The following is a 113,073-nucleotide window of genomic DNA, read 5'->3' as shown; positions in this document are numbered from 1 at the left end:
CGCGAGACGTATCTGGCCGAGATCGAAGCACAATGGGGCCCGGCGCCCGGCAAGCAGCAATCGGACGGCTCTTCGATCTTCGTCCTCGGCGCCCTCTTCGGCAACGTCTTCGTGGGCGTCCAGCCGGCCTTCGGTTACGAGGGCGACCCGATGCGCCTGCTCTTCGAAAAGGGCTTCACGCCGACCCACGCCTTTTCCGCCTATTATCGCTGGCTGCGCGAGGATTTCGCCGCGGATGTGGTGCTGCATTTCGGCACCCACGGTGCGCTCGAATTCATGCCCGGCAAACAGGTCGGGCTTGGAGGCGAATGCTGGCCGGACCGACTGATCCAGGATCTGCCGAACGTCTATCTCTACGCCGCGAACAATCCCTCGGAAGGCACGATCGCCAAACGCCGCGCGGCTGCGACGCTCGTGTCCTATCTCACGCCCCCGGTCGCCCATGCCGGGGTCTACAAGGGGCTTGCGGATCTGAAGGCCACGATCGAGCGCTGGCGGACCACGGCGCCGGAAGCGGTGAACGAGCGCACCAATCTGGAAAGCACGATCGCGGCCCAGGCGGCGGCGCTGGACCTTTGCGAAGAGCCGGGTGAGGGAACCGCACACGCGATCGACGTGCCGGCGCTTCACCGCGCGGTTCGGGAAGTCGAGGAGACCCTGATTCCGCATGGCCTCCATGTGGTCGGCGCGGCGGTTTCAGACGCCGAGCGGGCGGACCTTGTCGCCGCGGCGGCGGAGGTGTCGCTCGGCTGGCAGCCGAAGCGGGAGGCCGTGGAAGCGCTCTGCGCCGGCGACAAGGGCGCGCGGTTGAAGGCGGAAGCGGGCGAGGACGAGGAACTGGCCGATCGCCTGGCCGGCCTCGTTCGGCTGGAGGCGGACCTTCGCAAGGACCATGAGCTGCCGGCGCTGATGAAGGCACTCGATGGCCGGTTCATCCGGCCGGTGCCCGGTGGCGACCTCCTGCGCACGCCGCAGATCGTCCCGACCGGCCGCAATCTCCACGGCTTCGACCCGTTCCGCATTCCGAGCGCCTTTGCGGTCGCCGACGGGCGGCGTCAGGCGGAGCGGATGCTCGCCCGTCATGCCGCGAGCGGCAACGCGCTGCCGGAGAAGGTCGCGCTCGTTCTCTGGGGAACGGACAATCTGAAGAGCGAAGGCGGCCCGCTCGCCCAGGCGCTGGCCCTGATCGGCGCGGCCCCGCGCTTCGACAGTTTCGGACGGCTCTCCGGCGCCGACCTGTTGCCGCTCGAGAGCCTCGGCCGGCCGCGCATCGACGTGCTGGTGACGCTGTCGGGCATCTTCCGCGATCTCCTGCCGCTGCAATCGAAGCTCCTCGCCGAAGCCGCTTTCCTCGCGGCGACCACCGACGAGCCGCTGGAGCAGAATTTCGTGCGCAAGCATGCGCTCGCCTATGCCGAGGAAACCGGTTGCGACATGGACACGGCGGCGCTCCGCGTCTTCTCCAATGCCGACGGCGCCTATGGCTCGAACGTCAACATGCTGATCGATTCCGGCGCCTGGGACGCCGAAGGCGAACTCGCCGCCGCCTATACGCGGCGCAAGTGCTTCGCCGTCGACCGCAAGGGGCATACGGCGGAACAGGCCAAGCTATTGAAGGCGAGTTTCGCCAAGGTCGAGATGACCTACCAGAACCTCGAATCGGTCGAACTCGGCGTCACCACGATCGACCATTATTTCGATACGCTCGGCGGGATCAGCCGGGCCGCTTCGGAGGCCCGCGGCGAGAAGGTGCCGGTCTATATCGGCGATCAGACCCGCGGCGAGGGCAAGGTGCGCACGCTCGAAGAGCAGGTGGCACTCGAAACCCGAACCCGCATGCTCAATCCCAAATGGATCGAGGCGATGCTCTCCCATGGATACGAGGGCGTCCGGCAGATCGAGAGCCACGTGACCAACACGCTCGGCTGGTCGGCGACGACCGGTCAGGTAAGCCCCTGGGTCTACAAGCGTCTGGCCGAGACCTTCGTCCTCGACCCCGAAATGCGCGAGCGCCTGGCGGCGCTCAATCCGACGGCGTCCGCGCGCATGGCCGACAGGCTGATCGAGGCCGAGGCTCGCCAATACTGGAAACCCGACCAAGCCGATCTGGAGGCGCTGCGCGAAGCCGGCGCCGATCTGGAGGATCGGCTCGAGGGCATCACGACAACGGAGGTTGCGGCCGCATGACCGGGCTCAAGACCACACTCCCGCTGCCCAGAACCGTCTATCGCCGCGAGGATGGCGAAGGCTCGGTTCAGGTGAAGATGGACAACGGGCCGAAGATCGACGGCGCCAAAGTGTTCGCGGTTTACGGCAAGGGGGGCATCGGCAAGTCGACGACCTCGTCGAACCTGTCGGTCGCCTTCTCCAAGCTGGGCAAGCGCGTGCTGCAGATCGGCTGCGATCCGAAGCATGACTCGACCTTCACCCTGACCAAGCGGCTTCAGCCGACCGTCATCGACGTTCTGGAAACGGTGGACTTCCATTCGGAGGAGCTGCAGCCCGAGGACTTCGTCTTCGAAGGCTATAATGGCGTCATGTGCGTCGAGGCGGGCGGGCCGCCCGCCGGCACCGGCTGCGGCGGCTATGTCGTCGGCCAGACGGTGAAGCTCCTGAAGCAGCATCATCTTCTGGAAGACACCGACGTCGTCATCTTCGACGTATTGGGCGACGTCGTCTGTGGGGGCTTCGCAGCGCCGCTGCAGCATGCGGATCGGGCGCTGGTGGTGACCGCCAACGACTTCGATTCGATCTTCGCGATGAACCGGATCGTTGCCGCCATCCAGGCAAAGTCGAAGAACTACGACGTGCGCCTCGGCGGCGTGATCGCCAATCGCTCGGCCAAGACCGACGAGATCGACCGCTTCAACGCCGCGATCGGACTGGAGCGCGTCGCACATTTTCCCGATCTCGACGCGATCCGCCGCTCCCGGCTGAAGAAGTCGACGCTCTTCGAAATGGACGACTCCCCCGAGGTGGAAGCCGTCCGCGAGGAATATCTGCGACTTGCCGCCAATCTTTATGCCGGTGTCGCACCCATGGACGGCAAGTCCATGAAGGATCGCGACATTTTCGATTTTCTCGGTTTCGAGTGAGCGACGAAGGATGAGCGCGATCGGAACATATGAGGTCAGGCGCGGTGAGATCGAAACCTATTTCGATCGCACGGCCGCTGATACCTGGAAGAAGCTCACTTCGGACGCACCTTTGGGCCGCATCCGGGCGAGCGTCCGGGCCGGGCGCGATGCCATGCGGGCGAGCCTTCTCGCCATGCTGCCGGATGACCTCGCCGGCCGTCGCATCCTCGACGCTGGATGTGGAACGGGCGCGATGGCCATTGCGCTTGCCGAACGGGGCGCGGAAGTCGTCGCGATCGACCTGTCGCCGACGCTCGTCAGCCATGCGCGGGAACTCGCTGTCGTGGCCGGGCAGGGCGCTGCGATCCGCTTCGAGAGCGGCGACATGTTGTCCCCCGCGCTCGGACGTTTCGATCATGTCGTCCTGATGGACTCGCTGATCCATTACGAGCCGGGCGATGCGGCCGCGACCCTGGCCGGACTGGCCGAGCGCACCGGGCGCTCGATCGTCTTCACGCTGGCGCCGAAGACGCCGATGCTGGCGGCCATGCACAGGGTCGGGCGGCTCTTCCCGCGCTCGGATCGCGCGCCGTCCATCGTGCCGGTCGCGATCGACCGGTTTTCCCGCACGTTGACGACCTCGCAAGGCCTCACCGGGTGGCGGGTCGAACGGCAGAAGCGGGTGATGAGCGGCTTCTACAAGAGCCATGGCATGGAGCTCGTACGCGCATGATCGTCGGGCGAAGGGTAGCGGCGAAGACCGCCAGGATTTCGAACGGGCCAGAGAGCGCGGCATCGACCGTGCGCTTCCCGCTCGGCCGCTTCATGCGCGCGATCATGCCCTTTGCCGACGCTGCGACGAAGGAACTGCCGCTCGGCCGTCTCCTGCGGCTCTCCCTGTTTCAGGTCTCGGTCGGTATCACGCTGGTTCTCCTCGGCGGCACGCTCAACCGCGTTATGGCGGTGGAACTCGGAATTCCGGTTTCGATCATCGCCGTCGCGATGGCCCTGCCGCTGGTGGCTGCGCCCGCTCGGGCCTTGATCGGGCATCAATCGGACACCCATCGTTCCTATCTCGGCTGGCGCAGGGTGCCCTATATCTGGTTCGGCGCGCTGATTCAGTTCGGCGGCCTGGCCATCATGCCATTCTCGCTTCTCCTGATCTCGGAAGCGAAGGCCGGGACCATGTGGCAGGGCCAGGCGGGCATGACTCTGGCCTTTCTGATGACCGGCTTCGGGCTACACACGGTGCAAACGGCCGGGCTGGCGCTCGCGACCGATATTGCGCCGGAGGAAAAGCGCCCCCGCGTGGTCGCCATGCTCTACACCATGCTGCTCGTCGGCATGGTCGCGGGTGCGATCACCATCGGTCAGCTCCTTTCCAACTTCTCGACGCTGCGCCTGATCCAGGTCCTCCAGGGCTCGGCGTTGCTCACCATCGCTCTCACCTGCATTTCCATGTGGAAGCAGGAGGCTCGGCGCCGCGATATCGCGCCGTCCTCGGAGCCGCGCGAGCCTTTCCTATCGGCTTTGCGGGAAATGCGCCGTCAGCGCGGCCTCGACCGCCTGCTCGTAGCCCTGGCCATCGGCACGGCCGCGTTTGGCATGCAGGACGTGCTGCTCGAGCCCTATGGCGGCGCCGTTCTCGGCATGAGCGTCGGCGCCACGACATTGCTGACTGCGCTCTTCGCCGGCGGCAGCCTGCTTGGCTACGTTTATTCGGCCCGGCTGATGGGGCGCGGTGGCAATCCTTACGTGGTTGCAGCAGTCGGGCTGCTCATCGGTCTGCCGGGGCTCGCCGCGCTGATCATGGCGGCACCCTTCGGGTCGGTGACCATCTTCTGCTTCGGGACGGGTCTTCTCGGCCTCGGCAGCGGGCTCTTCGCCGTCTCGATGCTGATCGCCGCCATGGGCATGGTTCAGTCCGGGCGTGGCGGTCTGGCACTGGGCGCCTGGAGCGCCGTCCAGGCCATCGCGCTGGGTCTCGCGGTCGCGTTCGGCGGTTTCGTGCGCGACGGCGTGGCGACCCTCGCCGAAATCGGCTGGCTCGGCCCGGCCTTTGCCAGCCCCGCCGCCGGCTATTCGATTGTCTATCTCGTGGAAATGCTCCTGGTCTTTGCCGCGCTGGTCGCGGTCGGACCACTCGTTAAGCCGCAGCGTATCGAGCCGCGGGCCGCGCCCCCGGCGCGGTTTGGGCTCGCGGATCTGCCCAACTGACAAAGGGCCAACCAGCAAAGGGAATGAGTGCCATGCCTGGATATTCCTTCACCGAGCAGCTCGATATCCCGTTGCTGCTCGTCATCCTCTTCTTCCTGTTCTTCCTCGGCCTCGTCTACTACCTGCGCGGCGAGGACAAGCGGGAAGGCTACCCGCTTCAGAGCGACCGCACCGTCGGCACCGGTGGACGGATGGATGTGGTCGGTTTTCCGCCCATTCCCAAGCCGAAGCTGTTCAAGCTGATGCATGGCGGCGAAACGACGGCCCCACGGGCCGAGCGCCCGCGCGATCTCAATGCGTTTCCGGCCTACGAATTCCCCGGTGCACCGATCATGCCCTCGGGTGATCCGCTGGTGGACGGCATCGGCCCGGCCTCCTATGCGCTTCGTCGGGACACGCCCGATCTAACGGTCGACGGGTCGCTGAAGCTCGTGCCGATGCGCAACGACAATCAATATCGTCTTGAGGAAACCGATCCGCATCCCGTCGGCATGACGGTGATTGCGAGAGACGGACTACCGGTCGGCAAGGTCGTCGACGTTTGGATCAACGCGCACGAATATTTCCCGCGCTATCTCGAAATCGAGGCGAATGTGGAGGCCGGGGGCCGCCGCGTGTTGGCGCCGATCGCCTTTGCCAACATCAAGCGTGGCCTTGGCGAAATACGCTTTTCCGCGCTCACCCGCCCGCAATTCTCGCGCATCCCGTCGCTGGCGAACCCGGCGCAGATCACCATGCGCGAAGAGGACCGCATCAACGGCTATTTCGCCGGCGGCGCCTTTTATGACGGATCACCGACCGAGGACGCCCTGTCATGAGTGAACTCATCAAGGAAGAACTCGACGAGTTCGACGATATCAAACCCGTCCTCACGGCCGACGAACTCCCGCTGGGCGAGACCATCCTCTGGCAGGCCCGCCCCGACTGGTGGCGGTTGGCGCTCGGGGCGTTCCGGCTGCGTCTGGTCGGCATCTACTTTCTGATCTTCGCGCTCTGGCGGATCGGTGTCACCCAGCACGAGACCGGCTCCTGGGCCGAAGGCATCGCCCATGCGACCTCGCTGCTTCCGGCCTTCGGCTTCGGCGTGGTCATGATCATGCTGCTGGCCTTCCTGACGGCCCGGGCCACGACCTTTACCTTGACCAACCGGCGGCTCGTCATGCGCTATGGCGTCGCCCTGCCGGCGCAACTCAACGTGCCGCTCAAGGATGTGGATCATGCCGCGCTCAAGCTGCATGCCGATGGCTCGGGTGACATCCCCCTAACTCTGCCGCGGAGGGGGCGGCCCTCCTACTTCCAGCTTTGGCCCTATGCCAAGCCTTTGAAGATTTTCGAGGCCGAGCCGATGCTGCGGGCGGTGCCCGATGCGGCCAAGGCGGCGGATATGATCGCCAAGGCTCTCGTCGCCTCCCAGGGCGGCCGCCGGATGGCGGTGCCGGATCATAGCGAACGCCATTCGAGCCTCGGCGCCGGCCATCCGGCAGCCGTCTGAGGGACGAAAGGTCAGGTCATGAAATCGCTCGCAGCCGCCATTCGCAACGGATCCTTCAAGGTCTATCCGACGCCGGAACAGCCGATTCCCTGGCCCATTCTGGCCGCGGCCGGCACCCTGGCCGCCGCCGCGGTGCTGATGATCGCTGGCGGTCGGGCGACGGGTGTCGGCCTTGCCGACACGCCGGTCGTCGCGACGGTGGCGCATCGCGATCTACGGCTCGCCGAAGGGATGCCGGGCGGGGTCGTCGCCGTGATCGATGCCCAGAGCAAGCAGGAACTGTTGAGCCTGGCGCCGGGCGAGGGCGGCTTCGCGGTGGAGGCGCTGCGAAACCTGGAACGGGACCGCATTCGCAAGGGCACGTCGGGCGAAGCCCCCTTCGTCCTTGCCCTCAAGGCCGATGGTCGCCTCGTGGTCGAAGATCCCGAGACATCGCAACAGGTCGAGCTTCGGGCATTCGGCGAGAAGCAGGCGAGGGCCTTCGCCGCACTTATGCCGAAGCCGGTCTTGGAAGTGGGAGGAAACGCGAAATGATCAAGCGATTGTTGGCCAAGCGAGAGGAAGACGTCTGCTGCACCGTCGAGGTCTCGAACACCTTCGAGAGTCTGCACGCGCACCTCCGCTTCGACGGGGGTGTAACCGTCGAGCCGGGTGACGAGGTGCTCGTTCACGGGGAGCCGGTCAAGGTACCCTATGGCGAGACTGCTTACCTCCGGCGTCACGCAACCATCGTCAGGGCCGGTTGGTTCGAGCGCACCTGGACACGCGCGACTGGCGATTTCGAATTCATGGAACTGTGTGAATTCTCGTTTTCTGAAAGGGCAACGCTATGAACGCGCACGCCAAGATCTCCACCGCCGCGCCGATCCATGCCGAAGCGCCGAACGAGACCACCCGGACCGCCCAGCAGGATACGCTCCTGACGCCGCGCTTCTACACCACCGATTTCGACAAGCTCGACAAGGTCGACGTGTCCGGCGTTCGCCGCGAGTGGGATGCGCTGATTTCCGAAATGAAATCAGATCCCAATCGAGGACACTTCAAGCGTGATGAGAACTGGGACAAGATCGACCTCGACGATTTGCCGGAAGGGCTTCGCAAGGAACTCGTCGACTTTCTGGTTTCCTCGCTGACGGCCGAGTTCTCCGGCTGCGTTCTCTACAAGGAGATGAAGCGGCGCGGCTCGAACCCGGATATCTGCGAGCTCTTCTCCTATATGAGCCGCGACGAGGCCCGCCATGCCGGCTTCATCAACGACGCGCTGAAGGAGTTCGGCATCGGCGTCAATCTCGGCTTCCTGACCAAGGAGAAGAAGTACACCTTCTTCCAGCCGAAATTCATCTACTACGCCACCTATCTCTCCGAGAAGATCGGCTACGCCCGCTACATCACCATCTTCCGCCATCTGGAACAGCATCCCGAGCGGCGCTTCCACCCGATCTTCAAATGGTTCGAGAAGTGGTGCAACGACGAGTTCCGCCACGGCGAAGCGTTTTCCCTGCTGATGCGCGCCGAGCGGCACACGCTGGAGGGTCGCAACAAGCTCTGGATCCGGTTCTTCCTGCTTGCGGTCTACGCGACGATGTATGTCCGCGATCACGCCCGGCCGGAATTTCACAAGGCGCTCGGCATCGACCCGACGGACTACGGTTTCAAGGTCTACCGGATCACCAACGAGATCTCGAAGCAGGTCTTCCCGGTCATGCTCGACATCGACAATCCGCGCTTCAAGGCGGGCCTCGACCGGCTGCTGAAGATCAGCCGCGATATCGACGCAGCTTCGCAGCAGGGCGGCGTCGTCGGCAAGCTGAAGGTCTGGCGGGGCAAGGCAGCGGCAGCGCTGGCTTTCTCGCGCCTCTACACCCTTCCGGTGATCCGCAACGAGATCCCCGAAGAAAGCCGGCTCGTTCCCGCCTGGTAGGCGCCTGATCGCGCAAGGCTTGAGAGCCTTGCTCCTTCCCGGGCTTTGGTCCGGGAATCCAGTTGTCATCGGGCTTCGGCTAACTGGAAGCGACTGCCGGACCTTCGGCGCGGTGGCAGCAATTCGTGATCGTCTCGGCGTCGTGTCGGGGCAGCAAGCCTCCGCTCCCATCGACCACCTGCATGATGCCCATCAAGGAGAACGGCCATGACCGAGTATCTCTATCCCGCGCTCTTTGCGCTCTTCGTCTGGTGGGCGTCGACCGTTCTCATCATCTATCTCGACGGTCTGCCGCGCTGGACGTTCAAATACTCGATGATCGGCGCGACGGTGATCTTCGCGATCTCGCTCATCGGCCTCTACCATTCGGCGCAGGACGCGACGATCACGGGCGCCTATCTGGCGTTCACCTGGGGTTTGCTCGCCTGGGGCTGGCAGGAGATGAGCTTCTACATGGGCTACGTCACCGGCCCGCGAAAACAGCCGTGCCCGGAAGATTGCCGCGGCTTCAAGCACTTCGTCCATGCGGTCCAGACCAGCCTCTATCATGAGCTGGCGATCATCGCCGCCGCGGTCGCCGTGGTTTGGCTGACCTGGGGCGCGGTCAATCAGATCGGCATGTGGACCTTCATGGTCCTGTGGTGGATGCACCAGAGCGCCAAGCTCAACGTCTTCTTCGGCGTGCGCAACCTGAATGAGGAATTCCTGCCGGAGCACCTGGAGTTCCTGAAGGGCTTCCTCAACAAGCGGTCGATGAACCTGCTGTTTCCCTTCTCTGTCACGATTTCGACGGTCATCACCGCTCTTCTCGTCGTCGCGGCCATGGCCGAGGGCGCTACGGCGTTCGAACAGGCCGGCTACACCTTCCTTGCCGTTTTGATGGCGCTTGCGATCCTCGAACACTGGATGCTCGTCCTGCCGATGCCGTCCGGCGCGATCTGGTCGCCGGCCCTGAAGTCGCGCGGCGAACGCAAGCCCTTCGAGGCGGAGATCGTCGTCGGCTTCCTCGGCGCCGGCAAGACGACGACGCTCAAGCAGATGCTGGCCAATGCCGATCCCAATGTGAAGACAGTGGTCCTCGTCAACGATTTCGGCGACCTCGGCATCGACGGCTCGCTGCTGGACGGGCAGGGAGCCGACGTCGTCGAACTGTCGAATGGCTGCATCTGCTGTTCGCTGCGCAAGGACCTTTCGGCCCAGCTTCGCGAGGTCGTGGCGAAGATCAAGCCGGAACGGGTTCTGATCGAACCGTCGGGCGTTGCGGATGTCGCGTCCCTGCTGCGGGTTCTCCACGAGCCGGAGATCGCGAACCTCACCAAGGCACTCCGCCTCTACACGGTTATCGACTCAGGCGCATTCCTCAGAGATTTCGCGCGGATGCCGGACTATTTCCGCATCCAGGCCAAGCTCGCGCCGGTCTTCATCCTCAACAAGACCGACCTCGTCTCGGCCGGGGAGATCGAGACCATTCGTGAGACGCTGGTCGGGCTCAATCCGGCGGCGACCATCCTCACCGCCCGCTATGGCATCATGGAGGGTACGCTGGATCCGGCGCTTGCCGTCTCCCGCTGGCGCGACGACGAGGAAACGCACGTCCACGCCGAGCACGGCCACTCGCACACCACGCACGGTCATGGCGGGGGGCATGCCGACCACACCGCTCATCATCATAATGACGATCACCACGGGCATGCGCATGCCCACGATCATGGCGCGGTCGGGCTCGGACTGTCTTCCTGGAGCCGCCGCATTTCCGGTACGCTCGATGCCGATCGCCTGCGAGAACTCCTGGCAAGGGTGACGGCAGGCGAGGCCGGGACAGTCGATCGCATGAAGGGGATCGTCCGGACCCCAAATGGCTGGCTGCGTTTCGACATTGCCGGTGGCCGAGCCTCGCTGAGCGCGCATGTGCCCAAACCTGCCGAAACGCCGCGAGCGCTGGCGATCGGCGCAGATATCGACAGGCCCTGGCTCGATCGGGCGTTCGGAGAGCTGTCCGGGCAGCCGGTCATGCCCGAGCATGGCGAAGCGGCCGGTTCGCCGATCTCCCTCGACACCCCGGCGGCGAACATCCTGCCAGCCGAGTAGGAGCAGCGACCGGCTCCGAACGGAGGTCTCGACTTCAAATCAAGCTCTGGCGTGCCAGTCCGTTCGCGCCAGAGCGTAGCAACGGTGCCGCACGAGATCGGGGTGCGTGCCGGGATCGACTTTCGGATGGTCGAAATCCGCACAGCGCGTGAAGCCGAGGCGCCGCATGACCGCTTCGGAGCGATCATTGCCCGCGACGCAGAAACTCACGATCTCGGTCAGGGCGCCGGGATCGGCGAAGACGCGGTCGACACAGGCCGCCGCGGCTTCGTTCGCCAGCCCCTGACCCCAATATTCCGGGAGCAATCGCCAGCCGATTTCGATGCCGGGCGCAAAGGGCATGACCGGATCGAGCCTCGCGAGACCCATGATGCCGACGGCTGGAGCACCGTCATCGATTTCGAGCGCGAGGAACGAGCAGCCCTCGGCATCGAGCCGGCGGTTAAGGACATCCATGAGCGCATCGGACTCCGCCCGGCTGCGTCGCATCGGGAAGAATCGCATGATCTCTTCGTCGGCGTTCAGCCGGTGGAAATTGGGGCGGTCGCGATCCTCCCAGCGGCGAACGCGGGTGCGCCGTGACTGGATAGGCGTTCTCATGTCCATCTTTGACGTTCCCTCTTTCGGCTCGTCGGAGGTCTGAGGGCAAAGTTATCGGTTCCGCAACGTCATTGCGGTGATCCGGTGTCCATGACAGTCTGAATGCGTTTGCGCCACCCTCTGTCGGCGCTTGGGGGAAGTTGCGATGCCGCTCTCATCTGCCGCCGCGTCTTGCATCCGCCGGGCCATACTGGCCCTTGTGTTTGCGAGTTCGGCCTTCCACCTCCTACCTGCTTTCGCCAATGACGACCCGGCCTATTGGCGGGACGAGATTGCCAAGGCTCGGGCGGAATACCAGCGCCTTGTCGATATCGGCTTTTCCAAGGGCACGTTCGCGATCGGCACTGCTTTGAACGAGATCGATATCGACATTCACACCTGTCATGTCCTTTCGATCATGCTGGGCAAGGAACACCTGACCCAGCGTCTCGTCGCGCCGCAAGAGAAGGATCCTGAGGCCGAACCCGGCTTTGACGAACTGGTCGAAGCGCAATCGCTCGACAATTGGGCCAATATCGCCGAAGAACAGATCGAGCGGACGCCTTCAGAGCGGAGTCGTGCCTGGAACCTCGACTGCGTCGGGCAGTTCGCTATTCCTGCCGACGAGTACATTCGCGAGGATCAGCGCCGGGCAGTCGTCGTCGCGGAAGGCGAGACGATCCGGGTTCTGGGAGATGTCGAACAGGGCTTCTTCGACGAGCTGAAGGCCGCGATCGATACCAATCCTCAAGTGAAGCAAATCGCTCTCGGCAGCGCCGGAGGCAATGTCGGCGAGGCGGTGAGGGCCGGGCGGTACATCCGCGAAAAGGGGTTGGAGACGGTCCTCTACAATGCCTGCGAATCCGCCTGTTCGCTGGTTTTTCTGGGTGGCGTCGAGCGCCAGATCTGGCGGCCCTATCCTGAGATGGGCTTTCACAAGGTGGCGAGCGGAGGCGTCGCCATTCCGGACGATCATCAGGCCTACGATCTCATTCGCGCCTATGCAAAAGAAATGGGCGTCGACGGCAGGTTCGTCGTCGATGCGATGCGGAAAGCCGATGTCCGCGACATGTACCATCCCGAAATGCCGGCGCTGTGCAGCGCCAATGTGGCCACGCTCGTCCATCGCTGGTGCTTCGGCGAGCCCCCGCAAGCGAGCAGCCCTGCAAGAACGGATGACCAACCGGTCGCGGACGACCTCAGCGCGACGTCGGCCGCTGCCCCGACCGCTCAAGTCGACGCAGTCTGTGCCCAGATCGCGGCCAGGCACCGGCAACTGGCCGAGCGGGCATCCTCTGCGTCAGAGCAGACGGGGCTGGCGGGCGCCCAGACCGCGATGCTCAGGGCTTTCGAGCGGATGCTGCAGGAAAGGGGGTGCTGACAGTCGCCCCGCTCCGTTTCAGGCTGCGAAGTCGTCCCGGTGATAGCCCTGCATGAACAGAAGCGCTGTCAGATCGCCCCGATCGATCCGGTGCGGTGCGCTTTCCGCCACCTTCGGCTTGGCATGAAGCGCGACGCCGGTGCCCGCAAGCTGCAGCATGGGCAGATCATTGGCGCCGTCACCGACGGCGATCACGTCGTGGTCGGACAGTCCCTGACGCGTCGAAATCTCCCTTAAGGCCGCGACCTTCGCCTCCGCACCGAGAATCGGCTCGGCCACCTCGCCGGTCAGATACCCGTCCTTTGCGATCAGCTGGTTGGCGCGGTTTTCGTGAAAGCCCAGCGCGTTGCCGATGGGGCCGGTGAACACGGTAAAGCCGCCAGAGACGAGTGCGGTGTGGGCGCCATGGGCGCGCATGGTGGCAATCAGCGTCTTGCCGCCTTTGGCAAAGCTGATCCGCTCGGCAATCACCTTGTCAACGACCGTCTCGGGCAGGCCGGCAAGAAGGGCGACCCGCTCCCTCAAGGCCGGCTCGAAGGCGATTTCGCCGTTCATGGCCCGCGCCGTGATGGCTGCGATACGATCCTTGACCCCGATCTCGGCGGCGAGTTCGTCGATGCACTCCTGTTCGATCATGGTCGAATCCATGTCGGCGATCAGGAATCGCTTGCGGCGGGTCTCGATCCTCTGCACGACGAGATCGAGCTTGGCTTCGACCGCCATGTTTCGGGCGAGTGCAATTGTGTCCGGATCCGGCATTGCGTCGAGCGGCAGATCGGCGGCAAAACCCTCGTCGAGCCAGATCGCGGCGCGCGAGTCGGCGCCGAGGCTTTGCGCGACGTCATGGAGTTGCGCCTGCGAGAAGCCGGGGCCGCTCGGAGTGGCGATGAGGGTTGCGACGAACATGGGAAACGGGCCGATGAATGGGGAGGTCGAGGCGATCCTGATAGCCGGCCCTACCGCGAGCGGCAAGTCGCAGCTGGCAATGGAACTGGCGGAGCGACACCGGGGCGCGGTGGTCAACGCCGATTCCCTTCAGGTCTATGACGGACTCGAAATCCTCACGGCTCGGCCCTCGAAGAGCGAACTCGAGCGCGTTCCGCATCGCCTGTACGGCCATGTGGACCCGCATGTCGCCTATTCGGCCGGCACCTATCGCCGCGAGGTTGAGGCCGTGATCGCTGACTTGCGCCAGAAGGAACTGATGCCGATCGTCTGCGGCGGGACCGGTCTCTACTTCAAGGCTCTTCTCGGGCATCTGGACGAGATGCCCGATGTTCCGGCCGACGTAAGGACCAAGTGGCGCGAGCGGCTCGCCCGGGACGGTCCAGAGGCCCTCCACGGCCTTCTGGGCGAGCAGGACCCGCAGACGGCCGAACGTCTCGATCCGCGCGACGGCCAGCGGATCGTTCGCGCTCTGGAAATCGCGGAGGCCGGCGGGCAGCCCCTTTCGCGCCTTCAGAAAGGCGGCGGCGAGGCGATCGTCGATCCGGCGCGCACGCGGATGCTGGTTCTCACGCCGGACCGTGCGACGTTGCGACAACGGATCGCAAAGCGTTTCGACGTCATGCTCGAGCGGGGGGCGATCGATGAAGTCGCCCGGTTCCGCAAACGACACGGGACGGCGGCATCGACCGCAGGCAAAGCCATCGGCGTCGCCGAACTGTCCGAGGTTCTCCACGGCCTCTCCACACTGGAAACGGCGAGAGAGCGGGCAATCGCCCGAAGCCGCCAATACGCCAAGCGCCAGGAAACCTGGTTTCGCCACCAGTTCGACGCACGCTGGAGACGTGTGGACCCGGCAAACTTTTCCATCTTTGATGGATCGGCATTAAGAGCCCAGTAGACCATTGCGGGCATGATGTCCCTCGGCGTTGGAGGAGACGGTCCCCTTTGATGAAACGAATGAAGAGCGAGTTGCCGGTTGCCTTGCTGATCATCATGATGATCGCGGCCGCGAGCGCACTTTATATCGACAATGGGCTCATCAAGGGCGTCCTCGACGAGTCGGCGGACGCCAAGGTCTTGCGCCTCCACGGCTTCCTCACCTACTCGTCGATCGCCTGCCTGGCCGCTGGCCTGGTCCTGACGGTGTTCTGGATCTGGCCGCTGATGCAGCATCACACCAAGGAACAGGGCAAGCTGCAATCGCTCACCGGCCTCTTGAAGGAGCGCTCGCAAAAGCTCGAGACGGAGGCGCTCACCGACGCGCTGACGGGCATGCACAATCGGCGGTTTTTCGACGAAGCCCTGAGCCAGTATCTCGCGGAATTCGGCAGGATCGGGAAGCCGGTGGGACTGGTCCTGATCGATCTCGACCACTTCAAGTCGATCAACGACAATTATGGCCACGACGTGGGGGATGAGGTTCTGCGTTCGGTGGCCCTTTGCCTGTTCGAATTCAGTCGCTACCACGACGTGGTCGCCCGCCTGGGCGGTGAGGAATTCGCGATCATCGCTCCGAATATGGGCCATGACGAGTTGCGCCGCTTTGCCGACCGTCTGAGAGCCGAGATCGCCGGTCTTCAGATCGCCGTTGCCGGAAACGTCATCAATATCACCGCATCGTTCGGGATTCATGTGACGTTCGGCAAGGAGACTCCGCAGGCGATCATGAAGCGGGTCGACGTCAATCTGTACCGGGCCAAACAGACGGGCCGGAATCTGGTCTGCGCCTGACCACAGGGAATTTTCCGCTGCCCGCACGCACTGAGGGGTGGAACCCGCCACCGTCGAATGCGTCTATCCATCGAAAGGATTTTTCGATGCCACAGACACAGACGCTTGCGGGCAAGGGCGACAATCGCGACTGGCTGATCAAGGCCGCACGCACCGGATATGCGGCGCGAGGCGTGGTCTTTCTGATCGTCGGCTATTTCTCGTTCCGCGCCGCCTTCGCCAGCGGCGAAGCCATGGACACCGAGGACGCGATCGAGGTCATCGCCGGGTCGGGCTTCGGCACGGTGTTGCTCGCCGCCATGATCTTTGCCCTGGCTGCGTTCTCGGCTTGGCGCTTCGTCCAGGTCGTCATGGATGTCGACGGTCATGGCATGGACGCCAAGGGTATCGCCGTTCGGGGCGGGCTGCTGGTCAGCGCCTTTTCCTACGGTGCCCTGGCGGTATTCGCGGCAACGCTCCTTATGGGAAACGGTGGCGGCAGTGAAGGCGGTGGCGGCGGCGGGCCGATCTCCTACGCCTACGAAGCAGGCTTCGGCGTGTGGCTGACCTATGCGATCGCCGCAGCGATGGCCGGTGCGGCCGTTGCCCACTTCATCAAGGGTGTGAAGGCCGGTTTCGAAAAATACATGGCCATCCCCGAGGATCGTCGTTCGGTCTTGAAGCCGGTTTGCCAGTTCGGCCTCATTGCGCGGGGCGTGACGTTCCTCGTGCTGGCCTTTCTGCTCGCCACCGGGGCCGCCGGATACCAGTCGGGCGATACGCCGGGTCTTGATTCCGCCCTGAGGGCGATGGCCAGCTGGTCTTATGGCTGGCTGCTGCTCTCCGCCACGGGACTGGGGCTGATCGCCTTCGGAATCTACTCCCTGACCGAGGCGTGGTATCGGCGTATCAACATGCCGGATGTCGGCTGAATGCCACAGCCGCCTCAATCAGTTTGGCCCCTGTCAAAAAACACGTTGACGGGGGCATCCCTAATGCATAGCTTGCGCGCCATGATGAAGAAGATGAACATTCTCGTAGGATGGCGCACACGCGAGGCGGTCTAAGGACCGTCCGGCTGATGCCACGTGTGCGCGACGACAGGGCCCGAGGGGCCCTTTTTTATTGCCTGAACATCCCGAGACGACATGGCCCGTGAGGGCAAATGCGGCGCCGACGAGAGAAGTAGATCATGGATATGAACACACCCACCGAAAATCGCGAAATGACGGGCGCCCAGATGGTCGTCCAGGCTCTGATCGACAATGGTGTTGCCGATATCTTCGGCTATCCGGGCGGCGCGGTCCTTCCGATCTACGACGAAATCTTCCAGCAGACCGCCGTGCGCCACATTCTCGTCCGCCACGAGCAGGGGGCCGGTCATGCAGCCGAGGGCTACGCTCGGTCAACCGGCAAGACCGGCGTGATGCTGGTGACCTCCGGGCCGGGAGCGACCAATGCCGTCACGGCGCTTCAGGACGCGTTGATGGATTCGATCCCGCTCGTCTGCATCTCGGGACAGGTTCCGACGACGCTGATCGGCTCCGACGCCTTTCAGGAGTGCGATACGGTCGGCATCACCCGGCCCTGCACGAAGCACAACTGGCTGGTGAAGGACGTGGCCGATCTGCCGCGGATTCTCCATGAGGCGTTTCTGGTCGCCCGGACCGGACGGCCCGGTCCGGTCGTGGTCGACATTCCGAAGGATGTCCAGTTCGCGACCGGGACATACAGCCCGCCACCGCCGACCCGCACCCATGAGAGCTATCGCCCACGTCTTTCGCCGGAGCGCGAGCGGATTGCCGCGGCCGTCGCGATGCTGGCGGGGGCCAAGCGTCCGGTCATCTATTCGGGTGGCGGCGTCATCAATTCCGGTCCCGAGGCCACGCGGCTGTTGCGCGAAATCGTCGAGATGACCGGTTTTCCGATCACCTCGACACTGATGGGGCTCGGCGCCTATCCCGCTTCCGGCAAGAGCTGGATGGGCATGCTCGGCATGCACGGGACCTACGAGGCCAATCTTGCCATGCATGGCTGCGACGTCATGCTGTGTATCGGTGCCCGGTTCGACGACCGCATCACCGGCCGGCTCGATGCCTTCTCGCCCGGCTCGAAGAAGATCCATATCGATATCGATCCCTCTTCGATCAACAAGAACGTGCGGGTCGACCTGCCGATCATCGGCGACGTGGGTCACGCCCTGAAAGACCTGATCGACGAATGGAAAGCGGCGCAGCCCGAACCCGACCGGGAGGCTCTAGCGGCCTGGTGGCATGAAATCAACGTCTGGCGCGCCCGCAACTGCCTGGCCTACAAGCCGAATGACGACGTCATCATGCCGCAATACGCCGTGCAGCGGCTGTATGAGGCGACGAAGGGCCAGGAGACCTACGTCTCGACCGAAGTCGGCCAGCACCAGATGTGGGCCGCCCAGTTCTACGGGTTCGAGGCACCGAACCGCTGGCTGACCTCCGGTGGCCTCGGCACGATGGGCTATGGCCTGCCGGCGTCGATCGGCGCGGCGATCGCCCATCCCGATGCCATCTCGCTCTGCATTGCGGGCGATGCGTCGGTTCTGATGAACATGCAGGAGATGTCGACGGCGGTTCAGCACAATGCGAACGTCAAGATCTTCATTCTCAACAATCAGTACATGGGCATGGTGCGTCAGTGGCAGCAGCTCTTGCACGGCAACCGCCTGTCGCACTCCTACACCGAGGCGCTGCCCGATTTCGTCAAGCTGGCGGAAGCCTATGGGGCGGTGGGTATCCGGTGCGAAAAGCCGCGTGACCTGGATGATGCGATCGAGGAGATGCTGGCCGTCGACAGTCCCGTTCTCTTCGACTGCCGCGTTGCCAATCTGGCGAACTGCTTCCCGATGATCCCGTCCGGCAAGGCCCATAACGAGATCCTTCTTCCGGAGGAAGCGACCGACGAAGCTGTTGCGCGGGCGATCGATGAAAAGGATCGCGTTCTCGTCTGACAGGCCCGGGAGGCGAGAGGATCGCCTCCCGCTCACCATTGCCCTTTCCCGCAGCGTGGCTGACCACGCCCAACCACCCCTTGAGCAGAATTTTCATGAGCAAGCCCGTTCTTCCGCCCGCATCGGCCTATTTCATCACGCCCGAGCATGAAACGCCCGTCGCGCGCACCCTCGCGGTTCTCTGCGACAACGAACCGGGCGTTCTGGCTCGCGTCATCGGCATGTTTTCAGGCCGGGGCTACAATATCGAGAGCCTCACCGTTTCGGAGACCGAGCACGAAAAGCACCTGTCGCGCATCACCATCGTGACCCGCGGTGCGCCGCACGTCATCGAGCAGCTCATGAGCCAGCTCGACCGGATCGTGCCGGTTCACAGCGTGGTCGATCTGACGGCGACCGCAGGAGCCACGGGGGAGGCCCGTCCGATCGAGCGCGAACTTGCGATCGTCAAGGTCGCCGGCACGGGAGAGAAGCGCGTCGAGGCCCTGCGGCTTGCCGATGTATTTCGAGCCAAGGTGGTGGATTCCTCGATCGAGCACTTCGTCTTCGAAATCACCGGCCGCTCCTCCAAGCTCGACAAGTTCGTCGGACTCATGGCGCCACTTGGCCTGGTCGAAGTTTGCCGGACAGGTGTCGCAGCGTTAGCACGCGGCAAGGAAGGTATGTGACAGTTATTTTCAAGTGATTCGTCGGCCAAGAGGGGCTTGGCGAGGATTGTATACGATTGGGACCGCATCGCGTTTCGAGGAGTGAATTTTCTCCGGCCAACGTCAAGTTTTTCCATGATTAATTGGCCTCCCACCAAAATTAGGACCTGTAGCGGCGAATTGCCGCATCTTTAAGTCGATCCTGACCGAGCGGGCTTACTAGCGAGCTATTTCCTTTTCGCAGATGTTCAGTCTAACGTCCCGTATTGCAGGGAGGATTTCATGCGGCTGGACTTGGTGGGCCCCCAGACGCCTGCTCCTGACGACCGCTATCGCATGCTTGTCGAGGCGGTGACGGACTATGCCATCGTGCTGGTCGACCCGGACGGGACGATCTTCAGTTGGAACCGTGGTGCAGAGCGCTTGAAAGGATACATGGCCGACGAAGTCGTGGGCAAGAATTTCGCACGCGTCTTTTCGATCGGGCAGGGGGAACCCGGCGCTCTTGGCTCGATCATCGCGCGCGTCAGGCGGGAGGGGCGTTTCGAAACGGAGGGCTGGTGCGGTCGCAAGGACGGCACCCGCTTCTGGGCCCATGTCCTGATGCAGGCGATAACTTCCCCCGAGGGTGAGATCACGGGGTTCGCCGTGGTCTGCCGGGATCGGACGAAACGCTACAGGGCCGAGAACGCTCATCGTCGCAATGAGGAGCAGTTCCGTCTTCTCGTCGACGGCGTTCGCGATTACGCGATCTGCATGCTCGACATCGGCGGCCGGGTCAGCAGTTGGAACACCGGCCTCGAACGCATGCTCGGCTACGACTCCGACGACGTGATGGGCGTGCCTTTCGCCTGTTTCTTCCCGGAGGACGAACGCGCCAAAGGCGTTGCCGAAGCGGCCCTTGCCACGGCCGCGCGGGAGGGGCGCCTGAAGCATGAAGGCTGGCGTGTGCGCAAGCAGGGCGAGCGCTTCCTTGTCAACGAGGCGATAGACACGGTCTTCAACGAGCATGGTGACCATGTCGGATATGCCGTGATCATGCGCGACATCACGGAGCAGAAAACCGCCGAGAAGGCACTGGACGCCGCCCGGGAAGCACTGTTCCAGTCACAGAAAACCGAAGCGATCGGCCAACTCACCGGCGGTATCGCGCATGATTTCAATAACCTTCTGTCCGCCATTCTCGGCAATCTCGAACTGGGGCGTCGCCGTCTCCCGCCAGATGCCCCGGCGGTCCGCTTCCTCGACAACGCTCTTCTGGGCGCCCAGCGCGGCGCGACACTCGTGGCGCGGATGATGCGGTTTACCCGCCATGAACTCCCGGAGCCGCAGTCGGTCGCCGTACCGGATCTTGTGGAAGGCTTGCGGGAACTCCTGGCCCGAGCCGTCGGGCCGACGGTCGCGATCGACGTGAGCTTTCCACGGCACTTGTCCCCGATCCATGTCGATCCGAACCAGCTCGAACTGGTCCTTTTGAACCTGGTGGTGAATTCGCGTGACGCGATGCCGGAGACCGGCGGGACGATCCGTATCACCGCTCGCAACCGGCGATTCGTGTCGGACTCCGGTCCTTCGCACAGATATGTGCAACTCAGCGTCTCGGATGACGGCAAGGGCATGGACGCCGAGACGCTTGCCAACGCCTGCGAAGCGTTCTTCACCACAAAGGAGCGGGGCAAAGGGACAGGTTTGGGCCTGTCGATGGCGCAGAATTTCATGGCTTCCGTGGACGGGCATCTGCATCTGACGAGCAAGCCGGGCAAGGGGACGACGGTCGAACTCTGGCTTCCAGCGGCAGGCGGCGCTGCCGATGACCTGGCCCCCGAAAAACCGGTCGAGGAACAGTCTGCTTCCGATGCCGAGCGTTCGCTGCGGATCCTCGTCGTCGATGACGATGCGCTGGTGCTGATGAACACCGTCGCGATGGTTGAGGAGCTGGGACACGAGGCCCTGATGGCCAGTTCGGGCGCAGAGGCGCTCTCCACACTGCGGGCCGGTGACGAACAGGATATCGATCTCGTCGTGACAGACCACGCCATGCCCAAGATGACCGGTATCGAACTGGGCCGGACCGCGATGGAGGAATGGCCCGACATGCCGGTCGTCCTCGCGACCGGCTATGCCGATTTGCCGCAGGCGGAAGACGACATTCCGATTGCAGTCCTCCAGAAGCCTTTCGGCGTTCGCGCTTTGGGCGAGACGATCGAGACAGCGATTGCTGAGGCAACGGCACGCAAGGTCGCCGCCGGCAGATCGGGGTCCGGCGTTGACGCCGGAGCCAGGAGCCGGGCATAGATCGACCGTGATAGATGCACCCGTAGAAAAGGCGATGTCGAACAAGGATCAATGACTCAAGCCTTCGATCCGGTGCGAGAACGGCCGCTACCTTCGTCCGATCTCTGTCCTTCAGACATTGCGAATCGAACAAAAAGCGTCTCCTGTCCGTCCATCTGTGGCGGCGCATCGGGAAGCTGACGTGTGTCACGCATCCCGGTTCATGCCGGCTTGATGGGATTGAAGGACCCGCCGAGGGGCTTATCGCGGCCCGGGCGGTTCAAGCGAATGGAGCAGCGAGTTGCAGCTGACGCCGCAGCAGGATGATGCGCTGCAGGCCGTGGCCGAATGGCTGGAGCGTGGCGAAAAGCCGATCTTCCGGCTCTTCGGCTATGCGGGCACCGGCAAGACGACGCTCGCCCGCTATTTCGCCGAAGGAATCGACGGCGCGGTCCAGTTCGCCGCCTTCACGGGCAAGGCCGCCCAGGTCCTGCGATCGAAGGGGGCGAAGTCCGCGCGCACGCTGCATTCGCTGATCTACCGGCCGCGAGGCGAAGAAACCGTCGAGGACGAGATGAGCGGCGTCTCTCGCGTCTCGCCGACCTTCTCGCTCAACCGCCAGAGCCCCGTCGCCAAGGCCAAACTCGTCATCGTCGACGAATGCTCGATGGTGGACGAAGCGCTCGGCCGCGATCTCCTTTCCTTCGGCACACCCGTTCTGGTGCTCGGCGATCCCGGTCAGTTGCCCCCGGTCTCCGGCGGCGGCTTCTTCACCGAGGCCGAGCCGGATTTCCTTCTGTCGGAGATCCACCGGCAGGCGCGGGACAATCCGATCGTCGAACTGGCGTTGGCCGTCCGGGAGGGGCGTGAGCTGATGCATGGCGACTACGGAACGGCCCAGATCATCGGCCGCCGGGACGTGGAGACGGAGAAGGTTCTGGCCGCAGATCAGGTTCTGGTGGGCACCAATCGCACGCGGCGGCGCTACAATGCCAGGCTGCGGGAATTGAAAGGCTTCGAAGGCGCGTTGCCCCAGGCCGGCGACAAGCTCGTCTGCCTGCGCAACGATCCGGCCAAGGGGTTGCTGAACGGCTCGCTCTGGCAGGTGATGACGGCCTCGCGCGAGACGACGAAGCCGGGCGTCAACCTGATCGTCAAGCCGGATGACGACGACATCGATCAGGGCGCGGCGAAGATCCGCCTGTTGAAGGCAGCCTTCGAAGAGCCCGAGACCGAAGTTCCCTGGTCGACGAAGAAGCGCTTCGACGATTTCGATTTCGGTTATGCGCTGACCGTCCACAAGGCGCAGGGCTCCCAGTGGAACGACGTCATGCTGTTCGACGAGAGCTGGGCGTTCAAGGACACCCGCGCCCGCTGGCTCTACACGGCGATCACGCGGGCCGCGGAGCGGCTGACGATCGTCAAGTAGAGCGGCAGGCGGCGAGCTGTTGGAACTCGATCACTCGGCCGGCAGGACGCTCGCCTGCACCGAGCGCGAGGGAACCCTGACGAACAGCCAGAGGAACATGATCGCACCGAGGATGACGATCGGAGCGCCGACCATCAGAAGAAGGTTGGGCACGCCCGTCGCGTCGACCATCACCTTGCCGGCAAGGAGGATGATGACGCCGATCTCATAGACAGCAAACTGAGCAGTCGCGAGCCAGCGGTCTCTCAGTTCCGGCCAACTGCGATGCACGAGGCCAAAAAGAACCGAGGCGACGAAGCCCAAAAGGCCGATATGGGCGTGCGACTGGGAGAAGTTGAAATGCGCGCTCGCGCCGAGCCAGGTGCCGAAGCCGGCAGCGAGGATGAGCCATCCGAAACCGGTGGCGATATAAGCCTTGTCGATGTTGCGCATGGTCGAGGGTCTCACGAAAGCCGAGAATACGGCATCGTTCCGGGCGAAGGCGCCAGCGGAGCCGTTCGGCGCGCAGGCTCATAAGGCTCCAGTGGTTCGCAAGGATTGCTTTGTCTGTTGCTTTCGCGTTGCGTTTGTAGCCTCAATCAAGCCCTTGAAACGCCACTCCATCGAAAGAAAAGACCTCTGTCCCATGCTGATTGCGGCCCGAGGTGCTGAAACTCAGAACGCCCCAGCCGGCCCGTCTGGCCGAGGGGCGCTTGTCGGTCACGGTCTGCGAAAAGGATATCGTGTCGCCGGCATAGACCGGCTTTTGCCAGCGCATGTTCCGGAAGCCGGGCGAGGGGCCGACCTTTGGCATCGGATTGCCGGCTTCGATCCACTCCCTCAGCCGGGCATAACGGGTTTCGACATTCAGCCGCATGCAGACCGAAGCGGTGTGCCAGCCCGAGGCGCAAAGCCCCCCAAGAACCGATTTCGCCGCGGCATCCGGATCGAGATGAAAGATCTGCGGATCGTACTTTTCGGCGAATCGGATGATCTCTTCTGCGGTGAAGGTGTGCGAGCCGAGGGCGATCTCTTCGCCGATGACGAACGTGTCCCAGAAGCTCATGCGGCCACTCCTTCGCGCGTCAGAAGCAGAAGCGTGTATTCGCCGTCCAGGACAGTCACGCCCGCCTGGTTCTCAAGCGTCACACCCATCTTGGCGATGCCGAGGGTGGGGCGCTTGGCCGAGATCCGACGGCTCAGCACTCGGGCCGTCCCAGTCAGGACATCGCCGGCACAGACTGGAGCCCGCCAGTTGATGAAGTCGACGCCGGGTGAACCCTGCGAGGTGGAATCGAGAATGAAGGTGTCGGCCATCATCCGCATCAGCATGGAACAGGTGTGCCACCCCGACGCCGTCAGCCTGCCGACGAGTTCGTTGGCGCTCCCGGAGGCTTCGTTGAGATGGAAGGGCTGGGGATCGAACTCGGTGGCGAAGGCGATCATCTCGTCCCGTTCGACAGCATAAGGCCCGAGCGGAATCTCGAGATTCTCGGAAAAGTCCTCGAAGGCGCGCTTCGGTCGATTCATGGTCCTCTCCCCGTCGATCCGCGACGAGCCATAGGGAGGAGACAACCGCGGCGCAAGCTACTTGAGGAACCGGGCACCGACCAGGCGAACGGCAGATGTCTCGATCGGACCCTCGAGACCGGTCATCGACAGGGTGATCCTGGCTTCACCCTCATCGAAGCGCATGTCGGGCGGGACATTGACGATGAAGAACTGTTCCTCACCGACCTTGGGGTCGGTGGTGAAGGCGAGGGTCCCGGCCAGACGGCTTCCCGCGCCGTCATCTTCGTCGGACGCGATCGCGCGCGTCGGCTCGATATAGACGTCCATTAGGACCCGCTCGTCGGGATCCACCGTGACAGGCTCCACTCTGAGCCCGATCCGGGTGGGCTCCGACAGCGTCGTCGTGATCGTCCGGCTCACGTCGCGCTCGGGCGTTGCCACGTCTTCGGGTCGATCGTCCGCGGCGACCGAGGGTAACCGGTCGGCAGATTTTTCCTCCGCCTGCGCGAATGCATTCGAAGGGTGGCCCGTCAAGCCGATCGCAAACAGGACGACGACGGACGCAGCGCGGACCTTGCCTGAAAAACAGGGCACGGCAGGATTGGGCAGGGCAATTGTTCGACGCGGTAGCATGGCACTCCAATAAGCATTGGTGACATTAGCATCGCAAGAAATGGGAAAATCAATCTATAGAAAGGGTTACCCGGACGATTTAATTCGAATCCGCCTCATTGCGGAGCCGATGGTCCGCGTGATCGCGTGACAGTCCACAGGACTCTTCGTCGGCCGGGTCCCTCACGGTGCTGAGCAAAGAGCGATTTCAGTTTCGCGAGCCGGTGCTGCGAGCGCCGCTTCAGGCGCGGCTCACGAAAATCACGAGTGCGACCCATCGGGGCGGAAGGATGAAATGCTTTTTGATAGAATGACTTGCGTCAGAAAGGTGGAACTTCATGGCAGGCCGATCCCATCACTACCAAATTGCCGTCGAATGGCTCGGCAACCACGGCGAAGGAACCTCGAGCTACAAGACCTATGGCCTGGAGCACCGAATTACCGCCGAAGGGAAGCCGGACCTCCTCGCTTCCGCCGATCCGGCCTTTCGCGGCGAAAGGGACCGTTGGAACCCGGAAGAGCTGCTTGTCGCTTCGCTCTCGGCCTGTCACCAACTCTGGTATCTGCATCTTTGCGCGGTCTCGGGTGTCGTCGTGACCGCCTATCGTGACGAGGCCGAGGGTGAGATGGCCGAATCGGAAGATGGTAGTGGCGCGTTCGTTCGGGTGGTGCTCAGGCCGAAAGTCACGGTGACTTCGGCAAGCGATGCGGGACTGGCCGAGAAGCTGCATCACGAGGCGAACGCCAAATGCTTCATCGCCCGCTCGGTGAACTTTCCCGTCGAGCACGAGCCGCAGATCGCCATCGCGGAGTGATCAGCCGCGTGCCGCTCATTCGCCGAGATTGAGAATCGCCTGAGCGGTGGGTTCGTCGGTGACGACGTGGCTGACATAACCCGCCAGCATGACGCCGCGCATGGCGCGGACACGGTCATGCCCGGAGGCCACGAGAAAGCCGGCTGCGAGCCGCGAGAGCCGATCCGGCGTGATGCCGATCATGCGGTCGTCGATCGGCCCTTCGACGTGGCGGCCGCTGCCGTCGATGAAGCGGCCGCACAGAACCCCGACGGCGCCGCGCTCCGCATACCAGGCGACGTCTTCCGGCGTCGCGATGCCGCTCTTCACCACATGGCTTTCCGGCCCCATGGAGCCGACGGCAAAGATCGCCTTGCGCATGGTTTCGAGCAGGTCGAAGTGCTGGCGGATCAGCGGCTCCCGCCGCAAGACGTCCGCGGCCTCGGGGCTCGAGAGGGCGGCGGGCGCGTAGAGGTTCACGACCCGGCCGGACAGTTTCAGCGCGACATTGGTCGAGCAACTCTCCGAGGTGAAGATGTAGGGGCTCGGCATCGAACCGACCATCTGGACCACCGTCAGGTCCGGGATCGGGCGCGGGATCATGCGCTCCGCCATGGCGTAGATCGTCTCGCCCCAGGAGATACCGACGACGTCGCCGCGCTCGATCATGTCGGGGCAATAGCGCGCGGCCGCCAGAGCAACGGCGGACAGGGAGTACTCGCGACCCGGCACGACCAGAGCGCCGGCGAGGCCGAAGCGATCGCGTAGCGCCGAAGACAATCGCTGACGATTGAACACCGCCGGGTCGACGCGCAGCTCTACATAGCCGAGTTCTCGGGCCTGCTGGAGATAGTTGACCACCGTTGCGCGGGAGACGGCGAGTCTTTCGGCGATCTCGCTCTGGTTCCACTCATCGACATAGTAGAGCCAGGCGGCTTCGAGGAGGCTGTCCTCGACCGGCCGTCCGCGGAAGCGGCGGACCTGCTCGCCGGATTCGGGCATTGCGGCTTCCTGCTTCATTCCCTGATCCTCAGGAGGCTCGTGACCTCGTCCTGTCACAGGCCCCCTGCGATCTTGGCTGTCAAGCCGCCAGTTCCGTCAGTTTCGTTGGCGGTTTACACCGCGAGATACTGCATTCTCAGCTCTTTGTTGTCGATGATCTCCTGCGCCGAGCCGTCGAACACGACTTCACCCATGTCGAGAATGATCGCGCGATCGGCGAGATGCAGAGCCGCGATGGCGTTCTGCTCGACCAGGATGGTGGTGATCCCGATCTCCTTGATCTCCTCGAGGATCCTCTCGATCTCCTGCACGATGACCGGCGCCAGCCCCTCATAGGGTTCGTCGAGGAGAAGGAGCTTCACGTCGCGGGCGAGAGCCCGCGCGACGGCCAGCATCTGCTGCTCGCCGCCGGACATGGTCGTGCCTTCCTGGTTGCGTCGCTCGGCAAGCCGCGGAAAGTGGCCATAGATCTTGTCGAGATCCCACCCCACCGGCGGTTCGATGCGGGCAAGCTTCAGATTCTCTTCCACGGTCAGGCCCGGAATGATTCGCCGATCCTCGGGAACGAGCTGAACGCCGGCGCGCGAGGCTTCGAAGGACTGCATCTTGTGGAGTGCCGTATCTGCGAGCCAGATTTCGCCACGGGTCAGTTGCGGCGAACCGGCCCGCGCGATCGTCCGGAGAGTCGAGGTCTTGCCGGCGCCGTTGCGGCCGAGAAGGGCAAGTATTTCGCCCTCGCGGATATCGAAGGAGACGCCCTGCACGATGTAGCTCTCGCCATAATAGGCGTGCATGTCCCGCGCCGAAAAGAAGGCATCGCTGCCTGTCCGGGTCTGGCCCGTTTCGGCCGGACGGGTAAGGGTCTCGCTCATAGATGGGCTCCCCCGAGATAGGCTTCCTGGACTTTCGGGCTGGACTTGATCTCTTCCGGCGTGCCTTCGGCGATGACAGTTCCCTGCGCCATGACGCTGACGGTTTCGGCCAGCGAAAACACCACGTGCATGTCGTGCTCGATGATCACCTTGGTGATCCCGCGCTCCGAGATCTTCTTCAGAAGGTCGACGGTGTTGTTGGTGTCAGCGCGGGACATGCCCGCTGTCGGCTCGTCGAGAAGCAGGAGTTTCGGATGCTGGACGAGACACATGGCCAATTCCAGCCGCCGCTTGTCGCCGCGCGACATGGAATTGACGAGCTGGCTGCGCTGATCCCAGAGATTGAGGTCATCGAGGATGTGCTCGGCCTCCTCGCGCACGACCTTGCGCTCACGAGCGCGGCCCCAGGCATTGATGCGGAAGGCCCCGTCCTTGCGCGCGAAAGCGGGGATCATGACGTTTTCCAGAACCGTCAGTTCCCCGAAGGTCTCCGGAGTCTGAAAGACGCGGGCGATGCCGGCCTGGTTGATCTGGTGCGGCTTGTGGCCGAGCAGGGTCGAGCCGTCGAAGTCGACCGAACCCTCGTCGGGGATGATCCGGCCGACGAGGCAATTCAGCAGGGTCGACTTGCCGGCGCCGTTCGGACCGATGATCGCGTGGACGCTGCCCTGCTTCACGTTGAGGTTCACATCGTCCAGGGCACGCAAGCCGCCGAAGCGTTTGGAGACCCCGTTGATCGCGAGAATGTGGCTGGTCATGGAGATATTGTCCCCCTCAGTTCGCGTCGCCGGAGCCGGCGCGCCGACCCCGCGTGGCGCTGGCGATACGACGGAGTCCTTCCATGATCCCGCCCGGCAGGAAGATGACCACGATCATGAACATGAGACCGAGAGTCAGATGCCAGCCTTCGCCAACGAAGGGGCTCGTGATCCCCACCATCAAATCCTGCAGTTCCGGCGTCAGGAAGTCGAAGGCCCGGTGCAGAACGCCCTCGTTGAAGGAGGAGAAGATCTGCTCGAGATACTTCATCACCGCGGCGCCGATGACCGGCCCGAGCAGGGTTCCGACGCCGCCGAGAATGGTCATCAGCACGACTTCGCCCGAAGCGGTCCACTGCATGCGGTCGGCCCCGGCGAGCGGATCGGTCACGGCGAGAAGGCCGCCGGCGAGCCCTGCATACATCCCCGAGATTACGAAAGCGGCAAGAAGATAGGGCCGCGTCGAGAAGCCCGTATAGGCCATGCGGTTCTGGTTCGACTTGATGGCGAAGAGCATCATGCCGAAGGTCGAGTTCTTGATCCGCATCGTCAGGAAGAAGGCGAGGACGAGAAGCGTGGCGCAGAAATAGAAGCCAGGCCAGCCCTGGAGTTCGATCCCGAAGAAGTCCGGTACGGGAAGCGCGGCGCCGGGTTCGCGGAACATGTTGTCGAGGACCCGTGGGTCGGTGCGCGAGATCTGCAGGCCCGTCTCACCGTTGGTGATCGGCGTCAGGACCGAATAGGCGAGATTGTACGACATCTGCGCGAAGGCGAGTGTCAGGATCGAGAAGTAGATGCCCGACCGCCGCAGGCTGACGAAACCGATGGCGAGCGCGAAGATGCCGGCGATGACAATCGAGAAGGCGACCGCGAGCACGGCGTTCATCGACAGAAGCTTGAACATCCAGACGGCGGCGTAGGAGCCGGCGCCGAGAAACGCCGCATGGCCAAAGGAGAGGTAGCCCGAGAAGCCGAAGAGGATGTTGAAGCCGAGGGCGAATATCCCGAAGATCGCGAACTTCTGAAGGATGTCCGGATAGCCGGCGCCGATCGGCGCCAGCCAGAGGGGCATGGTGAAGATGGCGAGCGCGAAAAGGGCGGCCATCAGATAGTCGCTGTTGCTGGAACTCAGGAAGCCGGCCATTCCGGCGTTCTTCCGGTCTTTCTCAGCCGGGCTCTTGCCCATGGCCTTGTCTGAGGTAAGGACGGTCTCGCTCATCGGTCAGGCCTCCATGACACCTTTGCGGCCCATCAGGCCACGCGGCCGCACGAGCAATACGACGACGGCGACAAGATAGATGATGATCTGGTCGATCCCCGGCACGATGGCCTTCACCTCGGTCATCGAGGCGAAGGATTGCAGGATGCCGAGCAGGAAGCCGGCGACGACCGCCCCTCCCAGCGAGCCCATGCCGCCGACCACCACGACGACGAAGGACAGGACCAGGAAGTCCATGCCGAGATGGTAGTTGGGTGCGAGGATCGGCGTGTACATGACGCCCGCCAGTCCCGCGACGACGGCCGCGATGCCGAAGACGATCGTGAATTTCCGGCCGATATTGATGCCCAGAAGACCGACGGTCTCGCGATCGGCCATGCCGGCGCGTACCACCATGCCGAAGGTCGTGAGTTGCAGGAAGGCAAAGACCGCTGCGATCACCAGCAGCGAGAACAGGAAGTAGATGATCCGCCACATCGGGTAGCTGATGTTCGTCATGCCGAACCATTGACCGATGTCGGCGCTGCCGGCGAGGGCGGATGGAGCCGTGAGGGGGATCGGATTGGCGCCGAAGAAGTGCTTCACGATCTCCTGAAGCACGATGGCGAGACCGAACGTCACCAGGATCTGTTCGGCGTGGCTGCGCTTGTAGAAGAAGCGGATCAGCCCGCGCTCCATGGCAAAACCGATCAGCAGCATGACGGGAATCGCCATGATGATCGACAGTGGCACCGCCCATTCCACGATCGCCCGGCCGGTGTCCCCGTACCAGATTTCGAGGTACGGAACCTCCTTGTAGGCCTCGAAGAAGGTCACGCTCTCGTCGCGCACGCGTTCGGAAATGGTCAGGAGCTTGGCGAAGGTCACCGCGCAGAAGGCCCCGAGCATGAACAGTGCCCCGTGGGCGAAGTTCACCACGCCGAGCGTGCCGAAGATCAGGGTCAGGCCGAGGGCGATCAGCGCGTAGGCGCCACCCTTGTCGAGACCGTTCAGAATTTGAAGAATGATGGCGTCCATGAAGCCTTCTTGCCGCTTTGCAAGAGGTTCGCGCGGCCCAAGCCCCACAAACCCGAGTTCCGAGCTGATTGTCGAAAGAGCGTCACGTGCGCTGCCTGGCAGCAGAGTGATGCGTCAGGCAGCGATATCGGTTTGGCGGGCGGCGTTGCCGCCACCCGCCGTCACGTCGATTTCGAATCGCGTCAGGCTGCGCAGCCCTTGACCTCGTATGGGCCGAGCTCGCCACCGAAGATCGACGGATCGTAGGTGGCCTGGTCACGCGGAACGACCTTGACGATCTCCATCAGATCGAACTGGTTGGTCGGCTCCTGCTTGCCGCGAACGACGAGAACGTCCTTGAAGCACTGGTGGTCTTCGGCGCGGTAGAGCGTCGGACCGTTGCCCATGCCGTCGAACTCGAAGCCTTCGAGCGCCTTGATGACTTCCGGCGGATAGAAGGTGCCGGCGGTCTCGACCGCGTTGGCGTAGAGCAGCGTCTGGACGTAGCAGGTGTGGGCTGCCTGAGAAGGCGGCGAGCCGTATTCCTCGCCGAACGACTTGGCGAAGACCTTGGAGGCTTCGTTGTCGAGCTTCCAGTCCCAGTTGGCGGTGCCGAGAATGCCCTTCACCGCCTCGCCGGCGCCCTGGGCCATCAGTTCGGAGAACAGCGGCACGACAATCTGGAAGTCCTTGCCACCGACCTGCTTCGACCGCATGTCGAACTGGGTCACGGCCTGGCGCAGCGAGTTCACCATGTCGCCGCCGTAGTGGTTCAGGATCAGAACGTCGGCGCCCGAATTCAGGACCGGCGTCAGATACTGCGAGAAATCGCCCGCGCCGAGCGGAGTACGAACCGCCTCGACCGTCTCCCAACCGAGACCTTCCGTTGCGTTCTTGATCGATTCTTCCTGGGTCCAGCCCCAGGTGTAGTCGGCGGTCAGGTGATAGGCGCGGCGATCCTTGCCGTATTCTTCAGCCAGCACCGGTCCGAGCGCCTGGCCGGACATGTAGGCGTTGAAGAAGTGGCGGAAGCCGTAGCGACGCTTGTCCTTGCCGGTCGTGTCGTTGGAGTGGGTCAAGCCCGCCATGAACATGACGCCCATGTCCTGGCAAAGCGATTGCACGGCGATCGCGACGCCCGAGGACGAGCCGCCGGAAATCATGATCGCCTTGTCGGCCTCGATCATGCGCTTGGCCGAAGCGCGGGCGGCGTCCGACTTGGTCTGAGTGTCGCCGGTCACGTAGGCGACCTTCTTGCCCAGGATGCCGTTACCCTTGAGGCTGGACGGCTGCAGCGTGTTCATCATGCCGCCGTCGCCTTCGCCGTTGAGATGCTTGACGGCCAGCTGGAACGCCCGCAGCTCGTCGGCACCTTCGTCCGCATAGGGTCCGGACTGCGGAACGTTGAAGCCGAGGGTGACGGTGTCGCCGCTCGGGTTGTTGCAGAAGGCCTGGTCCTGCGCCCAGGCGCTGCGGATCAGGACATGGGGCATTGCGAGCCCGGCCCCGACGGCTGCGCTGGTCTTCAAGAGCCGGCGACGGCTCCAGGCTGACGGATCGATTGGCATACGACTCCTCCCGGATGGTTGGCCAAAGGGGTGTGGCTGGTCCGATTCTCCTCCCGGACAGGCCACACTTGGTGATCATTCTTATCGTCTATCAGGAATTACGCGAGGGCTATAATACTTTGGAATGACGAAAAGCCACTTCGGGTGGGCGTGCACGAACAAATGCACCGCAACAAATGCTTGTCGCGGTGCAATACAGTGCCGGGTGGTCTTGCAGAGTGTGCAGAGATTACGGTTGCCGCCGGCCTCAGCGACCTCCGGCGCAGGAGACGATACCCTCGGCGATGTTTTTGATCAGGGTCGGATAGAGGTCGGGGCCCGCCGGCAGATCTGCGCCCAGAGGATCGAGGACACCGGTCCTTGCGCTGGTCCCTTCGACGACGACATCGACGACGCGCGGCTCGAATTCCGGCTCTGAGAAGACACAGGCAGCCCCGAGCGTGGCGAGTTTTTCGCGAATCTCGGTCAGACGCGCGGCGCCTGGCGCACGTTCGGGGTTGATGGTGATCGAGCCGGCGGCCTCGATGCCGAATCGATGCTCGAAATACTGGTAGGCATCGTGAAACACGATGAAGTTCACGTCCTTGGCCGTGGCCATTCGTGCGCGAACGTCGTCTTCGAGTTGCGACAACCGATCGACATAGGCCTCGGCGTTTGCACGATAGGTGTCGGCATGCGCCGGATCGACTTTTGCCAGAGTCGCTGCGATCGCTTTTGTCATCGCCATGGCATTCTGCGGGTCAAGCCAGACGTGCTCATTGATCCCGCCGGCCTCGTGGTGATGTCCGTGCTCTCCGTCGTGATCGGCCTCGGCGTGCTCCTCGTCGTGGTCGCCATCGTGATCCTCGTCATGATGGCCCTCGGCGTCATGCGCCTCGAACATTCCGCCGGTTCGTCCCTTCAGCTTTTCGACACCGTCGGCATCCCAAAGCGCGACGACCTCCGCCCCGCTTCCGAGCGACGCAATGGGCTTTTCGAGGAAATTCTCGAGCTTGGGGCCGATCCAGAAGATCGCCTGCGCATCCGACAATGCCTGGGCGTCCGATGGCTTCAGGGCCGCCGTATGCGGCGAGGCGGCGCCCTCGACGATCAGATGCGGCTCGCCGACGCCGTCCATTACGGCCGAAACGAGCGAAGCGACGGGCTTGATCGAAGCGACGACCCCCGGCGCGTCGTCCGCTGCTGCCGCAGGTGCGCCGGCAAAAAGAAGCGCCAGGACGAGCCCCACGCCCAAGGCCTTGCGGCTCGGTATCTCGGAGGCGCGGCACTCTTGCGCAGCATGGTGCAAGCGGCTCTCGGATCGAATTATCGCCATCACTTCGACTCCAATGTTATATCGTTACATCATTTGCGTTATGCTATAACGTATGTCATAGCAAGAGGGTGATGTGAAATTCCCCACGGTTGACTTCATGCGACAACAATCGACGGCAGCGCTGATCGGCATCCGAAGTGCCGGCGTCCGGCGCAGCGGGCGCTGGCTGGTGCGCGGCATCGATCTCGACATCCACCCAGGCGAGATCCTCACGCTGATCGGGCCGAACGGCTCCGGCAAGACGACGACCGCGAAGATGGCGGTCGGCATCATCGAACCCGACGAGGGCAGGGTGGAGCGTTCGCGGAAACTGGTCGTGGGCTATGTGCCGCAGAAGCTCGCGGTCGATCGTTCCCTGCCGCTCAGCGTCGACCGGATGATGACGCTGACGACGCGCGCAGACCGCCGGTCGGTCGACGCCGCCCTGGACCGGGTCGGGATCCGCCACCTGTCGCGGGCGCCGGTCCACGATCTGTCGGGCGGCGAGTTCCAGCGCGCGCTTCTCGCCCGGGCGATCCTGCGCAAGCCGAATCTCCTGGTTCTGGACGAGCCGGTTCAGGGCGTCGACTTTTCGGGCGAGATCGCACTCTACGAGCTGATTTCGGAGCTTCGCGAGTCCGAAGGCTGCGCGATTCTCCTGATCTCCCATGATCTCCATGTGGTGATGGCGAAGACCGACCGCGTCCTGTGTCTCAACGGCCATGTTTGCTGCGAGGGCACCCCGAGTTCGGTTGCCGCATCGCCGGCCTACAAACAGTTGTTCGGGGAACGGGCGGCGGAGTCGCTCGCGGTCTACCGGCACCACCACGATCACACCCATCTGCCCGATGGCCGGATCGCCTATTCCGACGGCTCGACCGCCGAGCATGGTGCGTGTGGTCACGGCCATCACGGCCATGGCGATGATCACCATCACCCCGTCGGCACACAGGACAACGCGCATCGTCATGGGGATCAGGCCGGTCACCGCGAGAGGCAGGACGACCATGCTTGACGACTTCTTTTTTCGCGCCGTCCTCGCCGGTGTTGGTGTGGCCTTGGTCGCCGGGCCGCTCGGCTGTTTCGTCATCTGGCGGCGGATGGCCTATTTCGGCGACACGATGGCGCATTCGGCGCTTCTGGGCATCGCCCTCTCGCTGGCCCTGGAATGGCCGTTGCTTCTTTGCGTCTTCGCGATTGCCGCGGTCATTTCGCTGCTTCTGACCGGGTTGCAGCGCCGGGGCACTCTTTCGACGGATTCGCTGCTCGGCATCCTCTCGCATTCGACGCTCGCGATTGGCCTCGTCCTCCTGGCCTTCATGACCACCGTGCGCGTGGATCTTCTGGGCTATCTGTTCGGCGACATCCTCGCCGTCTCCCGGCTCGACCTGGCCATGATCTGGGTCGGAGGCGCGCTCGTGCTTGCCGGCCTGGCCATGCTGTGGCGACCCTTGCTCGCCGCGACCGTCAACGAGGAACTGGCGGCGGCCGAAGGCCTTTCGCCCGGCCGTGCCCGCCTCGTTTTCATGCTGCTGATGGCGCTGGTGATCGCGATTGCCATGAAGATCATCGGCATCCTGCTGATCACGGCTCTGCTGATCATCCCCGCGGCCACGGCCCGGCGTTTCGCCGCGACACCCGAAATGATGGCCTGTCTGGCCGCGGGCTTCGGTGCCCTGGCTGCCGTCGGGGGGCTATATCTCTCGCTCGGGTTCGACACGCCCTCCGGCCCGTCCATCGTCGTCGCCGCGCTCGGACTCTTCGTCCTCGCGCTGATTCCGTTGCCGAGCTTCCGCAGGAGTGAAGAGACCGCTACCGGCCTGGAGCATCGCTCGTGAGCGCGCCGCACCGACTGACCCGCAATCAGGCCCTCGTTCTCGAGACCCTGACTACGGCCGAGGAACCGCTCAGCGCCTATGTGATTCTCGATCGCCTCAAGGACGAGGGCTTTCGGGCGCCGCTTCAGGTCTATCGGGCGCTCGACAAGCTGCTGGAGGCCGGACTCATCCACCGCCTCGACAGTCTGAAGGCCTTCGTCGCCTGTTCCACGCCCCATGAGCATGATGCAGCGGACCGGGTGGCCTTCGCCATCTGCCAGAAATGCGCGCGGGTCTGGGAGTTCTCCGATCCGGCGATCGAAGGTCGATTTGCCGCCTGGGCCGCCGACACGGACTTCGAAATCGCCAGCGCCACCATCGAGATCTCGGGGCTCTGTGCTGCCTGTCGCAAGGCGGGCGAGGGGGCCGCATGACCCGCCGGACGCGGAGCGAGCTTGCTGCGAGGACCGGCTGGAAAGAAAGCGCGTTCTTTTCTTCAGAATCTCGCGCGACCCGGCTTGCGAGCGGCAGGCACGGTGGCTATAAGCGCGCCGCAGGTCACGGAGTGTAGCGCAGTCTGGTAGCGCACCTCGTTCGGGACGAGGGGGTCGCAGGTTCAAATCCTGCCACTCCGACCAGCACTTCCAATATCGCATCGACTACAGGCCAGACGAGCGCGGAAGCTTGTGCTGGGAGATCAGGGTGGAAGTCCTGCTCCCGCCATGTCATCTGGGCGGCTATCGGGCGGTCAGCCCGTATGCACGGATCTGGCTGAGATAGGCAGTTCTGCCATCGTGTGATTCACGCTCGCCGGGCAAGACGTCGCTGATCTGCTCCCGATTTTGCGAATGGCGCTATATGGTGGGCATCGGATGCGGCACATGCTGAGTCGTCTGCAAGCGCGACATCCGGAAATTGTCCGTGTCTTTCGATTACAGCCAACCGGTAATGCCCACCACCGCGAAATCTCCTGCCATGGCCGACATCTCGATCACCGCGATGGCTGCGCGCGTTGCCGACATCCTCCGGGAGCGCATCGTGCGCGGCCAACTGGCGCCTGGCGACCGGATCGTCGAGCGCCGTCTGTCCGCCGAACTCGAAGTCTCGCGCACGCCGGTGCGAGAGGCATTGAAACTGCTCGAAGCGGATGGGCTGATCGAGATCAACCGCAATCGCGGCGCCCAGGTCACGGGCTATTCCTCCGAAGAAGCACGCAACCTGTTCGATGTGATCGCCGTTCTGGAGGGCCTTGCCGCCCAGCGGCTAGCCGAGACCATCGCGCCGGCGCTGCTTGCACGTTTTGAAGGAATGCACGCGGAAATGAAGACCCATTTCCGGCACCGGGATATCGATCCCTACTTTGACACGAATTCCGCGATCCACGATCTGGTGATCGCGTCTTGCGGCAATCGTCGTCTGGCCGAAAATCACCGGCGGCTGATGCTGAAAGCGCGCCGCGGCCGATTCCTTGCCATCATGAGCGACCAGCGCTGGAAGCAGTCGGTCGAGGAGCACGAGGTGCTGATGGATGCCCTTCGCAACCGGGATGGTGCAGCGGCATTCGAGGCCTGGCGTACCCATCTCGCCCATACCGGCGAAACCGTCTCGCGCGTTCTGGAAGAGCGCTACGGCGCAGATATGCCGCGCGGTTGATCTCGTCTTCCGGCGCGCCTTGCATGCGACCGCAGGTTCTTCGCGACGATCAGTCAGGCGGCGGCGCGGGCCCAGAGCCTGTCAGCGACTGCCTGAGCCGTGGCGATGACTTCCGATGCATCGACGCGGGTCGGGCGCCCATCGCGCAGGAGGCATTCTCCGTCGCAGAAGACCGTGCGCACATTGGCGCCGCTACCGGAATGGACGACGATGCCGAAGCCGTCGATGACGGGGGCTAGGTTCGGTGCATCGGCGTCCAGAACGACCAGGTCCGCCGGGTCGCCCACCTTCAGGGTGCCGGTCGCGCCGTGGCCCTTAAGAGCTTTGGCCCCGGCGGACGTTGCCCAGCCAAAGACTTCCCGCGCATTCAAAGCCAATGACGCCCGTCCCGTCTTTCCAGCTTCACGAGAGCGTGCTGCCGAAAGCGCATAGCGCATCGCCTCGAACATGTCCGCCGACTTGGTGTCGGTGCACAGTGTGATGCGAGCACCGGCATCCCTCAACGCCACGATGGGCGCCGCCGCGCCAAAGGCGGCGTTGCCGATCGGTGCATGGGCGACGGCGATGCCCGCACCGCCGGCCCGCTGGATGTCTTCGTCGGGCAGATAGATGCAGTGGGCCGCGACGAGGTCTTCGTTGAGCAGCCCCGTGTCTTCGAGAAATTCGACGGGGCTCATTCCCTCTCTTTCCCGGATCTGCTCCACCTCCATGACGGACTGCGCCAAATGGGTGTGGACCTGCTTGCCCGTTTTGGCGGCGAGTTCGGCGAATCTCGTCAACATCTCGCGCGAGCAAGTGTCGGGCGCATGGGGCGCGAGGATCGTCGAAATGCGCCCGTTGCCGCGTCCGTCCCAGCTTTCGACCAGATCGAGGGCCGCGGCGAGTGTCGCTTCTCCGAGGGCGGGGTCGTGGACGAAACGGCCCTCGGCGAGGGCCGCCGTATCAGCGTCCATGACGCGCCCGCCGACCTGAGCGCGGACGCCGATCTCTTCGGCGGCGCGAGCCAGGGCCTGCGGCATGCGGTAATAGTCGACGACAGTCGTCGAGCCCGCACACAAGAGTTCAAGGACGCCGAGCCGCGCCAGCGCAAGCGTCTCGTCCTCGGAGAGCCAATGTCCCTGGGGCACGCCCGGCGTATAGGCCGGGGCGAAGCCGCGATCCTCGACCATGCCGCGCACGATGGTGAGCGGCGAGTGATTGTGCGTGTTGACGAAGCCTGGCTGGACAATCCCGCCCCGCGCATCGATCCGCTCCACATCCGGCTCGTCCTTTCGAAGGCTGCCGGCAGGCAGGATGTCCGCGATATGCCCATCGCGAATGACGATGTCGCAACCCGCCCGATATCCGGCTTCCGGACAGATCAGTCGGGCATTGACGATATGGTATGCCAAATACTTGGGCAATTTGCGCTCCCTTTAGGCAAAGCATGATGACCTATTAGTCATTAGACATATGGAATATCTGAGAAATTCGGATCATTTTCGAAACAGGGCTTGCCAGCTTCGAAAAGATTCGTCAAATGGAATGCCATCTGTTCAGTGAAGTTCAACCGGCGGCCAAGCGATCTGAAGGCCCCTTGATCATTCCACGCAATCCGACCTGGACAATGTCTCGATCAAGCTGAGAGGAGATCGACCATGAATCCCATTTCCCGCCGCTCACTACTGAAGGGTACCGGGGCGCTTGCCCTTGGAACTCTCGCGCTTCCGGGCATTGTTCGTGCGCAGTCGAAGGAACTCGTGATCGGTTGTGCGGGGAGCCACACCGCTTGGATGGAACAGATCGTCGCCCCGCATATGCGCGAGACGATCGGGGCCGAAATCCTGTTCGAGGGCACCAAATCCTCGGTCAATCTCGAGAAGATGGCATCCAATCGCAGCAACCCGTATCTCTCCGTCGTCCAGATGGATGATCCGGTGATGATCCAGGCGGTCGAGGAGGAGTTGCTTCGTCCGATGGACCAGTCCGCCGTGCCCAATCTTGCGAATTTGCGTGACGGCACCATCCACATGGACGGCATGTGGGCGAACTATGTTCAGCCCTGGGCGGGAATCGCCTACAACACCAATGCCCGCGAGGGCGTCGATTCCTGGTCGGCCCTGTGGTCGGAAGAGGCCAAGGGCAGGGTCATCATCCCCTCGCTCCAGAACACCGAAGGCATGTGGACGCTCTTCGCCGCAGCGATGCTGGCGACCGGCAAGCCGTTCGCCGAAGCCCAGTACGAGACCGATGCGGCCTTTGCCAAGCTCGAGGAACTGAAGCCGAACGTCCTCACGACCTATTCGATCATGAGCCAGGCCTTCAACCTGCTCGAACAGGGTGAGATCACGATGCTTTCGGGTAATTTCTCCTCCTACACGCTGCCGCGCAAGGCCGAAGGCGTGCCGGTCGATCTCGCTGCGCCTTCCGAGGGCATCTTCGCCATGCCGTCCGGCATTTGCCTGGTAAAGGGCGGCCCCAATCCCGAACTCGCCGAAGCCTATGTCAACGAGATGCTCGGCGCCGATCTGCAGGCGAAGATCGCTGAATTCGCTTCCTCCGTTCCCGCCAATACCAAGGTCGATGCCGGCGCGATCGTGCCATCGGGCGTGCCGATCCACTCGCCCGACTGGTCCTTCGTCACCTCCAATCGGCGCGAATGGATCGAACGTTTCGACAAGCTGATGGCGGGTTGATCCGATGCGCGCCATTGCCCCTTCGAGCGTCGAGAGCGCGGTTCCCTATATGAACGAAGAATCACGCGATGCGCGTTATCTCGAAGTGGTGATGGTGCGCAAATCCTTCCGTGGCACGACGGTCATGGATGAGATGAACTTTCGGATGGCCCGGGGCGAACTCGTCTCGCTCCTTGGGCCATCCGGCTGCGGAAAGACGACGCTTCTGCGCATCATCGCCGGCTTGATGCCGGCGGACGAAGGCGAGATCGTTCTGGGTCCGCGGAACATCACCAATCTGCCGGCCCACAAGCGCAACATCTCGGTGGTCTTCCAGAACTACGCTCTGTTTCCTCATCTGACCGTCGGCGAGAATGTCGGTTTCGGTCTGAAGGCGCGGGGTCACGCAAAGAGCGAAATCGAGAGTCCGGTCCGCGATGCACTGCGCCTGGTGCGGATGGAAAGCTATATGGACAAGCCGATCGCCGGCCTGTCCGGCGGGCAGCAGCAGCGGATCGCCGTGGCCCGGGCCCTTGTCGTCCGGCCGGACCTCCTGCTCCTCGATGAACCCTTTTCGGCTCTCGACCGCAAGCTGCGGGAGACCATGCAGGTCGAGCTCAAATCATTGCTCCGCGACAGCGGCATCACCGCCGTCTTCGTGACCCACGATCAGGAGGAAGCCCTCGGCGTTTCCGACCGCATCGCCGTCATGAATGCAGGGCGGATCGAGCAGTTCGCCGATCCCTCGACACTCTATGCGCGGCCCGCAACGCCCTTCGTCATGGATTTCGTCGGTCTCTCGCTGCGTCTTAACGGGACGGCGACGGAGAAGGCTGATGGCGCCTGCGATGTCGGCACATCGCATGGATCGGTCCGGACGCCCATCGCGCTGCGGAAGGGCGAGGGGGCCGTCATCGGTGTTCGCCCCGAACTCGTCAGGGCTTTTCCATCCGGCGAGGCGCCGGCGCTGGAAGCCGGGCGAAACCGCGTCGAGGTCGTTCTGGAGGACGTCATGGTCCTCGGCTCGAAGACCATGCTCCACGGGCGCTGCGACGAACCGGACAGGCTGGTCTGCGAACTGCCCGGCATCAAGGCTGGCTTCGCGCGAGGGCAGAAGGTGGTCTTCGACTGGGCGATCGAGGACACGCTCGCCTATGGAGCCGCCGCGTGACCGAGCTTCGCCACGCCATATCCGGCACACCGCCCCGGCCGATCCGATCCCCGATCGACAAGATCGCGCTGCTCGCCGCGCCGGGGCTTCTCTACCTTGCGGTGCTCTATGCGATCCCGCTCCTGCTTCTTCTTCTGCAGAGCTTTAGGAGCGAAGACGGGGGGATCACGCTCGATGCCTATACGAGCTTCTTCGCCGAAAGCTACAATCTCGAAGTTCTCCTGCGGACCCTCCGCGTCGCTTTCCTGACGACGCTTCTGTCGCTGGCCATCGCCTATCCGACGGCGATCGCGATGAACCGCGCCAAGGGGGTGTGGCTCACGGTGTTTCTGGTGGCGATGGTGCTGCCCATGTCGCTTGGCGTCGTGGTCAAGGCGTTCGCCTGGTCGATCCTCTTCCGCTCGAATGGGGCTCTCAACCAGACCATGGAATTCATCGGTCTCATCGATGCGCCGATCCGCATGCTCTTCACCGAGACTGCGCTCGTCGTCGGCGCGGCAAACGTCTTCCTGCCCTTCATGGTGCTGCCGATCTACGCGGTCCTGCGCCAGCAGGACGAAGCGCTTCAGCACGCCGCGGCGAGCCTCGGGGCGGGTCCGATATTCCGCTTCTTCAATGTGAGCCTGCCGCTGACACTGCCGGGCATCGTTGCAGGCGCGGCCTTCGTCTTTTCGATGTCGATCTCGATGTATGTGATCCCGAGTCTGATCGTCGGCGAGACGCAGCAGACCCTGCCGATGCTGATCGCGCGCTCCTTCCTTTATCTGCGCAACGAACAGCTCGGTTCGACCATCTCCGCGATCCTCCTCATCATCGCGATCGTCGTCGTTCTTTCTTCGAGTTTTCTGGCGGCGCGACTGGGAGCCAAGGAATGACCCGTACGGATCAGATCTTCTCGAGGCTCTCCTGGGCGATCGGCCTTGCCACCGCCGCCTTTCTGATGCTGCCGATCGTGATCACGGTCGTGGTCTCCTTCTCGGCCTCGCCCGTCTACACGCTGCCGCCGCCGGACTGGTCGCTGCGCTGGTACGAGGCGCTGCAGCGAAAATCCGGGCTCGTCGAGGCGGTCATCCTCTCGCTGAACCTCGCCGTACTCTCCACCGCGATCAGCCTGGCGCTCGGCACGGCAGCCGCGATCGCAGTGGCACGAGGGCAGTTTCCCGGTCGCGCGGGTGTCGGGACCTTCGTCGTCTCCCCGCTGATGATGCCGGGTCTCGTGCTCGGTGTTGCCATGCTGCAGTTCTTCCGCGATATCGGCCTGCGCGATGCCTATTGGAGCCTGCTCCTGGCCCACGTCGTCATCACGCTGCCCTTCGTCATGCGCACGCTTCTCGCCGCCATGGGCAGTTTCGACTTCTCGATGATCGACGCGGCCCGAACCCTCGGCATGAGCTACCCGAAGGCGATCGCCAAGGTGCTGATCCCCAACCTCGCGCCCGCCTACCTGACCGGCGGTCTCTTCGCCTTCCTCGCCTCGATGGACAATTATCCGATCTCGATCTTCCTGACCGACGCGTGGAACAAGACGCTTCCGATCAAGATGCTCCAATATCTCGAGGAACAGCCCGATCCGTCGATCGCGGCCATGTCCACAGGGCTCATTCTTCTGGCGATCGTCGTGCTTGCAATCGGGGCGCGTACGGTCGGGCTGAACCGGATGATCCAGGGATGAGCGAAATCCAGAGTGCGAGGGCGATTGCGGCCGACGTTCAATCGGGCCGCAGCAGTGCGGTCAATATCTCGAAAGTCGCAATCGAACGCGTTCGCGCCCTGCAGCCGAAGCTGAATGCGCTCACCCATTTCGATGCCGAAATGACGCTCGCCGAGGCGAAAGCGGTGGACGCCCAGATCGGCGCGGGCGAGACCCTGCCGCTCGCGGGCGTGCCGATCATCATCAAGGATACGGTCTGGGTCGAGGGACGTCCGATCACGCAGGGCTCTCGGCTCTTCGCCGATGCCGTTCCTGCAAGGGACGCGCGGGCTGTCTACCTCCTGAAATCCGCCGGCGCCGTCATCCTGGGGATCGGCGCTTCTTCGGAATTCGCCTGCAAGGGTGTCACCACCTCGCTGCTTCACGGGACCACTCACCACCCGATGGACCCGGACCTGACGCCCGGCGGCTCGTCGGGCGGCCCGGCCGTCGGCGTTGCCGCGAGCATGGCGCCGCTCGCCCTCGGCACGGACGCGGGCGGATCCAGCCGGCGCCCACCGGCCCATGTGGGTGTCGTCGGCTTCAAGCCCTCGCAGGACGTGATCCCCTACGGTCCAGGTTATCCGGAACCCTTCTGGAACATTGCGGTCCTCGCTCCGATCGCCCGCGACGTCGCCGACACGGCACTGATGTTCGAGCTTCTCTCCTCGGGGCCGACCGCTGCCGCGCTGTTGCCTGCGCCAGAGGATTTGAAGAGCCTGCGGATCGCATTCGCTCCGACGCTCGGCCTCGATGCGAAGATGGACACGTCTTCGATCTCGGCTCTCGCCATGGCTGCGGAGCGCTTCCGCGCCGCGGGTTTCGACATCGCCGACGCCGCGCCTGCCTGGCCGGATGGCGCCGGACCGGGCGACGCGATGCCGCTCCAATGGGCCGGGCTCGCCGCGCTTTATGGCACGAGATGGCAGGCAGCGCCGGACGACTTCGATCCCGACATCGGTACGCAGATCGAGGCAGGCTTGCGGCTTTCCGGCGCCGACGTCGCCAATGCGCTCGAAGCTTCGCGGAAGATGCGCGAGACAATGCGAGCGTTCATGGACGAATACGACCTCGTCCTCAGTGCGACGACGCCCTGCGCGGCGTGGCCTTCGGTGCAGCTTGGTCCCGAGACGATCGGCGGCGCTCCGGCGGCTCCCCGAGATCATGCCGCCTTCACTGCCCAGTTCAATCACGCCGGGCTGCCGGCCATTTCGATACCGTGCGGGGTTTCGGAAACCGGCCTTCCGCTGGGCCTTCAGATCGGCGGGGGCTTTGGCCGCGACCGGACGGTTCTCGGCGCGGCGGCGGCTTTCGAGCACCTTCTCCAGTGATCCCGCTGGGGCGTCCGGCGGTGCATTATTCATGACACAGGTACCATCATGCGACTTCTTCTCGTGAACCCGAACATGTCGACGGCGATGACCGACACGATGGCGGCCATCGCGCGGGAGGTTGCCGGTCCGGCGCACGAGATCGTCGCTCTGACGGCGGATCGCGGCTTTCCCTATATCGCCAGCCGCGCCGAGGCGCAGATCGCTGGCGGCATCGTCCTCGAGATGATCGCCGACAATCTATCCGGGGCGGACGCCGTTATCGTGGCCGCCTTCGGCGATCCCGGGTTGCACGGCGCGCGGGAACTCTTCGAGCTTCCGGTGGTCGGCATGGCCGAGGCGGCGCTGATGAGCGCGGCGATGCTGGGCGAGCGGTTTTCGGTCGTGACCTTTTCCCCCGCGATGCGCCGGTGGTATCTCGACTGCGTGCGCGACAGCGGCCTGAAGGACCGTTGCGCCAGCGTCCGCACGCCGCCCGATCATCCTCGCGACGTCGACGGCGTCCGGAGCGCGCTGCGAGCAAATCTCGTGGCGCTGGCACGCCATGCTGTCGAACGGGACGATGCAGACGTTGTCATTCTGGGGGGTGCGCCGCTGGCAGGGCTCGCAAAGGAGATTGCGGCGGAGGTGCCGGCCGTCGTCATTGACCCGATCACCGCCGCCGTCGCTCAGGCGATGGCGATGACGCTGATCGCACCGCGAGAGGGTTTCGGTCTGCGGCACAGCCAACCGCTTGCGAAATCGTCCGTCGGTCTGCCCCGGCCCCTCGCCGATGTGATCGGCCGGGAGGCGCGCGTCTGACATTGAGCCATGGCCGCGTCGGTACCTCAGCCGAGAGCTTCCGCGCTCTCGCACCGGAGGTGATCGAAGATCCCGCCGGCGGTGGCGAACCAGACGTCTTGGCTGTGCGCTTGGATATGCTCCAGGGCCCGGCTCAGGGCTCTCAGCCGGAAAGGGACGCCGGAGATGAAGGAATGGACGACGATCGACATCACCAGCGGCTGCTCGCTTGAGGCTGCAAACAACTCGTCGAACTCGTCGACGATCATCTGCGAGAACTCCGCAGCCGAGGCGCGGCGTTCGACCATGGTCGTCGAATCGTTCAGTTCGAGCGCATAGGGAATGCTGAGGAGGGGAGATGAGCTGGTCTCGAGCCAGACCGGTCGGTCGTCCATGCGCAGATCGAGCAGATAGCGGTAGCCGCATTCCGCGAGGAGATCGACGGTCGCCTCCGTTTCCGCCAGCCAAGGGCTCGACCAGCCTTTCGGCGGTTGCCCTTCTTCCTTGGCGATCCGGTCGGCGACGGCCTGCAGATAGGCGCGCTCCTGCGTCCGCTCCATGCCGGCCAGCGTGTCGGAATTGGCCAGCCCGTGACCGACGATCTCGGCGCCATGGTCGCGAGCGAAACGCATGAGGTCGGGCGCGGTGTCGTAGACGTCGGTGTTGAGGAGGACCGTCGGCCGGATGCCGAACGCGCCGAGCCGCTCGATCAGCCGAAACGCGCCGACGCGGTTGCCGTAGTCTCGCCAGGATGTGTTGACGTAGTCCGGCTTCGGGGCGCCCGGGAACAAATCCTCGCTCATGCCCTCGCCGAAGGCGTATTCCTCGATCCCGAGCGCGACATAGAGGGCGAGACGCTTGCCACCTGGCCAGGGGCGGGCGGCCGGCGCCGTGATCGGCGAATAGTCGTAACGGGGCCCGGTCATTGCGGGTGCCCGTTCGTCTCGTCAGCCGGGTCGGCGAGAAACCGATAGCGCGGCGACAGCGGCTTGTCCGGCGGCGCGGCGAAGCTCGAACGCTTCGACGTCGCGAGGCCGTTGCGCACCAGGGTCTCGGCCATGCCGACGGCCACCGCCACCCCGTCGATGACGGGCACGCCGAGCTCCTGCGAGAGCGGGGCGGCCAGATGGCCGATCCCGGCGCAGCCGAGCACGATCGCCTCCGCGCCCTCCTTCTCGATCGCTTCGCGACCTTGGGATGCGATCGCGCGGCGCACCGCTTCGTCCTCCTCTTCGCCGTAAAGGACGGGAACGTCGACGGCGCGGATCGGCAGGCATCGACCGGCGAGCCCGAGGCCGAGGGAGGCAACCACCCGGTGGGCGTGGATGCGGGTTCGTGCCGGCAAAGTCACGATCGAGAAGCTCTGGGCCACCATGGCCGCAGCCATCAGCGCCGCTTCGGTCATGCCGACGACCGGAACGCAGGCCACTTCGCGGGCGGCCGACAGGCCGGTGTCGCCGAAGCAGGCGATGACGAAAGCGTCCACGCCCTCCGCCTCGTGGCGCCGAACCTCCTCGACGACGCCGAGGGTTGCCACCGCTTCCTCGAAATGGCTCTCGATGGAGGGGACGCCCTCTTTCGGCTCGCTGGCCGTTACACGGGTCTGCGGAGCAGCGACCGCCGAGCCGGCCAGCCGGTCCGCCTCGGTGAAGGCGGCGGTGGTGTTCGGGTTGATGATGTGGATGTGCATGCCGTCTCGTCCTCGTTGGCTCAACGCCCGACCCAGCGCGTGAAGCCGACGTCGCGCGCGGCGGCCATTTCCACCATCCGGCGGTAATAGGGCAGGACCTCGGCGGCGGAACCGCGCAGGCTCTCGGCCTCCGCCCGCAATTGCGGTTCGAGGGCGCGAAGCTCCTCCAGCAGCGCGCCTTCGTCGATCGTCGTGAGCTGCATGTCGCGCATGACGATCTGGCCGCCGACGATCGTATGGACCACCGAGGAACCGGTCTCGCAGAGGACGAGCTGACGGCGAATGTCGTGCAGCGGGCGGAAGGCGGGGGCATCGAGGTCGAGGATCGCGAGATCGGCGGCAGCGCCCGGTTCGATGCGACCGAGCGGCTCCGCCCGGCGCATCAGCCGATCGCCGCCGTCCCAGACCGCAGACAGGATTTCCTCGGCTTTCGGCCAGGCGTCGAAGTCCGGATTGGCCAGAGCATGGATCATGCCCGCGGTCTTCATCGCGACCCAGAGATTGTGGCTGTCGTCGCTGATCGCTTCGTCGGTTCCAAGGCAGAGCGGGACACCGGCGTTCCGCAGCGCGCGGAACGGCATCACACCGCTGCCGAGCCGCATGTTGCAGACCGGGTTGTGGGCGACGATGGCGCCGGAGCGACCCAAAATGGCGATGTCGTCCTCATCGACCCAGATCGCATGGATGACCTGCATCTGCTCGTCGAGGATCCCGAGTTCGTCGACGTAACGGACCAGCGATTGGCCGTATTTCTCCTCGCCCAGCACACGTTGGAGCTTGGATTCCAGGATGTGGCAGAAGAAGGGGAGATCGTAGCTTCGGGCGAGGTCCGAGAGTGCTTTCAGATAGGCCGGAGTCGCCCGTTGCGGGGCGGAGCAGGAGACGGCTGCCGAGATGCGGCCGTCGCCGGCCTCGTGCCAGGTGTCGATCAGATGATCGTAATGGGCCAGCATGCCGTCGGCGGTTTCCCGCGGCGCGTCCTCCATGCGGCGCTTGATGTCGTCCGGCAGGAGATCGGTGAGGAACGGGTATTTCTCGTATTCCACCACGATCGGCTGATCGAGCCCGATCGTCGCCCGCATGCCGCTCTCGACATAAGCGCCGGCCACCGCATCGATGGCGGAACGGCTGGTCAGCGGAACGAAGAAGACGTCGTCGGCGACGCTGGTGATGCCGAGCTTCAGCATCTCCGCCGCCCCCAGAAGCGTGCGCAGCCGGACCCGCCGGGGATCTTCTTCACCCTCCGTCTGGTGCGGCACCTCGTAGAGCATGAAGACTTCGAGCGGCAGGCCGTCCAGCGTGCCGCGCATGAAGTTTCCGGGCGAGTGGAGATGCGCATTGACCAGACCGGGGATGACGAGTTGCCCGGTCGCGTCGAGGATTTCGCACCCCAAGGCATCAATGTCGGGGCCGACGGCGGCGATGCGGCCATCCCGGATCAGGATATCGCCGGTTTCGGCGGTCGGGGAGGCTGCAGAACGGAGCACGTCGCCGCCGCGGATGACGAGATCCGACATGATGTTTCCTCAAGAATTCAAGTCGCGATGGCGGGAAGAGGCACGGGGCCCGAAGGCCATGGCGATCGGCGATGAAGACTGTTCGGTGAACCTAGCGAGGGGAGAGAGCCAAGGCAATCAACGGTCCGGCTTCGTTGGCAAGGAACCTGACACATGCTATCCGGTCGAGGCCCACCTCTTTGAGCGCAGTCCCATCCAGCGACACCGCGTCGTCCTCGGTTTGCGCGATCCGCGTCCTTCTTCTTTGCTCGACACGACGGGACCAATTCATGCCGGAATCCTCTTTGCCGAAGATCATCGGTGCGCTGCAGCTGCCGCCTTTCGGATATGGCGCTGCGCGGCCGCTCAGCTGGTACGAGGACTTTCTTCTGTCGAACGCCGAGACCTTCGTGAAGAACGGCATTACGGCGATCAAGGTCCAGGACGAAACGCGTGAGCGCGGCAGCGCGAGCCCCCGCACGATCGCCCGCATGGCCTCGCTGGGGCGCAGCCTTCGCCGGGAATTTCCCGAGCTGTTCATGGGCATCATCGTGCAGGCCCACGATGCGATCTCGCCGCTGGCCATCGCCGACGCCGCAGGGGCCGATTTCGTGCGCCTGAAAGTCTTCACCGGAGCCTCGGTAAACAGCGAAGGGATCAAGGACGCTCTCGGCGTCGATGCCACGCGCTATCGGGAGGAGATCGACCGCTCGGACATCCGGATTCTCGCCGATGTGCATGACCGCACTTCCGTGCCGCTCAATCCGGTTCCGCACGACATGGCGGCGAATTGGGCCGAGGGCCTCGGCGCCGACGCGCTCGTCATCACCGGTTCGTCCTTCGAGGATTCGCTTGAGCGGATCGCGGCGGCGCGGCAGGCCGGCGTGAAGCGGCCGATCGTGCTCGGCGGTGGCGTGACGGCCGGGAACGTGCGCGAGGCGTTGTCGGCCGTGGATTCGGTGGTGGTCAGCACGGCCCTCGTTCGCCCCGGCGCTTCGGATGAGGACATGAACCGCTGGGATGCGCGGCGCATTGCCCAATTCGTGGAGGCGGCCGGCTAGTCACCTTCGAACCATCTCGCGCCCGAATACAGATCAGGAGTTTCATCGTCCATGCCATCGACCCGCTTTTCGACCCCGCTTCTGGCGGCTGGTTCCCCCCTCGATCAGCGCGCAAAGGATCTGATCTCCGAGCTCTACGATGCGGAAGAGCGGATGATGAAGGAGCTTCCGACGGACGCGCCGACCGACGAGAAGCGCAAGCGCCGCGTGGAATTCACGATCGAGGAAATCCACGGCCAGCCGGAAGCCATCGCGACGACACTCGAGAGCGAACGGCAGGCGATTGCGGACGCGGCCGCCAAGATCGCGAGCGGCGACTTCGACCGTATCGTCATGACCGGCTGCGGGGATTCACTCGCCGTGCACGTTGCCGTCCGTTCCCTGTTCGAGGAACTGCTCGGCATTCCCTGCGAGCCCATCCAGGCGCTGGATCTCGCCTATTACCAGTACCATGCCATTGGCCCGAAGACGCTCGTCGTCAGCCTCAGTTCGAGCGGTTCGACCACGCGGACGGTGGAAGCGATGCTGATGGCGCGCGCCATGGGCGCCGAAACACTCGCCCTCAGCAACACGGTCGGCTCGCCGATCATGGAGGAATCCACCTTCAAGCTCCGCATCCACGCCGAGCGAAAGGGCTGGCCGACCCAGGCGAGCACGGCGGCGATCGCGCTTCTCGCGCAATTGGCGATCCACATCGCTCGCGGCCGCGGCAAGTCCGAGCGGGCCGACGAACTCCAGGCCGCGCTCGACGCAGCTCCCGAACAGATGGCCGGGGTGACGCGCGAGCACAGCGAAGCAATCGCGGAGATCGCCGAGACCGAGGCCAAAAAGCGCATGTTCCTCTTCGCGGGCGGTGGGCCGACCTTCGCAGCCGCCATGTTCGGCGCCGCGAAGGTGAAGGAGTGCACGGCGGAACACGCGCTCGCCATCCCGATGGAGGAGTATCACCATTACAATTCGCAGAAGCCGGGCGACCCGCTTTTCCTCATCGCGCCAGCCGGCCCGTCCGTGGCGCGGGCGCGGGACACCGCGATGCAGGGCAAAAGCTGGAATGGGCGCGTCTTCAGCGTGGTGACCGGGGACGAGAGCGAACTCGACGCCCATTCCGACGCGGTCCTGCGTTTGCCGGCCGTGCCGGAGGTTCTGTCCGCGCTTTGCTACAGCGTCCCCGTGCAGCTCTTCGCCTACCATTTGGCGAGTGCGCAATTCCGTCTGGCGGAAGCGGCCCATGCCGGCTGAACGTCAGAGCCCGAGGCTCGTCTGCTACGGCAATCTGACAATCGACGACGTGGTGCTGCCGGACGGCTCGGAACGGCCGGGCTGCATCGGCGGCGACGCGCTCTACGCGACCTTGGCCGCGCGCGCTCTCCTGCCCAAAACGGAGATGATCGCACCGGTCGGAAACGACCTTCCGGAAGAGACCACCCGGCGCATGGAAGCAGGCGGGTTGTCGCCGCGGGATCTGCCGGCACGCGATCTGCCGACGCTGCACAATCGCGTCGAATACCGCGCCGACGGATCGCGGCAATGGACGCTGTTTGCCAGCGAGACGGATTTCGAGCGGCTTTCGCCGGTCCCTCGCGACGTTCCGGAGGCATATCTCGCGGCCGACGCCCACATGATCCTCGCCATGGCCCTCTCGGCGCAGGAAGAGCTGGTCGCGTATCTGAGGCGCGAGACCAGGGCCGTCGTGGCGCTGGATCCCCAGGAGGACTACATCGCCGGCAATGAGGATCGCCTGCGCCGGATGATCGCGAGCCTCGACATCTTCATGCCGAGCGAGGAAGAGATCGTTCGCCTGTTCCGCACACGCGACGTTCGCAAGGCCGCCCGCGACATCACGAGCCTCGGGCCCTGGCTCGCCGTGATCAAGCTGGGTGCCGAGGGGTGCTTCGTCTATGATCGCCGCAGCGAGACCGAGTTCGCCCTGCCGGCCTGGCCTGGCGCGAAGGTGATCGACACGACGGGGGCGGGCGACAGTTTCTGCGGCGGTTTCATGGCGTCTCTCGTGCGCGACCCCGATGCGGTCGAGGCTGCCGCCAGAACCGGCGCGGTCACGGCTTCCATCGCCGTCGAAGGCTATGGGGCCGACCGGCTTCTGGAGGCTTCGGCGGACGACTTCCGGACAAGGCTCGACGGCTGGCGCGACGAGCGGGGCAAGGGATGACGGCATGACGACCACCCTGATCGAGGCGGCTTATATCCTCGAAGGTTTTCGCGGCGACGAACCGATCCTCCACCGGGACGCCGCCTTGGTGGTGGTCGACGGCAAGGTCGCGGAAATCGGTGATAAGGCGTCGCTCGAAATCCGCTATCCCGACGCAAAGCGCATCGGCAATGGGCGGACGGCCGTCGTGCCGGGCTTCGTCAACGCCCATCATCATGTCGGTCTCACGCCGCTCCAGCTCGGCTCGCTCGATCACTCGCTGGAACTCTGGTTCGCGACGCGGCTGGGCCTGCGTTCGGTCGATCTCTATCTCGACACGCTCTACTCGGCCTTCGAGATGATCGCCTCCGGTGTGACCACCGTCCAGCATCTCCATTCGCGGGCGCCCGGCGGCTATGACGGGCTGATGGCGGCATCCCGTTCGGTGCTCGGAGCCTATCGCGACATCGGGATGCGCGCTTCCTTCTCGATGGCGTTCCGCGATCAGAACCGGCTGGTCTACGAGGACGACCAAGCGTTCCTGAAGCGTTTGCCGGAGGATGTCCGCCCCGCGCTGGCGGAATATTTCGCCGAATTCGGCAACACGCTCGACGAACAGGCCGCGGTCTTCGAGACGCTCTTCGAGGAGTGCCGCGACGAGAACCGGCTGGCCGTCCAGCTGGGACCATCGAACCTTCACTGGCTTTCCGACCGGGCGCTCGCGCGCGCTGCGGATCTTTCGGAGCGCTATCAGGCTCCGATGCATGTCCATGTCCTGGAGACCGCCTATCAGAAGGAATACGCCCACAAGCGGGCGGGCGCCTCCGCCGTACGGGTTCTGGCGGATCATGGCCTTCTGAACGAGCGCCTGACTGTCGGCCATGGTGTCTGGGTGACGAGCGCGGACATCGAGGCCTGCGCCGAGGCGGGTGTCTGCCTCTGCCACAATTGCAGTTCGAACTTCCGGCTCAAGAGCGGCATCGCGCCGGTCAATCGCTTCGTGGAGAAGGGCGTGCGGGTGGCGATCGGTATCGACGAGGCCGGCATCAACGACGATCGCGACATGCTGCAGGAAATGCGCATGGTGCTGCGCGCCCATCGCGAGCCGGGCATCGATGCGCCGTCACCGACCTCCGCCAACGTTCTGCGCATGGCGACGGAGCACGGCGCTGCGACGACGCCGTTCGGGGAGAGCATCGGGCGGCTGACGCCCGGCTCGAACGCGGATCTCGTCCTGTTCGACTGGGACGCGGTGACCTATCCCTATCAGAGCCTCGACATCGCCTTCGAGGAGGTTCTGGTGCAGCGGGCGAAGGCGACGAGTGTTCGCACGGTGATGATCGCCGGCGAGATCGTCTATGAGAACGGGGGCTTCACCAAGGTCGACCGAGACGCCGTTCTCGCCGAGATCGCGGCGCAACTCGCCCGACCCGACACGGGCAAGGATCAGGCGCGCAAGGCGTTGTCGGCGGCCGTCCTGCCCCATGTGAAGGCCTTCTATCGCGACAATTACCGGCTCCCGCCGCGCTCCCCGCACTACAAGATGAACGATCAAGGCTGATGACCACCGTCTTTCCCGGCGAAGGCCGCAATCTTCGCGGCTATGGTGACGATGTTCCCGAGGTTTCCTGGCCGAACGGTGCGGCGGTCGCCGTGTCCTTCGTCGTCAATGTGGAGGAGGGGGCCGAGCGCAACCTGCTTGACGGCGACGAACGCAACGAGAGCGTCTACGAGGCGCGCGAGGAGGTGGTCGGCGCGGTCGATCCCTGCATGACCAGCCATTACGACTATGGCCCCCGTGCCGGCTACCAGCGGATCCGCGACGCGCTCGGCCGTCATGGCGCCCCTGCGACGTTCTCCACCTGCGGCCGGGCGGCGGAGCGGCTCTCCTGGCTGCTGCGCGACGCCGTCATGAACGGTCACGAGATCGGCTGCCATGGCTGGCGCTGGGAAACCCATGCCGGCATGCCGGTCGACCAGGAGCGGGAGATCATCGCGCGCACCCATGCGGCGATCAACGAGGCCGCCGGCGTGGCGCCCGTCGGGTGGCACACGCGTTCGGCATCGACGGAGAACACCCGCCGCCTGCTGATCGAGCATGGCGGTTTTCTCTACGATTCCGACGCCTATGACGACGACATGCCCTATGCCGTCAACCTGGACGGGCACCGTCACATGGTGCTCCCCTATGCGTTCGACACGAACGACATGCGGTTTCAGCCGGGCGGCGGCTTTATCCAGGGCGAGGATTTCACGCGCTACTGCCTCGCGGCCTTCGATCGCCTGCGACGGGAGGGAAAGTCGGCGCCGCGCATGCTTTCCATCGGCCTGCATCTGCGCATCATCGGCCGGCCGGCCCGGATCGACGCCCTGGAGCAGGTGGTCGACACGATCGCGTCCTCGGGCGAGGCCTGGATTGCGACACGCGGCCAGATCGCGCGGCACTGGCGCCAGGCGATCGGGCTGCCGGAATGGCAACCCGCGTCGAACGGTGCCGGTTAGCGGCTCAAAGCCTTCTCGATCGCGGTCACGGCGGCGGGGATCGGCTCGATCAACGGCACCGGCGAGGTGGCGGCGAGGCTGCGGGCCGCCGCCGCCAGCGGACCACCGCCGATGATCACGGCTTCCGCCCCATCCTCCTCGACCGCTTGGGTCACCGCCTTGGCCAGCGCGGTGTGCAGTAGGCAGGGATCACGCATCACGGCCTCCAGTGGCCCCTCCGTCAGCCGGACAGACGCGAGCTGCGCGCCATGGCCGAGGATCGCCGCGCGCCGCTCGATGGCGCGCACGAGGTCGGGCGTGGTGGTCGCGACGGAGAAGCGCCGACCGTTCTCAGCGGCGAGACGCATGCTTGCTTCGGCGATCCCCAGGACCGGGACACCCAGCCGCTTGGCCAGCGCGTTTCGGCCGGGATCGCCGAACGCCGACACGATGACTCCATCATAGACCGGCGGAACTTCGATCTGGCAGACGGCCACCGCCGCGATCGCCAGTTCGGCTTCGTTTGTGATCAGTGGGGGAGCTTCAGAGGCCGTGACCCCCTGTATTGTGATGGTCGATGCGGCTTCACGGGCGATCCTGACCATCAGCCGGGTCGTCTCGTCCGAACTGTTCGGATTGATGAGAAGAACCGGCTTGATCATGACGCGTCGTCCGGGTGGTGCGCAGCGAAATGCCGGGCAATCGCATCGCGCCGTGTGATCCAGATTCTGTCCTTGTGCCGGTCGAGCGCATCCAGGATGCCTTCGACGGCACGAAAGCGCGCGGGGCGGCCGCAGATGCGCAGGTGAAAGCCGATATTGAGGATCGACGAGCGACCGCTTTCGCGCGCTTCCTCGACGAGCTGCTTGAGCGCGTCCTCGACATATTCGACCATTTCGCGCGCCCGCACGAAGCCGTTCGGATGGAAGAACTTCATGTCGTTGGTGTCGAGCGCATAGGGGACGATCAGAAGCCCCGGCCGCTCGGCCTCCCGATAGGGCAGATCGTCGTCGAAGGCGTTGGAGGTGTAGAGGAAACCGCGTTCCTGAAGGAGGTCGCGCGTCCAGACGCTCTCGCTGCCGCGGCAGAAGAAGCCGACCGGCCGCTCGCCGGTTGCGGCCGCGATCGCGCCGACGGCTCGGTCGAGATCGGTGCTCTCAGCCTCTCGGCTTGGATAGTCGGAATGCGGGCGCCACCGCCAGCCGTGGCAGGCGGCTTCGTGGCCTCGCCGGGTGATCTCGGCAGCCAACTCCGGCGTGCGCTCGACGGCTCGCCCGCAGCAGAAGAAGGTCGCCGCGATGCCGCGCCGGTCGAACGTGTCGAGGAAGCGCCACAGGCCGACGCGCATCCCGTAGGCGAAGATCTGTTCCTGGCCGAGGTCGCGGACACCCGGTTCGACGACGCTGATGACCTCGCCCATCGGCTCGGACCGTGTGTCACCGTCGCTGACCTGCTGTTCCGCGCCCTCTTCGTAATTGACCACCAGCGACACGGCGACCCGGGCACCATTGGGCCAGACAATCTGCGGCGGCCGGCCGCCATAGCCCGTCAGGTCACGCATGTTCGGCGCTCCGGTGGTCTTCGCTGCGCCCATGCGCCCGATACGCTGCGAGGCGATCCTCGAACTGCGCGCGCGAGAGATCATGCGCCTCCGCGACGCCGCGGCATTCGACCATCATGGCGCCGGCGACGATCGCCGCTTCGACGCAAGCCGTATGCGCCCAACCGAGCGCGCGAGCCGCGGCGAACGCGCCGCAGAAGCCGTCACCCGCGCCCGTCGGATCGGCAACGGCCGCTGTGGCCGGCGGAGCGTGACGACCGCGGTCTTGCCAGTACAGCGCGCCGGTGGCGCCGAGTTTGACCACGGCATGCTGCCCGAGCCGTTGGACGAGGCTCTTTGCGACGGAGGGGGCATCGGCTGGCGAGGCGGCAGAGCGGATCAGACCGCAGAGTTCCTGTTCTGACGGCAGGAATGTCAGTCCGTCCCGAACCATCCTTGCAAACATGTCCAAGTCCCATTCCCCGGCGTAGTGGGGAGAAGGGTCGAGCGTGATCAGCGCGCCGGGCGGGATCGCGTCGAGATGTGCCGCATGGCGTTTCCAGACCTGGGGAGCGAGGTGGAAGGCCGGTGCCGTGCGCCAGGTGTCCGGGACGTCTTCGGGGGCGGGGCTGATCGCTTCGAGCGCGGCCAGATAGGTCTCACGTTCGGTTTCGGGGTCTTGGATCGCGCGAAACCGGCCGCCCTTCGGGACCGTCCGTCGCCCGCCATCGGGGTCGTAGAGGAACCATTCGACGAGATGCGGCTCGGCTTTTCGGACGATGGCCGTGCGAAATCCGCGCTCCTGCAGATCGCCTTCGATCGCGTCGTCGATGCCGGAGCCGAGCCGGCTGACGATGCCGATCTCGCCTTCCGGCAGGACAAGCCGCGCCCCGGCCGCCGCATAGAGCGCATTGCCGCCAAGCTGGCGCTGCCACGGGCCGGGCTCGGCCGGGACGACGTCGTCCACCGTGATCTGTCCGATGATGACGAGCCGCGGCGGTGTCATGGGGTCGGCGCCGTCATGTTCGTAGCCGGTCGAGGCCGACCGCCTTCGCCAGCACGATCATCACCACGAAGGCGGCGAGGATCTCGAGGCTCGATAACGCCGCGACCATCGGGCTCGAGTCGAACTGGACGAGATTGTAGAGTTCGACCGACAGGGGCCGCGAGCGCGGCGAGGCGGTGAACAGCGCGACGGTCAGATTGTCGAAGGCCTCGATCGCGACGAAGGCGCCGCCGGCGATGATCGCTCCGACGAGCTGGCGCGCGGTGATCTCGAAGAAGGTGCGGGTCTTCGAGGCGCCCATGGAGAGCGAGGCTTCTTCCAGCGCCGGATCGAGCTGCGTCAGCCGCGCCATCACCATGCGGACGGCGAAGGGCAGACAGAAGACCGTGAGCGCCAGGATCACCATCAGGTTCGACTGCCGGAAGGCGATATAGGCGCCGAAGAACAGCGTCGCGACGCCGATCACCATGCCCGGCAGCATTTGCGGCGCGACGATGAGGGCGCTCGCGAAGCCCCGGCCGAAGAAGCGGCCGCGCACCAGGCCGTAGGCCGCCGGGATCGCCAGCGCCAGGGACAGGCAGGTGGTCGCGGCCGAGATCTGCAGGCTGGTGACCGCGGCGTCGATGATCTGGTCCCGGGCGAAAAGATCCGCGTACCATTGGAAGGTGAAGCCCTGCGGCGGAAAGCCGATATAGGCCGTCTCCGTGAAGGAGATCGCGATCACGATCAGGCTGGGCACCGACAGCAGGAGGACGGTGCAGACGGCGATGATCGCCAGGATCGTGGCGCCGATCCGGTCGATCACCTTCGAGGCGTTCCCGCGTTCGGCGACGTCGGCTGTGGCGGGCCTGGAGGTGGTCATGGTCTCGCTCATCAGGCCTTGGCCTCCGTCCAGCGCATCATGCGGTTGCCCGCCAGCGTGATCATCAGCACGAAGAGGAAGCAGCTGACGAGAAGCAGCAGCGCGAGGATCGCCCCCTTGTTCCAGTCTAGAATCACGACGATGAACTCGTAGACCTGCACTGCGACGGTGGTGTAACCGCCGCCGCCGAGGAGCTGGGGAATGATGAAATTCGTGTAAGACAGGGCGAAGACGATCGTCGTGCCGGCGATGATGCCGGGCATGCTCATGGGGAGCACGATCCTGAAGAAGGTGCGCACGCGGCTTGCGCCGAGGCCGAGGGAGGCGTGTTCGAGCTTGCGATCTCGCGAGGAGAGCACGGTGATCAGCGGCAGGATCATGAAGGGCAGATGGATCTGCACCATGCCGACGATGACCGCGAAGTCGGAATAGAGCATGCGCAAGGGGCGCGACACGAGGCCGAGATCCATCAGGACGGCGTTGACGACGCCGCGCCGGCCCCCGAGGATCACCAGCCAGGCATAGGTGCGCACAAGCGCACTCGTGAGCAGCGGCGCCACGGTGAGGATCAGGATCACCATTTGCAGGCGCCGGCCGACCAGCGTGTGGATGTAAGCCAGCGGATAGGCGAAGAGGAAGCAGAAGAAGGTGGAGAGGACGCCCACATAGAAGGAGCGCCACCACACGCGCCAAAACAGATCGTCGGTGAGGACGTCGAACAGATATTCCAGCGTGAAGTTGGCACTCTGGACGGTGCCGCGCTGGATCGGTACGAAGCCGAAAGCCAACAGCACCGCCATCGGCATGATGAAGAAGACGACGAGATAGAGGAAAGCCGGAGCCGCGGGCCAGAAGCCGCCGCCCTTCATGACCTTGTCGACGAGGCTCGCGGCCATTACGCGCTGCCCTCCACGCTTCCGGAAACGGCGACGCAGGCATCGGCCTTGTCTACGTCGAGGGCGACCGGCGTTCCGATGTCCAGCATGTCGTGATCGGCCCGGCTGACGAGCACCCGGAGCTTTCGCTCGGCAGCCTCGACCTCGTATTCGACGCTGGGCCCGGTGATGCGGGCGAAGGCGATGGTTCCCGCGAGGGGCTCGCTGCCCTTCGTCGGGCGCACCGTCAGGTTCTCCGGCCGGATGACGATCATCCGGTCTTCCCTCGAGCCTCTGGCGCCGAGCGAGGGGAGCTTGGCCGCTAGCTCGGCCGGCAGCACGTTCGCCGCGCCGATGAAGTCGGCGACATAGGCGGTGGTGGGGGTATCGTAGATCTCGGTCGGCGTTGCGAACTGATCGATCTGGCCCTTCGACATCACCGCGATCCGGTCGCTGATCGTCAGGGCCTCGGTCTGGTCGTGGGTCACGCAGATGGTGGTGATCCCGACCTGCTTGACGATCTTGCGCAGTTCGATCTGCATCGCCACGCGCAGCTTGGCGTCGAGGGCGTTGAAGGCTTCGTCGAGAAGTAGAACTTTGGGTCTGAGAACGAGCGCGCGGGCGATCGCGACGCGCTGCTGCTGCCCACCGGAGAGCGACTGGGGATAGCGGTCGGCGAACTCCGTCAGCGAGACCAGGGCCAGCGCCTCCTCGACCTTGGCCTTGCGCGTGGAGCGATCCGCGCGCCGGACCCTCAGCCCATAGGCGAGGTTTTCTGCGACCGTCATGTGCGGAAACAGCGCATAGTTCTGGAAGACGAAGCCCACGCCCCGCTGGTTCGGCGGCAGGCGGGTCACGTCTTCGCCGCCCAGCACCACCTTGCCGCTGCTGGGCGTCTCGAAGCCCGCGATGCAGCGCAGGAGAGTGGTCTTGCCGCAGCCGGACGCGCCCAGAAGCGTGATCGTCTCGCCGTCGCGGATCGACAGCGAGCAATCGCGAAGCACGTGCAGCTTGCCGAAATGCTTGTTGATGTCCGCTACTTCGATCGGCATCTGACCGCCTCCGTTTCGTTCCGGCGAAAGCCAGCGCCTGAAGCGCGCCTCGGGGAGAAATGCGTCGGGCTCGTTTGCACCCTCATTGGCCGGTTCCCAGAAGCGAGCGGCGGGTGAGCTGTCGGCTCGTGTTGAAGCGGACCTCGTCCTGTTTCAGGTGGAGGCGCCTGTTGGGATCGAAGCCCGTCTGCAGGCTGACATGATAGGCGAGTAGCTGCAGCGGCACGGCCGCGACGCTCTCGCGATGGCAGCCATTGTCCTTGTAGGTCAGCGACCAGGCGGCCTCGTGGGTTGGGAGATCGTCCGGCGCGACCCACAAGCTCTTCACGTCCATGGCCTTCAGAGCCTTTGCCGATTCCGAGGCGATCTCGGCGACCACCGGTGTCGTCGGCAGCATGGTCATCAGCTCGCCCCGCTGCATCGTCCAGTACTGGCGATGGGCGAATTCCTCGACATCGTCGGTCCAGCTCGGCGTCGCGCAGAGTTCGACGAGCTTGGCGGCGCCATAGTCGGCAATCGCCATCCCCCGCGTACCGCAGGACAGGAAACGGATCGCCGGCGCCGTAGCGCGATCGGCGGCGATCTCGGTCGCGAGCACTTCGGCTCGCGGCAGAATGGCTTGTATCGTGTCGGCGGTCGCTTCGATCACCCGGGCGATCCGGGCGGGCTCGTCGCCGCGAGCGAGTGCCGCGAAGGCGTCCAGAACCGTGCGGGTCGTGAGAAAGCTCGACGTGCCGCACAGGAACGGAGCGATATCGCTGAGATGGAGCGCAAAGCAGGGAAGGCCGAGCGCGCCGAGACGTCCGCCGCCACCATTGGTCAGCGCCGTCACGCGGGCGCCCCTAGCGAGAAGCCGTTCGGCCGCTTCGACGGTCCGATCGACATTGCCCGACATGGAAATGGCGATCCCACCGTCACCGGGACCCATCTCCGGTCCGGCATCGCCGGCGATTTCGAGTCCGCTGGCGGCAAGCAACGTCCCAGTCGTGGCGCTGCGCGCCGCGAACCAGCCGTCGCCGCTGCCGAAGGCGACTGTTCGGCCCGTACCGCCGGCAAGATGCTCGGCATGAAACTCCGCGATCTCGCCGACCCGGCCGGCGAGGTCCCGGAGGACGTGCGGCTGGCGCCGCACGTCCTGAAGCATCGGCTCCGGAATGACTTCCGTGTCCGTCATGAAGGCCTAGCTCGCGAAGGTCCGGTCGAAACGCTCGACCAGCTGGGGCCGGACCTTGACGATCTCCTTCCACTCGACAGTCTGGAGATTGGCGACTTCCTCCGGCGAGGCCGGGGTGTAGGGCTTGGCCTCCTCAGGGACTTCGACGCCTTCGACCGTGACGCCGAAATAATACGGCGCGGCGGCGGCCATCTGCTGGTATTCCTTGCTGATGACGCCGTTCATCCACTGGTTCACGAGCTCGGGATAGCGCGTTCCGGTGATCGCCGACATAAAGGACAGGATCGCCACAGGGCCGGGGTTCGGCTTCACGAACTTGATCGGCAAACCCTTTTGAGCGGCAACCGCCGCATCGTTGTTCCACAGGGGCGCGATGCCGACTTCGCCGCGCTCGAGCATCTGCGCCAGAGCGCTCGGGCTGCGACCCGCGATCGGGTTGAGCTCCTGGAGCTTCTCCCAGCCGGGTTCCAGATTGGTCTCCGACCCGCCGAAGATCTTTGCGGTCACCGCAAGCGTGCCGAGGCCGAGATTGGACGAGGTGCGGCAGATGCCGACCATGTCCTTGTATTCTTCGTTCCAGAGATCTTCCCAGCTCGTCGGCGGGGTCTCGATCATCTCCTCATTGTAGGCGATGCCGATCAGCGAGTAGGTCGCGGGCACGCCGTAGCCTTGGCTCTTCTCGATGAAGCCGGGAACGACGTTGTCGTAGTTCGGGATCTGCGAGGGATCGGCCTTCTGGATATAGCCTTCGTCGATCGCGATGAGATGCGGCGGCTCGCCGTTCGGCATCGCGTCGTAGGGGCTGTAGCCCTGTGCGGCCTTGATCTGCGCGACGATGTCCTGGGACTCGCTCGCAATCAGACGGATCGTCAGGCCGGATTCTTCCTGTTCCAGCTTGTCGGCCAGCCAGCGATGCGGCTCCTGCAACTGACCGCCATAGCTGATGATGACGAGTTCCTTGGACTGCGCGCGGGCGATCGAGGGCATTGCCAGACCTGCGCCGGCTGCGAGGATCGTCTTGCCGAAGGTGCGTCTGTTGATTGTCATCTGCATTCTCCTGGTTTGGACTTTCGAATGATCAGGCCTTCGCCGAAGCCGTTGCGTCAGCGAAGCTTTGCGGGATCGGTGATCATGTCCCCCTTTCTGATGAGCCAGTAATCGTCCCGGCGCGTGCGCGGTGTCTGCGCCACGCCCCGCCGATGGGCGAGATGCATGGCGATGATCTGCGCCGGCAGGTGGAAGGTGATGGGCGTGAGGTACTCGTCCTCGACGAGCGGCATGGTGATGCGAAGAGCGGCATCAGGGGCTGCCTCCTCGTCCCCGCTGTTGGTGACGAGAATGCCTCGGCCGCCGGCATTCCTAATGCCGGTCAGCATTTCGGCGGCCCGGTCGAAGCTGCGGCCTTGGGGTCCGAGGACAAGCACGGTCGCCGGCTTGTCGAGCTCCAGTGTCAGGAAATACTGCAGATGAGCCCATTCCTCGAGGTCCTGGGGAATGCCGTTGATCGGCACCTGCTCGTGGAACTTCGCGGCGCTGTATTCGGCCGTTCCGGCGTTCGGGCCGGCGCCGATGATCCAGATCGTGTCGAGATCACCGGCCTCGTCGAGCAGTCGGTCGCAGAGCGGTTCGGCGATCTCGCCGCCGTGACCGATTGCTTCCACCGCGCGGGTGATGGCTTCGCGCTTCGTCGCGGCATCCTCGGCGGAAAGACGACCGTTTCGCTCGCCGAGCGCCAGCCCCAGGCCGTACATGGCGATCAGCGCACCCACATATTCGATCATGTTGAGATAGAGCCGCGGCGCCCATTCGGGCTTGTCCTCGCCCAGTGCGACGGGACGGTGCAGAATGAGATCGGCCATTTCGGCGAGCGGGCCGTTCAGCGAGCCGACGATCCCGAGGGCTGGGATCCCGCACGCTTTCGCCAAATGGACGCTCTCGCGTGTGCGGGTCGAGCTTCCGGAATTCGAGACGGCGATCAGGACCGTGCGATCTGGCGCAAAGTCAAGTTCGTAGCGGGAAAACTCGATCGAAGTCAGAACCTCGAAATCCATCCCGCTCCACCGCTTGATTGCGGGGACCGTCGAGCGGGCGGCAAAGAGGCTGTCGCCGGAGCCCGCCATGATGTATCGGTCGCGGCCGGCAAATTCTGGGCGCGACAGAAGTTCGGACGCGACCTTGTCTGCAGCATCGAAAATCGCCGCGCAGTCGATCGAAGCGGCCGCCCGCCCGATGTGGCTTGCGAATGACCGGCCACCGTTGCCGGATGCAACGGACTCATTGTCTAGATCGTTCATGGAACCCGTAAAGTCTGACCACTGGATTCCGGCGGCCAGGAAGGCGCCGGACTGTCGAACAGTTCAGTGGGTCAGGCGAGGGACCTTCGACGGGCGGACAGCATCGCGACGAAGTAGCGGCAGGACCGCGACGTCGTCTTGAAGATCTTGCTGTTCGCCGTTCCGTTCATCGGCTCGAAAGGTCCTTTACGTTCCGAAGCAAGCTGCAGCGTAATACCAAGTCATAGGTTTGTGCAAGCGCTCCGGTTGCCGAGATAATAAGCACATCGCGATCAATTGGTGAGCGTCCAGAATTGGGCGGCAAAAACGCGACCGGTCCAACGGCTGGAAATTCGTGTTCTTTCCCGGATAGTTACGGCAAAGGCCGATTTCCCAAGCCGCAGTATCCATGTCGCGGCGTGGTACATCGGCCCTTCCTCACAAGAGATCGACTGCCTTGCCAGCCCTTGCCGGTTGATGGGCCTTCAGAAAAATGCAATCAGAGATTGCAAAACTTGGCGCCTCTTGAACGCCTCCATGCGTACGTGGCACGACAAGGCGGGCTGTCTGGTTGGCCGTCATGGCCACGCGCGTCATGTGCATCTCGATCGCGTTCGAGGGCTTGGCGAACGGCGGTCAAGGATCCGGTCGTAAACCAGGCTCATCTGCTTTGCCGGGAGGAGCAGAGCAAAAGGATGGGGCCGCGGATGACCCCATCCCTCGCAATTGCGGTGTGTCTCCGTCGTGTAGATCAGGCGCGACCGGCGAAGATGTCCTTCTTCACGATGGCATGGCAGCCCCAATTGCCGTCAACGACCTGGGTCACGCCGAAGTCCACGCCGATCGACATCAGCGAGATCGCCTCGTCCTCGGTAAGGCCCTTGGTGGTCATCAGGAAATGGCGTATCTTCCGGAAAACGTCGCGTAACGCCTTGTCGACCGAAGAGTTCGAGTAGATCGCGCTCTGCGCCTCGGGCCCGAGTTCGGCGAGGTAGTTGGCGTAGGAAAAGCCGTGTACGAGCCACTCGTCCTTGGTCTCCAGCATCGGATAGTCCAGCTCCTCGAGCGGCGTGCCGGCGAGATCGGCCTTCTTGTGGAGAATCAGCTGGAACGTGCCGGTCAGCGAGCACTCGATCGCGGTGCCGCAGAGCTCGCTGTCGCCCTGGCTGGCATGCGGATCGCCGACAGAAAGGAGCGCGCCCTCGACCGAGACGGGGTAGTACATCGTTGCGCCCTTGCCGATGCGCCAATTGTCGACGTTACCCCCCGTATAGCTCGGCGGAACGGTATCGACGAAATCTGCCTCGGCAGGAGCAAGGCCCAACGTGCCGAAATGCGGGCGGATCGGCAGGCGCACGCCCTTCAGGACGTCCGTGTTGCGGGTGGTCTTGGAATGGTCCACGGGCACACCCGGATAGTCGATCGTCTCGTGAACCACGCCATAGGGGTCGGTCTGCGGCACCCAGGGGAAGCTGTAGACGGCCTCGGCCCAGCTCTTCGCACCGGTCGCATCCACCTCGTAGATGGTGATGACTTCGCGCTTCTTGCCCTCCAGCATGTCGTTGTAATGAAAGCCCCAATTCGCCGCCGCATTGGAGCCGAAGCTCTTGCCCTGATAGGCGGGATTGGCCGACGGCCGCGGCTTGCAGTCGAGAATGCGGACTTCGAGGATGTCTCCGGGCTCGGCGCCGCGCACATAGACAGGGCCGGTGAGGATGTGGACGCCCATGCCTTCGCCTGAGCCCTTCTTGTAGACCGCCGGATCCGTCGGCCCGGCGCCGCGCCGCTCGACGCCCTTCTTGTCCTTGGTCCAGAGATAGACGCTCTCGGCGCCGTCATCGCCTTCGACCATGCGCTCCAGATCGTCGCCCGCATGATGGGTGAGGGTCTCGATGGTGACGATGTCACCGGAATCGAGCTCGACCTGCGGCTTCAGCGTCTTCGAGAAATAGCCCCAATGGACCGTATCGGAATTGGCCGGCAGGTAGTGATAGGTTGGCTGGGCCGGAGCCTTCGAGGCACTCGCCTGGGCAAGCGCCGGTGTAACCAGCGACAGGCCGCCGGCGGCCAAGGCGGCGGCACCACCGGTCGCCACGAAGCTCGACTTCAGGAAGTGGCGCCGCTCGATGTCGAGATCCTCCTTGAACATGCGGTGATGGAGATGGAATTCGGGACAGTGAACGTCATCGCCTCGGCACATGGCAAACCTCCTGGCTGGGCAGTTTTTGGCTTGAAACGCAGTCAGGCTAGTGTGCTGTCGAGCGCAGAGGCAATGGAAATACTTGCCTAAGAAATATGCAGACGAAGGGTGAGGCGACCGGGCCAACGGGGCGCACTTGCGGGCGAACTCGCAGAGAAACAGGCCTTGCCACGAGACGCTGTCGTGTTCCTGGAGCAAGGGCATGTCGCGCGGGGACAAAACTTCGTTCGCGCGGAGCCAAGCGATAGGGCGTGTCGTAGCCTCGCCCGCGTGCGATGATGTCTCCGCCTGGAGAGAAGCCATGCTCGAAGACGCTGCCCGCATAAGGATCGACGCCTTTCCCTCTGCCAACCGCGCGGCCGTGTGGACCGATGCGCTCGCGGGTCTGTCGCTCGCGGCGGAATTGTCAGCGGCAGGCTTCGCCGATGGCGAGATCACCATCCGCCGCTCTGGAACCGGCGCGCGGCTCGCCCTCCTGCGCTCCGGCCCGCAGCGGCTTTTGTCGGTCGGGCGAAGGGCTTCCGCCGGCTCCGCCCTCTGCCTCGTCCTGGCAGGCCGGGGCCGGATGCGCGGCGCTCAATCGGCCAGCGAGATTTCCGATGGCGATCTGATCGTCTTCGACATGGGCGACCGATGGTCGATAGACTGGCGGGGCGATTTCGAGCTGATCTTCCTGCTCCTGCCTGCCGGGCGGTTTTCCTCCCGCCTCGGCCGCTCCTCCGTGGCGCTTCCGGTCGTCTTGGGTTCGAGCCGCGCGGCGACGGCGGCCCGACCGGTCATGCGGATGCTGGGGCCAGATGTCACGGCGCCCGACCAGGCGGATCTGACGAGCCTGGAAAACGCTCTGGTCGAGCTTGCCGCGAGCGCGGTCATCGCCGAGACGAAGCCGGGAGCAGCGGCCGCGACCGCCTCGCAGGCCGCACAGTTGAGGCGCATCACAGCCGCGATCGAGGCGCGGCTCGGCGATCCGGGGCTCTGCGTCGCCGACATCGCCCATCAGGAGGGCACTTCGGTGCGTTCGATCCAGCGGCTGTTCGAAAGCGGCGGCGACAGCTTTTCCGGCTATCTGCGCCACCGCCGGCTGGCGCGATGCGAGGCGGATCTCGCCGATCCCCACCGCGACGAGGAGGCGATCGCCGACATCGCCCGGCGTTGGGGCTTTCGCGATCAGGCGCATTTCTCCCGCGCTTTCGCCGCCCGCAACGGGGTGTCGCCGAGCGCCTATCGCCGGCAGGCAAAGCCCCATCCCGAATGGCGCCTGACGCGGGGACGTCCGCTCGGCTCCGCCCCACCCGAGGCGCTGCGGCCCAAGGCCTGGACCGAGAACTCCGCCTGCCCGGTGAGACCGACGGCCGCGATGCGACGCGCCGCGATCCCGGCCTGGGCCGAGGCGGCGCCCGAACGACTGCACCATCTGCCGGCGTGGCCGGAGACGGTGCATTGGGGCTTTCTCAGCCGCGCGCTCTCGCCTGTCCTGCGGGTCCGGCCGGGCGAGGCGGTGACGATCGACACCTTGACCCAGCATGGCTGCGACGATTGGGAGCGCTTCGTCGCGGGCGATCCGGACGCCGAGGCGGTCTTTGCCTGGACGGCCGACGGCAAGGGCGTCGAGCGGCGCGGGGCAGGTCCGATGAACGCCTCGATCTTCGGCAGGGGCGCCGGCGAGGGCTTCGGCGTCCACATTCTCACTGGCCCGATCCATGTGGAAGGCGCGGTGCCGGGCGACGTTCTTGAGGTCGAATTCCTCTCGATCGCCCCGCGCCCGGCCCGCCACCCGAACCATGCCGGAAAGGCGTACGCGAGCAATGTCTCGGCCTGGTGGGGCTATCAGTACGACGATCCGCTGGAGACAGGCCGCAAACGCGAGACCGTCACCATCTACGAGATCGACCTTGCGCGACCCGAAGTCGCGCGGCCAGTCTATTCCTATGTGTGGCGGCCCCAGCGCGACCCCTACGGCATTCTTCATGAGACGATGGATTATCCTGGCATTCCGGTCGACCGCGCCTCGATTGAGGAGGTGCCGGGCATACTAGCCGGTGTGTCGGTGCCGGCGCGCATGCATTTCGGCTTCGTCGCTGTCGCGCCCCGCGAGTCCGACCTCGTGGACACGATCCCGCCCGCGTATTTCGGCGGTAATCTCGACAATCACCGGATGGGCGCCGGCTCACGTTTGTTCCTGCCTGTCGCCGTCGAGGGTGCGCTGCTTTCCCTTGGCGATGGCCACTTCTCGCAAGGAGACGGAGAGGTCAACGGCACCGGTCTCGAATGCTCGCTGACCGGAACGATCCGCATTCGCATCCACAAGAAGGGCGATCCGGCTGCCGGCGCGCTCGCCGGGCTCGCCGCTCCTCTCATCGAGACGCCCGACGCCTTCGTTGTTCAGAGTTTCAGCCATCCGAACTATCTGAAGGAATTCGGCCGCACCGCACAGTCGGACGTTTACGCCCGCTCGACCGTCGACCTGGCGCTTCGCTCCGCCTTTCGCCAGACGCGGCGCTTCCTGATGGACGCCTATGCGCTATCGGAAGACGAAGCGGTCAGCCTCATGTCGGTCGGCGTCGACTTTGCCGTGACGCAAGTCGCCGACGGCAATTTCGGCGTCCACGCCGTGGTCCGCAAGGCGCTCTTTGCGGATGGGAGGGAAGGGGTGACGAGACAGAATTCATCCTGACGCCATGGCAAGGTCGACAGGCCGCGCCCGCAATAGTTGGGGTGGCCCGGGTTGTCCCTCAGAGAATTCGCCGCGCGGTAGGGCAGGTCTGCCGAGTTCGTCGCCTCCCGCCATCCCGATTCTGGCGATCTCGGCGCGTTCGCCGAAGAATGTGGGTCCGGCACCCTGAGCGAGGCGTTCACGCCGTGAAGTGCGATCGGCAGATGCGCGACCTTTCAGACGTCCAAAATGGCGCCGTCGAACCCTGCCCTTACTCGTTGGGGAGTGCTCGGCCGCTTTCCGGGTCGAACCAGCGGATATTGCCCGGTGCAAAGTTCAGGCGAACCGTCTCGCCTGGCTCGGGCGCCTGATCCGGCTTGACGCTGGCGATGATCGTCTGTTCGCCGATATGGCCGATCACCAGGGTCTCTGCACCGGTGGCCTCCACAACCTCGACCTCCATGGTCACGGCCTTGGCCTCAGCCGGGGGAGTGGGGAAGAGTTGCTCCGGCCGGAAACCGGCGATCACGGTCCGGCCCGGCGTCAGACCGCCGATCGCATTTGCCGGTGTCGGAAAATCGCAGCCGCCACCTTCGGCTTGAAACCGCGTTCCATCGTCAGAAATGCGGCCTTCGACCAGATTCATCGGCGGCGAGCCCATGAAGCCCGCGACATAGATGCTGGCGGGGTTGTCGTAGATCTCGCGCGGTGTGCCGATCTGCTCGACCTGCCCTTCGCGCATGACGGCGATGCGGGTCGCGAGCGTCATCGCCTCGACCTGGTCGTGGGTCACGTAGACGATGGTCGCCTTCAGCTTCTGGTGAAGGCGCTTCAGCTCCGTGCGCATTTCGGTGCGCAGCTTGGCGTCGAGGTTGGACAGAGGCTCGTCGAACAGGAACACCTTCGGGTCGCGCACCAGCGCCCGGCCGATCGCGACGCGCTGGCGTTGGCCGCCGGAAAGCTCGGCAGGCTTGCGTTCGAGAAGCGGCTCGATCTGCAGGATCTCGGCCGCTTTTCGGATCGCAACCTCCCGCTCGGCCTTCGGCACCTTGCGCATCTCCAGACCGAAGCCGATGTTCCTGGCAACCGAGAGGTTCGGATAGAGGGCGTAGGACTGAAAGACCATCGCGATGTCGCGGTTCTTGGGATGGACCTTGCGCATGGAGCGACCGTCGATGCGGATGTCGCCGCCGCTCGGCTCCAGAAGCCCCGCGATGATGTTGAGCAAGGTCGACTTGCCGCACCCGGAAGGCCCTAAAAGCACCAGGAATTCGCCGCTCTCGAGGGTTATGTCGACCCCCTTCAGCGTCTCCAGCGCACCGAAGCGCTTGGTGACGGCATCGATTTCGAGCGTGCTCATTGCGGCTCTCCAAATTCGTAGCGGCGGGGAGCGGTGGAAACGGCTCGGGAAGCGAGCGCGATGCCGCCGTCGACCGCGCGAGCGAGATCCTGGCCGGTCGCAATGCCCAGCAGAAAGCCGGCGTTGAAGACGTCTCCGGCGCCGATCGTATCGATGACCGAGACCTTTGGGGCTGGACGCCGAATGGGCTCGCCCTCCGCCGCCTTCGCCATCGCGCCGTTCGCGCCAAGCTTGGCGACGGCCGTCCCGCCAAGCTTCAGTTGCGTCTGAAGGCGGTCGAGGCCTTCGCCCACGTTCTCGGTTTCGGCGAGAGACCGGGTCTCGACCTCGTTCAGAAGCAGATAGCGGCATCGCGGCAGCCAGGCGCGAACCATTTCGCGGACCTCGCGCGTCCAGCCTTCGAGCGGCCAGCCGGTATCGAGGGCGATCTCCACTTCGTGGCGGTCGGCCCAGTCGAAGAGCTTGCCATAGTCACCGGTCAGGCTGTTTGTGAGAAACGACCCGCAGACGAGTAACAGCCCGCCTGACAGCGCCTCGCCATCCATCATGCCTTCGAGCGAAGCCCATGAGAGGCGCGGCAGATGGCCGGTGGTCGTGAGGAAGGTCCGTTCGCCGTTCGGATGGGTGATCCCAACGGAGAGGGTGGTCGAAGCGTCCTCGGTGATCCAGCCGTTGGCGCGCTCGCCGAAGCCGTCTTTCAACCAGGCGCCGAATGCATCCCGCCCGACATTGGCGAAGATCTGGTGCGGCTGGCCGAGCGCCGCCCAGGCGAGCGCCGTGTTCCCGGCCGCGCCGCCGACGCGCAGGTCGTCGTGCTCGACCATCACCTCGGTGCCCGGCTCAGGCCAGGGCGCACAGGGGCCGAGGATGAGGTCGACATTGACGTTGCCTACGACGGCGAGAGGGCGGGAGGCACGCATCGCGGTCATACGATCCCGGTGATCTTGCTCGAACGCCGGGGCGTGCCGACATCCGGCACGCGCCTCGCCGCATGCATCACCATGAAACGCTGGGCAAGGGGTAGGAGCCGGAAAACCGCCGCCATGCCTTCGGCTGCGGATTCATCAAAGGTGACCGTGCCGGGCACCGCTTCGCCGCCGGAGGCATCGAAGACGACGGTCGGCGATCCGGCCTTGGCCGCGGCGCGCGACAGGCTGCGAACCAGATCAGCGGAGTTCTCGTCGGCGCAGAACTGGACGAGGCCGACCCGTGGGCCGAGCATTTCCATCGGCCCGTGGCGCAGCTGTCCGCCTTCGAGGGCATAGGCCGGCTCGCGGGTGAGTTCGGTAAAACCGAGGGCAATCGTCTCGGCGAGCCCTCGCAGGAGGCGGCCGGAGGTGACGATCGTATCGACGCTGGAAAAAGCTTCCAGAGCGGTCTCGACCGGCTGGTCCGCAGGCGTCTGAAGCGCAGCGAGCGCCGGTTCCGGATCGTATCCGAGCGCCGCGAGGATCGCCAGATGCTGGGTGAAGGTGATCGTCAGGCTGCGCGTCGCGGCGAAGGCGCGCTCGGTGCCCCCGGCGCCGACAAGGCATGTGACCGCGCCAGCGAGGCTAGAGCTGCCTTCGAGCGTGAGACCATAGACGTCTTCTCTTCGGGGAGTCGTCTCCAGCCAGCGAAGGACCTCGCCGCTTTCACCGGATTGCGAAGTGAGAAAGACCGTTTTGCCTTCGAGGGGCAGGGGAGACACCAGCTGTTCGGAGACGGGCAGGGCGACAGCCTCGATGCCGGCGGCCCGGTAAAACGGCTCGAGCGTCCGCCCGACGGCGTGGGAGCCGCCCATGCCGAGCATGACCAGTCGGTTGGTTCTGCGCAGCGAGTTCGCAATCGTCGCGGCCGTGTCGCGAGCGTCCTGAAAGGACTGAAGCGCGTCCGCCATCTGGCGCGCCATCTCGCGCTCGATCGCCACCAGCCCTTCCGGGCGGTTCGGATCGCTTAGAATTGTCATCCTTTTACTCCACCGGTGGTGAGGCCGGAGATTACGGCCCTTTGCATGATGAGCCCGATCAGAACGGGCGGAAGCGCTGCCAGAATGCCGCCGGTCGCGATCAGGCCGTAGTCGGAGACCCGCCCGCCGGCGAGATCGGCGATCGCGACGGTCACGGTCTTGGCCCGCTGGTCGGCGGTGAACAGCAGGGCATAGAAGAATTCGTCCCAGGCCAGGAGGAAAGCGAACAGCGCCGTCGTCGCAAGCACAGGCGCGGCGAGAGGCAGGGTCACGAGCCGCATGGTCTGGTCGAGCCGCGCGCCGTCGATCATCGCGGCGCTCTCGATCTCCTGCGGGATCGTGTCGAAGCCGGTCTTCAAGAGCCAGGTGGCAAAGGGCGCGAGGATCGTCAGGTAGACGAGCGCCAGGCCGGTAATCGTGTTGAGAAGGCCGAGATGGGCGAGACCCATGTAAAGCGGGACCGCGAGGGAAACCGGCGGCAGCATGTAGGTCGCGATGACGCCGTAGAGCGACCACTGCACCCGCGGCGTGCGCGAGACCGCCCAGGCGGAGGGAATGGCGACGAGAAGCGCGCCGCAGGTCGCAAGGCCCGAGACGAAGAGGCTGTTGCGCAGCGAGGCGAGAAACGCTTCGCCGGCGCTGTTGGAAACCAGCGAGACGAGTTCGCCGTAGCGCGAGAGATCGATCTCCTGCGGCCACCAGTGCAGCGGCCGGGCCGAAAGGTCGGCCGAGGAGGAGATGCTCATCAGGAAGAGCCAGACCACCGGCGCGAGGATCACCAGCGACATGACGAGTGCGGCGCCGTAGACGAAAATGCTGGCGGCGAGCGAACGACGTTCCATCTCAGGCCCTCGATCCGCTGCGCCGCATCATGGCGATGTAAAAGGCCGCGAAGACGGTGACGATCAGCGTGACGATCAGGGCGAGCGAGGCTCCGGATCCGGCCCGCTGGAAGGAAAAGGCTTCCTGATAGACCAGGATCGACAGGGTTCGGGTGGAATTGACCGGCCCGCCCCGGGTCATCACCCAGATGATGTCGAAGACCTTGAAAGCCTCGATCGTGCGAAGCACGAGGGCGATGGTCAGCGGCCCGGCGAGATAGGGCCAAAGCACGAAGCGGAACCGGGCGAAAGGGCCGGCGTCGTCGACGATCGCGGCGGCCTTGATGTCGCGCGGCACAGCCTGGAGCGCGGCGAGCGCGATCAGCGCCACCAGCGGAAAGTTCTTCCAGCAATCGGCCGCGACGATCGCCCAGAGCGCCGCGCCGGGCTCGCCCAGCCAGGAGCGATACTCCGAGAGGATGCCGAGTTGGGTCAATAGGCTGTTCAGCGCGCCATATTCGGGATTGTAGATGAGCCGCCAGAGCATGGCGTTGACCACCGTCGGCAGGGCCCAGGGCAGGATCATCAGGGCGCGCACGAAGGCCCGGCCGCGAAACTGCTGATCGAGGAGAAGCGCCGCCAGCACGCCGAGCGTCATTTCGGCGGCGACCGAAAAGACGGCAAAGAGGGCCGTGTTCTCCAGGGCGCCCAGAAACGCCCGGCTGGTCAGAAGCTTGGTGTAGTTGGCAAATCCGACGAACTCGCCGCCCGTGCCGACCAGCCGCGTATCGGTGAAGGACAGGCGAACCGTATCCACCATCGGCCAGCCTACCACCGCGACCATCACGATCAGCAGCGGGAGCATCAGCAACCAGGCGCGGGTGGTGATCCAGGCGCTCGACAAGGCGGCCCTCGACAGATGGTTGAGCTTCGGCGGAAATGGCGGCGGCAGGCGAACGAACGGGATCGCAATCTCACGCCAGATCGGTGAGATGATCCAGGTCGGCACACAACTTCGGGCATGCCGTTCAAGACAGGCGCCGCGAGAGATGCGCGGCGCCTGGACTTCTCATCGCTTTCGGGGAAGATCCGTGATCAAAGGCCGCTGTTGTCGGCGGCTTCGCTCAAGGCTTCCTCAGGGCTCGCCATATCGAGGATCGCCGACTGGATGGCGATTTGCAGGGCCTGCGATAGCTCCTGATAGCGCGGCGTCGTCGGACGCGGATACATCGCAGCCAGGGACTGCTTGGCGGCCTCGACGAGTTCTTCCTGGCCGTCCGTCACCTTCGGATCCTCGTAGGAGGACTTCCAGATCGGAAGGCTCAGTTTGGCATATTCGTTCTGGACGGGCTGGGAGGTCATGTAGGTGATGTAGTCCCAGGCCGCGTCCGGATGCTCGCTCGTGGTCGTCACGCCGAGGCCCATGGAGCCGTTGACCGCCGACACCTTGCTCGTGCCTTCATGGCCGGGGGCGGGCACGACGCCGACCTTGCCGGCGACCTTCGACTCCTCGGGATCGTTGGCGAGGTTGTACATGTAGGTCCAGTTCAGGGCGAAGGCTGCTTCGCCATTCTGGAAGACCCGGCGCACGTCCTCTTCCAGATACTCCTTCGAGTTCGGATTGGTGATGCCGTTCTCCATGGTCGAGGCCATGTATTGCAGAGCCTCGAGGCCGCCATCGGTCTGGAAGACGGGCTTGCCCGCGTCATTCAGGAAGGCACCGCCATAGGCCGAGAGGATCGTCGTGTAGTCGCAGACGGCGGCTTCGGCCTGCGCCCAGCTCCACACGATCGGCTCATCGAGCAGACCCTTCTCCTTGATGGTCCTGGCCTGGCTCGCCAGTTCCTCCCAGGTCTTCGGGGGTGCCTTGATGCCGGCCTGTTCGAGCATTTCCTTGTTGTAGAAAAGGTACTTGGTGTCGAGGATCCAGGGCATGCCGTAGGACTTGCCGTCATAGTTCACGGTGGTCCAGGCGCCCGGCAGGACCCCTTCCTTCATTTCGTCGGTGATCTTGTCGGTCTGGTCGACCAGGATGTTGTTGGCGGCATATTCGGCCGGCCAGATCACGTCGAACAGGACGACGTCGTATCCACCGCCGGAGCCCTGTGCGAGAACCGTCTTGTCGTGCAGGCCTTCATAGGGGACGAATTCGAGTTCGACCTTGATGTCCGGGTTCTCATTGGTGAACCCCTCGGTCATGGCGCGAACGTCGGCCTCGCTATAGGCGGCCTGGGCCATGAACAGGGCACGAAGCGTGGTTTCGGCATGAGCCGGCGCCGAGAACGACGCGGCGAGGGTGGCGGCTCCAAGGGCCGTGGAGGCGAGGCGAGACAGCATGACAGGCTCCCGTTGAGGTTGGTCGTGGAAGTGGCAAATGGGACGTTGAACCGGCGTTCGTGGCTGTGTACTGAATTAACTCAATCAATTTGGATTAATCGTTGCGCGAAAGAACAGCATTGTCAACTGGTGCAAAACCGATGACCACTCCGCCTGAAATCAGGGCCAAGCAGGGGGCAAATCTCGGCGGGGCGAGCGCCCACAACCGCCGTGTCGTCATCGACGCTCTGCGGGTGAACGGAGCGCTGTCGCGGGCCCAGCTCGCACGGGCGACGCATCTCACCGGCCAGACGGTGTCCAACATCATCGCCGATCTCGAACAGGAGCGTCTGGTGATCGCCGACGCGCCGGTGCGGATTGCCCGCGGCCAACCGGCGAGACCCTTCCGGCTGAACGGGGCGGGCGCCTTTGCCATCGGCGTGCAGATCGATCGCCACGTCACCCGGGCGGTGGCCGTCGATCTTCTGGGCAGCGAGCGCGTGCGTCTCGACGCGCGGCTTCCCAATGGCGGCCCCGAGACGGGAATGCCCGTCGTCATGCAACTCGTGAAGGACATCCGCGGTGCGCTCCAGGACCTTAATGCGCAAGCCGACGGTCGGATCGTCGGTCTAGGCCTGGCGATGCCCGGCCCGTTCGGGCAGGCGGCCCCCCAAGACGCCGATCACTGGATGATGTCGGCCTGGCAGAGCCACCCGATCTCGGACGATCTCGCAGCCGAAACCGGGCTGGAGGTCGCCGTCCAGAACGACGCCGCAGCCGCAGCCACTGCCGAGAAGCTTTCCGGCGCGGCGCGCGGGATCGACGATTTCGCCTATCTTCATTTCGGCTATGGTCTCGGCGCGGCCATCTTCGTGCGCGGCGAGATTCATGCGGGAAGTCACAGGAATGCCGGAGAGATCGGCATGGCCCGACCGGGCCTTTCTGGTCCGGGCCTCCAGGAGCCGATCGAGCACAGCGTATCCCTGGCAGCGCTCTGCCGCGAGCTTGGCATCGATCCTGCGAGGCCGGACCTGTTCGACGCCCTCGACGGGGCCGTTGCCGGCGGTGCGGCCGATGCATGGCTGCAGAGCGCGGGCGAGGGGCTCCGATGGGTCGTGCAGATCCTCGAAACCTTGCTCGATCCCGAAACGATCGTCTTCGGCGGTGCCGTTCCGCCCGCGCTGCTCGAAGCCCTGCGCGCGCGCATGGAGCCGCTGCTCCCATCCCATGCCGAAAGGCCGGACCGCACCATTCCACGCCTGACGGAGGGGCGCGCCGATCCCTGGATGGTCGCCATTGGCGCTGCCGCGGAGCCCATCGCCCGTTGCTTCGACCCACGCTTTTCGGCGATTCAAAACGTGAATCGTTTGGGAGGAAGCCCTTCGGCCTGACGGCGGCCATGATCGATCGACCGTGCACTCAGCCAGCCGTTGGTCCAGCTTTCCGCTCCTTGCTGGTCGACTTGCCCGGCTGTCACGACGTGATCCTGCGCGGTCGCACCTCCCTCGACCAAAGCCTCGACAACAATACCGGCCGGGGATGGTGCGAACGGCAGCGGAATGATTTCAGCTTGTCACATAACCGTATCCTTGCATTGATAGGGGGAGCCCTGAAGACATCCTCCGCTGTGCTTTGCACAGCTGTGCAGTACGGACATCCGCATGACTTCTGCCGCGTTCCTGGCCGTTTCCGACGTCATCGTCGGCTATGGCGGCAACACCGTTCTCGACCGGCTGTCGCTTTCGATCGAACGGGGGGAGTTCGTCGCGCTGCTCGGCTCGTCGGGATGCGGAAAGACCACGCTCCTGCGCACGATCGCCGGTTTCAACCGACCGCAATCCGGCTCGCTGACTCTGGCCGGCCGGGACATCACGCTTGCCGCGCCCGACAAGCGCAACATGGCGATGGTGTTTCAGTCCTACGCGCTTTGGCCGCACATGACGGTCGCCCAGAACATCGGCTACGGTCTCAAGCTCGCCAGGAAGCCGCGCCACGAGATCGATGCCCGGGTCGAAGAGATTGCAGGGATGCTCGGCCTTGCGGGGCTCGAAGACCGCAAGCCCGCCGCACTGTCCGGCGGCCAGCGGCAGCGCGTCGCGCTCGGGCGCGCCCTTGCTGTCGAGCCCGACGTTCTCCTCCTCGACGAGCCCTTGTCCAATCTCGATGCCCGCGTCCGCCTGAACGTGCGCCACGAAATCCGCGCGCTTCAAAAGCGCCTCGGAATCACCGCGATCCACGTCACCCATGATCGTGAGGAAGCGATGGTGATGGCCGACCGGATCGTCATTCTGGACAAGGGCATGATCGCTCAACAGGGCGCGCCGCACGAGGTCTTCAACCGCCCCATGTCGCCTTTCGTCGCCGCCTTCATGGGGGCGGAGAACATCGTCGATCTCGCCGGAGTGGTGGAAGGGAACCGTGTGGAGATTGTCGAGGGGCCGTCCAACCGGCGGGCGATGATCGGGCTCGATGGTCGCCGTCTTTCCTCGGGTCGCGTCGAGGCGCGCTTCAGGCCGGAAGCCGCCGAACTCGTCCCCGCATCAGCGACAGCTGCGTCGGACCGCAATGGCGCTGAAAGTCGCGATGAAGACGCGCTCACCCTTTTGGGAACCGTCGAGCAGACGAGCTATCCGGGCGGCTGCTGGCGCCACGTCGTCGCGGTCGGCGCGGCTAAGGTCGCCGTGGACGCGCCCACAGCCATCGAGCCCGGAACCCCCGTCACTCTGCGCGTGCCCGCGGCCGCGCTGTTTCTCTTCGATGCGCCCGGGAGAGGCGCCGAACCGGTTCCCCGCCTCGTCGCCGCCTGAGGCGGAACGGAGCGGGGATGAAAGCCCACAAAAGAAATCAAAACTCCAGAGGAAATGCCATGAAAACGTTTCTCAGTGCAGCGGTCGTCCTGGCGGTCGCCATACCGCCCGCATCCGCGACGGAACTCACCGTCGTCACTGCCGGCGACACCAACATGGTGGACTACATCAACGAGTATCTCGCTCCGATCTTTGAAAAGGAGAATCCGGGCGACACCGTGCGGGCCGTCGGCACGGGACCGGGCGATGCCGGTTCGCAGAAGATCCTCGAGCGTTTCGAGGCCCAGTCGGGCAACGAGACCTGGGACACCGATGTCGCCGTCGTCCACGAGAAATTCGCCGGACCCATGGTCGAACAGAATTTCCTGAAGCAGTATCGCGGCGACATCGCCACCGGTGAGCTCGTGACCAGCGACAAGGCGAAGATGGCTCTCGGCACGAATGTCGACGGTTACGTCATGCCGATGTTCTCCAGCCAGACGGCGATCGCCTACAATCCCGCTCTCGTGGAGAACCCGCCCAAGAGCTACTCCGAGATCGAGACCTGGGCGCATGAGCATCCCGGCCAGTTCGGCTACAACGGCATCAAGGGCGGGGCTTCCGGCGTTTCCTTCGTGATGGGCTGGATCTACGCTTTCGGCGATGGCGACGCCACGCAACTGATGAACGGGCCTTTCGAGGAAGGCGCGGCGAAAGAATGGGACGGCGCCCTCAAGCGTCTCAAGGATTTCAATGCCGACGTCACCATGACGCCCGGCAATGCCGGCACGCTCGACATGCTCGGCCGCGGCGAGATCGCCATGGGTCCGGTCTGGGTCGACATGTTCTATTCCTGGCAGGCCGACGGCAAGCTGCCGCCGGACATGAAGCTCCTCCTGCCCGAGCCTGGCATGCCGGGCCAGCCGATGCATTACGTCATCCCGGAGAACGCACCGCATCCCGAGCTTGCGGAGAAGTTCGTCGAACTTGCCACCTCGCCGAAGATCCAGGCGGAAGGCATCGTCAAGCGCTTCAACTGGTATCCGGGCATCGACGCAACGCATGTGAAGGCCGAACTCGACGAGGCTTCCTGGAACAAGCTGTTCAAGGACGTCACGCCGGAGGACCTCGCGAACTACGCCAAGCCCTTCCCGATCGCGCCGTACAACAACGCGATCCTCGAAGCCTATGAGCGTCACGTCGCCAACTGACGGTCCCGCTCGCGTCGACATCTCGCCCGGCTCTTGCAGCCGGGCGATCCTGCTTGGGATGATCTCACCATGCGTGAACGGACGATCGGCCTTCTTCTAGCAGTGCCGGCCATCGCGACCATCGCCCTGCTTTACATGATGCCGCTCCTGGCCTCGGTGACGGGCGCCTTCGAGACGGAAGCGGGCTTCGGGCTCGACAACTTCATCAAGGCTCGCGATCTCTACACCACCGACATTCTCTATACGCTGCTGATCGTCTCGGCCTCGACGCTGATCATCGCGGCCTTTTCTGTCGCGATCGCCGGCTATCTGACCCTCGGTGAAAATCCGAAGGCGGTCGCGATCCTGCGCTGGCTCTATCGCTGGCCGCTCTTCATTCCGTTCATCGTGGTCGGGCAGGTGCTGCGCACCTTTCTCGCCAAGAACGGCCTGATGAACAATCTGCTGGTTGCCGGCGGTATCCTGACGCCCATGCAGACCATGTCCTTTCTCGACTGGCGCGGCATCGTCATCGCCTTCGTCTGGAAGCAGACCCCCTTCGTCACGCTGCTCCTTGCCGGAGCCATGGCCTCGATCGACCGGGCCACGATCGAGGCGGCGCGCAATCTCGGCGCATCGCGGCTGCGCATCCTGTTCGAGATCGTCGTGCCGCAGGTCAGGACAACGCTCTTCGTCGGCATGGTGCTGTCCTTCGTCACGATGATGTCGGTCCTGTCGGTGCCGCTGATGATCAGCGCGCAGTCGCCGACCATGATCACCGCCGACATCGCCTTTCGCATCAATGCCTATGGCGACTATGGCGTTGCCAACGCGCTTGGCATGATCTCGCTCATCATGACCATGGCGGTAGCGATCTTCTATCTCAGCCATAACCTCAAGGAGAAGGCGCGATGAGCGCGCTCTCGATGCAGGATGGGCGCGCTGCCGGAAAGCGCTTGCGGCTGCCCTTCGATCTGAAGTGGCTGCCGCGCGCGATCGTTCTCGGCCTCGTCGCCTTCGCGATCTTCGGCCCGCTCGCCAACCTTCTCCTCTGGACGGTCGCCGAGCGCTGGTACTTCCCCCACACGCTGCCGCTCGAATACGGCTTCAGCTATTGGGCCAAGGTGTTCTCGCCGCGGGGCGTTGCCTGGGAATCGCTCTTCACCAGCGTCTTCATCGCGCTTCTGGCGGTGATCGGCTCGCTGGCTCTCGCCATTCCGGCAGGCTACGCGCTCGGTCGCTTGAAACTGCCGGCGCGGGGGCTGATCCTGCTCGTCTTCCTGATCCCGCAGGCGTTTCCCAATCTGCCCGTCTACGTCAACATCGCGCGTTTCTTTTACGATGTCGGGCTGAACGGGACGATCGCCGGCGTCGTCCTCGTGCACGTGACCCACGGCCTCGTCTTTGCCGTCTGGATCGCCACCGCTTCTTTCGCCGCGGTCGATGCCGAGCTCGAAGAAGCCGCGCGGTCGATGGGGGCAGGGCCGTTCCGGGCCTTCTTCGACGTGACGCTGCCGCTCGCCTTGCCGGGCCTGATGGCCAGCGGCATCTTTGTCTTCCTGGAATCGCTGGACGAGTTCACAGGGGCCTATTTTGTCGGTGCGCCGGACGTGCAGACACTACCGCTCTTGCTCTACACGGCCGGGGCCGGCGGCAACTACCAGATCGCCTCGATCACTGCGCTCCTGCTTTTGATCCCGTCGATCTTCTTCATGCTCGTCGTCGAGCGCTTCCTGCGCGCCGATGTCCTATCGCGCATAGGGCATTAGGGGGCGCGATGGCGGACAAGCCGAAACGGCCGATCCCCGGTCAGAACCATGTCAGCGCCCAGCAGGTGGCGGATCGCGCCGGCGTCTCCCGGTCGGCAGTTTCGCGCGCCTTCACGCCGGGGGCCAGCATCGGCCGCGAGACCCGCGAACTGGTGATGAAGGCCGCCGAGGAGCTGGGCTATCAGGTGAACGATCTGGCGAGAGGGTTGCTCGCCCGCCAGAGCCGGCTCGTGGGCATCATCGCGACGCGGCCGGAAGTCGGCTTTCGGGGCCATCTCGTTGCGGCGCTTTCGAAAAAACTCATTGCGAGAGGTAGCCTGCCGGTGCTCCTGAACACCGGCGACACGCCTGAGGAAATGCAGACCACCCAGAACATGCTTCTCGGCTACCGGCCGGAGGCGACCATCGTCCTGTCCGGTTCGCCACCGAAGACGATCCTGGAAGGAGCTCGTCGAACCGGAGCGCCGCTGGTGCTGATTGGGCGGTCCGAGCCGGGTACCGACAGCGTCCTCCCCGACAACATCTCCGCTGCCTCGCTGGCAGCCGAGCGCCTGGTATCGCGGGGCGCGAAACACATCGCCCTGGTCGGGGCGCGGATCGCCACCGAGACGATCGTCGAACGCGAGCGGGCCTTCCTCGCCGCGACCGAACGGCTCGGCTTCAAGGCCCGCGTCGCGCGGGGCGCTGACGCCAATTATGTCGGAGGCGAAGAGGCTGCGCAGGTTCTGTTCGGGGAGGCGACTCCACCGGATGGGGTGTTCTGCGTCAACGATCTTCTGGCAATGGGGATCGTCGATCACGCTCGCTTCGCCGCCGGTCGGCAGGTTCCCGACGACATGACGGTCATTGGTTTCGACGGCCTGCCGGAAGCGGCGCACGGCGCCTATCGGCTGACGACCTTCTTCCAGGACCCGGCGAAGGTCGCGGCTAAGGCCATCGAGCTTCTCGACCGGCGTCAGGCAAACCCGGCCGCCGATCCGGTTCTCGAACGCCTGCACCTCGGTTTCGTAGAAGGTGCGACCGGCTGAACCGGAGCGAACGGAAATGCGAAGGCTCCCATGAAGCTGATTCAGATCACCGACCTTCACCTCGTCACGCCCGGTGAGACCCTGTTCGGCCTCGATCCCCTGGCGCGGCTCGAAGCTTGCCTTGCCGATGTCGAACGGCACCACGCCGACGCTGACGCCATCGTCATCAGTGGCGATCTCACCCATGACGGCGAGCCGGCAGCCTATGAGGCTTTGGCCGAACGAATTGCCGAACTCACGTCGCCCGTTCACCTGATGCTGGGCAATCACGACCGGCGCGACACGTTCCGCGCGGTTTTCGGGGAGAGAATGTTTGAAGAGGGCTTCGTCCAGAAGAGCGTCGACCTGGCCGATGGGATGCTGGTGCTTCTCGACACGCTCAAGGAAGGGGCGGTCGAAGGTGAGCTTTGCGAAGCACGACTCGCCTGGCTGGAAACGCAACTCGAAGGGGCAGGCGAAAAGGGCGCCTATGTCTTCGCCCATCACCCGCCGTTCAGGCTCCACATGCCGGCTCTCGATGGCGTGCGCCTCGGCAATTCAGAGGCGTTCGCGCAGATTGCCCGCGAGGCCGGGAACGTGCGTCATATCTTCGCCGGCCACGTCCATCGGCCGGTGAGCGGCAACTGGCGCGGCCTCTCCTTCAGCGCGTTGCGCGGTACCAACCAGCAGACGGCCCTCGTGTTCGAAGACCGCTTCGTCACCAGTCACGAGCCGCCCGCCTATGCCGTCATCTTCGCCGACAGCGCCGGGGTGGTCGTGCATTTCCACGATTTCCTGGATCAGTCGGCCGAAGCGTTTGCGTCTTCCTGATTGCAGATCTCGCTGCACGTTCGGAGGCGGCGGCAATTTAAGGGAGAAGCCTCTGACCCATGGCGGTGCGGGTAGGGTCGTGAACCATCGCGTCGCCGGACGTCCTCCGATCTCAAGACGGCGATGAACGGCTCAGTGCGCCGAAAGGCCCGCCTCTCCGTGCCTGCGAGAGTCCCATGCAAAAGTCATGGCACTCCGATAAGTCCTGTCGATGACTTCAAATCCATCGAATCTCGACGGCGGCTAGGCTCTGTTCGTACGCACTCCAATTTCCGCTAACCAGTCGACTTCGCTTGCGTCAGAGAGATAATTGATGCCGGATCAGAACATTCATCCACTTGCCGAGGCCGCCTCGCAATTCGTTCGCCGCGTGGACTCGCGTGAGGCCGTGGTCGGGATCATCGGCCTCGGCTATGTCGGCCTGCCGCTGCTTCTGGCTTTTCATCAAAGCGGTTTTCGCACGATCGGCTTCGACATCGACCCGGCGAAGATCGAGGCGCTGGAAGCGGGGCGAACCTACATCCACCATATTCCCGATGGTCGCGTTGCGGCCCTTGCCGCCTCGATGCGGGCGCGGTTCACGACCGATTTCGATCAACTCGGCGAGGTCGACGCGATCATCATCTGCGTCCCCACACCACTCACCCAGTACCGCGATCCGGACATGAGCTTCGTGGAACGGACCGCCGAGGCCATCGCCCCGCATCTGCGCCGGGGGCAGCTGGTGACGCTGGAATCGACGACCTATCCGATGACCTCGGAAGACTTGCTCGCGTCGATCCTTGAGCGCGGCTCGGGCCTTGCGGCGGGACGTGATTTCGCCATTGCCTATTCTCCGGAGCGCGAGGATCCCGGCAATCCGGATTTCGACACCAACACGATCCCCAAGGTGGTGGGCGCCGATTGCGAGCCGGCGGGCGACATGGCGCAAGCGCTTTATGCCACGGTGACGAGCCGTGTGGTCCGTGTGCCGACGATGCGCACGGCCGAGGCCGTGAAGCTCACCGAGAACATCTTCCGCGCCGTGAACATCGCGCTGGTCAACGAGTTGAAGGTGATCTTCGACCGGATGGGAATCGACGCCTTCGAGGTGATCGATGCGGCGAAGACCAAGCCATTCGGATTTATGCCGTTCTATCCGGGGCCGGGAATCGGGGGCCACTGCATCCCGGTCGATCCGTTCTATCTGACCTGGAAGGCGCGCGAATTCGGCGTTCACACACGCTTTATCGAGCTGGCGGGTGAGATCAATTCGGGCATGCCGGAATGGGTCGTCGCCCGGCTGGTGGAGGCCATGTCCGACCGCCTCGGCAAGCCGATCCGCGGCGCCCGCATCCTTCTGGTCGGTCTCGCTTACAAGAAGAATGTCGACGACATGCGCGAGAGCCCGTCGCTGGTGCTGTGGGAATTGCTCGAATCCAAGGGGGCAACGGTCGAGTATTACGATACTTACGCGCCGGTCGTGCGGCAGACACGAAAGCATGGTCCGCTCGCCGGGCGCCGCTCCATCGAATGGAACAGTGAAACCCTCGAGACTTTCGATGCTGCATTGATCGCCACCGACCATGACGGTGTGGATTTGGAAGAACTGGTTCGCAAAGTTCCGCTGGTTGTCGACAGTCGTGGCGCGACGCGGTCGCTTTCACCTGAGCTCAGAGAGCGGGTCGTCCGCGCCTGATCGGTCTCAGAACCAGCGTTCGCGGACGTAGACCGTGTCCCCCGGCAGCAGCGGGTCGGAGGCCTGCACCCGGCCCGTGATGACCTGGTCTCCGATCTGCCGGGTGATGTCGACGCTCGACTGCTCGGCCCGCGCGGTATAGCCGCCGGCGATCGCGACGGCCTTCTGCACCGTCATTCCGGGCACATAGCTGTACTGGCCGCCGGTGGTGACTTCACCCATGATGAAGAAGGGGCGATACCGCTCCACCTGAACCGTGACGTCCGGGTCGTTCAGATAGCCGTCGCGGAACCGGTCGGCGAGTTCGACCTCGAGCTGATCGGCCGTGCGTCCGCGGGCGGGGACGTCACCGACGAGAGGAACCGCGACATAGCCGGCTTTGTCCACCGGATAACTGCCGGTGAGGCCGTCGTCTCCGAAGACGATCAGCTTGAGGACGTCGCCGCTGTCGAGGTGGTAGGGCTGGTTCAAGACGGCGTGAAATCCGTCCGGCGCCGGCTCGTAAGAAGCGCATCCGGGGAGCAGAAGAAGCATCGCGCAAGAAAGAGTTGCCAGCTTTGTCTTGATCATCCGTCTTCGCCCGATCCGGCGACCACCGCGGACCGTCCCGCCCCAAGATCGCTGACGGCATTATGATTTGGTTAGGGTTAACCATCGGTAAATATCGCTGATCTTTGCTGGAAACGCAGCCGTTTAACCGGACCGTTACCGATCGCGTCCATGGTTCGGGACAAGAAGATGCGCCAATCCGGCATCGGTCTCGAATTCGAACGGAATTACCTCCGCCATGAAGGCGAGGGGGTTCCAGGACCAGGCCGACCCAGTCATTGGCGCCTGCCGGGGATTTGCCATGATCAGCGAAAGAACCGCCGAAGCCGCCGCGCCCGTCGACATGCAGGACGATGGACCGGCTCCCGACCCGAAGCTTCAGCACCACACCGAATCGGCGAAAAACGACCGTTCCGCCGAGGCCGAGGCTGACGAGGATGGTGCGGCAAAGGAGCAAATCGCGACGTCGTTCGAACTCGCCCAGGCGGTGCAGAACAGTCCGATCGTGCGTCTCGTGGTTCTCTCGGCGCATCGCGCCGCGGGCAGCTTTGGCGGTGTCGAACTGGCGCGCCGGCTGGTCGGCGCGGGGCATGCCACGGTCGTCATCGACCTGACCCCGGACGACAGCGTGTCCCGTCGGTTGAGCCTGTCGCCCGACTGCCTCGGTTATGCCGACTTCCTGGCCGGCTCGGCCAATCTTGCCGAGATCATCCATCGCGATCACTACACCAACACGCATCTCGTGCCGTCGGCCGGCTTCGATCTGTCGACTGCCGACGAGGCGGCGCTTCAGCATCTCGATCAGATGTTGGAGGCCTTTTCCAAGGCCTATGACTACACGATCATCGAGTCGGATCCGTACGACGTCATCCGCCTGCCGGCGATCCTGGACGAGACGACGGCGGTCGTGATCGCGGGCTTGCCCCATCTCGACGACGCGATGATGGATGTCGCAGAAGACGTGCGCAGCCTCGGGATCGAGGACATCGTCTTCATGCCGACGATCCGCCGCGACAGTCCCGCCTGAGGGACGCCTATCGGCGCGGGACGGCTTCCATCCACTTGATCAGGAACATGGCCGGCACCACCCAGAGGACGCCGGTCGTCAGAAAATAGAGAAGGTGGATCCAGCCGCTCGACTCGGCGAGATAGAGCGAAGCGAAGGCCGTCGCGAAAACCGCGTAGACGATGACCAGGGCGAGCAGCACGAACGTCCCGATGAGTTTTTTCAGCCTGACCGGCATGGCGATGTTCCGTCTTCGATGCGGCAACCGGGCGGCCCCGAAGAAAGGGTCTCGGTGGCGGCATCAGTGTTTCATGCGAGGCGTGCCCGGGAACACTGTGCTTTCTGACTGCGCTCCGCCACCCCATGTGCGGCGATCGATCCGCTTGATCGCGCGCGGATTTGGGTGCAAAGCCGTGCCCCATGAGCACACTTGCCTATAGCCTCGAGCCCCGCTCCGCAACCGCGCGCGCGCGCGACCGATTGGCCATCCGCGGCTGGCTCTATGCCGTCGCGGTCGTGCTGTTCGCGCTTGTCCTCGTGGGCGGCGCGACGCGACTGACCGAGTCGGGTCTTTCGATCACCGAGTGGAAACCGATCCACGGCGTGATCCCGCCTCTCTCGGCGGGCGAGTGGCAGGAGGAATTCGACCTTTATCGCCAGATCCCGCAATATCAGCAGATCAATCGCGGCATGAGCCTCGACGAATTCAAGACGATCTACTGGTGGGAGTGGGCGCATCGGCTGCTCGCGCGCGGCGTGGGTTTCGTCTTCGCGCTGCCGCTGGCCTTCTTCTGGCTGACCGGACGGCTGGAGCCGTTCCTGAAGCCGCGGCTCGTCGGCATCCTCGCGCTCGGCGGGGTGCAGGGGGCAATCGGCTGGTGGATGGTCGCGTCGGGTCTCGTGGAGCGCACCGATGTCAGCCAGTACAGGCTCGCGACGCACCTGACGATCGCCTGCATCATCTTCGCCGCGACCCTGTGGGTGGCGAGTGGGCTCGCCCCGCGAAAGACCCAGGAGCGACCGGCACGAAGTACCATCCGATCCGGCCAGCTGATCATGGTTCTGGCGCTTGTCCAGATCTATCTGGGCGGCCTGGTCGCCGGGCTCAACGCTGGCCTGACCTTCAACACTTGGCCGCTCATGGACGGAACCCTCGTGCCGGGCGGCCTTCTCGTCATGGAACCGGCCTGGCGGAACTTCTTCGAAAACGTCATGACCGTGCAGTTCGTGCACCGTACGGGCGCTTACGTGCTGTTCGCCGCTGTCCTCCTGCACGCGGTGCTTTTGTGGCGAAAGGGCGTTTCGGAGCGTTTCCGGCAGGGGGCTTTGCTGCTATGCGCCGCCGTTACGGTGCAGGCGGCAATCGGCATCACCACGCTTCTCCTGGCCGTCCCGATCGGCTGGGCGCTGATGCATCAGGCGGGTGGGCTCGTGGTGCTGGCGCTGGCGGTGTTCCATGCCCGCGCCCTGAAGGGTGAGTATCCGATAATTTCGCAGGCTGCACGCGACTGAACACGACATGAACGATCGCTTCCGGCGTGGTTCACCCACGCACTGGCATCGTCTGATCATCGGCAATGAGGAACACGCCGAAGACCAGGCCACGCCATACGGAGAACGATCATGTTCAAGCAACTCGCCAAGACCCTCTGCGTCGTCGCTGCCCTCGGTGCGGCCGGCGTCGCCGCGCCGACCGCCGCATCCGCAGGCGGTCTCAACGCCTCCGTTTCGATCGGATCGGGCGGCGTCGACGTCCAACTCGTCGGCCATCGTCATCACCGCCGTCATGGTCACTGGGAGCGCCGCGGTTGCTCGCCGCGCCATGCCGTGCGCAAGGCTCGTCATCGTTTCGGCCTCCACCGCGCGCATGTTCGCCGCGTCAACCACCGTGCCGTCGTCGTCGCCGGACGCAAGCATGGGCACCGTGCCGTCGTGCGTTTTGCCCGTCAGCGGGGCTGCCCGGTGATTTCCTTTCGCTACTGACGCGAACTCGCCCCGCCATCGCGCTTGAACGCGACGGTAGGGCAGGGCGTCTGGCTCGCTGTCACGCCCGCATAAAGGCTTCAAGGAAGGCAGGGGCCGCCTCAGAAACGGCGGCCAGCGAATAGCCGCCTTCCTGGACGATGACGGTCGGAAGCTTCATCTGGCCGAAGAGCTTACCAAGCCTCGGATAGGCCACGCTCGTGACATCGAGCTTCGACAGCGGATCGTCCCGATGGGCGTCCCACCCCGCCGAGATCACCAGGGCCTCGGCGCCGAATCGGCCAGCTTCGTCGATCAGTCTCTCGACAGCGTCGATGAACTCTGTATCCCCGACGCTGGGGTCGAGCGGGAAATTGCGATTGCAACCTTCTCCAGAGTCGATGCCGGTCTCGTCCGCATAGCCGAGATAGTGCGGATAGTAGGCGGAAGGATCGGTGTGTGTGGAGCCGAAAAAGACGTCATCGCGCCCATAGAAGATCGTCTGGGTGCCGTCCCCGTGATGGGTGTCGAAGTCGAGAATCGCGACCTTGCCGTAGCGCTCCCGCAGGATTTCAGCCGCTATGGCGGCGTTGTTGAGAAAGCAGAAGCCGGATGCCCGGTCCGCATAGGCGTGATGCCCGGGTGGGCGACAGAGCGCATAGGCCGAAGGCGCGCCGTCGCGAACCGCTTGCGCCGCCGCGGTCGCACTCGCCGCTGAAGCGAAAACCGCTTCTGCGGTTCCCGCCGTCATCGCGCAGGACAGATCGCCGATATACCAGCCGGTCTGCCCGATGATCCCTTGCGTGCGTGGCGGTTCCCGGCGGCCACCTGGCAGATCGCCCATGCCGCGGCGAGGCGCGCCGGCGAAATAGGGATGGACGTTCGGAAGCGCCTCGGGACCGGCATTGGGAAGCGCCTGAAATCGCTCGAAGGCGGTCTCGAGAAAGTCCAGATAACGCACTGGATGAACGCGCTCGATGACGCGGCGCTCAAAGGGAGCGGGCTTTCGCACGACAAGGCCGCGCTCTGTCAGGCTTGCCATCAGGGTCTCGGCCCGGTCGGGATTTTCCAAGGGCCGCACGAGCCGGCCATGGACGCCATATTGGGTCGGCCGATGCGCCAGCTGCTCGCTAGAAAAGAAGATGTCCATGGCGTTGGTCCTCGAGATCGTCATGTCGCGTTGGCTGAGGAATACCAGCCAGCGCAACCGATCTCGACAGTACGCAGTGACCTGATCTCCGCAACGCGCGAAAAACCGGCTGCCGGCCATGGCCCGGGCCGCGTTCGACCGATTCTTCAAACCGAATGTCGCAGGTCACCTTTTAATCGCTCTAAAAAACCCTTAATTGGAGTCGACAAGCCGCGGCCCGAGCCACGCTCGAAGGGAGGGTCTTTTCCGATATGCGCCTCACGCGCCAGACGAACTATGCAATCCGAATCCTGATGTATCTCGCCGCCAATCCCGGCCGGCTGAGCCGGCTCGGCGACGTGGCACGCTCCTACGCCGCGCCGGAACCGTTCATGTTCAAGATCCTGCAGCCGCTCGTCGGCGCGGGCTTCGTGGAGACGGTGCGCGGCCGCAATGGCGGTATCCGGCTCGGACGGCCCGCGGAGGCGATTTCGCTCCGTGAGGTGGTCGAGCTGATGGAAGAGAATTTCGCCATGGCGGAGTGTTTCGACGGCGGCAACACGGATTGCCCCCTCGTCGTCAATTGCGAACTGAACTCGGCGCTGCGGCAGGCGCTCGAAGCCTTCCTGTCGACGCTCGGACGCTTCTCGATCGCCGATCTCGTCGAGAATCGTCCTTTCCTGTCCCGGACCCTCGGCATTCCCCTTGCCGCAGAGCAGGCTTCGCTGTCGTAAGCCGAGCATTTCACTTGGAGCGAACGGTTTGACCGAAGACGAAATCTGGGCGAGCGCTCCTTCGCCCTGCATCGACGTTTGCAAGTACAAGCGCAAGGGCCGCTGCATCGGCTGCTCGATGACTAAGGCGGAGAAGGAATCCTTCCCCCACAATGGCGGCCCTGACCAGAAGCGCGCCTTCATCGAAGGACTGATCGCGCGGCTCGAGGAGATCGGCCGCAATCCGGCGTTCTGGGCCTACACCTATCAGCGTAAATGCGAGCGCGAGGGCGTGCCTTGTCCGGTGACGATCGTCGAGGAAGAGACGGACGAGAAGAGCGCGGCGTCGTAGGCGTCTTTTCAGAAGTGTCGCGAATCAGGTTTGGGCGGAGCGTTCGCCGAACCTTGGATATGGGCTCCAGCGAACAAGTGCAGACTGAATTACGGCAGCACTAGCCGGTGCCTTGGAATGCGAGATTGCGCGAACCTCTGTTCGGCTACAGGATCGTGCGGTCCGGGTCTGTTTCGGTCGGTGTAGGAGGTGGGGGAGCGCCAGAAATCGAACCCGTAGAGCCAAAGCGCACCGTCGGCCACTAGATTGGAGAAGAGATCGATTCCCATGCAGCCGGTTGAGGGTCGCGATCCAATTTCTGCTCTCAAACGCTCCCAAGAGTCGGTTGGATAAAAAAACAGAGTCTTCGCGATTTCCGACGGGATTTCGTCTCGCCCCTTCGGTGACATCCAGGCAACATTCTGCGACGATTGCAGCAGGTCGGATCGAGGATACCCGATACTAGTATGTCGGTGCGCAGATCTGAAAAACCGGCGTGAATCATATGTTCCGCGCCACGGTTTATCCGAACAATGATTTCGTGTCTTTCTAAATTTTCGGGAAATTCACGATAGGACGCCGAATTTCCAATCAGTGCTACAGACTTGTTTCGCACCAGATCACTTAATTCGGCCAACTCTCGACCACCGGCTATTACCATGTCACAACGGAGACCGTCGTGGGGCGGTAGCTCTTGACTTCCCTGATCTTTGAATAGTGTTTTAGTAGTTCTTTGCTCCACCACTCCTTCGGGCGCACGGTGCAATGAGCATTTTCTCCGTTTGGCAAGATTTGAACTGCCTCGACAATGGAAATGTTGACGAACGCCCGCGGGGAGAAGTGTGAGATATCCGCCAAGACGGCGCTGATGTCGGTTTCTGGAATATGTTCGAGGACATCCGTATTGAGCACCAGATCGAATCGACGATTGGGACGAGCAGCAAATTCTGTAATTGCCGGGTCGAAGCGGAACGGAGTGGCGTCGTGGAGCTTCGCCAGCCAGTCCACAAGCCGCGATCTGCCGCAGCCGTAATCCAGTATCGTGTCTATATCATTGAAGCCGCAGACCGTTCTCTGGATATATCCAAGCTGCTGCTCGGAACTTGTCCCGTAGGCCTTCTTTTCTTCATGCAAGCAGGCGTACTGTTGGATGTATCTCTGTGCGACTTGTGAGTAGTGCACGATTCAACCTTCCTGCGACTCATCCGTCGGTGCGTTGTTTGGCCGATCCCTTCTTGGCATCACCCCCCATCCGACCAACGCGTGCGATAAAGATCCAGTCGCCGATCCCGGAAGTTGCGGACGGAGCCTTCATAGCGCGCCCAGGCCAGTGTCGACAGGTTGAGGTCGGCGACCGTGACCATCTCGACATTCTCCGACGTTTCTGCGGCGATGCCGTCGCGGGCGAAGGGGAAGTCGCACGGGGTGAAGATGCCGGACTGGGCGTATTCGATGTCGAGATTGTCGACATTGCCGAGATTGCCGGTCATGCCTGAGGTCACGACATAGCACTGATTCTCGATGGCGCGGGCCTGGCAGCAATAGCGTACGCGCAGATAGCCGTGGCGCGTATCGGTGTTGAAGGGCACGAACAGGATGCGCGCGCCCTGATCAGCCAGCCGGCGGCCGATCTCGGGAAATTCGGAATCGTAGCAGATCATGATGCCGATCGGGCCGCAGTCGGTCTCGATCACGTCGATCGGGTCGCCGCCCTTGATCTGCCAGTAGGTGCGTTCGTTCGGCGTCGGATGGATCTTCTCGCGCGCATGGACCGAGCCGTCGCGGAGGAAGGCATAGCCGACATTCTGAATGTCGCCATCGTCCGTCTCTGTGGCGTGGCTGCCGCCGATGATGTTGATGTTGCGGCGGATCGCCATCTGGGTCATGCGCTCGACGAATTCCGGCGTGTGTTCGGTCAGCCGCCGGATCGCCGCGTCGGGCTTGAGTTCCTCGGGCTCGCAGGAGAGGAGCATCAGGGTGAAGAGCTCCGGAAAGACGACGAAGTCGGCGTCATATTCCGAGGCGACTTCCACGAAATATTCGACGCCATGATAGAAGTCGTCAGGCTTTGCGATGCGCTTGGCTTCCATCTGGACGGTGACGACACGGACCATGTCGGGATTGGATCGATTGACCGGCTGTTTCTCTCGCACCGGATCGAAATACGGATTGCGCCAGATCATCATCACGCCATGGCCGCCAGAGGCCGTGTCGAGCGGATAGTAGTTCTTGAGCAGGAAGGCCGGCTCAAAGCCTGATTTCAGGTGGAAGGTGGCGACCGGGTCGGTGACCTCGTTCTTCTGAACGGCCTCGATATAGGCCTCGGGGGAGCCGAACTTGCGCGCATTGCGCTTGAAGCCGGGCAGGCGGCCGCCGAAGGCGATCCCTTTCAGGTCGAGATCCTGACAAAGGCGCCGGCGCGCGTCGTAGAGCCGCTTTCCGATCCTGAGGCGCCGGCGGTCGGGATCGACGCAGATCTCGATGCCGTAAAGCCAGTCGCCGCGGCGGTCATGCATGGCCGCATAGCCGCCGCCAGTCACTTCCGCCCAGCTATGCTGGCGCATCACCTTGTCTTCCGGCAGGATCATCGTCGCGGCATAACCGACGATCTCGTCTTCGTAGACGACGACGAACTGGCCCTCCGGGAAGGCCGAAAGCTGCCCCATGATCATGCCCCGCGTATAGGGGGCCTCGTCCTTGAAGACCTTCGCAGAGAGGGCGATGATCTCCTGCACGTCGCTGGTCTTGGCGTTGCGGACTTCGATTTTCGGGGTCGAGCGCTTCTCGGCCATGGGGCGGGCTTTTCCTTGTCGTCGAAATGAAGCGGGACAGACCCGGCCGGATCTGCCCCTTGACCGGGAGATAGGCTCGGTTTTTCTCGACGCAAGGATAATCGCAGCGCCAGCTATTTGCCCGGTCGGTGCGATCTCTCCAGGCCGACGAGCCATTCCTTCCAGCTGAGGCGGTCGCCATAGCGCTCGAAGAGCTTGGAGTCCTTGTGCTCGGCAAAGAGCGCATAGTTCAGGACCGCAACGAAGGTTACACCGCCGATCGTATTGCCGAGAGCGACCGGCAGGACAAAGTCTGGAAACAGAGGCAGAAGATCGACACTGCTGTCGCGGAAGGCGAGGAAAAAGACTTCGACCGACGAGGTGATGACGTGGAAGAACCCGCCCACCCCGATGAAATACATCAACAGCCAGACGACGAAGACGCGTGAAGTCGTGTCCTTGCAGGAATGAATGAGCCAGACCATGGCGGCCACGATCCAACCGGCGAAGATCGCCTTGGAGAAGATCTGGAACCAACCCGTCTCATGGGCGTGACGCCCCATTTCGAGCGCCTTTTCGACGCGCGGCGGATCGAGCACGTCAAAGAAGGCGAGTAGGGCCGATACGCCGACGGCGCCGATCATGTTGGCGACGAAGACGACGAGCCACAGGCGAAGAAGGTTGGCGACGCTGGCAAGCTTGGTGAGCACCAGAACGACCGGCGTCAAGGTGTTCTCGGTGAAGAGCTGGTAACGGCCGAGAACGATGATCAGAAAGCCGACCGGATAGAGGAGGTTTCCGAGCAGTCCCGGCGTCGTCTCACCAGCGCTTTCGGAAAAGATAACGCGGGCGAGAAAGGTAAGGCCAAGGGCCCCGCCTGCGCCGAGACCGCTCCAGAACAGATAGCGATTCGATGCATCGAGCTCGTGATCGGCGACGGACAGAACCCGCGCGAAGATCTCTTCGAAGGAGAAAAAGTCACGGATCGTAGACCCTTCCGCCGGCGCGTCATGAAGCGATTCTTCCGGGTCGCGCTGCTCCTTCTGGGCATCGCTTTCGGCCGTCGGCGTCGAGGCACCCCGGGGACCGACATTGTCATGGAAACCCTGCGCGTCCTGCATCATGCCCAATCCTCCCACCGGGCATGTTGAAGCGCACATCGCTCTTTCGCCGGCCAGACAGAGGATAGAAAGCCAACTGTCTGAAAGAATATCGTTTCGAAGATTTTCGCGAACAAACTGTCGTGCAGAAGCATCGCGCCCTGCGGCGGGCTTTCATGCTGCCTTAACCAACATCGTGGAATGGTCAGGGCCTGGAGGCCACCCATGCGCACGATACAGAAACGCAAATCGATCCTCGGCAAACTCTTCGTTCCCGCGGTCGCCGTGGCCGTTCTGTCCTATTTTCTGATGCACGCCCAGGACGGGCAGTATGGGAGCGAGGCCAAGGATCGGCTGGCCCGGCAGCTCGCGGTTCGCAATGCCGAATACGACGCCCTCGTCGCCAGGCGTGCGCAGCTGGAGCAGCGAGTCGAATTGCTGAAGGACGGGAGCCTGGAGCGCGACATGCTCGACGAGCAGGCGAGACGCGCGCTCAATGTGGTGCGAGAGGACGAGATCGTCATTCTGCGCTGAAGGCGCGATCGGCCGCAACCTGCGGCGTCCGAATTGGGCCGGCTCGCCTGCTCGAGCACGAACACGGACACAACTCCGATCAAATCAACCGGAATTCGGTTTAAAATTGGCTTTGGTCTGTCTTCAACTGCTTTTCGGTTAAAGCGCTGACCGGTGCTTGAAGCGCCTCGTGCCTCCCATATAGTCTCCGCAAATCATTAGCTGTGCCCGCATCGAGGCGGGTCAAGATCGGGAGGTCTCATGGCAGCCAAGTCCTCGCGCAAGTCGTCCTCGAACGCCACGGCGGGACAGGAATCGGCCAAGGAAATCGTCAAGACGCTCGAGCATTTCGATCCACCTGCGCCGGCCAAATTCGGCAAGGACGACGAAATCCGCGCCTATCGCGACATGCTCCTGATTCGCCGGTTCGAGGAGAAGGCGGGCCAGCTTTACGGCATGGGCTTCATCGGCGGTTTCTGCCACCTCTACATCGGCCAGGAAGCCGTGGTGGTCGGCATGCAGATGGCGATGAAGGAAGGCGATCAGGTCATTACCGGCTACCGCGACCATGGCCATATGCTCGCCACGGGCATGGAAGCGCGTGGCGTCATGGCCGAGCTGACCGGCCGCCGCTCGGGCTATTCCAAGGGCAAGGGCGGCTCGATGCACATGTTCTCCAAGGAGAAGAAGTTCTTCGGCGGCCACGGCATCGTCGGCGCGCAGGTGCCGATCGGCACCGGTCTCGCCTTTGCCAGCCAGTATAATCGCACCGACGCCATGTCGATCACCTATTTCGGTGACGGCGCGGCGAACCAGGGGCAGGTCTACGAGAGCTTCAACATGGCCTCGCTGTGGAAGCTTCCGGTGGTCTACGTCATCGAGAACAATCGCTACGCCATGGGCACCTCGGTCAGCCGCGCCTCGGCCGAGACGGATTTCTCCCATCGCGGCCTGTCCTTCAAGATTCCGGGCATCCAGGTCGACGGGATGGATGTGCGGGCGGTGAAGGCCGCCGGCGATCTGGCTGCCAAGCATTGCCGGAGCGGAGAGGGCCCGATCATTCTCGAAATGATGACCTATCGCTATCGGGGGCATTCCATGTCGGATCCCGCGAAATATCGCTCGCGCGACGAAGTTCAGAAGATGCGCTCCGAATCCGATCCGATCGAGCAGGTGAAGAAGCGCCTCCTCGGCGACCACGGCATGTCGGAAGACGACGTCAAGGCGATCGACAAGGAAGTCCGGGAGATCGTCGCGGATGCGGCCGATTTCGCGCAGAACGATCCCGAGCCCGATCCGTCGGAACTCTGGACTGACGTCTACGCCGACGAGATACCGCAGACGGCCGAGTAACGACACGAGGCGCCGGTATTCTGGCTGGTCTGCGGCCGGATGCGGTGCATCAACAAGTGTGGGCGGGTTGCGGCGCGCCTTTAGTGACGAGAATGGCAGATCAAGAGACGCGGGCACTCATGGCGTTGACGGCGACCGTCCGCTGAAACGACCCGCCTTCAGGAGGAAAGACCTTCATGCCGACCGAAATCCTGATGCCGGCGCTGTCTCCGACCATGGAAGAGGGCACGCTCGCCAAATGGGTCAAGCAGGTGGGCGACGACGTTGCCGCCGGTGACATCATCGCCGAGATCGAGACCGACAAGGCGACCATGGAAGTCGAGGCGGTCGACGAGGGCAGGCTTGGCAAGATCCTGGTCGAGGCCGGCAGCGAAGGTGTGAAGGTCAACACGCCGATTGCGCTTCTGCTCGGCGAAGGCGAAGACGAGGGCGATCTCGAAAAGGCGGGCAGCGGCTCTGGGGGCGGCGGGACGAAGGCCGCCGACGACGCGGACCAGAAATCGTCCGGGAAGGGTTCAGACAGCGATGGCGGTGGCAGCGCCAAGCCGTCTCGCGATGAAGCTGTCTCGGACATGTCGGCTCGCCGCGTGCCGGGCGAGGGCAAGGTCCATCCCGAGCCGAAGGATGTCGAAGGTGAGCTGGCTCAGGAGATTCCCGAAGGTACCGAGATGGTGTCGATCACCGTTCGCGAGGCCTTGCGTGACGCCATGGCCGAGGAGTTGCGTCGCGACGACGCGGTCTTCGTCATGGGCGAGGAAGTGGCGGAATATCAGGGCGCCTACAAGATCACGCAGGGTCTGCTCGACGAGTTCGGCCCCCGCCGCGTGGTCGACACGCCGATCACCGAGCATGGCTTTGCCGGTCTCGGCGTCGGCGCGGCGTTCGGCGGTCTGCGACCGATCGTCGAGTTCATGACCTTCAACTTCGCCATGCAGGCGATCGACCAGATCATCAACTCGGCCGCCAAGACACTCTACATGGCTGGTGGGCAGATGGGTTGCCCGATCGTGTTCCGCGGTCCGAACGGCGCCGCCGCGCGCGTCGCCGCCCAGCACAGCCAGGACTACGCCGCATGGTACAGCCATGTGCCCGGTCTCAAGGTGGTGCAGCCCTATACGGCGGCGGACTACAAGGGCCTTCTGAAATCCGCGATCCGAGACCCGAACCCGGTCATCTTCCTCGAAAACGAGATCCTCTACGGTCAGACCTTCGAGATCCCGAAGCTCGACGATTGGACCGTACCGATCGGCAAGGCGCGCATCCACCGTCCCGGTACGGATGTGACAATCGTCTCCTTCGGAATCGGCATGACCTATGCGGTCAAGGCGGCCGAGGAATTGGCCAAGGAAGGCATCGAGGCCGAGGTGGTCGATCTGCGGACGATCCGGCCTATGGATCTCGACACGGTGATCCGCTCGGTCAAGAAGACCAATCGCTGCGTGACGGTCGAAGAAGGCTTTCCGCAGTGCTCCGTCGGCGGCCATATTGCCTCCGAGATCATGGTCCGTGCGTTCGATTACCTGGACGCCCCGGTCCTCAAGGTAGCCGGCAAGGACGTGCCGATGCCTTACGCCGCCAATCTGGAAAAGCTCGCGCTTCCTTCGGTCAAGGAAGTGATCGACGCGGTCAAAGCCGTGACGTACCGGGATTGATCGAAAGGGCGGCGCTGCAATGGAAGCGGTGGGCAGGCCAGACATGACGGAGGCCAATGTGCTCGTTCTGACCAAGGACGTTCGCAAGCCCCGCGAGCATGTCTGGCGCTGCCTGACCGACCCGAATTGTCTTAAGGTCTGGTGGCGCGAGAATATCGAATTCGAGGCGAAGCTCGGTGGCCGCTTCGTCGAACCCTGGGTCGACCCGTCGGGCCGCGAGCGCATCACCCGCGCTGAAGTGACAGCGTTCCATCCGCCCGAGGGCTTCGTCATGGTCTGGGCCGACGAGGACTGGGAATTCGATACGATCGTCTCCGTGAGCCTGACTCCGATCGAGGAGGGGACCCGGGTCGTCATCGAGCATCAGGGCTGGGAGAAGGTCGGCGAGCCGGATCGGGCCACCTATCTTCTCGACCACCGGAACGGATGGGAGCATCATCTCGGCAATCTGGCGGCGTTTGCGGAAGATCTGGAGACGTCCGGCGACGGAGACGGTCGATGAGGGAAGGGAGCGGCAATGTCCACGGCTGAAGCGTTCTCTGCGCCATCGCGGAGAGCCGCCACCTATGCCGATCTGGAGGCGGTGAATCCGCATCTCGTCGCCGAGATCGTCGACGGCGAGCTGGTGACGTATCCCCGGCCCGTGCCGAAGCATGCGGCAGCGGCATCAAGCCTGGGGATGGAATTGGGTGACGCCTTCCAACGTGCCCGCTCGGGGCCCGGCGGTTGGATCATCCTGGATGAACCCGAATTGCATCTCGGCCCGGACGTGGTTGTGCCCGACCTGGCAGGCTGGCGTCGTGAGCGGCTAAGCGGAGCGGGGGACACCGCGTTCTTGAAGATTGCACCCAATTGGGTCTGCGAAGTCCTCTCGCCCTCGACCGAACGCTACGACCGCGGGTCGAAGCGCCGTATCTATGCCGAAGCCGGCGTCTCGCATATGTGGTTTCTCGACCCGCGCGCCGAGTTCCTCGAAACCTTCATCCTCACGGACGGTCGCTGGTTCGTCGGTCCGACCTTCGACAACGAGACCGAGGTGAAGGCCGAGCCCTTCGACGCGATCTCGTTTCCTCTCACCATTCTCTGGCCGCTCGACCCGGCCGAAACGAACGACACCAAGAACGCGCAGTAAGACGCTTTCGGAGACGCCCAATGCCGATCAACGTGACAATGCCCGCCTTGTCTCCGACCATGGAGGAGGGCAACCTCGCCAAGTGGCTGATCAAGGAAGGCGATGAAGTCTCCGCAGGCGACATCATCGCCGAGATCGAGACCGACAAGGCCACCATGGAGGTCGAGGCCGTCGACGAGGGGACTCTCGCGAAGATCCTCGTTCCGGCCGGCACCGAAGGCGTGAAGGTCAACGAGGTGATCGCGGTGCTGGCGGCCGAGGGCGAAGACATCTCGGAAGCGGCGACAAGCGGTGGAGACAGCGGCGGCGCCTCGGCAGGCGACAAGAAAGGCGGCGCGATGACGCCGGACGCTAAGGCGGACGACGCCAAGACTGTCTCTCAAGACGAAGCGAAGGACGCCGAGATGCGGGGCCAGAGCCGCACCTCGGGTGGTGAAGCGAAAGGCTCGGAGCCCGCCTCCAAAGCCGGTCCGGCACCCGAGAGCGAGAAGGGCGGGCGTATTTTTGCGTCGCCCCTCGCTCGACGCCTCGCCAAGGAAGCGGGCCTCGACCTCAGCGCGGTTTCCGGAACCGGTCCCCATGGCCGGGTCGTGAAGGCCGATATCGAAGCGGCCAAGAAGGATGGCGGCGCCACGAAGGCGGCCACCCCCGAAAAGGCCGAAGAGAAAAAGGCGCCGGACGCTGCTGCCGCTCCCATGGCGAAGGCCGCCAGCGACGAGTCGATCCTCAAGCTATTCCCCGAAGGCTCTTACGAAAAGATCCCACACGACGGCATGCGCAAGACCATCGCCAAGCGGCTGGTCGAAGCCAAGCAGACGGTGCCGCATTTCTATCTGACGGTGGATTGCGAGATCGACGCCTTGCTCGCGCTCCGCAAGCAGCTGAACGACGCGGCCCCAGTCTCCAAGGACGGAAAGCCGGCCTACAAGCTGTCGGTCAACGACATGATCATCAAGGCGCAGGCCCTGGCGCTGAAGGCGGTGCCCATGGCGAACGCGTCCTGGACCGAAGCCGCGATGCTGAAGCACAAGAACGCCGATGTCGGCGTCGCGGTGGCGATCGAGGGTGGGCTGATCACCCCGATCATCCGACGCGCAGACGAGAAGACCTTGTCGGCGATCTCCAACGAGATGAAGGATTTGGCTGGCCGGGCGCGGGCGCGCAAGCTGAAGCCGGAGGAGTACCAAGGCGGCACGACCGCGGTTTCCAATCTCGGCATGTTCGGAATCAAGCATTTCTCTGCCGTCATCAACCCGCCGCACGCGACCATCCTCGCGGTCGGCGCCGGCGAGCAGCGCGCGGTTGTCAAGGACGGCGCGGTGACGGTCGCGACCGTCATGACCGCAACGCTTTCCACCGATCACCGCGCGGTGGACGGTGCGCTGGGAGCCGAACTCCTAGCTGCCTTCAAGCAGTTGATCGAAAACCCGATGTCGATGCTGGTGTGAGGAACGCACCCCGATGAAGACCATCCTCGCCTATGGCGACTCTCTGACCTGGGGCTACAATCCCGAAACCGGCCTCCGGCACGATTTCTTCGACCGCTGGCCGAATGTCGTCGCCAAGGCGCTGGGCCATGGCGTCCGCGTCATCAGCGAAGCACTGAACGGGCGAACCACGGCGTTCGACGACCATACGGTCGTGCCGGAGCGAAACGGCGTGAAGATCCTGCCGACCGTGCTGGCGAGCCATCAGCCGCTCGATCTGGTTGTCATCATGCTCGGCACGAACGACCTCAAGCGCCATACGGGCGGCGGGCGGGTGTTCGAGAGCCGACAGGGGCTCGAAAGCCTGGTCGAGATCGTCCAGACCTTTCCCTATCAGCGCGGCTATGAGCCGCCCAAGCTGCTGCTCGTCGCGCCGCCGCACTTCTGCGAGACGACCGAACCGGATTTCGCGCTGCTCTTCGGCCATGCTGTCGAGGAATCGATCCATTTCCGTTCGGCCGTTACGAAGGTTGCCGAGGAATACGGATGCGCGATGTTCGATGCGAGCGAAGTCTGCGAGACCTCGCCGCTCGACGGTATCCATCTCGATGCCGAGAATACCCGTCGCCTCGGTGAGGCGCTGGTGGAACCGATCAGAGCGCTCCTCGACTGATTCAACGACAGAGGCGCCGTTCGAGCGCCCAGGCATGATGATCCCCGGAGAAACGACCCATGGCTGACACTTACGACATTCTCGTCATCGGCGGCGGGCCCGGGGGCTATGTGGCGGCCATCCGCGCTGCGCAGCTCGGCTTCAAGACTGCGGTCGTGGAGCGCGAGCATCTGGGCGGCATCTGTCTCAACTGGGGCTGCATCCCCACCAAGGCGCTCCTGCGCTCGGCCGAGATCTTCCACTATGCCGAGAACGGCAAGAATTACGGCCTGAAGATCGAGAAGCCCGATTTCGACATGGAAGCGGTGGTCAAGCGCTCGCGCCAAGTGTCGGGACAGCTTTGCGGCGGCGTCGGCTATCTGATGAAGAAGAACAAGATCGACGTCATCTGGGGCGAAGCGAAGATCACCAAGGCAGGCAAGGGCGGCCCGGTCGAAGTCACCGTCGGCAAGTCGAAGAAGCCGGTCGTCGAGCCGCAGAACCCGGTGCCGAAGGGCACGCTGGGTGAGGGAAGCTACAAGGCCAAGAATGTGATCGTGGCCACGGGTGCACGGCCCCGCGTCCTGCCCGGCATCGAGCCGGATGGCGATCGAATCTGGACCTATTTCGAGGCGATGAAGCCGAAGGCGATGCCGAAGAGCCTGATCGTCATGGGATCCGGCGCGATCGGCATCGAATTCGCCTCCTTCTACAAGACCATGGGCGCGGACGTGACCGTCGTCGAACTCCTGCCGCAGATCATGCCTGTGGAAGATGCCGAGATTGCCAAGCACGCCCGCAAGCAGTTCGAGAAGCAGGGCCTGAAGATCCTGACCGATGCCAAGGTCGCGAAGGTCGAAAAGGGCAAGGACGGTGTGACGGTCTCGGTCGAGACCAAGGGCGGCAAGACCGAGACGCTCAAGGCCGAGCGTCTGATTTCCGCCATCGGCGTCCAGGGCAATATCGAAGGGCTCGGCCTGGAAGAGATCGGGGTCGAAACCGAGCGTGGCTGCATCAAGATCGATCCGTTCGGCAAGACCAATGTCGAGGGCATCTACGCCATCGGCGACGTTGCCGGCCCGCCGATGCTCGCTCACAAGGCCGAGCACGAGGGCACGATCTGCGTCGAGAAGATCAAGGGGATGGACGTCCACCCCATGAAGAAGACCGAGATCCCGGGTTGCACCTATTGCCAGCCGCAGGTCGCTTCGGTCGGCCTGACGGAGGCCAAGGCCAAGGAAGCCGGCCACGAGGTCAAGGTCGGTCGCTTCACCTTCAACGGCAATGGCAAGGCGATCGCGCTCGGAGAGCCGGAGGGGCTCGTCAAGACGATCTTCGATGCCAAGACCGGCGAGCTTCTGGGTGCCCACATGGTCGGCGCCGAGGTGACCGAGTTGATCCAGGGCTTCGTGGTCGCGATGGGCCTCGAGACGACCGAGGAAGAGCTCATGCACACCGTCTTTCCGCACCCGACGCTTTCGGAGATGATGCATGAGAGCGTCCTCGATGCCTATGGCCGGGTCATTCACCTGTAGGAGAGGCAGCCTTGTTCCAAGGAGGGTTTCGGACTGTCGGTGCTCAACCGGCGCAGACCGCAAAAAGCTGGCGGTTGAGGGTGGGCCGAGCCGTTGCAGAACCTAACTATGCGGGCAAATCCACGGACAGTTTCACGGGAGTGACAACATGATTGGTAGTTTCCTGGCCGCGATCATCGTCGGCGGTCTGGCGGGGTGGCTCGCCGAAAAGGTCATGAAGAGCGACATGGGGCTCCTCATGAACATCATCCTTGGCGTCGTCGGCGCGATCGTGCTGAGCTTCCTCCTGCGGGTGACCGGCATCGGCCCCGGCGCCTCCGCGTCCTTCTCCTGGGCCTATCTCATCACCGGCTTCGTCGGTGCCTGCCTGCTGATCTTCATCGCCCGCGCCGTCCGGCGCTGACCCCTGATGCCGAGGCGTTTTCGCGCGCCTCGGCCAATTGCATCGCAAAGCTGGGACGCCTAATTAAGTTCCATGGTGACAGTTCTCGATACCCGCCAGCCGGACGCGACCGTGTCGCGGCCCCGGCACCCTGAGAAGGCACATCGGCCGGACGCGGCAGCCAGCCCGCCGAAACCGGACTGGATTCGCGTCAAGGCGCCGGTTTCCAAAGGGTATCAGGAGACGCGCCAGATTGCGCGGGACAACAAGCTCGTCACCGTATGTGAGGAAGCGGGCTGTCCCAATATCGGCGGGTGCTGGGAGAAGAAGCACGCGACCTTCATGATCATGGGCGGGATCTGCACCCGCGCCTGTTCCTTCTGCAATGTCGCCACCGGCATGCCGCACGCGCTCGACGCGGACGAGCCGGAGAATGTCGGCCGTGCGGTCGCCAAGATGGGGCTCAACCATGTGGTGATCACCTCGGTCGATCGTGACGATCTGGCCGATGGCGGGGCCGAGCATTTCGTCCGCACGATCCGCGCGATCCGCGCCGCGGCCCCGGGCACCACGGTGGAGATCCTGACGCCCGACTTCCTGCGCAAGCCCGGAGCGCTCGAAAAGGTGGTCGCGGCCAAGCCCGACGTCTTCAACCACAATCTCGAGACCGTCCCGTCGAAATATCTGACGGTTCGTCCCGGTGCGCGGTATTTCCACTCGATCCGGCTTCTGCAGCGGGTCAAGGAGCTTGATCCGACGATCTTCACCAAATCCGGCATCATGGTCGGCCTCGGCGAGGAGCGGAACGAGGTCCTTCAACTGATGGACGACCTCAGGACCGCCGACGTCGATTTCATCACCATCGGGCAGTATCTCCAGCCGACGAAGAAACACCACGCCGTGATCCGCTACGTGACGCCGGAGGAGTTCCAGTCGCTGGAGAAGGTGGCGCTGACCAAGGGGTTCCTGGTGGTGTCCGCCAGCCCGCTCACCCGCTCCTCCCATCATGCGGGAGAGGATTTCGAGCGGCTGAAGGCTGCGCGTCTGGCGCGCCAGTCGGCCGCCTGACCATCGCGCCATGCCGAAGTTCGAGACGACACGAGCCGTCGACCACAGCGCTGAGGAGATGTTCGCCCTCGTCGCCGATGTCGAGAAATACCCGGAATTCCTGCCGCTCTGCCAGGCGCTGACGGTCCGCTCCGAGCGCGAGAAGGACGGCAAGCGGCTGCTGGTCGCCGACATGACCGTCGCCTACAAGATGGTCCGCGAGACCTTCACCTCGCAGGTTCTCCTCAAGCCGGAGGAGAACCGCATCGAGGTCTCCTACGTCAACGGGCCCTTCAAGTTCCTCGACAATCGCTGGACCTTCGAGCCAACCGGCGAGGGGACCTGCAACGTTCATTTCTTCATCGAATACGAATTCAAGAGCCGCACCCTAGGCATGCTCATGGGCTCGATGTTCGACTACGCCTTCCGCCGTTTCGCCCAGGCGTTCGAGGCGCGGGCGGACAAGATTTACGGGTGAGTGGAGCGCGAGGGCTGCGGGATTGAGCGCACCCATCGTTTGCGGCGCCATATGGCTCTTCGTGATTTTTGATTGAAACAGAATTGCGAATTCTGTCTCAGATTGCCTCATATCAAGCGGAACGGACCCTTCACTCGAATCCGCCTCAAGTCAGTTGCGAAGGCGCTTCAGCGCAGCCTTGGCATCATTGTCGCCCTGCTGGGCCGCCTTGCGGTACAATGACACCGCCTGCTCCAGGTCTTTGTCGACGCCATTTCCGGCCTCGTACATAAGCCCGAGATAAACCTGTCCTCGCGCAAAACCCTGCTCGGCTGCCTTGCGGTACCAGTGGACGGCCTGCTTCGGGTCCTTGGCGACGGTTTTTCCATAGAGGTACACCAACCCGAGACTCGTCTGCCCCAGTGCATCGCCTTGCTCGGCGGCTTTGCGGTACCACTCGACGGCCTGCTTCAGGTCTTCGTCGACGCCATTTCCGGTCTCGTACAGTAACCCGAGCTTCGTCTGCGCTCGGGCAAAACCCTGCTCGGCGGCCTTGTGGTACCAGTCGACGGCCTGCTTCGTGTCCTGGGCGACGCCCGTTCCGTTCTCGTACATATGCCCAAGGAGGAACTGCCCTGCCGCGTCACCTTGCTCGGCCGCCTTGCGGTACCAGCCGACGGCCTGCTCCGGGTCCTTGGCGACGCCCGTTCCGGTCCCGTACATCAAACCGAGATTCGTCTGCCCGCGCGCAAAACCCTCTTCGGCGGCCTTGCGGTACCAGGAGACCGCCTCCACGGCATTTGAGCCTGAGGCATGGAGTGCTCTTCCCAGAAGATAGTGCAAGCGCGGGTCGGAAGGATGTGCCAATTGGGCTGCCCGGCATGCCGGAACAGCGCGATCGGTCTCGATTTTCTCGAATTCGACACCCACCACGCCCTGCGAGCGATCAAGATCAATCGGAGCCGCCGCCAACTCCTCACAAAGCCGAACCGTGTTGTCGCTTTCCGTGGCCACAGCGGGGTCGTGTGTGATCTGAGTGGGCGGGTTATTTGGGCTTTCGTTGGGAGTTGGTTCCGCGGTGCGGTTAATCTTCAGGTTTGAGAGTTCCGCCGGGCTGAAGACATGCATCTGATCCGACGGCGTCGCCAGCATCAGAGGGACGACCCCCGGGCTGACATCCGCGCGGTTCATGAAATCCACGACATCCGCGAGATTCAACTGCCCGAACTGAAAGTCTCTCGACTGCGTTGACGCGATCTGGTGCACGCCGAGCGCGCCTTTCGCTTCACGCTCCTTGCCGGCAAAGAAAACGAACGCGCAGGCGGACAGGCATGAGGCCTCTGGCGCAACGACAGTCGAAAGCTCTTCATCCAGGATCATGTCGGCGATTTCGAGAGCGATGATGAGCGAGCCGCCGGGGCTGTCGAGCTCGACCGTCCGCGCTTTTGGCGCAAAACGGAGAGCGGCCCTGAAATTCCGGCTCTCTCGAACGCCGATCGGCCCCTTGAGCCTGATCGTGGTCGGCGCGGCAGGATCGACGGTGAAGGCACCAAAGGTTTGAGCTTTGCCGGAAACCGGAGTTGCAACCATGCTGATCGCTATCACCGAGGCCAAAGCGCCCACCATGGCCACCTTGCCCGTCCCACGCGATGAAAGCCACACAGTCCGATCCCCTCCTGACCCACATTCGGGCATGCGGCAGACAGCCTAGATTGGCCGGGTGATCGTGTCATCAAAAGATTGATAACGTTCCATAATGGCCCCTATGCTTATACCGTGCGTATGCCGTGGATCGCCGCGATTCCAAAGTCCGCTTTTGACGCTTGCGCTCTGAAAGCAGAATGGAAGCGTTCCACCCATCCCAGCCATTCGAACGCTCGTTTCTGAAACACTTTCATTGTATTCTGTTTCAAATTTGTGGGGGCTATGATCGCGTGTTGATCACTGACGATCGACGCCCTTCGTTTAAGCCCGCAACGCGCTGACCAGCAACCCAAGAGCGACAACGACCGAACGCTCGCGAATTCCCGCCCGCCCGATATCCCCGAACCGCTCTTCGCGATGAACCGTTCCCTTCGGGCCGGCGCAGGCGAAGTGCACAAGGCCGACGGGCTTCAGCGCGGTGCCGCCGCCGGGGCCGGCGATGCCGGTGATCGAGACGGCGACGGTCACGCCGGCGCGCTCTCGGGCGCCTTCGGCCATTTGCCGGGCTACGGCTTGGGAGACGGCACCATGGGCGTCGAGGGCTGCCTCCATGACGCCGAGAAGCTCGATCTTGGCGCAGTTGGAGTAGGTGACGAAGCCGCGGTCGAGGACGGCCGACGAGCCGGCGATCTCGGTGATGGCGCCCGCGACGAGACCGCCGGTGCAGGATTCGGCCGTGGCGAGCGTCCAGCCGGCGGCCGTATAGCGTTCGACGATCTCGCGGGCGAGGGCAGGGATGCGCTCGTTCGCACTCATGATCCGTCTCCATAGACGACCGAGGCCGTCGCGATCGCTGCGATGCCTTCTCGGCGCCCGACGAAGCCGATCGTCTCGTTGGTCGTCGCCTTGACCGAGACCCGGTCGAGCGACAGGCCGGTCATCTCGCCGATCATCCGGCGCATGGCCTCGCGGTGCGGAGCGACCTTCGGGGCTTCGCAGATCAGCGAAATGTCGGCATTCATCACCCGGCCGCCGTGCGCGGTGACGATCTCGACCGCCTTCTCGACGAAGATGCGCGAGGGCGCTCCTCGCCATTGCGGGTCGCTGGGCGGGAAGTGATCGCCGATATCGCCGGCGCCGCAGGTGGCCAGAAGCGCATCCGTCAGGGCGTGGAGACCCACATCGGCATCGGAATGGCCAGCGAGTCGCTGATCGTGGGGAATGCGGATTCCACAGAGGGTTACGTGGTCACCCCCAACTAATTTGTGAACGTCGTAGCCATTGCCCGTGCGGACGTCGATCATGTGTTTCTCGCCTTTCATGCGCTCGTCCGCCGAGACGATATCCTGGGCGGTGGTGAGTTTCACATTGCCCGCGGATCCCTCGACCAGCATCACCGTCATGCCGGCCCATTCGGCGATTGAGGCGTCGTCGGTGAAATCCGATCGCCCGGACCGAGCGGCGTCCGTGTGGGCGGCGAGAAGCGGTGCGAAGCGAAAGCCCTGCGGCGTCTGCGCGCCGTGAAGGCCTGCGCGCGAGACGGTCTCGACGATCGCACCATCCTGTCCCGAGCGCTTGATCGTGTCGGCGATCGGGAGAGCGGGGATTGCACCGCCATGTCCTTCGGCCGCCGCGATCACCCGGTCGATCAGGGCGTGGTCGGCAAAGGGTCGCACCGCGTCGTGGATGAGGACCAGTTCCGGCGACCGGCCGGTGTCGAGGGCTTCCAGCCCGAGACGCACCGAAATCTGCCGTTCGGCGCCGCCGGTAACCAGGGTGACATCGCCGTCCAGCCCGCCCATCGCGCGCTGACAGAGTTCCCGGTCGTCCGAATGGATGACCAGCACGATCTCGCCGATCCGCGGGTGCGAGCGAAACAGTTCCAGTGTGTGAGCCAGAACGGCACGGCCTCCGATCGACCGGTACTGTTTCGGCCCTTCTTCGGAGTGACCCGCCCGCGCGCCTCGGCCTGCCGCCACCAGCACCAATGCGACATCTCGCTTCATCCAGGATCGCCCTTCATCAGATCGACATGGGGACGGACCATGAACACGCCATCCCATGCAAGAGCAAATTGCTTGTCATTTGAGCATGCCCCCATTAAGACAGCCAAAGATGACGCAAGAATCGACAGTTGCGATGAACGCTCAAGCTTTAGGCGAATTGAGGCGGCAAAAGGACGCGGTGCAGCCGTTGGGACTGGGCCCGTTGACGCTCGCCAACCGGGTGTTTCTCGCTCCCATGTCCGGTGTCTCCGACGTTCCGTTTCGCCGGCTCTGCCGCCGTTTCGGGGCGGGACTGGTCGTGTCGGAAATGATTGCGAGCGGCGAGTATCTCAAGGGAGATGCCGAGTCGAGCCTGCGCGCCCTGCGCGATGCTCCCGGGGTCCACGCCGTTCAGCTCGCGGGGCGTGATCCGGCGGTGATGGGAGCGGCAGCCGAACGCCTCGCCGATTCAGGCGTCGATCTGATCGATATCAATTTCGGCTGCCCGGCCAAAAAGGTCGTGGGCGGGCTCTCCGGTTCCGCGCTGATGCGCGAGCCGGCTCTCGCCCTGGCGATCATCGAAGCCGTGGTGGCGGGTGCAGGCAACGTGCCGGTGACGGTGAAGATGCGCCTCGGCTGGGACCGGCAGTCGATTAATGCGCCCTGGCTCGCCCGGCGGGCCGAGGAGGCCGGCGTGCGGATGGTAACCGTCCACGGCCGCACACGCATGGATTTCTATGAAGGCGTGGCCGACTGGGCTGCCATCGCCGAGGTCCGCAGGGCCGTCGGCGTGCCGCTTGTCGCCAACGGCGATCTCTCGGACCTCAATCAGATTCCGCAAATGCTCGCCTCGAGCGGCGCGGATGCCGTGATGGTCGGACGGGGCTGTTATGGCCGGCCGTGGCTTGCCGGCCTGATGGGGGGAAGCCTCGACGCCGAAACCTTGAGCGGAATGGCCTTCGTGGGCCTCGTCGAGGAGCATTATCAGGCGATGCTCGAACACTACGGGGTCAAGGTCGGTCTTCGCCACGCCCGGAAGCATCTGGGCTGGTATCTCGACCGTCTCGTCGCCGCTGGCGGCTTCGTTTCACCAGACGACCGCAAGGCAATTATGACCGGGGTCGAGCCGGACGCGGTGAAGCGGCGCATCCGCGTTCTCTTTGCCGGTGTCAGTCTCGAAGATGTCGAATCGGCCGCGTCGCGGCCGATCGCCAGGGCAGCGTAACATGGCCGAACCATCCGATTTCTCCACGCTGCAGGGTGAGGAATACCGCGTTCTCAACGCACTCACCCATCCGGTCATCGTGGTCGACGAGTCGGGCGCGTTCCGGTTCGCCAATTCCGATGCCGAGCAGTTCTTTTCGGCGGGCTTCTCCTACCTCGCGCGCAAGCGCCTGCAGGACTTCGTGCCTGGCGACAGTCCGCTGTTCTTCCTGATCGAGCAGGCCCGCAAGGAACAGGCGCGTATCAGCGAATACCGCGTCGACATTTCCTCACCGCGGCTCGGCGGCGACCGCCTCGTCGACCTGTACGTCTCGACCTTGCCGGAAGAGCCCAATCTCGTCGTGGTCATGATCCAGCTGCGCTCGATCGCCGAGAAGATGGACCGCCAGCTCACCCATCGCTCTGCCGCCAGGACCGTGACCGGCCTCGCCGCGATGCTCGCTCACGAGATCCGCAATCCGCTGTCTGGCATCAAGGGCGCCGCGCAGCTGCTGGCGAGTTCGGCGAGCGACGAGGACCGGGCGCTGACCCGGCTCATCCAGGAAGAAAGCGACCGGATCGTCAAGCTGGTCGACCGGATGGAAGTCTTCTCGGACCAGCGGCCGGTGGAGCGATCGGCCGTGAACATCCACTCGGTGCTGGAATATGTGAAGACGCTCGGCAAGAGCGGCTTTGCCCGCAATATCAAGATCGTCGAGCTCTACGATCCGTCGCTGCCCCCGGTCTTTGCCAATCGCGATCAGCTCGTGCAGGTGTTCCTCAACCTCCTGAAGAACGCCGCCGAGGCCGTTCGTGACAAGGAGGGCGGCGAGATCCGCTTTACCACAGCGTTCAAACCCGGCGTGCGTCTGTCGGTGCCCGGCACCAAGGACCGACTGACATTGCCCCTGGAATTCGCAGTGGAAGACAATGGCGACGGCGTGCCCGACGATATCCGCGAGCACATCTTCGATCCGTTCGTCACCACGAAGCCGAGCGGCTCCGGTCTGGGACTCGCGCTCGTCGCGAAGATCGTGGGCGACCATGGCGGGGTGATCGAGTGCGAGTCGCAGCCGGGGCATACCGTGTTTCGCATTCTCATGCCGGCCTGGCGCGAAGCGCCCGCAGCGCAAGAGCGGCATGGCGTAGTTGAAGAGTAAAGGCAGGCAGGGCACTCATGGCAATGCAGATCTTGGTCGCCGATGACGATGCCGCCATCCGGACCGTCGTCTCCCAGGCGCTGATGCGGGCGGGGTTCGAAGTTCGAGTGACGTCGAACATCGCCACGCTGTGGCGCTGGATTTCGGCGGGCGAGGGCGATCTGGTGATCACCGACGTTCTGATGCCGGACGGCAATGCGTTCGACACGCTGCCCCGCATAAAGAACTCCCGGCCCGAACTCCCGGTCGTCGTCATGAGCGCCCAGAACACCTTCATGACGGCGATCAAGGCCTCGGAGCGGGGCGCCTACGACTATATCCCGAAACCCTTCGATCTGACCGAACTCGTCTCGATCGTCCGGCGTGCCTTGTCCGAGCCGAAGAGCGGCGCCAAGTCGGCCAATCAGGACGATTTGCAGGAATCGATGCCCCTCGTCGGCCGCTCGCCGGCGATGCAGGACATCTATCGGGCGCTTGCCCGGATGATGCAGACGGACCTGACCGTCACCATCAGCGGCGAGTCGGGCACAGGCAAGGAGCTGGTGGCTCGCGCGCTCCACGACTATGGCCGCCGCCGCAAGGGCCCGTTCGTCGCGATCAACATGGCGGCGATCCCGCGCGACCTGATCGAATCGGAACTCTTTGGTCATGAGAAAGGCGCGTTTACGGGCGCTCAGGCCCGCACCAGCGGCCGCTTCGAGCAGGCCGAGGGCGGAACCCTGTTCCTCGACGAGATCGGCGACATGCCGATGGAAGCCCAGACGCGTCTCCTGCGCGTTCTCCAGCAGGGCGAATACACCATCGTCGGTGGCCGCACGCCGATCGCAACCGACGTTCGGATCGTTGCCGCCACCAACAAGGATCTGCGCCAGCTCATCGCCCGCGGTCTGTTCCGCGAAGACCTGTTCTATCGTCTGAACGTGGTGCCGCTGCGCCTGCCGCCGCTGCGCGAGAGGATCGAGGACCTGCCCGATCTCGCCCGGCACTTCTTCGCTCAGGCCGAAAAGGAAGGCCTGCCGCGCAAGACCTTGAGCCAGGGCGCTCTCGACATCATGCGGCGCTATGCCTGGCCGGGTAACGTCCGTGAGCTGGAAAACCTTATCCGGCGTCTGGCGGCGCTCTATCCCCAGGACGAGATCTCGCCGGAGATCGTCGAGCACGAACTCTCCAACGATCCGATCGCCGCTCCGGGCCTCGACAGCGAACCGGGCAAGCCGCTCGATCTCAGTGCGGCCGTCGAGCGCTATCTGTCGGAATACTTCACCTCCTTCGGCGACAATCTGCCGCCGCCGGGCCTCCACGGCCGCATCTTGCGTGAAGTGGAGTATCCGCTTATCGCAGCCGCCCTCGCAGCCACGCGGGGGAATCAGGTCAAGGCGGCCGACCTCTTGGGCGTAAACCGCAACACGCTGCGCAAGAAGATCCGCGACCTGGAAATTTCGGTCGTTCGGTCCATCCGCTAGCGGCCGCGGTCCGGCACTTTCCGGGTGCTCTGAGGGTCGGGATGGCAAAAGCCATCGCCGAAGCCGAATAAATTGCAGTTTTCGGCGTTTTCGTTGCAGTTTGGACACATTCCGTTGCTCAGTGGCAACGGGATGACGAGACGCGCATTTTCATGACGACGCAGCCAATTCACACAGACGCAAACATTCCGTTCGCAAAGGAGCGGCGCCGGTTCATGCTCATGCCCGGGCTGGCCGCAGTGGTCGGTGCGCTCGTCACGGGTGCAATTTCCTTCGTCGTGCTGATGGGACTGACCCCGATCGAGCCGACGGACACGATCGTCACGATCGCCACCGTCGTCAATGGCGGTTTCGTGCTTCTGCTCTGCGGCCTGATCGGCCGCGAAGTCGTGCGCATGTTCAAGGCCCGCCGGCATGGCAAGGCCGCGTCCCGGCTGCATGTGCGGATCGTCGTGCTGTTTTCGATCGTCGCGGCCTTGCCCGCGCTGCTAGTCGCGATCGTAGCGGGAATTACGCTTGATCTCGGCCTCGACCGCTGGTTCGGCATGCGCACCCGGGCGATCGTCGACTCGTCGATCAGCGTTGCGCGCGCCTATGTCAACGAGAACGCACGCAACCTGCAGGGCACGACCCTGTCGATGGCCTATGATCTCGACCAGCAGCGGCGTCTGTTCGATCTCGACAGGACCGGCTTCCAGACGATGATGACAGAACAGGCGAGCGGACGCTCCCTGCTGGGAGCGCAACTCCTGCGGCCGGACGGCACGGCGTTTCTGAGCGCTGACGTTTCCAGCGAGGAGCCTTTGCCGGTTCCGCCGGATGATGCCCTGCAGCAGGCGGGCGAGGGCAATCTGGTCTTCATTCCCCCGGGGGTGACCAATCTGGTGGGCGCCATCATCAAGCTCCGGCAGATTTCCAATGCCTTCCTCTACACGGTTCGCGCGGTCGATCCGCAGGTGATGACGGCGCTTCGCGAGATGGAAGAGCGCTCGGCCGAGTATTCGAGCCTCAGAGCCAATCGCTTCGGCCTGCAGCTTGCTTTCGCGCTACTCTATCTCGGGATCACGCTGATCGTGCTGCTGTCCGCGATCTGGACGGGCATTGGTGTCGCCGATCGTCTCGTTCGTCCGATCCGGCTTCTGATCGGCGCTGCCGACGAGGTGAGCGAGGGCAATCTCTCGGTCTCCGTTCCGGTTCGGGTGTCGGATGGTGACGTCGGTTCGCTTTCGAACACCTTCAACAACATGATCATGCAGCTCCGCAGCCAGCGCGGCGAGCTCGTCCATGCCAAGGATGTCATCGACGAGCGCCGGCGGTTCATCGAGGCGGTGCTGTCGGGCGTGACCGTCGGCGTGATCGGCATCGAGCGCGACGGGGCGATCTCGATGGTCAATCCGTCAGCCGAGCGCATCCTGGCCGTCGATGCGGATACGGTGACGGGGCAAAAGCTGACGACGGCCTTTCCGGTCTTCGGCCGCATCCACGAGGCAGCCGCGCAGTCGCGCAAATCGGAATATCAGGAAGAGGTGAAGCTCCGGATCCGCGAGCGCGAGCGCACGCTCGCCGTTCGGATCACCTCGTCGGAGGAGACCGAAGGCGCGCAATCCTCCGTCGTGACCATCGACGACATTACCGATCTGGTCGATGCCCAGCGCACATCCGCCTGGGCCGATGTCGCGCGGCGGATCGCCCACGAGATCAAGAATCCTCTGACGCCGATCCAGCTGTCGGCCGAGCGCATCCGCCGACGCTACGGTAAACGCGTCGAAGACGATCGCGAGGTGTTCGACCGCTGTATCGAGACGATCGTGCGCCAGGTCTCCGACATCGGCCGGATGGTCGACGAATTCTCGACTTTCGCCCGGATGCCGAAGCCGAAGATGGAGAACATCGATCTGCGCGACGCCTTGCGCGAAGCGGTATTCATGCGGGAAATGGGCGATCACGGAATTGCGTTCTCGGCCGATATTCCCGAGACGCCAATGCGCGGTTCATACGATATCCGGCTTCTCTCCCAGGCATTCGGCAATCTGGTGAAGAATGCCGTCGAGTCGCTCGAGGCGAGCGATGGCGCCGAAGGGCGCATCCGGATCGTCGCGCGAGACAAGGAAGGTTCGTATGAGGTCCGCATCATCGACAATGGCCGCGGTTTCCCGAAAGACGACCGCGATCGTCTGCTCGAGCCCTATATGACCACCCGCGAAAAGGGCACGGGTCTGGGGCTCGCAATCGTTCGCAAGATCATCGAAGACCACGGCGGCGTGATTTCCCTGGAGGACGCCCCCGACCAGCCGCAGGGCGCCATGGTCCGCATCGTCCTTCCCGCTGCCCAGGCCGCGGCGGATGAAGCTACAGAAGACAGCCGAGTTTGAGAGAAGGAAAGGTGGAGCCATGGCATCGGACATTCTGATCGTCGATGACGAAGCCGATATCCGCGAACTGGTCGCGGGCATCTTGGAAGACGAGGGCCACGAGACCCGCACGGCGGGCAACTCCGATGCCGCTCTGCAGGCAATTACCGATCGTGTGCCTCGTCTCGTCTTCCTGGACATCTGGCTGCAGGGGAGCCGGCTTGACGGGCTCGATCTTCTGGACGCGATCAAGACCCAGCACCCCGAGGTGCCGGTGGTGATGATCTCCGGCCACGGCAACATCGAAACGGCCGTCTCCGCCATCAAGCGCGGCGCGTATGATTATATCGAAAAGCCGTTCAAGGCCGACCGGCTCATCCTTGTTGCGGAACGGGCGTTGGAAACCTCGAAGCTGAAGCGCGAAGTCCTTGAGCTTCGCCGACGCTCGAGCGACTTCACCGAGCTCATCGGCAAGTCGCAGCCGATGAACCAGCTGCGCACCCTGATCGATCGCGTCTCGCCGACCAACAGCCGCATCATGATCCTCGGGCCTTCGGGCTCCGGCAAGGAGATGGTGGCGCGCGCGATCCACGCCGCCTCGCATCGCTCCTCGGGTCCGTTCGTCGCGCTCAACGCGGCGGCGATCACGCCGGAGCGGATGGAGGTGGAACTCTTCGGCACCGAGACCCCGCCCGGCGTCGAGCGCAAGGTCGGCGCGCTGGAGGAGGCCCATCAGGGCGTTCTCTATCTCGACGAAGTCGCCGACATGCCGCGCGAGACCCAGAACAAGATCCTGCGGGTCCTGACCGAGCAGACCTTCGAGCGCGTCGGCGGCTCGAAACGCGTCAAGGTCGACGTACGGATCATCTCCTCGACCTCCCACAATCTGGAAT

At 64.1% G+C, this 113,073-nt stretch carries 106 protein-coding genes and 1 tRNA gene (2 of these 107 only partly in view); 65 read left to right on the top strand and 42 right to left on the bottom strand.

All coding sequences use genetic code 11. The features are described from left to right. From MF134_RS01780 to puhE, 10 genes are all read left to right on the top strand, one after another. Positions 1-2,187, top strand: the 3' portion of a protein-coding gene (locus tag MF134_RS01780) for a magnesium chelatase subunit H (RefSeq protein WP_255338012.1). 1,557 nt of this gene lie to the left of the window's left edge; 2,187 of the gene's 3,744 nt are visible here — the last part of the coding sequence; its start codon lies beyond the left edge, outside the window; its stop codon occupies positions 2,185-2,187. Then, positions 2,184-3,095 carry a ferredoxin:protochlorophyllide reductase (ATP-dependent) iron-sulfur ATP-binding protein gene (gene bchL / locus MF134_RS01775; protein WP_255337667.1) on the top strand — a complete coding sequence of 304 codons (912 nt, stop codon included), beginning with the start codon at positions 2,184-2,186 and terminating at the stop codon, positions 3,093-3,095. The genes MF134_RS01780 and bchL overlap by 4 nt, the downstream gene beginning before the upstream one ends. Positions 3,096-3,105: 10 nt before the next feature. Next, positions 3,106-3,810: a magnesium protoporphyrin IX methyltransferase gene (gene bchM, locus MF134_RS01770; protein WP_255337666.1), complete on the top strand. Its 705-nt coding sequence runs from the start codon at positions 3,106-3,108 to the stop codon at positions 3,808-3,810. A gap of 92 nt (positions 3,811-3,902) precedes the next feature. Then, the gene (locus tag MF134_RS01765; RefSeq protein ID WP_255338011.1) at positions 3,903-5,294 is read left to right on the top strand and encodes a BCD family MFS transporter; all 1,392 of its coding nucleotides are present in this window, start codon (positions 3,903-3,905) and stop codon (positions 5,292-5,294) included. A 32-nt stretch (positions 5,295-5,326) separates the two neighbouring features. Then, positions 5,327-6,112: a photosynthetic reaction center subunit H gene (gene puhA / locus MF134_RS01760; protein ID WP_255337665.1), complete on the top strand. Its 786-nt coding sequence runs from the start codon at positions 5,327-5,329 to the stop codon at positions 6,110-6,112. Next, positions 6,109-6,786 carry a photosynthetic complex putative assembly protein PuhB gene (puhB, locus tag MF134_RS01755; protein ID WP_255337664.1) on the top strand — a complete coding sequence of 226 codons (678 nt, stop codon included), beginning with the start codon at positions 6,109-6,111 and terminating at the stop codon, positions 6,784-6,786. The genes puhA and puhB overlap by 4 nt, the downstream gene beginning before the upstream one ends. A gap of 18 nt (positions 6,787-6,804) precedes the next feature. After that, positions 6,805-7,320 (top strand): photosynthetic complex assembly protein PuhC, encoded by a 516-nt coding sequence (gene puhC, locus MF134_RS01750; RefSeq protein ID WP_255337663.1) that lies wholly within the window; start codon positions 6,805-6,807, stop codon positions 7,318-7,320. Further along, complete coding sequence (locus MF134_RS01745) at positions 7,317-7,619, top strand: hypothetical protein (RefSeq protein ID WP_255337662.1); 303 nt, start codon at positions 7,317-7,319, stop codon at positions 7,617-7,619. Before puhC ends, MF134_RS01745 begins: the two co-directional genes overlap by 4 nt. After that, positions 7,616-8,707, top strand: a complete 1,092-nt coding sequence (acsF, locus tag MF134_RS01740; protein ID WP_255337661.1) for a magnesium-protoporphyrin IX monomethyl ester (oxidative) cyclase — start codon at positions 7,616-7,618, stop codon at positions 8,705-8,707. Before MF134_RS01745 ends, acsF begins: the two co-directional genes overlap by 4 nt. A gap of 207 nt (positions 8,708-8,914) precedes the next feature. Then, positions 8,915-10,795 carry a putative photosynthetic complex assembly protein PuhE gene (gene puhE / locus MF134_RS01735; protein WP_255337660.1) on the top strand — a complete coding sequence of 627 codons (1,881 nt, stop codon included), beginning with the start codon at positions 8,915-8,917 and terminating at the stop codon, positions 10,793-10,795. 39 nt (positions 10,796-10,834) lie between these two features. Here puhE and MF134_RS01730 read toward each other — a convergent pair whose 3' ends face one another. Further along, a complete protein-coding gene (locus tag MF134_RS01730; protein WP_255337659.1) occupies positions 10,835-11,395 on the bottom strand; it encodes a GNAT family N-acetyltransferase in 561 nt (186 codons plus the stop codon). Between the two features lie 145 nt (positions 11,396-11,540). Here MF134_RS01730 and MF134_RS01725 point away from each other — a divergent pair, with 145 nt between their 5' ends. Next, the gene (locus MF134_RS01725; RefSeq protein WP_255337658.1) at positions 11,541-12,755 is read left to right on the top strand and encodes a hypothetical protein; all 1,215 of its coding nucleotides are present in this window, start codon (positions 11,541-11,543) and stop codon (positions 12,753-12,755) included. An 18-nt stretch (positions 12,756-12,773) separates the two neighbouring features. Here MF134_RS01725 and serB read toward each other — a convergent pair whose 3' ends face one another. Then, the gene (gene serB, locus MF134_RS01720) at positions 12,774-13,661 is read right to left on the bottom strand and encodes a phosphoserine phosphatase SerB (protein ID WP_255337657.1); all 888 of its coding nucleotides are present in this window, start codon (positions 13,659-13,661) and stop codon (positions 12,774-12,776) included. Between serB and miaA the strand changes: the two genes are divergently transcribed. From miaA to MF134_RS01685, 7 genes are all read left to right on the top strand, one after another. After that, entirely contained in the window at positions 13,642-14,601 is a 960-nt protein-coding gene (gene miaA / locus MF134_RS01715) for a tRNA (adenosine(37)-N6)-dimethylallyltransferase MiaA (protein ID WP_255337656.1), read from the top strand. The genes serB and miaA overlap by 20 nt on opposite strands. A gap of 50 nt (positions 14,602-14,651) precedes the next feature. Then, positions 14,652-15,434 carry a GGDEF domain-containing protein gene (locus MF134_RS01710; RefSeq protein WP_255337655.1) on the top strand — a complete coding sequence of 261 codons (783 nt, stop codon included), beginning with the start codon at positions 14,652-14,654 and terminating at the stop codon, positions 15,432-15,434. Between the two features lie 86 nt (positions 15,435-15,520). Then, a complete protein-coding gene (locus MF134_RS01705) occupies positions 15,521-16,345 on the top strand; it encodes a DUF1206 domain-containing protein (RefSeq protein WP_255337654.1) in 825 nt (274 codons plus the stop codon). A 260-nt stretch (positions 16,346-16,605) separates the two neighbouring features. Then, positions 16,606-18,396 carry an acetolactate synthase 3 large subunit gene (locus tag MF134_RS01700; protein ID WP_255337653.1) on the top strand — a complete coding sequence of 597 codons (1,791 nt, stop codon included), beginning with the start codon at positions 16,606-16,608 and terminating at the stop codon, positions 18,394-18,396. A gap of 95 nt (positions 18,397-18,491) precedes the next feature. Beyond that, positions 18,492-19,064, top strand: a complete 573-nt coding sequence (gene ilvN / locus MF134_RS01695; protein ID WP_255337652.1) for an acetolactate synthase small subunit — start codon at positions 18,492-18,494, stop codon at positions 19,062-19,064. 261 nt (positions 19,065-19,325) lie between these two features. Then, positions 19,326-21,338, top strand: a complete 2,013-nt coding sequence (locus tag MF134_RS01690) for a hybrid sensor histidine kinase/response regulator (protein ID WP_255337651.1) — start codon at positions 19,326-19,328, stop codon at positions 21,336-21,338. 280 nt (positions 21,339-21,618) lie between these two features. Then, positions 21,619-22,746 (top strand): ATP-dependent DNA helicase, encoded by a 1,128-nt coding sequence (locus MF134_RS01685; RefSeq protein WP_255337650.1) that lies wholly within the window; start codon positions 21,619-21,621, stop codon positions 22,744-22,746. A 30-nt stretch (positions 22,747-22,776) separates the two neighbouring features. Here the strand turns inward: MF134_RS01685 and MF134_RS01680 are convergent, their stop codons facing one another. The 4 genes from MF134_RS01680 to MF134_RS01665 all read right to left on the bottom strand — a co-directional run bounded on the left by MF134_RS01680 (position 22,777) and on the right by MF134_RS01665 (position 24,657). Beyond that, positions 22,777-23,178 carry a hypothetical protein gene (locus MF134_RS01680; protein ID WP_255337649.1) on the bottom strand — a complete coding sequence of 134 codons (402 nt, stop codon included), beginning with the start codon at positions 23,176-23,178 and terminating at the stop codon, positions 22,777-22,779. 142 nt (positions 23,179-23,320) lie between these two features. Further along, positions 23,321-23,791, bottom strand: a complete 471-nt coding sequence (locus MF134_RS01675; protein ID WP_255337648.1) for a MaoC family dehydratase — start codon at positions 23,789-23,791, stop codon at positions 23,321-23,323. Continuing rightward, the gene (locus tag MF134_RS01670; protein ID WP_255337647.1) at positions 23,788-24,255 is read right to left on the bottom strand and encodes a MaoC family dehydratase; all 468 of its coding nucleotides are present in this window, start codon (positions 24,253-24,255) and stop codon (positions 23,788-23,790) included. Before MF134_RS01670 ends, MF134_RS01675 begins: the two co-directional genes overlap by 4 nt. Positions 24,256-24,312: 57 nt before the next feature. After that, positions 24,313-24,657 (bottom strand): hypothetical protein, encoded by a 345-nt coding sequence (locus MF134_RS01665; protein WP_255337646.1) that lies wholly within the window; start codon positions 24,655-24,657, stop codon positions 24,313-24,315. 530 nt (positions 24,658-25,187) lie between these two features. Between MF134_RS01665 and MF134_RS01660 the strand changes: the two genes are divergently transcribed. Beyond that, entirely contained in the window at positions 25,188-25,664 is a 477-nt protein-coding gene (locus MF134_RS01660) for an OsmC family protein (protein ID WP_255337645.1), read from the top strand. A 15-nt stretch (positions 25,665-25,679) separates the two neighbouring features. Here MF134_RS01660 and MF134_RS01655 read toward each other — a convergent pair whose 3' ends face one another. From MF134_RS01655 to MF134_RS01625, 7 genes are all read right to left on the bottom strand, one after another. Beyond that, on the bottom strand, positions 25,680-26,663 hold the full coding sequence (locus MF134_RS01655; RefSeq protein WP_255337644.1) for a sugar-binding transcriptional regulator: 984 nt from the start codon (positions 26,661-26,663) through the stop codon (positions 25,680-25,682). Positions 26,664-26,758: 95 nt separating this feature from the next. Continuing rightward, complete coding sequence (locus tag MF134_RS01650; protein ID WP_255337643.1) at positions 26,759-27,517, bottom strand: ABC transporter ATP-binding protein; 759 nt, start codon at positions 27,515-27,517, stop codon at positions 26,759-26,761. Next, a complete protein-coding gene (locus MF134_RS01645; RefSeq protein WP_255337642.1) occupies positions 27,514-28,275 on the bottom strand; it encodes an ABC transporter ATP-binding protein in 762 nt (253 codons plus the stop codon). The genes MF134_RS01650 and MF134_RS01645 overlap by 4 nt, the downstream gene beginning before the upstream one ends. Before the next feature lie 16 nt (positions 28,276-28,291). Further along, positions 28,292-29,419, bottom strand: coding sequence for a branched-chain amino acid ABC transporter permease (locus MF134_RS01640; RefSeq protein WP_457589938.1), 1,128 nt, complete (start codon positions 29,417-29,419; stop codon positions 28,292-28,294). Positions 29,420-29,497: 78 nt separating this feature from the next. Next, positions 29,498-30,511, bottom strand: a complete 1,014-nt coding sequence (locus MF134_RS01635; RefSeq protein WP_255337641.1) for a branched-chain amino acid ABC transporter permease — start codon at positions 30,509-30,511, stop codon at positions 29,498-29,500. A gap of 182 nt (positions 30,512-30,693) precedes the next feature. Then, complete coding sequence (locus tag MF134_RS01630; protein ID WP_255337640.1) at positions 30,694-32,058, bottom strand: substrate-binding protein; 1,365 nt, start codon at positions 32,056-32,058, stop codon at positions 30,694-30,696. Positions 32,059-32,305: 247 nt separating this feature from the next. After that, complete coding sequence (locus MF134_RS01625; RefSeq protein ID WP_255337639.1) at positions 32,306-33,373, bottom strand: zinc ABC transporter substrate-binding protein; 1,068 nt, start codon at positions 33,371-33,373, stop codon at positions 32,306-32,308. A 97-nt stretch (positions 33,374-33,470) separates the two neighbouring features. On the opposite strand from MF134_RS01625, the gene MF134_RS01620 reads away from it, so the two are divergent. The 5 genes from MF134_RS01620 (at position 33,471) to MF134_RS01600 (ending at position 36,822) form a co-directional block, all read left to right on the top strand. After that, the gene (locus MF134_RS01620) at positions 33,471-34,367 is read left to right on the top strand and encodes an ATP-binding cassette domain-containing protein (RefSeq protein WP_255337638.1); all 897 of its coding nucleotides are present in this window, start codon (positions 33,471-33,473) and stop codon (positions 34,365-34,367) included. Continuing rightward, on the top strand, positions 34,360-35,190 hold the full coding sequence (locus MF134_RS01615) for a metal ABC transporter permease (protein WP_255337637.1): 831 nt from the start codon (positions 34,360-34,362) through the stop codon (positions 35,188-35,190). Before MF134_RS01620 ends, MF134_RS01615 begins: the two co-directional genes overlap by 8 nt. After that, a complete protein-coding gene (locus MF134_RS01610) occupies positions 35,187-35,603 on the top strand; it encodes a Fur family transcriptional regulator (RefSeq protein WP_255337636.1) in 417 nt (138 codons plus the stop codon). Before MF134_RS01615 ends, MF134_RS01610 begins: the two co-directional genes overlap by 4 nt. A 127-nt stretch (positions 35,604-35,730) precedes the next feature. Beyond that, positions 35,731-35,807: transfer RNA gene (locus MF134_RS01605), tRNA-Pro, on the top strand. A 337-nt stretch (positions 35,808-36,144) separates the two neighbouring features. Further along, positions 36,145-36,822, top strand: coding sequence for a GntR family transcriptional regulator (locus MF134_RS01600; protein WP_255337635.1), 678 nt, complete (start codon positions 36,145-36,147; stop codon positions 36,820-36,822). A gap of 53 nt (positions 36,823-36,875) precedes the next feature. Here MF134_RS01600 and MF134_RS01595 read toward each other — a convergent pair whose 3' ends face one another. Next, a complete protein-coding gene (locus tag MF134_RS01595) occupies positions 36,876-38,225 on the bottom strand; it encodes an amidohydrolase family protein (protein WP_255337634.1) in 1,350 nt (449 codons plus the stop codon). Positions 38,226-38,459: 234 nt separating this feature from the next. Between MF134_RS01595 and MF134_RS01590 the strand changes: the two genes are divergently transcribed. The 6 genes from MF134_RS01590 to MF134_RS01565 are packed head-to-tail and all read left to right on the top strand — an operon-like array spanning position 38,460 to position 44,469. After that, entirely contained in the window at positions 38,460-39,497 is a 1,038-nt protein-coding gene (locus tag MF134_RS01590; RefSeq protein ID WP_255337633.1) for an extracellular solute-binding protein, read from the top strand. Between the two features lie 4 nt (positions 39,498-39,501). Next, positions 39,502-40,647 carry an ABC transporter ATP-binding protein gene (locus tag MF134_RS01585; RefSeq protein WP_255337632.1) on the top strand — a complete coding sequence of 382 codons (1,146 nt, stop codon included), beginning with the start codon at positions 39,502-39,504 and terminating at the stop codon, positions 40,645-40,647. After that, a complete protein-coding gene (locus MF134_RS01580) occupies positions 40,644-41,522 on the top strand; it encodes an ABC transporter permease (RefSeq protein WP_255337631.1) in 879 nt (292 codons plus the stop codon). The genes MF134_RS01585 and MF134_RS01580 overlap by 4 nt, the downstream gene beginning before the upstream one ends. After that, complete coding sequence (locus MF134_RS01575) at positions 41,519-42,319, top strand: ABC transporter permease (protein ID WP_255337630.1); 801 nt, start codon at positions 41,519-41,521, stop codon at positions 42,317-42,319. The genes MF134_RS01580 and MF134_RS01575 overlap by 4 nt, the downstream gene beginning before the upstream one ends. Then, positions 42,316-43,668: an amidase gene (locus MF134_RS01570; RefSeq protein ID WP_255337629.1), complete on the top strand. Its 1,353-nt coding sequence runs from the start codon at positions 42,316-42,318 to the stop codon at positions 43,666-43,668. The genes MF134_RS01575 and MF134_RS01570 overlap by 4 nt, the downstream gene beginning before the upstream one ends. 48 nt (positions 43,669-43,716) lie before the next feature. After that, positions 43,717-44,469 carry an aspartate/glutamate racemase family protein gene (locus tag MF134_RS01565; RefSeq protein WP_255337628.1) on the top strand — a complete coding sequence of 251 codons (753 nt, stop codon included), beginning with the start codon at positions 43,717-43,719 and terminating at the stop codon, positions 44,467-44,469. Between the two features lie 26 nt (positions 44,470-44,495). Here MF134_RS01565 and MF134_RS01560 read toward each other — a convergent pair whose 3' ends face one another. The 3 genes from MF134_RS01560 to MF134_RS01550 are packed head-to-tail and all read right to left on the bottom strand — an operon-like array spanning position 44,496 to position 47,655. Continuing rightward, complete coding sequence (locus tag MF134_RS01560; RefSeq protein WP_255337627.1) at positions 44,496-45,374, bottom strand: polysaccharide deacetylase family protein; 879 nt, start codon at positions 45,372-45,374, stop codon at positions 44,496-44,498. Further along, positions 45,371-46,138 carry an aspartate/glutamate racemase family protein gene (locus MF134_RS01555; RefSeq protein WP_255337626.1) on the bottom strand — a complete coding sequence of 256 codons (768 nt, stop codon included), beginning with the start codon at positions 46,136-46,138 and terminating at the stop codon, positions 45,371-45,373. The genes MF134_RS01560 and MF134_RS01555 overlap by 4 nt, the downstream gene beginning before the upstream one ends. 20 nt (positions 46,139-46,158) lie before the next feature. Beyond that, on the bottom strand, positions 46,159-47,655 hold the full coding sequence (locus tag MF134_RS01550; RefSeq protein ID WP_255337625.1) for an amidohydrolase family protein: 1,497 nt from the start codon (positions 47,653-47,655) through the stop codon (positions 46,159-46,161). 269 nt (positions 47,656-47,924) lie between these two features. Here MF134_RS01550 and MF134_RS01545 point away from each other — a divergent pair, with 269 nt between their 5' ends. Genes MF134_RS01545 through MF134_RS01525 form a run of 5 tightly spaced genes read left to right on the top strand, consistent with a single transcriptional unit; the run spans position 47,925 to position 53,343 of the window. Further along, on the top strand, positions 47,925-48,695 hold the full coding sequence (locus MF134_RS01545; protein ID WP_255337624.1) for a BtpA/SgcQ family protein: 771 nt from the start codon (positions 47,925-47,927) through the stop codon (positions 48,693-48,695). Positions 48,696-48,746: 51 nt separating this feature from the next. Then, positions 48,747-49,934: an SIS domain-containing protein gene (locus tag MF134_RS01540; protein WP_255337623.1), complete on the top strand. Its 1,188-nt coding sequence runs from the start codon at positions 48,747-48,749 to the stop codon at positions 49,932-49,934. After that, entirely contained in the window at positions 49,924-50,862 is a 939-nt protein-coding gene (locus tag MF134_RS01535; protein WP_255337622.1) for a carbohydrate kinase family protein, read from the top strand. The genes MF134_RS01540 and MF134_RS01535 overlap by 11 nt, the downstream gene beginning before the upstream one ends. A 4-nt stretch (positions 50,863-50,866) precedes the next feature. Further along, entirely contained in the window at positions 50,867-52,402 is a 1,536-nt protein-coding gene (locus MF134_RS01530) for an amidohydrolase family protein (protein ID WP_255337621.1), read from the top strand. Continuing rightward, positions 52,402-53,343, top strand: coding sequence for a polysaccharide deacetylase family protein (locus MF134_RS01525; protein WP_255337620.1), 942 nt, complete (start codon positions 52,402-52,404; stop codon positions 53,341-53,343). The genes MF134_RS01530 and MF134_RS01525 overlap by 1 nt, the downstream gene beginning before the upstream one ends. Here the strand turns inward: MF134_RS01525 and MF134_RS01520 are convergent. The 10 genes from MF134_RS01520 to MF134_RS01475 form a co-directional block, all read right to left on the bottom strand. Then, the gene (locus MF134_RS01520; RefSeq protein WP_255337619.1) at positions 53,340-53,984 is read right to left on the bottom strand and encodes an aspartate/glutamate racemase family protein; all 645 of its coding nucleotides are present in this window, start codon (positions 53,982-53,984) and stop codon (positions 53,340-53,342) included. The two genes, MF134_RS01525 and MF134_RS01520, sit on opposite strands and share 4 nt — an antisense overlap. Continuing rightward, positions 53,981-54,883 (bottom strand): polysaccharide deacetylase family protein, encoded by a 903-nt coding sequence (locus MF134_RS01515; protein WP_255337618.1) that lies wholly within the window; start codon positions 54,881-54,883, stop codon positions 53,981-53,983. Before MF134_RS01515 ends, MF134_RS01520 begins: the two co-directional genes overlap by 4 nt. Continuing rightward, on the bottom strand, positions 54,876-55,868 hold the full coding sequence (locus tag MF134_RS01510; protein ID WP_255337617.1) for a carbohydrate kinase family protein: 993 nt from the start codon (positions 55,866-55,868) through the stop codon (positions 54,876-54,878). The genes MF134_RS01515 and MF134_RS01510 overlap by 8 nt, the downstream gene beginning before the upstream one ends. Before the next feature lie 13 nt (positions 55,869-55,881). After that, a complete protein-coding gene (locus tag MF134_RS01505; RefSeq protein WP_255337616.1) occupies positions 55,882-56,742 on the bottom strand; it encodes an ABC transporter permease in 861 nt (286 codons plus the stop codon). Next, entirely contained in the window at positions 56,742-57,626 is an 885-nt protein-coding gene (locus MF134_RS01500; protein ID WP_255337615.1) for an ABC transporter permease, read from the bottom strand. The genes MF134_RS01505 and MF134_RS01500 overlap by 1 nt, the downstream gene beginning before the upstream one ends. Next, positions 57,626-58,657, bottom strand: coding sequence for an ABC transporter ATP-binding protein (locus MF134_RS01495; protein ID WP_255337614.1), 1,032 nt, complete (start codon positions 58,655-58,657; stop codon positions 57,626-57,628). Before MF134_RS01495 ends, MF134_RS01500 begins: the two co-directional genes overlap by 1 nt. Positions 58,658-58,739: 82 nt before the next feature. After that, complete coding sequence (locus MF134_RS01490) at positions 58,740-59,831, bottom strand: glutamine--fructose-6-phosphate aminotransferase (RefSeq protein WP_255337613.1); 1,092 nt, start codon at positions 59,829-59,831, stop codon at positions 58,740-58,742. A gap of 6 nt (positions 59,832-59,837) precedes the next feature. After that, positions 59,838-60,878 (bottom strand): ABC transporter substrate-binding protein, encoded by a 1,041-nt coding sequence (locus MF134_RS01485; protein WP_255337612.1) that lies wholly within the window; start codon positions 60,876-60,878, stop codon positions 59,838-59,840. A gap of 56 nt (positions 60,879-60,934) precedes the next feature. Beyond that, positions 60,935-62,125 (bottom strand): SIS domain-containing protein, encoded by a 1,191-nt coding sequence (locus MF134_RS01480; RefSeq protein WP_255337611.1) that lies wholly within the window; start codon positions 62,123-62,125, stop codon positions 60,935-60,937. 730 nt (positions 62,126-62,855) lie between these two features. Continuing rightward, a complete protein-coding gene (locus tag MF134_RS01475; protein ID WP_255337610.1) occupies positions 62,856-64,304 on the bottom strand; it encodes an acetamidase/formamidase family protein in 1,449 nt (482 codons plus the stop codon). Positions 64,305-64,605: 301 nt separating this feature from the next. Between MF134_RS01475 and MF134_RS01470 the strand changes: the two genes are divergently transcribed. Continuing rightward, complete coding sequence (locus MF134_RS01470) at positions 64,606-66,978, top strand: acetamidase/formamidase family protein (protein ID WP_255337609.1); 2,373 nt, start codon at positions 64,606-64,608, stop codon at positions 66,976-66,978. 250 nt (positions 66,979-67,228) lie between these two features. Here the strand turns inward: MF134_RS01470 and MF134_RS01465 are convergent, their stop codons facing one another. From MF134_RS01465 to MF134_RS01440, 6 genes are all read right to left on the bottom strand, one after another. Next, complete coding sequence (locus tag MF134_RS01465) at positions 67,229-68,317, bottom strand: ABC transporter ATP-binding protein (RefSeq protein WP_255337608.1); 1,089 nt, start codon at positions 68,315-68,317, stop codon at positions 67,229-67,231. Further along, the gene (locus tag MF134_RS01460; protein ID WP_255337607.1) at positions 68,314-69,237 is read right to left on the bottom strand and encodes a carbohydrate kinase family protein; all 924 of its coding nucleotides are present in this window, start codon (positions 69,235-69,237) and stop codon (positions 68,314-68,316) included. The genes MF134_RS01465 and MF134_RS01460 overlap by 4 nt, the downstream gene beginning before the upstream one ends. Before the next feature lie 5 nt (positions 69,238-69,242). Continuing rightward, positions 69,243-70,265, bottom strand: coding sequence for an SIS domain-containing protein (locus MF134_RS01455; protein WP_255337606.1), 1,023 nt, complete (start codon positions 70,263-70,265; stop codon positions 69,243-69,245). Then, positions 70,262-71,107, bottom strand: a complete 846-nt coding sequence (locus MF134_RS01450) for a carbohydrate ABC transporter permease (RefSeq protein WP_255337605.1) — start codon at positions 71,105-71,107, stop codon at positions 70,262-70,264. Before MF134_RS01450 ends, MF134_RS01455 begins: the two co-directional genes overlap by 4 nt. Before the next feature lies 1 nt (position 71,108). Further along, positions 71,109-71,990, bottom strand: a complete 882-nt coding sequence (locus MF134_RS01445) for a carbohydrate ABC transporter permease (protein WP_255338009.1) — start codon at positions 71,988-71,990, stop codon at positions 71,109-71,111. A 191-nt stretch (positions 71,991-72,181) separates the two neighbouring features. After that, on the bottom strand, positions 72,182-73,423 hold the full coding sequence (locus MF134_RS01440) for an extracellular solute-binding protein (protein ID WP_255337604.1): 1,242 nt from the start codon (positions 73,421-73,423) through the stop codon (positions 72,182-72,184). 140 nt (positions 73,424-73,563) lie between these two features. On the opposite strand from MF134_RS01440, the gene MF134_RS01435 reads away from it, so the two are divergent. The 8 genes from MF134_RS01435 to MF134_RS01400 all read left to right on the top strand — a co-directional run bounded on the left by MF134_RS01435 (position 73,564) and on the right by MF134_RS01400 (position 82,663). Next, positions 73,564-74,793 carry an ROK family transcriptional regulator gene (locus MF134_RS01435; RefSeq protein ID WP_255337603.1) on the top strand — a complete coding sequence of 410 codons (1,230 nt, stop codon included), beginning with the start codon at positions 73,564-73,566 and terminating at the stop codon, positions 74,791-74,793. 270 nt (positions 74,794-75,063) lie between these two features. After that, positions 75,064-76,209: an ABC transporter ATP-binding protein gene (locus MF134_RS01430; RefSeq protein WP_255337602.1), complete on the top strand. Its 1,146-nt coding sequence runs from the start codon at positions 75,064-75,066 to the stop codon at positions 76,207-76,209. Positions 76,210-76,268: 59 nt separating this feature from the next. Beyond that, on the top strand, positions 76,269-77,399 hold the full coding sequence (locus MF134_RS01425) for an ABC transporter substrate-binding protein (protein WP_255337601.1): 1,131 nt from the start codon (positions 76,269-76,271) through the stop codon (positions 77,397-77,399). A 69-nt stretch (positions 77,400-77,468) separates the two neighbouring features. After that, a complete protein-coding gene (locus tag MF134_RS01420) occupies positions 77,469-78,293 on the top strand; it encodes an ABC transporter permease (protein ID WP_255337600.1) in 825 nt (274 codons plus the stop codon). After that, positions 78,290-79,147, top strand: a complete 858-nt coding sequence (locus MF134_RS01415; protein ID WP_457589929.1) for an ABC transporter permease — start codon at positions 78,290-78,292, stop codon at positions 79,145-79,147. The genes MF134_RS01420 and MF134_RS01415 overlap by 4 nt, the downstream gene beginning before the upstream one ends. A gap of 8 nt (positions 79,148-79,155) precedes the next feature. Beyond that, a complete protein-coding gene (locus MF134_RS01410) occupies positions 79,156-80,175 on the top strand; it encodes a LacI family DNA-binding transcriptional regulator (RefSeq protein ID WP_255337599.1) in 1,020 nt (339 codons plus the stop codon). 30 nt (positions 80,176-80,205) lie between these two features. Next, positions 80,206-80,985: a phosphodiesterase gene (locus MF134_RS01405; RefSeq protein WP_255337598.1), complete on the top strand. Its 780-nt coding sequence runs from the start codon at positions 80,206-80,208 to the stop codon at positions 80,983-80,985. Positions 80,986-81,298: 313 nt separating this feature from the next. After that, entirely contained in the window at positions 81,299-82,663 is a 1,365-nt protein-coding gene (locus MF134_RS01400; RefSeq protein ID WP_255337597.1) for a nucleotide sugar dehydrogenase, read from the top strand. 6 nt (positions 82,664-82,669) lie between these two features. On the opposite strand, the gene MF134_RS01395 is transcribed toward MF134_RS01400, so the two are convergent. Next, positions 82,670-83,233: a polysaccharide biosynthesis/export family protein gene (locus MF134_RS01395; RefSeq protein WP_255337596.1), complete on the bottom strand. Its 564-nt coding sequence runs from the start codon at positions 83,231-83,233 to the stop codon at positions 82,670-82,672. A gap of 280 nt (positions 83,234-83,513) precedes the next feature. Between MF134_RS01395 and MF134_RS01390 the strand changes: the two genes are divergently transcribed. Beyond that, on the top strand, positions 83,514-84,239 hold the full coding sequence (locus MF134_RS01390; RefSeq protein WP_255337595.1) for a P-loop NTPase family protein: 726 nt from the start codon (positions 83,514-83,516) through the stop codon (positions 84,237-84,239). Between the two features lie 7 nt (positions 84,240-84,246). Here MF134_RS01390 and MF134_RS01385 read toward each other — a convergent pair whose 3' ends face one another. Next, the gene (locus MF134_RS01385) at positions 84,247-84,456 is read right to left on the bottom strand and encodes a DUF2842 domain-containing protein (protein WP_255337594.1); all 210 of its coding nucleotides are present in this window, start codon (positions 84,454-84,456) and stop codon (positions 84,247-84,249) included. A gap of 182 nt (positions 84,457-84,638) precedes the next feature. On the opposite strand from MF134_RS01385, the gene MF134_RS01380 reads away from it, so the two are divergent. Both MF134_RS01380 and MF134_RS01375 read left to right on the top strand, forming a co-directional pair. Then, positions 84,639-85,730: a COX15/CtaA family protein gene (locus MF134_RS01380; protein WP_255337593.1), complete on the top strand. Its 1,092-nt coding sequence runs from the start codon at positions 84,639-84,641 to the stop codon at positions 85,728-85,730. 111 nt (positions 85,731-85,841) lie between these two features. Continuing rightward, a complete protein-coding gene (locus tag MF134_RS01375; RefSeq protein ID WP_255337592.1) occupies positions 85,842-86,201 on the top strand; it encodes a hypothetical protein in 360 nt (119 codons plus the stop codon). 61 nt (positions 86,202-86,262) lie between these two features. Here MF134_RS01375 and MF134_RS01370 read toward each other — a convergent pair whose 3' ends face one another. Continuing rightward, the gene (locus tag MF134_RS01370; protein WP_255337591.1) at positions 86,263-87,330 is read right to left on the bottom strand and encodes a histone deacetylase family protein; all 1,068 of its coding nucleotides are present in this window, start codon (positions 87,328-87,330) and stop codon (positions 86,263-86,265) included. Between the two features lie 251 nt (positions 87,331-87,581). Here MF134_RS01370 and rirA point away from each other — a divergent pair, with 251 nt between their 5' ends. Beyond that, entirely contained in the window at positions 87,582-88,043 is a 462-nt protein-coding gene (gene rirA, locus MF134_RS01365) for an iron-responsive transcriptional regulator RirA (protein WP_255337590.1), read from the top strand. Positions 88,044-88,071: 28 nt separating this feature from the next. Continuing rightward, positions 88,072-88,374 carry a DUF1289 domain-containing protein gene (locus MF134_RS01360; RefSeq protein ID WP_255337589.1) on the top strand — a complete coding sequence of 101 codons (303 nt, stop codon included), beginning with the start codon at positions 88,072-88,074 and terminating at the stop codon, positions 88,372-88,374. A 633-nt stretch (positions 88,375-89,007) separates the two neighbouring features. Here the strand turns inward: MF134_RS01360 and MF134_RS01355 are convergent. The 3 genes from MF134_RS01355 to MF134_RS01345 form a co-directional block, all read right to left on the bottom strand. Further along, entirely contained in the window at positions 89,008-89,535 is a 528-nt protein-coding gene (locus tag MF134_RS01355) for a methyltransferase domain-containing protein (protein ID WP_255337588.1), read from the bottom strand. 59 nt (positions 89,536-89,594) lie between these two features. Continuing rightward, positions 89,595-91,145, bottom strand: a complete 1,551-nt coding sequence (locus MF134_RS01350; RefSeq protein ID WP_255337587.1) for a bifunctional GNAT family N-acetyltransferase/carbon-nitrogen hydrolase family protein — start codon at positions 91,143-91,145, stop codon at positions 89,595-89,597. A 113-nt stretch (positions 91,146-91,258) separates the two neighbouring features. Further along, on the bottom strand, positions 91,259-92,248 hold the full coding sequence (locus MF134_RS01345; RefSeq protein WP_255337586.1) for a formate/nitrite transporter family protein: 990 nt from the start codon (positions 92,246-92,248) through the stop codon (positions 91,259-91,261). Positions 92,249-92,449: 201 nt separating this feature from the next. Between MF134_RS01345 and MF134_RS01340 the strand changes: the two genes are divergently transcribed. From MF134_RS01340 to MF134_RS01290, 11 genes are all read left to right on the top strand, one after another. After that, the gene (locus tag MF134_RS01340) at positions 92,450-92,758 is read left to right on the top strand and encodes an FtsB family cell division protein (RefSeq protein ID WP_255337585.1); all 309 of its coding nucleotides are present in this window, start codon (positions 92,450-92,452) and stop codon (positions 92,756-92,758) included. Between the two features lie 240 nt (positions 92,759-92,998). Beyond that, positions 92,999-94,090, top strand: a complete 1,092-nt coding sequence (gene pdhA / locus MF134_RS01335) for a pyruvate dehydrogenase (acetyl-transferring) E1 component subunit alpha (protein WP_255337584.1) — start codon at positions 92,999-93,001, stop codon at positions 94,088-94,090. 176 nt (positions 94,091-94,266) lie between these two features. Beyond that, on the top strand, positions 94,267-95,742 hold the full coding sequence (locus MF134_RS01330; protein WP_255337583.1) for a pyruvate dehydrogenase complex E1 component subunit beta: 1,476 nt from the start codon (positions 94,267-94,269) through the stop codon (positions 95,740-95,742). A gap of 43 nt (positions 95,743-95,785) precedes the next feature. After that, on the top strand, positions 95,786-96,244 hold the full coding sequence (locus tag MF134_RS01325; protein ID WP_255337582.1) for an SRPBCC family protein: 459 nt from the start codon (positions 95,786-95,788) through the stop codon (positions 96,242-96,244). A 15-nt stretch (positions 96,245-96,259) separates the two neighbouring features. Continuing rightward, positions 96,260-96,874 carry a Uma2 family endonuclease gene (locus MF134_RS01320; RefSeq protein ID WP_255337581.1) on the top strand — a complete coding sequence of 205 codons (615 nt, stop codon included), beginning with the start codon at positions 96,260-96,262 and terminating at the stop codon, positions 96,872-96,874. A 20-nt stretch (positions 96,875-96,894) separates the two neighbouring features. Beyond that, positions 96,895-98,322, top strand: a complete 1,428-nt coding sequence (locus MF134_RS01315) for a pyruvate dehydrogenase complex dihydrolipoamide acetyltransferase (RefSeq protein WP_255337580.1) — start codon at positions 96,895-96,897, stop codon at positions 98,320-98,322. A 13-nt stretch (positions 98,323-98,335) separates the two neighbouring features. Continuing rightward, positions 98,336-98,974, top strand: a complete 639-nt coding sequence (locus MF134_RS01310) for an SGNH/GDSL hydrolase family protein (RefSeq protein ID WP_255337579.1) — start codon at positions 98,336-98,338, stop codon at positions 98,972-98,974. A 59-nt stretch (positions 98,975-99,033) separates the two neighbouring features. Then, positions 99,034-100,488, top strand: coding sequence for a dihydrolipoyl dehydrogenase (lpdA, locus tag MF134_RS01305; protein WP_255337578.1), 1,455 nt, complete (start codon positions 99,034-99,036; stop codon positions 100,486-100,488). Positions 100,489-100,636: 148 nt separating this feature from the next. After that, on the top strand, positions 100,637-100,891 hold the full coding sequence (locus MF134_RS01300) for a GlsB/YeaQ/YmgE family stress response membrane protein (RefSeq protein ID WP_255337577.1): 255 nt from the start codon (positions 100,637-100,639) through the stop codon (positions 100,889-100,891). 72 nt (positions 100,892-100,963) lie between these two features. Then, the gene (gene lipA / locus MF134_RS01295) at positions 100,964-101,938 is read left to right on the top strand and encodes a lipoyl synthase (RefSeq protein WP_255337576.1); all 975 of its coding nucleotides are present in this window, start codon (positions 100,964-100,966) and stop codon (positions 101,936-101,938) included. A gap of 10 nt (positions 101,939-101,948) precedes the next feature. Further along, positions 101,949-102,395, top strand: a complete 447-nt coding sequence (locus MF134_RS01290; RefSeq protein WP_255337575.1) for a type II toxin-antitoxin system RatA family toxin — start codon at positions 101,949-101,951, stop codon at positions 102,393-102,395. A gap of 150 nt (positions 102,396-102,545) precedes the next feature. On the opposite strand, the gene MF134_RS01285 is transcribed toward MF134_RS01290, so the two are convergent. The 3 genes from MF134_RS01285 to MF134_RS01275 form a co-directional block, all read right to left on the bottom strand. Then, the gene (locus MF134_RS01285; RefSeq protein ID WP_255337574.1) at positions 102,546-104,000 is read right to left on the bottom strand and encodes a hypothetical protein; all 1,455 of its coding nucleotides are present in this window, start codon (positions 103,998-104,000) and stop codon (positions 102,546-102,548) included. A gap of 339 nt (positions 104,001-104,339) precedes the next feature. Then, complete coding sequence (locus MF134_RS01280; RefSeq protein WP_255337573.1) at positions 104,340-104,834, bottom strand: CinA family protein; 495 nt, start codon at positions 104,832-104,834, stop codon at positions 104,340-104,342. After that, positions 104,831-106,024 (bottom strand): bifunctional 2-C-methyl-D-erythritol 4-phosphate cytidylyltransferase/2-C-methyl-D-erythritol 2,4-cyclodiphosphate synthase, encoded by a 1,194-nt coding sequence (locus MF134_RS01275; RefSeq protein ID WP_255337572.1) that lies wholly within the window; start codon positions 106,022-106,024, stop codon positions 104,831-104,833. Before MF134_RS01275 ends, MF134_RS01280 begins: the two co-directional genes overlap by 4 nt. A 133-nt stretch (positions 106,025-106,157) precedes the next feature. On the opposite strand from MF134_RS01275, the gene dusB reads away from it, so the two are divergent. The 5 genes from dusB to ntrX all read left to right on the top strand — a co-directional run. Beyond that, complete coding sequence (gene dusB / locus MF134_RS01270; protein ID WP_457589928.1) at positions 106,158-107,228, top strand: tRNA dihydrouridine synthase DusB; 1,071 nt, start codon at positions 106,158-106,160, stop codon at positions 107,226-107,228. 1 nt (position 107,229) lies between these two features. After that, positions 107,230-108,366 (top strand): two-component system sensor histidine kinase NtrB, encoded by a 1,137-nt coding sequence (locus MF134_RS01265; RefSeq protein ID WP_255337570.1) that lies wholly within the window; start codon positions 107,230-107,232, stop codon positions 108,364-108,366. A 17-nt stretch (positions 108,367-108,383) separates the two neighbouring features. Then, a complete protein-coding gene (gene ntrC / locus MF134_RS01260) occupies positions 108,384-109,829 on the top strand; it encodes a nitrogen regulation protein NR(I) (RefSeq protein WP_255337569.1) in 1,446 nt (481 codons plus the stop codon). A 152-nt stretch (positions 109,830-109,981) separates the two neighbouring features. Next, complete coding sequence (locus MF134_RS01255) at positions 109,982-112,201, top strand: ATP-binding protein (RefSeq protein WP_457589927.1); 2,220 nt, start codon at positions 109,982-109,984, stop codon at positions 112,199-112,201. A 19-nt stretch (positions 112,202-112,220) separates the two neighbouring features. Further along, positions 112,221-113,073 carry the 5' portion of a nitrogen assimilation response regulator NtrX gene (gene ntrX, locus MF134_RS01250; protein ID WP_255337568.1) on the top strand. The gene runs 512 nt beyond the window's last position, so the window shows 853 of its 1,365 coding nt (coding positions 1-853); it begins with the start codon at positions 112,221-112,223; the stop codon falls past the right edge of the window.

Origin of the sequence: Jiella marina (genome assembly GCF_024359545.1) — a bacterium.
Lineage (GTDB): Bacteria > Pseudomonadota > Alphaproteobacteria > Rhizobiales > Rhizobiaceae > Jiella.
This window is presented reverse-complemented; position numbering and strand designations above follow the sequence as displayed.

What these genes read in the sequence shown, in the direction of transcription:
- bchL (WP_255337667.1), top strand. Translation starts at nt 2,184, where the DNA reads ATGACCGGGCTCAAGACCACACTCCCGCTGCCCAGAACCGTCTATCGC.
- bchM (WP_255337666.1), top strand. Translation starts at nt 3,106, where the DNA reads ATGAGCGCGATCGGAACATATGAGGTCAGGCGCGGTGAGATCGAAACC.
- MF134_RS01765 (WP_255338011.1), top strand. Translation starts at nt 3,903, where the DNA reads ATGCGCGCGATCATGCCCTTTGCCGACGCTGCGACGAAGGAACTGCCG.
- puhA (WP_255337665.1), top strand. Translation starts at nt 5,327, where the DNA reads ATGCCTGGATATTCCTTCACCGAGCAGCTCGATATCCCGTTGCTGCTC.
- puhB (WP_255337664.1), top strand. Translation starts at nt 6,109, where the DNA reads ATGAGTGAACTCATCAAGGAAGAACTCGACGAGTTCGACGATATCAAA.
- puhC (WP_255337663.1), top strand. Translation starts at nt 6,805, where the DNA reads ATGAAATCGCTCGCAGCCGCCATTCGCAACGGATCCTTCAAGGTCTAT.
- MF134_RS01745 (WP_255337662.1), top strand. Translation starts at nt 7,317, where the DNA reads ATGATCAAGCGATTGTTGGCCAAGCGAGAGGAAGACGTCTGCTGCACC.
- acsF (WP_255337661.1), top strand. Translation starts at nt 7,616, where the DNA reads ATGAACGCGCACGCCAAGATCTCCACCGCCGCGCCGATCCATGCCGAA.
- puhE (WP_255337660.1), top strand. Translation starts at nt 8,915, where the DNA reads ATGACCGAGTATCTCTATCCCGCGCTCTTTGCGCTCTTCGTCTGGTGG.
- MF134_RS01730 (WP_255337659.1), bottom strand. Translation starts at nt 11,395, where the DNA reads ATGAGAACGCCTATCCAGTCACGGCGCACCCGCGTTCGCCGCTGGGAG.
- MF134_RS01725 (WP_255337658.1), top strand. Translation starts at nt 11,541, where the DNA reads ATGCCGCTCTCATCTGCCGCCGCGTCTTGCATCCGCCGGGCCATACTG.
- miaA (WP_255337656.1), top strand. Translation starts at nt 13,642, where the DNA reads ATGAGGGTTGCGACGAACATGGGAAACGGGCCGATGAATGGGGAGGTC.
- serB (WP_255337657.1), bottom strand. Translation starts at nt 13,661, where the DNA reads ATGTTCGTCGCAACCCTCATCGCCACTCCGAGCGGCCCCGGCTTCTCG.
- MF134_RS01710 (WP_255337655.1), top strand. Translation starts at nt 14,652, where the DNA reads ATGAAACGAATGAAGAGCGAGTTGCCGGTTGCCTTGCTGATCATCATG.
- MF134_RS01705 (WP_255337654.1), top strand. Translation starts at nt 15,521, where the DNA reads ATGCCACAGACACAGACGCTTGCGGGCAAGGGCGACAATCGCGACTGG.
- MF134_RS01700 (WP_255337653.1), top strand. Translation starts at nt 16,606, where the DNA reads ATGGATATGAACACACCCACCGAAAATCGCGAAATGACGGGCGCCCAG.
- ilvN (WP_255337652.1), top strand. Translation starts at nt 18,492, where the DNA reads ATGAGCAAGCCCGTTCTTCCGCCCGCATCGGCCTATTTCATCACGCCC.
- MF134_RS01690 (WP_255337651.1), top strand. Translation starts at nt 19,326, where the DNA reads ATGCGGCTGGACTTGGTGGGCCCCCAGACGCCTGCTCCTGACGACCGC.
- MF134_RS01680 (WP_255337649.1), bottom strand. Translation starts at nt 23,178, where the DNA reads ATGCGCAACATCGACAAGGCTTATATCGCCACCGGTTTCGGATGGCTC.
- MF134_RS01675 (WP_255337648.1), bottom strand. Translation starts at nt 23,791, where the DNA reads ATGAGCTTCTGGGACACGTTCGTCATCGGCGAAGAGATCGCCCTCGGC.
- MF134_RS01670 (WP_255337647.1), bottom strand. Translation starts at nt 24,255, where the DNA reads ATGAATCGACCGAAGCGCGCCTTCGAGGACTTTTCCGAGAATCTCGAG.
- MF134_RS01660 (WP_255337645.1), top strand. Translation starts at nt 25,188, where the DNA reads ATGGCAGGCCGATCCCATCACTACCAAATTGCCGTCGAATGGCTCGGC.
- MF134_RS01655 (WP_255337644.1), bottom strand. Translation starts at nt 26,663, where the DNA reads ATGAAGCAGGAAGCCGCAATGCCCGAATCCGGCGAGCAGGTCCGCCGC.
- MF134_RS01650 (WP_255337643.1), bottom strand. Translation starts at nt 27,517, where the DNA reads ATGAGCGAGACCCTTACCCGTCCGGCCGAAACGGGCCAGACCCGGACA.
- MF134_RS01645 (WP_255337642.1), bottom strand. Translation starts at nt 28,275, where the DNA reads ATGACCAGCCACATTCTCGCGATCAACGGGGTCTCCAAACGCTTCGGC.
- MF134_RS01640 (WP_457589938.1), bottom strand. Translation starts at nt 29,419, where the DNA reads ATGGCCGGCTTCCTGAGTTCCAGCAACAGCGACTATCTGATGGCCGCC.
- MF134_RS01635 (WP_255337641.1), bottom strand. Translation starts at nt 30,511, where the DNA reads ATGGACGCCATCATTCTTCAAATTCTGAACGGTCTCGACAAGGGTGGC.
- MF134_RS01630 (WP_255337640.1), bottom strand. Translation starts at nt 32,058, where the DNA reads ATGCCAATCGATCCGTCAGCCTGGAGCCGTCGCCGGCTCTTGAAGACC.
- MF134_RS01625 (WP_255337639.1), bottom strand. Translation starts at nt 33,373, where the DNA reads ATGGCGATAATTCGATCCGAGAGCCGCTTGCACCATGCTGCGCAAGAG.
- MF134_RS01620 (WP_255337638.1), top strand. Translation starts at nt 33,471, where the DNA reads ATGCGACAACAATCGACGGCAGCGCTGATCGGCATCCGAAGTGCCGGC.
- MF134_RS01615 (WP_255337637.1), top strand. Translation starts at nt 34,360, where the DNA reads ATGCTTGACGACTTCTTTTTTCGCGCCGTCCTCGCCGGTGTTGGTGTG.
- MF134_RS01600 (WP_255337635.1), top strand. Translation starts at nt 36,145, where the DNA reads ATGGCCGACATCTCGATCACCGCGATGGCTGCGCGCGTTGCCGACATC.
- MF134_RS01590 (WP_255337633.1), top strand. Translation starts at nt 38,460, where the DNA reads ATGAATCCCATTTCCCGCCGCTCACTACTGAAGGGTACCGGGGCGCTT.
- MF134_RS01585 (WP_255337632.1), top strand. Translation starts at nt 39,502, where the DNA reads ATGCGCGCCATTGCCCCTTCGAGCGTCGAGAGCGCGGTTCCCTATATG.
- MF134_RS01575 (WP_255337630.1), top strand. Translation starts at nt 41,519, where the DNA reads ATGACCCGTACGGATCAGATCTTCTCGAGGCTCTCCTGGGCGATCGGC.
- MF134_RS01570 (WP_255337629.1), top strand. Translation starts at nt 42,316, where the DNA reads ATGAGCGAAATCCAGAGTGCGAGGGCGATTGCGGCCGACGTTCAATCG.
- MF134_RS01565 (WP_255337628.1), top strand. Translation starts at nt 43,717, where the DNA reads ATGCGACTTCTTCTCGTGAACCCGAACATGTCGACGGCGATGACCGAC.
- MF134_RS01560 (WP_255337627.1), bottom strand. Translation starts at nt 45,374, where the DNA reads ATGACCGGGCCCCGTTACGACTATTCGCCGATCACGGCGCCGGCCGCC.
- MF134_RS01555 (WP_255337626.1), bottom strand. Translation starts at nt 46,138, where the DNA reads ATGCACATCCACATCATCAACCCGAACACCACCGCCGCCTTCACCGAG.
- MF134_RS01550 (WP_255337625.1), bottom strand. Translation starts at nt 47,655, where the DNA reads ATGTCGGATCTCGTCATCCGCGGCGGCGACGTGCTCCGTTCTGCAGCC.
- MF134_RS01545 (WP_255337624.1), top strand. Translation starts at nt 47,925, where the DNA reads ATGCCGGAATCCTCTTTGCCGAAGATCATCGGTGCGCTGCAGCTGCCG.
- MF134_RS01540 (WP_255337623.1), top strand. Translation starts at nt 48,747, where the DNA reads ATGCCATCGACCCGCTTTTCGACCCCGCTTCTGGCGGCTGGTTCCCCC.
- MF134_RS01535 (WP_255337622.1), top strand. Translation starts at nt 49,924, where the DNA reads ATGCCGGCTGAACGTCAGAGCCCGAGGCTCGTCTGCTACGGCAATCTG.
- MF134_RS01530 (WP_255337621.1), top strand. Translation starts at nt 50,867, where the DNA reads ATGACGACCACCCTGATCGAGGCGGCTTATATCCTCGAAGGTTTTCGC.
- MF134_RS01525 (WP_255337620.1), top strand. Translation starts at nt 52,402, where the DNA reads ATGACCACCGTCTTTCCCGGCGAAGGCCGCAATCTTCGCGGCTATGGT.
- MF134_RS01520 (WP_255337619.1), bottom strand. Translation starts at nt 53,984, where the DNA reads ATGATCAAGCCGGTTCTTCTCATCAATCCGAACAGTTCGGACGAGACG.
- MF134_RS01515 (WP_255337618.1), bottom strand. Translation starts at nt 54,883, where the DNA reads ATGCGTGACCTGACGGGCTATGGCGGCCGGCCGCCGCAGATTGTCTGG.
- MF134_RS01510 (WP_255337617.1), bottom strand. Translation starts at nt 55,868, where the DNA reads ATGACACCGCCGCGGCTCGTCATCATCGGACAGATCACGGTGGACGAC.
- MF134_RS01505 (WP_255337616.1), bottom strand. Translation starts at nt 56,742, where the DNA reads ATGAGCGAGACCATGACCACCTCCAGGCCCGCCACAGCCGACGTCGCC.
- MF134_RS01500 (WP_255337615.1), bottom strand. Translation starts at nt 57,626, where the DNA reads ATGGCCGCGAGCCTCGTCGACAAGGTCATGAAGGGCGGCGGCTTCTGG.
- MF134_RS01495 (WP_255337614.1), bottom strand. Translation starts at nt 58,657, where the DNA reads ATGCCGATCGAAGTAGCGGACATCAACAAGCATTTCGGCAAGCTGCAC.
- MF134_RS01490 (WP_255337613.1), bottom strand. Translation starts at nt 59,831, where the DNA reads ATGACGGACACGGAAGTCATTCCGGAGCCGATGCTTCAGGACGTGCGG.
- MF134_RS01485 (WP_255337612.1), bottom strand. Translation starts at nt 60,878, where the DNA reads ATGACAATCAACAGACGCACCTTCGGCAAGACGATCCTCGCAGCCGGC.
- MF134_RS01480 (WP_255337611.1), bottom strand. Translation starts at nt 62,125, where the DNA reads ATGAACGATCTAGACAATGAGTCCGTTGCATCCGGCAACGGTGGCCGG.
- MF134_RS01475 (WP_255337610.1), bottom strand. Translation starts at nt 64,304, where the DNA reads ATGTGCCGAGGCGATGACGTTCACTGTCCCGAATTCCATCTCCATCAC.
- MF134_RS01470 (WP_255337609.1), top strand. Translation starts at nt 64,606, where the DNA reads ATGCTCGAAGACGCTGCCCGCATAAGGATCGACGCCTTTCCCTCTGCC.
- MF134_RS01465 (WP_255337608.1), bottom strand. Translation starts at nt 68,317, where the DNA reads ATGAGCACGCTCGAAATCGATGCCGTCACCAAGCGCTTCGGTGCGCTG.
- MF134_RS01460 (WP_255337607.1), bottom strand. Translation starts at nt 69,237, where the DNA reads ATGCGTGCCTCCCGCCCTCTCGCCGTCGTAGGCAACGTCAATGTCGAC.
- MF134_RS01455 (WP_255337606.1), bottom strand. Translation starts at nt 70,265, where the DNA reads ATGACAATTCTAAGCGATCCGAACCGCCCGGAAGGGCTGGTGGCGATC.
- MF134_RS01450 (WP_255337605.1), bottom strand. Translation starts at nt 71,107, where the DNA reads ATGGAACGTCGTTCGCTCGCCGCCAGCATTTTCGTCTACGGCGCCGCA.
- MF134_RS01440 (WP_255337604.1), bottom strand. Translation starts at nt 73,423, where the DNA reads ATGCTGTCTCGCCTCGCCTCCACGGCCCTTGGAGCCGCCACCCTCGCC.
- MF134_RS01435 (WP_255337603.1), top strand. Translation starts at nt 73,564, where the DNA reads ATGACCACTCCGCCTGAAATCAGGGCCAAGCAGGGGGCAAATCTCGGC.
- MF134_RS01430 (WP_255337602.1), top strand. Translation starts at nt 75,064, where the DNA reads ATGACTTCTGCCGCGTTCCTGGCCGTTTCCGACGTCATCGTCGGCTAT.
- MF134_RS01425 (WP_255337601.1), top strand. Translation starts at nt 76,269, where the DNA reads ATGAAAACGTTTCTCAGTGCAGCGGTCGTCCTGGCGGTCGCCATACCG.
- MF134_RS01420 (WP_255337600.1), top strand. Translation starts at nt 77,469, where the DNA reads ATGCGTGAACGGACGATCGGCCTTCTTCTAGCAGTGCCGGCCATCGCG.
- MF134_RS01415 (WP_457589929.1), top strand. Translation starts at nt 78,290, where the DNA reads ATGAGCGCGCTCTCGATGCAGGATGGGCGCGCTGCCGGAAAGCGCTTG.
- MF134_RS01410 (WP_255337599.1), top strand. Translation starts at nt 79,156, where the DNA reads ATGGCGGACAAGCCGAAACGGCCGATCCCCGGTCAGAACCATGTCAGC.
- MF134_RS01405 (WP_255337598.1), top strand. Translation starts at nt 80,206, where the DNA reads ATGAAGCTGATTCAGATCACCGACCTTCACCTCGTCACGCCCGGTGAG.
- MF134_RS01400 (WP_255337597.1), top strand. Translation starts at nt 81,299, where the DNA reads ATGCCGGATCAGAACATTCATCCACTTGCCGAGGCCGCCTCGCAATTC.
- MF134_RS01395 (WP_255337596.1), bottom strand. Translation starts at nt 83,233, where the DNA reads ATGATCAAGACAAAGCTGGCAACTCTTTCTTGCGCGATGCTTCTTCTG.
- MF134_RS01390 (WP_255337595.1), top strand. Translation starts at nt 83,514, where the DNA reads ATGATCAGCGAAAGAACCGCCGAAGCCGCCGCGCCCGTCGACATGCAG.
- MF134_RS01385 (WP_255337594.1), bottom strand. Translation starts at nt 84,456, where the DNA reads ATGCCGGTCAGGCTGAAAAAACTCATCGGGACGTTCGTGCTGCTCGCC.
- MF134_RS01380 (WP_255337593.1), top strand. Translation starts at nt 84,639, where the DNA reads ATGAGCACACTTGCCTATAGCCTCGAGCCCCGCTCCGCAACCGCGCGC.
- MF134_RS01375 (WP_255337592.1), top strand. Translation starts at nt 85,842, where the DNA reads ATGTTCAAGCAACTCGCCAAGACCCTCTGCGTCGTCGCTGCCCTCGGT.
- MF134_RS01370 (WP_255337591.1), bottom strand. Translation starts at nt 87,330, where the DNA reads ATGGACATCTTCTTTTCTAGCGAGCAGCTGGCGCATCGGCCGACCCAA.
- rirA (WP_255337590.1), top strand. Translation starts at nt 87,582, where the DNA reads ATGCGCCTCACGCGCCAGACGAACTATGCAATCCGAATCCTGATGTAT.
- MF134_RS01350 (WP_255337587.1), bottom strand. Translation starts at nt 91,145, where the DNA reads ATGGCCGAGAAGCGCTCGACCCCGAAAATCGAAGTCCGCAACGCCAAG.
- MF134_RS01345 (WP_255337586.1), bottom strand. Translation starts at nt 92,248, where the DNA reads ATGATGCAGGACGCGCAGGGTTTCCATGACAATGTCGGTCCCCGGGGT.
- MF134_RS01340 (WP_255337585.1), top strand. Translation starts at nt 92,450, where the DNA reads ATGCGCACGATACAGAAACGCAAATCGATCCTCGGCAAACTCTTCGTT.
- pdhA (WP_255337584.1), top strand. Translation starts at nt 92,999, where the DNA reads ATGGCAGCCAAGTCCTCGCGCAAGTCGTCCTCGAACGCCACGGCGGGA.
- MF134_RS01330 (WP_255337583.1), top strand. Translation starts at nt 94,267, where the DNA reads ATGCCGACCGAAATCCTGATGCCGGCGCTGTCTCCGACCATGGAAGAG.
- MF134_RS01325 (WP_255337582.1), top strand. Translation starts at nt 95,786, where the DNA reads ATGACGGAGGCCAATGTGCTCGTTCTGACCAAGGACGTTCGCAAGCCC.
- MF134_RS01320 (WP_255337581.1), top strand. Translation starts at nt 96,260, where the DNA reads ATGTCCACGGCTGAAGCGTTCTCTGCGCCATCGCGGAGAGCCGCCACC.
- MF134_RS01315 (WP_255337580.1), top strand. Translation starts at nt 96,895, where the DNA reads ATGCCGATCAACGTGACAATGCCCGCCTTGTCTCCGACCATGGAGGAG.
- MF134_RS01310 (WP_255337579.1), top strand. Translation starts at nt 98,336, where the DNA reads ATGAAGACCATCCTCGCCTATGGCGACTCTCTGACCTGGGGCTACAAT.
- lpdA (WP_255337578.1), top strand. Translation starts at nt 99,034, where the DNA reads ATGGCTGACACTTACGACATTCTCGTCATCGGCGGCGGGCCCGGGGGC.
- MF134_RS01300 (WP_255337577.1), top strand. Translation starts at nt 100,637, where the DNA reads ATGATTGGTAGTTTCCTGGCCGCGATCATCGTCGGCGGTCTGGCGGGG.
- lipA (WP_255337576.1), top strand. Translation starts at nt 100,964, where the DNA reads ATGGTGACAGTTCTCGATACCCGCCAGCCGGACGCGACCGTGTCGCGG.
- MF134_RS01290 (WP_255337575.1), top strand. Translation starts at nt 101,949, where the DNA reads ATGCCGAAGTTCGAGACGACACGAGCCGTCGACCACAGCGCTGAGGAG.
- MF134_RS01285 (WP_255337574.1), bottom strand. Translation starts at nt 104,000, where the DNA reads ATGGTGGGCGCTTTGGCCTCGGTGATAGCGATCAGCATGGTTGCAACT.
- MF134_RS01280 (WP_255337573.1), bottom strand. Translation starts at nt 104,834, where the DNA reads ATGAGTGCGAACGAGCGCATCCCTGCCCTCGCCCGCGAGATCGTCGAA.
- MF134_RS01275 (WP_255337572.1), bottom strand. Translation starts at nt 106,024, where the DNA reads ATGAAGCGAGATGTCGCATTGGTGCTGGTGGCGGCAGGCCGAGGCGCG.
- dusB (WP_457589928.1), top strand. Translation starts at nt 106,158, where the DNA reads ATGAACGCTCAAGCTTTAGGCGAATTGAGGCGGCAAAAGGACGCGGTG.
- MF134_RS01265 (WP_255337570.1), top strand. Translation starts at nt 107,230, where the DNA reads ATGGCCGAACCATCCGATTTCTCCACGCTGCAGGGTGAGGAATACCGC.
- ntrC (WP_255337569.1), top strand. Translation starts at nt 108,384, where the DNA reads ATGGCAATGCAGATCTTGGTCGCCGATGACGATGCCGCCATCCGGACC.
- MF134_RS01255 (WP_457589927.1), top strand. Translation starts at nt 109,982, where the DNA reads ATGACGACGCAGCCAATTCACACAGACGCAAACATTCCGTTCGCAAAG.